The sequence below is a fragment of the Methylocystis sp. L43 genome, assembly GCF_015709525.1.
Taxonomy (GTDB): Bacteria; Pseudomonadota; Alphaproteobacteria; order Rhizobiales; family Beijerinckiaceae; genus Methylocystis.
On the sequence record NZ_JADNRA010000022.1, the window covers coordinates 1 to 110,000 of the forward strand.

At 62.0% G+C, this 110,000-nt stretch carries 112 protein-coding genes, 3 tRNA genes, 2 rRNA genes and 1 pseudogene (1 of these 118 running past the window's edge); 33 read left to right on the top strand and 85 right to left on the bottom strand.

The genetic code is table 11. The features are described from left to right. On the bottom strand, positions 1–305 hold a 305-nt coding region (locus IYX23_RS05205), incomplete at its 3' end, for a transposase (protein ID WP_196391763.1). 282 nt (positions 306–587) lie between these two features. Here IYX23_RS05205 and hemF point away from each other — a divergent pair. Together hemF and IYX23_RS20160 are read left to right on the top strand one after the other, a co-directional pair. Beyond that, a complete protein-coding gene (gene hemF, locus IYX23_RS05210) occupies positions 588–1,538 on the top strand; it encodes an oxygen-dependent coproporphyrinogen oxidase (RefSeq protein ID WP_246716502.1) in 951 nt (316 codons plus the stop codon). Between the two features lie 243 nt (positions 1,539–1,781). Next, positions 1,782–1,958, top strand: a pseudogene (locus IYX23_RS20160) (helix-turn-helix domain-containing protein); the annotation flags it as partial. On the opposite strand, the gene IYX23_RS20165 reads toward IYX23_RS20160, so the two are convergent. Continuing rightward, a complete protein-coding gene (locus IYX23_RS20165) occupies positions 1,959–2,126 on the bottom strand; it encodes a hypothetical protein (RefSeq protein WP_246716516.1) in 168 nt (55 codons plus the stop codon). It lies immediately after the preceding pseudogene. Between the two features lie 29 nt (positions 2,127–2,155). Between IYX23_RS20165 and IYX23_RS05220 the strand changes: the two genes are divergently transcribed. Then, positions 2,156–2,614: an SRPBCC family protein gene (locus IYX23_RS05220; protein ID WP_196392237.1), complete on the top strand. Its 459-nt coding sequence runs from the start codon at positions 2,156–2,158 to the stop codon at positions 2,612–2,614. Positions 2,615–2,700: 86 nt separating this feature from the next. Here IYX23_RS05220 and IYX23_RS05225 read toward each other — a convergent pair whose 3' ends face one another. After that, positions 2,701–3,075 (bottom strand): GtrA family protein, encoded by a 375-nt coding sequence (locus IYX23_RS05225; RefSeq protein WP_196392236.1) that lies wholly within the window; start codon positions 3,073–3,075, stop codon positions 2,701–2,703. A gap of 2 nt (positions 3,076–3,077) precedes the next feature. Further along, on the bottom strand, positions 3,078–3,383 hold the full coding sequence (locus IYX23_RS05230) for a cytochrome c (RefSeq protein WP_246716503.1): 306 nt from the start codon (positions 3,381–3,383) through the stop codon (positions 3,078–3,080). A 455-nt stretch (positions 3,384–3,838) separates the two neighbouring features. Here IYX23_RS05230 and carB point away from each other — a divergent pair, with 455 nt between their 5' ends. The 4 genes from carB (at position 3,839) to IYX23_RS05250 (ending at position 9,117) form a co-directional block, all read left to right on the top strand. After that, positions 3,839–7,177 (top strand): carbamoyl-phosphate synthase large subunit, encoded by a 3,339-nt coding sequence (carB, locus tag IYX23_RS05235; protein ID WP_196392234.1) that lies wholly within the window; start codon positions 3,839–3,841, stop codon positions 7,175–7,177. Positions 7,178–7,334: 157 nt separating this feature from the next. Next, entirely contained in the window at positions 7,335–7,811 is a 477-nt protein-coding gene (gene greA, locus IYX23_RS05240; RefSeq protein ID WP_083909759.1) for a transcription elongation factor GreA, read from the top strand. Positions 7,812–7,887: 76 nt separating this feature from the next. Next, the gene (locus IYX23_RS05245) at positions 7,888–8,922 is read left to right on the top strand and encodes a mitochondrial fission ELM1 family protein (RefSeq protein ID WP_196392233.1); all 1,035 of its coding nucleotides are present in this window, start codon (positions 7,888–7,890) and stop codon (positions 8,920–8,922) included. A 119-nt stretch (positions 8,923–9,041) separates the two neighbouring features. After that, positions 9,042–9,117: transfer RNA gene (locus tag IYX23_RS05250), tRNA-Thr, on the top strand. Between the two features lie 899 nt (positions 9,118–10,016). On the opposite strand, the gene IYX23_RS05255 is transcribed toward IYX23_RS05250, so the two are convergent. After that, entirely contained in the window at positions 10,017–10,358 is a 342-nt protein-coding gene (locus tag IYX23_RS05255; RefSeq protein WP_196392232.1) for a hypothetical protein, read from the bottom strand. On the opposite strand from IYX23_RS05255, the gene IYX23_RS05260 reads away from it, so the two are divergent. Both IYX23_RS05260 and IYX23_RS05265 read left to right on the top strand, forming a co-directional pair. Beyond that, a complete protein-coding gene (locus IYX23_RS05260; protein ID WP_196392231.1) occupies positions 10,348–10,878 on the top strand; it encodes a hypothetical protein in 531 nt (176 codons plus the stop codon). The two genes, IYX23_RS05255 and IYX23_RS05260, sit on opposite strands and share 11 nt — an antisense overlap. A gap of 500 nt (positions 10,879–11,378) precedes the next feature. After that, a complete protein-coding gene (locus tag IYX23_RS05265) occupies positions 11,379–11,675 on the top strand; it encodes a hypothetical protein (RefSeq protein WP_196392230.1) in 297 nt (98 codons plus the stop codon). An 881-nt stretch (positions 11,676–12,556) separates the two neighbouring features. Here the strand turns inward: IYX23_RS05265 and IYX23_RS05275 are convergent. The 30 genes from IYX23_RS05275 to IYX23_RS05420 form a co-directional block, all read right to left on the bottom strand. Then, positions 12,557–12,979: a hypothetical protein gene (locus IYX23_RS05275; RefSeq protein WP_196392228.1), complete on the bottom strand. Its 423-nt coding sequence runs from the start codon at positions 12,977–12,979 to the stop codon at positions 12,557–12,559. 327 nt (positions 12,980–13,306) lie between these two features. Continuing rightward, positions 13,307–13,660: a hypothetical protein gene (locus tag IYX23_RS05280; protein WP_196392227.1), complete on the bottom strand. Its 354-nt coding sequence runs from the start codon at positions 13,658–13,660 to the stop codon at positions 13,307–13,309. Positions 13,661–13,990: 330 nt separating this feature from the next. Further along, entirely contained in the window at positions 13,991–14,179 is a 189-nt protein-coding gene (locus tag IYX23_RS05285) for a hypothetical protein (protein WP_196392226.1), read from the bottom strand. Next, positions 14,176–14,571, bottom strand: a complete 396-nt coding sequence (locus tag IYX23_RS05290) for a hypothetical protein (protein WP_196392225.1) — start codon at positions 14,569–14,571, stop codon at positions 14,176–14,178. The genes IYX23_RS05285 and IYX23_RS05290 overlap by 4 nt, the downstream gene beginning before the upstream one ends. A 14-nt stretch (positions 14,572–14,585) precedes the next feature. Then, positions 14,586–15,707: a hypothetical protein gene (locus IYX23_RS20170; RefSeq protein WP_246716504.1), complete on the bottom strand. Its 1,122-nt coding sequence runs from the start codon at positions 15,705–15,707 to the stop codon at positions 14,586–14,588. A 1,402-nt stretch (positions 15,708–17,109) separates the two neighbouring features. After that, a complete protein-coding gene (locus IYX23_RS05300; protein ID WP_196392223.1) occupies positions 17,110–17,406 on the bottom strand; it encodes a hypothetical protein in 297 nt (98 codons plus the stop codon). A gap of 34 nt (positions 17,407–17,440) precedes the next feature. Beyond that, the gene (locus IYX23_RS05305) at positions 17,441–18,172 is read right to left on the bottom strand and encodes a hypothetical protein (protein ID WP_196398829.1); all 732 of its coding nucleotides are present in this window, start codon (positions 18,170–18,172) and stop codon (positions 17,441–17,443) included. Positions 18,173–18,174: 2 nt separating this feature from the next. Next, positions 18,175–18,495, bottom strand: coding sequence for a hypothetical protein (locus IYX23_RS05310; protein WP_196392221.1), 321 nt, complete (start codon positions 18,493–18,495; stop codon positions 18,175–18,177). After that, entirely contained in the window at positions 18,492–20,135 is a 1,644-nt protein-coding gene (locus tag IYX23_RS05315; protein WP_196392220.1) for a phage portal protein, read from the bottom strand. The genes IYX23_RS05310 and IYX23_RS05315 overlap by 4 nt, the downstream gene beginning before the upstream one ends. Positions 20,136–20,139: 4 nt before the next feature. Then, positions 20,140–20,460, bottom strand: coding sequence for a hypothetical protein (locus IYX23_RS05320; protein WP_196392219.1), 321 nt, complete (start codon positions 20,458–20,460; stop codon positions 20,140–20,142). 77 nt (positions 20,461–20,537) lie between these two features. Then, positions 20,538–22,376, bottom strand: a complete 1,839-nt coding sequence (locus tag IYX23_RS05325; protein ID WP_196392218.1) for a terminase gpA endonuclease subunit — start codon at positions 22,374–22,376, stop codon at positions 20,538–20,540. A 3-nt stretch (positions 22,377–22,379) separates the two neighbouring features. Next, positions 22,380–22,892, bottom strand: coding sequence for a hypothetical protein (locus IYX23_RS05330; protein ID WP_196392217.1), 513 nt, complete (start codon positions 22,890–22,892; stop codon positions 22,380–22,382). A gap of 531 nt (positions 22,893–23,423) precedes the next feature. Beyond that, the gene (locus IYX23_RS05335; RefSeq protein ID WP_196392216.1) at positions 23,424–24,014 is read right to left on the bottom strand and encodes a hypothetical protein; all 591 of its coding nucleotides are present in this window, start codon (positions 24,012–24,014) and stop codon (positions 23,424–23,426) included. Positions 24,015–24,229: 215 nt separating this feature from the next. Next, complete coding sequence (locus IYX23_RS05340) at positions 24,230–24,514, bottom strand: hypothetical protein (protein WP_196392215.1); 285 nt, start codon at positions 24,512–24,514, stop codon at positions 24,230–24,232. Between the two features lie 48 nt (positions 24,515–24,562). Beyond that, positions 24,563–25,165 (bottom strand): hypothetical protein, encoded by a 603-nt coding sequence (locus tag IYX23_RS05345; protein ID WP_196392214.1) that lies wholly within the window; start codon positions 25,163–25,165, stop codon positions 24,563–24,565. Between the two features lie 235 nt (positions 25,166–25,400). Continuing rightward, positions 25,401–25,670, bottom strand: a complete 270-nt coding sequence (locus tag IYX23_RS05350) for a hypothetical protein (protein WP_196392213.1) — start codon at positions 25,668–25,670, stop codon at positions 25,401–25,403. Between the two features lie 928 nt (positions 25,671–26,598). Beyond that, positions 26,599–29,442, bottom strand: coding sequence for an AAA family ATPase (locus IYX23_RS05355; RefSeq protein ID WP_196392212.1), 2,844 nt, complete (start codon positions 29,440–29,442; stop codon positions 26,599–26,601). Between the two features lie 70 nt (positions 29,443–29,512). Further along, on the bottom strand, positions 29,513–30,148 hold the full coding sequence (locus IYX23_RS05360; RefSeq protein ID WP_196392211.1) for a hypothetical protein: 636 nt from the start codon (positions 30,146–30,148) through the stop codon (positions 29,513–29,515). Positions 30,149–30,160: 12 nt separating this feature from the next. Continuing rightward, positions 30,161–30,364: a hypothetical protein gene (locus tag IYX23_RS05365; protein WP_196392210.1), complete on the bottom strand. Its 204-nt coding sequence runs from the start codon at positions 30,362–30,364 to the stop codon at positions 30,161–30,163. Further along, entirely contained in the window at positions 30,361–30,840 is a 480-nt protein-coding gene (locus tag IYX23_RS05370) for a hypothetical protein (protein WP_196392209.1), read from the bottom strand. The genes IYX23_RS05365 and IYX23_RS05370 overlap by 4 nt, the downstream gene beginning before the upstream one ends. Then, positions 30,840–31,061, bottom strand: coding sequence for a hypothetical protein (locus tag IYX23_RS05375; RefSeq protein ID WP_196392208.1), 222 nt, complete (start codon positions 31,059–31,061; stop codon positions 30,840–30,842). Before IYX23_RS05375 ends, IYX23_RS05370 begins: the two co-directional genes overlap by 1 nt. A gap of 219 nt (positions 31,062–31,280) precedes the next feature. Beyond that, on the bottom strand, positions 31,281–32,489 hold the full coding sequence (locus tag IYX23_RS05380; protein ID WP_196392207.1) for a site-specific integrase: 1,209 nt from the start codon (positions 32,487–32,489) through the stop codon (positions 31,281–31,283). A gap of 678 nt (positions 32,490–33,167) precedes the next feature. Then, positions 33,168–33,956: a hypothetical protein gene (locus IYX23_RS05385; RefSeq protein ID WP_196392206.1), complete on the bottom strand. Its 789-nt coding sequence runs from the start codon at positions 33,954–33,956 to the stop codon at positions 33,168–33,170. Between the two features lie 122 nt (positions 33,957–34,078). Beyond that, positions 34,079–34,894 carry a methyltransferase domain-containing protein gene (locus IYX23_RS05390; protein WP_196392205.1) on the bottom strand — a complete coding sequence of 272 codons (816 nt, stop codon included), beginning with the start codon at positions 34,892–34,894 and terminating at the stop codon, positions 34,079–34,081. 81 nt (positions 34,895–34,975) lie between these two features. Continuing rightward, positions 34,976–35,761: a 3-oxoacyl-ACP reductase FabG gene (fabG, locus tag IYX23_RS05395; protein ID WP_196392204.1), complete on the bottom strand. Its 786-nt coding sequence runs from the start codon at positions 35,759–35,761 to the stop codon at positions 34,976–34,978. Between the two features lie 39 nt (positions 35,762–35,800). Further along, on the bottom strand, positions 35,801–36,703 hold the full coding sequence (locus IYX23_RS05400) for an outer membrane beta-barrel protein (protein ID WP_196392203.1): 903 nt from the start codon (positions 36,701–36,703) through the stop codon (positions 35,801–35,803). Positions 36,704–36,871: 168 nt separating this feature from the next. After that, positions 36,872–38,050 (bottom strand): hypothetical protein, encoded by a 1,179-nt coding sequence (locus IYX23_RS05405; RefSeq protein WP_196392202.1) that lies wholly within the window; start codon positions 38,048–38,050, stop codon positions 36,872–36,874. Positions 38,051–38,246: 196 nt separating this feature from the next. Then, positions 38,247–38,990 (bottom strand): hypothetical protein, encoded by a 744-nt coding sequence (locus IYX23_RS05410; RefSeq protein ID WP_196392201.1) that lies wholly within the window; start codon positions 38,988–38,990, stop codon positions 38,247–38,249. A gap of 281 nt (positions 38,991–39,271) precedes the next feature. Continuing rightward, the gene (locus tag IYX23_RS05415) at positions 39,272–40,459 is read right to left on the bottom strand and encodes an acetate/propionate family kinase (RefSeq protein WP_196392200.1); all 1,188 of its coding nucleotides are present in this window, start codon (positions 40,457–40,459) and stop codon (positions 39,272–39,274) included. A 22-nt stretch (positions 40,460–40,481) separates the two neighbouring features. Next, positions 40,482–45,953 (bottom strand): glycosyl transferase family 36, encoded by a 5,472-nt coding sequence (locus IYX23_RS05420; protein ID WP_196392199.1) that lies wholly within the window; start codon positions 45,951–45,953, stop codon positions 40,482–40,484. A 216-nt stretch (positions 45,954–46,169) separates the two neighbouring features. On the opposite strand from IYX23_RS05420, the gene IYX23_RS05425 reads away from it, so the two are divergent. Continuing rightward, positions 46,170–46,907, top strand: coding sequence for a hypothetical protein (locus IYX23_RS05425; RefSeq protein ID WP_196392198.1), 738 nt, complete (start codon positions 46,170–46,172; stop codon positions 46,905–46,907). 17 nt (positions 46,908–46,924) lie between these two features. Here the strand turns inward: IYX23_RS05425 and IYX23_RS05430 are convergent, their stop codons facing one another. After that, on the bottom strand, positions 46,925–47,359 hold the full coding sequence (locus tag IYX23_RS05430) for a hypothetical protein (protein ID WP_196392197.1): 435 nt from the start codon (positions 47,357–47,359) through the stop codon (positions 46,925–46,927). A gap of 330 nt (positions 47,360–47,689) precedes the next feature. After that, positions 47,690–48,577, bottom strand: coding sequence for a metallophosphoesterase (locus IYX23_RS05435; RefSeq protein ID WP_196392196.1), 888 nt, complete (start codon positions 48,575–48,577; stop codon positions 47,690–47,692). 112 nt (positions 48,578–48,689) lie between these two features. On the opposite strand from IYX23_RS05435, the gene IYX23_RS05440 reads away from it, so the two are divergent. Next, complete coding sequence (locus IYX23_RS05440) at positions 48,690–49,184, top strand: NUDIX domain-containing protein (protein ID WP_246716506.1); 495 nt, start codon at positions 48,690–48,692, stop codon at positions 49,182–49,184. Here the strand turns inward: IYX23_RS05440 and IYX23_RS05445 are convergent. Further along, entirely contained in the window at positions 49,170–49,745 is a 576-nt protein-coding gene (locus IYX23_RS05445; protein ID WP_196392195.1) for a GNAT family N-acetyltransferase, read from the bottom strand. The two genes, IYX23_RS05440 and IYX23_RS05445, sit on opposite strands and share 15 nt — an antisense overlap. Before the next feature lie 109 nt (positions 49,746–49,854). Here IYX23_RS05445 and IYX23_RS05450 point away from each other — a divergent pair, with 109 nt between their 5' ends. Together IYX23_RS05450 and zapE are read left to right on the top strand one after the other, a co-directional pair. Continuing rightward, on the top strand, positions 49,855–50,352 hold the full coding sequence (locus IYX23_RS05450) for an N-acetyltransferase (RefSeq protein ID WP_196392194.1): 498 nt from the start codon (positions 49,855–49,857) through the stop codon (positions 50,350–50,352). Continuing rightward, the gene (gene zapE, locus IYX23_RS05455) at positions 50,349–51,500 is read left to right on the top strand and encodes a cell division protein ZapE (protein WP_196392193.1); all 1,152 of its coding nucleotides are present in this window, start codon (positions 50,349–50,351) and stop codon (positions 51,498–51,500) included. Before IYX23_RS05450 ends, zapE begins: the two co-directional genes overlap by 4 nt. Here the strand turns inward: zapE and IYX23_RS05460 are convergent. The 4 genes from IYX23_RS05460 to surE all read right to left on the bottom strand — a co-directional run bounded on the left by IYX23_RS05460 (position 51,475) and on the right by surE (position 54,882). After that, complete coding sequence (locus IYX23_RS05460; protein WP_041926724.1) at positions 51,475–51,768, bottom strand: hypothetical protein; 294 nt, start codon at positions 51,766–51,768, stop codon at positions 51,475–51,477. The two genes, zapE and IYX23_RS05460, sit on opposite strands and share 26 nt — an antisense overlap. 160 nt (positions 51,769–51,928) lie before the next feature. Then, a complete protein-coding gene (locus tag IYX23_RS20460) occupies positions 51,929–53,296 on the bottom strand; it encodes a peptidoglycan DD-metalloendopeptidase family protein (protein WP_196392192.1) in 1,368 nt (455 codons plus the stop codon). Positions 53,297–53,422: 126 nt separating this feature from the next. Continuing rightward, positions 53,423–54,112: a protein-L-isoaspartate(D-aspartate) O-methyltransferase gene (locus tag IYX23_RS05470; protein WP_196392191.1), complete on the bottom strand. Its 690-nt coding sequence runs from the start codon at positions 54,110–54,112 to the stop codon at positions 53,423–53,425. Next, a complete protein-coding gene (surE, locus tag IYX23_RS05475; RefSeq protein ID WP_196392190.1) occupies positions 54,109–54,882 on the bottom strand; it encodes a 5'/3'-nucleotidase SurE in 774 nt (257 codons plus the stop codon). Before surE ends, IYX23_RS05470 begins: the two co-directional genes overlap by 4 nt. 122 nt (positions 54,883–55,004) lie before the next feature. Here surE and IYX23_RS05480 point away from each other — a divergent pair, with 122 nt between their 5' ends. After that, positions 55,005–55,514: an SH3 domain-containing protein gene (locus tag IYX23_RS05480; RefSeq protein ID WP_196392189.1), complete on the top strand. Its 510-nt coding sequence runs from the start codon at positions 55,005–55,007 to the stop codon at positions 55,512–55,514. On the opposite strand, the gene serS is transcribed toward IYX23_RS05480, so the two are convergent. From serS to IYX23_RS05520, 8 genes are all read right to left on the bottom strand, one after another. After that, the gene (serS, locus tag IYX23_RS05485) at positions 55,452–56,816 is read right to left on the bottom strand and encodes a serine--tRNA ligase (protein ID WP_196392188.1); all 1,365 of its coding nucleotides are present in this window, start codon (positions 56,814–56,816) and stop codon (positions 55,452–55,454) included. The genes IYX23_RS05480 and serS overlap by 63 nt on opposite strands. A 218-nt stretch (positions 56,817–57,034) precedes the next feature. Next, the gene (gene tatC / locus IYX23_RS05490) at positions 57,035–57,829 is read right to left on the bottom strand and encodes a twin-arginine translocase subunit TatC (protein WP_196392187.1); all 795 of its coding nucleotides are present in this window, start codon (positions 57,827–57,829) and stop codon (positions 57,035–57,037) included. Further along, a complete protein-coding gene (locus IYX23_RS05495) occupies positions 57,826–58,317 on the bottom strand; it encodes a preprotein translocase subunit TatA (protein ID WP_196392186.1) in 492 nt (163 codons plus the stop codon). The genes tatC and IYX23_RS05495 overlap by 4 nt, the downstream gene beginning before the upstream one ends. Positions 58,318–58,474: 157 nt before the next feature. Then, entirely contained in the window at positions 58,475–58,711 is a 237-nt protein-coding gene (locus IYX23_RS05500) for a twin-arginine translocase TatA/TatE family subunit (protein WP_196392185.1), read from the bottom strand. Positions 58,712–58,876: 165 nt separating this feature from the next. Further along, entirely contained in the window at positions 58,877–59,632 is a 756-nt protein-coding gene (gene scpB / locus IYX23_RS05505; protein ID WP_196392184.1) for an SMC-Scp complex subunit ScpB, read from the bottom strand. A 24-nt stretch (positions 59,633–59,656) separates the two neighbouring features. Continuing rightward, entirely contained in the window at positions 59,657–60,463 is an 807-nt protein-coding gene (locus tag IYX23_RS05510; protein ID WP_196392183.1) for a ScpA family protein, read from the bottom strand. 129 nt (positions 60,464–60,592) lie between these two features. Further along, positions 60,593–61,003, bottom strand: a complete 411-nt coding sequence (locus IYX23_RS05515) for a PIN domain-containing protein (protein ID WP_124738358.1) — start codon at positions 61,001–61,003, stop codon at positions 60,593–60,595. Continuing rightward, positions 61,000–61,251 carry a hypothetical protein gene (locus IYX23_RS05520; protein WP_196392182.1) on the bottom strand — a complete coding sequence of 84 codons (252 nt, stop codon included), beginning with the start codon at positions 61,249–61,251 and terminating at the stop codon, positions 61,000–61,002. Before IYX23_RS05520 ends, IYX23_RS05515 begins: the two co-directional genes overlap by 4 nt. A 288-nt stretch (positions 61,252–61,539) precedes the next feature. Between IYX23_RS05520 and IYX23_RS05525 the strand changes: the two genes are divergently transcribed. Both IYX23_RS05525 and IYX23_RS05530 read left to right on the top strand, forming a co-directional pair. After that, complete coding sequence (locus IYX23_RS05525; RefSeq protein ID WP_196392181.1) at positions 61,540–61,833, top strand: nucleotidyltransferase domain-containing protein; 294 nt, start codon at positions 61,540–61,542, stop codon at positions 61,831–61,833. After that, complete coding sequence (locus IYX23_RS05530) at positions 61,833–62,081, top strand: HepT-like ribonuclease domain-containing protein (protein ID WP_196392180.1); 249 nt, start codon at positions 61,833–61,835, stop codon at positions 62,079–62,081. The genes IYX23_RS05525 and IYX23_RS05530 overlap by 1 nt, the downstream gene beginning before the upstream one ends. Positions 62,082–62,112: 31 nt before the next feature. Here the strand turns inward: IYX23_RS05530 and nagZ are convergent, their stop codons facing one another. The 4 genes from nagZ to IYX23_RS05550 form a co-directional block, all read right to left on the bottom strand. Beyond that, positions 62,113–63,120: a beta-N-acetylhexosaminidase gene (nagZ, locus tag IYX23_RS05535; protein ID WP_196392179.1), complete on the bottom strand. Its 1,008-nt coding sequence runs from the start codon at positions 63,118–63,120 to the stop codon at positions 62,113–62,115. 9 nt (positions 63,121–63,129) lie between these two features. Continuing rightward, positions 63,130–64,494, bottom strand: a complete 1,365-nt coding sequence (locus tag IYX23_RS05540; protein WP_196392178.1) for an SPOR domain-containing protein — start codon at positions 64,492–64,494, stop codon at positions 63,130–63,132. Between the two features lie 86 nt (positions 64,495–64,580). Beyond that, complete coding sequence (gene argS / locus IYX23_RS05545) at positions 64,581–66,362, bottom strand: arginine--tRNA ligase (RefSeq protein ID WP_196392177.1); 1,782 nt, start codon at positions 66,360–66,362, stop codon at positions 64,581–64,583. Between the two features lie 108 nt (positions 66,363–66,470). Continuing rightward, complete coding sequence (locus IYX23_RS05550) at positions 66,471–67,688, bottom strand: deoxyguanosinetriphosphate triphosphohydrolase (protein WP_196392242.1); 1,218 nt, start codon at positions 67,686–67,688, stop codon at positions 66,471–66,473. A 187-nt stretch (positions 67,689–67,875) separates the two neighbouring features. Here IYX23_RS05550 and IYX23_RS05555 point away from each other — a divergent pair, with 187 nt between their 5' ends. The 4 genes from IYX23_RS05555 to IYX23_RS05570 all read left to right on the top strand — a co-directional run bounded on the left by IYX23_RS05555 (position 67,876) and on the right by IYX23_RS05570 (position 69,796). Further along, on the top strand, positions 67,876–68,214 hold the full coding sequence (locus tag IYX23_RS05555; RefSeq protein ID WP_029650008.1) for an iron-sulfur cluster assembly accessory protein: 339 nt from the start codon (positions 67,876–67,878) through the stop codon (positions 68,212–68,214). Positions 68,215–68,301: 87 nt separating this feature from the next. Next, complete coding sequence (locus IYX23_RS05560) at positions 68,302–69,210, top strand: sugar kinase (protein WP_196392176.1); 909 nt, start codon at positions 68,302–68,304, stop codon at positions 69,208–69,210. Between the two features lie 116 nt (positions 69,211–69,326). Next, positions 69,327–69,402, top strand: a tRNA-Asn gene (locus IYX23_RS05565). Between the two features lie 151 nt (positions 69,403–69,553). Then, positions 69,554–69,796, top strand: coding sequence for a hypothetical protein (locus IYX23_RS05570; protein WP_196392175.1), 243 nt, complete (start codon positions 69,554–69,556; stop codon positions 69,794–69,796). Between the two features lie 75 nt (positions 69,797–69,871). Here IYX23_RS05570 and IYX23_RS05575 read toward each other — a convergent pair whose 3' ends face one another. Continuing rightward, positions 69,872–70,654 carry a KilA-N domain-containing protein gene (locus IYX23_RS05575; RefSeq protein WP_196392174.1) on the bottom strand — a complete coding sequence of 261 codons (783 nt, stop codon included), beginning with the start codon at positions 70,652–70,654 and terminating at the stop codon, positions 69,872–69,874. A 368-nt stretch (positions 70,655–71,022) separates the two neighbouring features. Further along, the gene (locus IYX23_RS05580; protein ID WP_348643632.1) at positions 71,023–71,511 is read right to left on the bottom strand and encodes a thermonuclease family protein; all 489 of its coding nucleotides are present in this window, start codon (positions 71,509–71,511) and stop codon (positions 71,023–71,025) included. A gap of 460 nt (positions 71,512–71,971) precedes the next feature. Between IYX23_RS05580 and IYX23_RS05585 the strand changes: the two genes are divergently transcribed. The 3 genes from IYX23_RS05585 to IYX23_RS05595 all read left to right on the top strand — a co-directional run bounded on the left by IYX23_RS05585 (position 71,972) and on the right by IYX23_RS05595 (position 73,338). Next, the gene (locus IYX23_RS05585) at positions 71,972–72,187 is read left to right on the top strand and encodes a hypothetical protein (RefSeq protein WP_196392173.1); all 216 of its coding nucleotides are present in this window, start codon (positions 71,972–71,974) and stop codon (positions 72,185–72,187) included. 86 nt (positions 72,188–72,273) lie between these two features. Then, on the top strand, positions 72,274–72,888 hold the full coding sequence (locus IYX23_RS05590) for a hypothetical protein (protein WP_196392172.1): 615 nt from the start codon (positions 72,274–72,276) through the stop codon (positions 72,886–72,888). Between the two features lie 3 nt (positions 72,889–72,891). Further along, positions 72,892–73,338 (top strand): hypothetical protein, encoded by a 447-nt coding sequence (locus IYX23_RS05595; RefSeq protein WP_196392171.1) that lies wholly within the window; start codon positions 72,892–72,894, stop codon positions 73,336–73,338. 92 nt (positions 73,339–73,430) lie between these two features. Here the strand turns inward: IYX23_RS05595 and IYX23_RS05600 are convergent, their stop codons facing one another. The 15 genes from IYX23_RS05600 to IYX23_RS05670 all read right to left on the bottom strand — a co-directional run bounded on the left by IYX23_RS05600 (position 73,431) and on the right by IYX23_RS05670 (position 86,481). Continuing rightward, positions 73,431–73,724: a hypothetical protein gene (locus IYX23_RS05600; RefSeq protein ID WP_196392170.1), complete on the bottom strand. Its 294-nt coding sequence runs from the start codon at positions 73,722–73,724 to the stop codon at positions 73,431–73,433. Positions 73,725–74,001: 277 nt separating this feature from the next. Then, positions 74,002–74,502 carry a hypothetical protein gene (locus IYX23_RS05605; protein ID WP_196392169.1) on the bottom strand — a complete coding sequence of 167 codons (501 nt, stop codon included), beginning with the start codon at positions 74,500–74,502 and terminating at the stop codon, positions 74,002–74,004. A 164-nt stretch (positions 74,503–74,666) separates the two neighbouring features. Continuing rightward, positions 74,667–76,577: a phage tail tip lysozyme gene (locus tag IYX23_RS05610; protein WP_196392168.1), complete on the bottom strand. Its 1,911-nt coding sequence runs from the start codon at positions 76,575–76,577 to the stop codon at positions 74,667–74,669. Further along, positions 76,574–76,861, bottom strand: coding sequence for a hypothetical protein (locus tag IYX23_RS05615; protein ID WP_196392167.1), 288 nt, complete (start codon positions 76,859–76,861; stop codon positions 76,574–76,576). Before IYX23_RS05615 ends, IYX23_RS05610 begins: the two co-directional genes overlap by 4 nt. Positions 76,862–76,928: 67 nt before the next feature. Beyond that, on the bottom strand, positions 76,929–77,246 hold the full coding sequence (locus IYX23_RS05620; protein ID WP_196392166.1) for a hypothetical protein: 318 nt from the start codon (positions 77,244–77,246) through the stop codon (positions 76,929–76,931). A gap of 200 nt (positions 77,247–77,446) precedes the next feature. After that, positions 77,447–78,145 carry a hypothetical protein gene (locus IYX23_RS05625; RefSeq protein WP_196392165.1) on the bottom strand — a complete coding sequence of 233 codons (699 nt, stop codon included), beginning with the start codon at positions 78,143–78,145 and terminating at the stop codon, positions 77,447–77,449. A 13-nt stretch (positions 78,146–78,158) separates the two neighbouring features. Beyond that, the gene (locus IYX23_RS05630; protein WP_196392164.1) at positions 78,159–78,554 is read right to left on the bottom strand and encodes a hypothetical protein; all 396 of its coding nucleotides are present in this window, start codon (positions 78,552–78,554) and stop codon (positions 78,159–78,161) included. Between the two features lie 19 nt (positions 78,555–78,573). Further along, a complete protein-coding gene (locus tag IYX23_RS05635; RefSeq protein ID WP_196392163.1) occupies positions 78,574–80,025 on the bottom strand; it encodes a hypothetical protein in 1,452 nt (483 codons plus the stop codon). After that, positions 80,025–80,318 (bottom strand): hypothetical protein, encoded by a 294-nt coding sequence (locus IYX23_RS05640; protein ID WP_196392162.1) that lies wholly within the window; start codon positions 80,316–80,318, stop codon positions 80,025–80,027. The genes IYX23_RS05635 and IYX23_RS05640 overlap by 1 nt, the downstream gene beginning before the upstream one ends. Next, positions 80,318–80,803 (bottom strand): hypothetical protein, encoded by a 486-nt coding sequence (locus IYX23_RS05645; RefSeq protein WP_196392161.1) that lies wholly within the window; start codon positions 80,801–80,803, stop codon positions 80,318–80,320. Before IYX23_RS05645 ends, IYX23_RS05640 begins: the two co-directional genes overlap by 1 nt. 611 nt (positions 80,804–81,414) lie before the next feature. Then, positions 81,415–82,629, bottom strand: a complete 1,215-nt coding sequence (locus IYX23_RS05650; protein WP_196392160.1) for a hypothetical protein — start codon at positions 82,627–82,629, stop codon at positions 81,415–81,417. Next, positions 82,622–84,139 carry a DEAD/DEAH box helicase gene (locus IYX23_RS05655; RefSeq protein ID WP_196392159.1) on the bottom strand — a complete coding sequence of 506 codons (1,518 nt, stop codon included), beginning with the start codon at positions 84,137–84,139 and terminating at the stop codon, positions 82,622–82,624. Before IYX23_RS05655 ends, IYX23_RS05650 begins: the two co-directional genes overlap by 8 nt. Before the next feature lie 182 nt (positions 84,140–84,321). Continuing rightward, positions 84,322–84,564 (bottom strand): hypothetical protein, encoded by a 243-nt coding sequence (locus tag IYX23_RS05660; protein WP_196392158.1) that lies wholly within the window; start codon positions 84,562–84,564, stop codon positions 84,322–84,324. A 55-nt stretch (positions 84,565–84,619) separates the two neighbouring features. Beyond that, positions 84,620–85,249 (bottom strand): hypothetical protein, encoded by a 630-nt coding sequence (locus IYX23_RS05665; RefSeq protein ID WP_210332543.1) that lies wholly within the window; start codon positions 85,247–85,249, stop codon positions 84,620–84,622. Continuing rightward, the gene (locus tag IYX23_RS05670; RefSeq protein WP_196392156.1) at positions 85,246–86,481 is read right to left on the bottom strand and encodes a site-specific integrase; all 1,236 of its coding nucleotides are present in this window, start codon (positions 86,479–86,481) and stop codon (positions 85,246–85,248) included. Before IYX23_RS05670 ends, IYX23_RS05665 begins: the two co-directional genes overlap by 4 nt. Positions 86,482–86,920: 439 nt before the next feature. Here IYX23_RS05670 and IYX23_RS05675 point away from each other — a divergent pair, with 439 nt between their 5' ends. Next, complete coding sequence (locus IYX23_RS05675) at positions 86,921–87,214, top strand: hypothetical protein (RefSeq protein ID WP_196392155.1); 294 nt, start codon at positions 86,921–86,923, stop codon at positions 87,212–87,214. A 588-nt stretch (positions 87,215–87,802) separates the two neighbouring features. Beyond that, positions 87,803–88,531 (top strand): hypothetical protein, encoded by a 729-nt coding sequence (locus IYX23_RS05680; protein ID WP_246716512.1) that lies wholly within the window; start codon positions 87,803–87,805, stop codon positions 88,529–88,531. A gap of 32 nt (positions 88,532–88,563) precedes the next feature. On the opposite strand, the gene IYX23_RS05685 is transcribed toward IYX23_RS05680, so the two are convergent. Continuing rightward, the gene (locus tag IYX23_RS05685) at positions 88,564–89,670 is read right to left on the bottom strand and encodes an extracellular solute-binding protein (RefSeq protein WP_246716514.1); all 1,107 of its coding nucleotides are present in this window, start codon (positions 89,668–89,670) and stop codon (positions 88,564–88,566) included. Between the two features lie 556 nt (positions 89,671–90,226). Here IYX23_RS05685 and IYX23_RS05690 point away from each other — a divergent pair. Continuing rightward, positions 90,227–90,703 carry a redoxin domain-containing protein gene (locus IYX23_RS05690; RefSeq protein ID WP_196392152.1) on the top strand — a complete coding sequence of 159 codons (477 nt, stop codon included), beginning with the start codon at positions 90,227–90,229 and terminating at the stop codon, positions 90,701–90,703. A 3-nt stretch (positions 90,704–90,706) separates the two neighbouring features. On the opposite strand, the gene IYX23_RS05695 is transcribed toward IYX23_RS05690, so the two are convergent. Next, a complete protein-coding gene (locus IYX23_RS05695) occupies positions 90,707–91,120 on the bottom strand; it encodes a metallopeptidase family protein (protein ID WP_196392151.1) in 414 nt (137 codons plus the stop codon). Between the two features lie 92 nt (positions 91,121–91,212). Here IYX23_RS05695 and IYX23_RS05700 point away from each other — a divergent pair, with 92 nt between their 5' ends. Together IYX23_RS05700 and IYX23_RS05705 are read left to right on the top strand one after the other, a co-directional pair. Continuing rightward, entirely contained in the window at positions 91,213–91,506 is a 294-nt protein-coding gene (locus IYX23_RS05700; protein ID WP_196392150.1) for a hypothetical protein, read from the top strand. 256 nt (positions 91,507–91,762) lie between these two features. Beyond that, complete coding sequence (locus tag IYX23_RS05705; protein ID WP_196392149.1) at positions 91,763–92,047, top strand: hypothetical protein; 285 nt, start codon at positions 91,763–91,765, stop codon at positions 92,045–92,047. A gap of 63 nt (positions 92,048–92,110) precedes the next feature. On the opposite strand, the gene leuC is transcribed toward IYX23_RS05705, so the two are convergent. Next, positions 92,111–93,523 carry a 3-isopropylmalate dehydratase large subunit gene (gene leuC / locus IYX23_RS05710; protein WP_196392148.1) on the bottom strand — a complete coding sequence of 471 codons (1,413 nt, stop codon included), beginning with the start codon at positions 93,521–93,523 and terminating at the stop codon, positions 92,111–92,113. Between the two features lie 268 nt (positions 93,524–93,791). Between leuC and IYX23_RS05715 the strand changes: the two genes are divergently transcribed. Both IYX23_RS05715 and IYX23_RS05720 read left to right on the top strand, forming a co-directional pair. Then, positions 93,792–94,790, top strand: a complete 999-nt coding sequence (locus IYX23_RS05715; protein ID WP_196392147.1) for a small ribosomal subunit Rsm22 family protein — start codon at positions 93,792–93,794, stop codon at positions 94,788–94,790. Then, positions 94,790–95,203, top strand: coding sequence for a VOC family protein (locus IYX23_RS05720; RefSeq protein WP_018408142.1), 414 nt, complete (start codon positions 94,790–94,792; stop codon positions 95,201–95,203). Before IYX23_RS05715 ends, IYX23_RS05720 begins: the two co-directional genes overlap by 1 nt. A gap of 57 nt (positions 95,204–95,260) precedes the next feature. On the opposite strand, the gene rplS is transcribed toward IYX23_RS05720, so the two are convergent. Further along, complete coding sequence (rplS, locus tag IYX23_RS05725) at positions 95,261–95,647, bottom strand: 50S ribosomal protein L19 (protein WP_196392146.1); 387 nt, start codon at positions 95,645–95,647, stop codon at positions 95,261–95,263. Between the two features lie 237 nt (positions 95,648–95,884). Here rplS and IYX23_RS05730 point away from each other — a divergent pair, with 237 nt between their 5' ends. Further along, a complete protein-coding gene (locus tag IYX23_RS05730; protein WP_196392145.1) occupies positions 95,885–96,280 on the top strand; it encodes a hypothetical protein in 396 nt (131 codons plus the stop codon). Between the two features lie 32 nt (positions 96,281–96,312). Here the strand turns inward: IYX23_RS05730 and IYX23_RS05735 are convergent, their stop codons facing one another. The 4 genes from IYX23_RS05735 to gltX all read right to left on the bottom strand — a co-directional run bounded on the left by IYX23_RS05735 (position 96,313) and on the right by gltX (position 101,316). After that, positions 96,313–96,540, bottom strand: a complete 228-nt coding sequence (locus IYX23_RS05735; RefSeq protein WP_196392144.1) for a dodecin — start codon at positions 96,538–96,540, stop codon at positions 96,313–96,315. Between the two features lie 85 nt (positions 96,541–96,625). Continuing rightward, positions 96,626–98,134, bottom strand: a complete 1,509-nt coding sequence (locus IYX23_RS05740) for a YcjX family protein (RefSeq protein ID WP_196392143.1) — start codon at positions 98,132–98,134, stop codon at positions 96,626–96,628. Between the two features lie 160 nt (positions 98,135–98,294). Continuing rightward, a complete protein-coding gene (locus IYX23_RS05745; RefSeq protein ID WP_014889522.1) occupies positions 98,295–99,581 on the bottom strand; it encodes a citrate synthase in 1,287 nt (428 codons plus the stop codon). A 310-nt stretch (positions 99,582–99,891) separates the two neighbouring features. Beyond that, complete coding sequence (gltX, locus tag IYX23_RS05750; protein ID WP_196392142.1) at positions 99,892–101,316, bottom strand: glutamate--tRNA ligase; 1,425 nt, start codon at positions 101,314–101,316, stop codon at positions 99,892–99,894. A gap of 219 nt (positions 101,317–101,535) precedes the next feature. Here gltX and lexA point away from each other — a divergent pair, with 219 nt between their 5' ends. Beyond that, the gene (lexA, locus tag IYX23_RS05755; protein ID WP_196392141.1) at positions 101,536–102,246 is read left to right on the top strand and encodes a transcriptional repressor LexA; all 711 of its coding nucleotides are present in this window, start codon (positions 101,536–101,538) and stop codon (positions 102,244–102,246) included. Between the two features lie 112 nt (positions 102,247–102,358). On the opposite strand, the gene IYX23_RS05760 is transcribed toward lexA, so the two are convergent. Beyond that, positions 102,359–104,623 (bottom strand): ComEC/Rec2 family competence protein, encoded by a 2,265-nt coding sequence (locus IYX23_RS05760; RefSeq protein ID WP_196392140.1) that lies wholly within the window; start codon positions 104,621–104,623, stop codon positions 102,359–102,361. A gap of 211 nt (positions 104,624–104,834) precedes the next feature. On the opposite strand from IYX23_RS05760, the gene IYX23_RS05765 reads away from it, so the two are divergent. Then, positions 104,835–105,197, top strand: a complete 363-nt coding sequence (locus tag IYX23_RS05765) for a DUF983 domain-containing protein (RefSeq protein WP_018408133.1) — start codon at positions 104,835–104,837, stop codon at positions 105,195–105,197. Between the two features lie 20 nt (positions 105,198–105,217). Here the strand turns inward: IYX23_RS05765 and IYX23_RS05770 are convergent, their stop codons facing one another. From IYX23_RS05770 to IYX23_RS05790, 5 genes are all read right to left on the bottom strand, one after another. Next, positions 105,218–106,993, bottom strand: a complete 1,776-nt coding sequence (locus IYX23_RS05770) for a CocE/NonD family hydrolase (RefSeq protein ID WP_196392139.1) — start codon at positions 106,991–106,993, stop codon at positions 105,218–105,220. A gap of 208 nt (positions 106,994–107,201) precedes the next feature. After that, a complete protein-coding gene (locus IYX23_RS05775) occupies positions 107,202–107,696 on the bottom strand; it encodes a YetF domain-containing protein (RefSeq protein ID WP_196392138.1) in 495 nt (164 codons plus the stop codon). 170 nt (positions 107,697–107,866) lie between these two features. Further along, a tRNA-Met gene (locus IYX23_RS05780) sits at positions 107,867–107,943 on the bottom strand. Between the two features lie 106 nt (positions 107,944–108,049). Next, positions 108,050–108,165, bottom strand: a 5S ribosomal RNA gene (gene rrf, locus IYX23_RS05785). Positions 108,166–108,240: 75 nt separating this feature from the next. Beyond that, positions 108,241–110,000 (bottom strand): 23S ribosomal RNA (locus IYX23_RS05790); it runs 1,062 nt beyond the window's last position.

Below are 110,000 nucleotides of genomic sequence, written 5' to 3' on the forward strand. Positions count from 1 at the left end.
ATGACCGCGGCGTCGATCGGATCGGTCTTGGCGCGCCGACCAAGCGCCTGCGCAAAGTGACGCACCTGCGCCGGATTGACGACGACGATGGGCAGAGAGGCGGCGGCAAGCGCCGCAGCGACCACGGTCTCGAAGCCGCCGGTGGCTTCGAGCGCGATCAACGCGGGCGACAGCCCTTTTAGCCGTTCGACGAGCTGCGCAACGCCTTCGCCATTACGCGCCACCATAAAGGCCGCGCCTTGCGGAAGCGCATGCACATCAAGCCGGTCTTTGGAAACATCGATCCCGACATATACAGCGTCCATCATGTCCCGTCCTTGCCTAAGCGGGCTTCGCTTCGCGCGGCCCAAGCGACTGTTCGGGTTCGATGGAACGGCAGACGGGCGGCCAAGCTGAGGAACGGGCTCGATCGCCCGAGGATGAGCCGGCGTCCCGTCCGCCACCGCAGCGGCAATGTTAGCCGATCCGGCACGGTTTAAGTTACAAGGATGAGGAAACCCTTCACCCGATCGCCCTGGCGCAATAGTTCTGCTGAATTGACAAGGCGCGGCGCCGGCGGGATGAAACGGCGAGAAGAGGAGACGTCGATGAACGCCGCGCCAGATCAGCTCGAAGCTCGCAAAGACGCCGCCCGCGCATGGTTCGAGTCGTTGCAGCTGCGCATCATCGCCGCCTTCGAAGCGCTGGAGGATGAAGCGCCGGGGCCATTCGCGCAAGGCGCCGACGCGCCGGGCCGCTTCGTTCTCACGCCATGGAGCCGAACGGACCACAGCGGCGCGACTTTAGGAAGCGCCGCTCAAAACATCGGCGGCGCGCCGGGGGGCGGCGGCCGCATGGGGATGATCCATGGCCGGGTGTTCGAAAAGGCCGGCGTGCATTGCTCGACGGTCTTTGGAAGCTTCGCGCCTGAATTCGCCAAGCAGATCCCGGGCGCGGCGGAAGACCCCCGCTTTTTTGCGACGGGCATCTCGCTGATCGTGCATCCGTGGAACCCCAATGTTCCCGCCGTGCATATGAACACGCGCTTCGTCGTGACGAGCAAAGCGTGGTTTGGCGGCGGCGCCGACCTCACGCCGGTGCTCGACGCGCGCCGCACGCAGGACGATCCCGACACGATCGCCTTCCACGCCGCGATGCGCGGCGCCTGCGAGCGCCATTCCGTCGCCGACTATGCGCGCTTCAAACAATGGTGCGATGAATATTTCTTCCTCGCCCATCGCAACGAGCCGCGCGGCATCGGCGGAATTTTCTACGACTATTTCAACAGCGCCGGAGACGCTGCAAACTCCGCCTGGGATGCAGATTTCGCCTTCACCCGCGATGTCGGCGAAAGTTTTGTCGACATCTACCCGGAACTCGTGCGGCGCAATTTCGCCAAGCCGTGGAGCGAGGCGCAGCGCGACGAGCAGCTCGTGCGGCGCGGCCGCTATGTCGAATATAATCTGCTCTACGACCGGGGCACGATCTTCGGACTGAAGACTGGCGGCAATGTCGACTCGATCCTCTCCTCGATGCCGCCGCTGGTGAAGTGGCCGTGAGAGCGGTGGAGGCGCCAACAAGCCGTCATGGCCGGGCTTCTCCCGGCCATCCACGCGATCCGGCGCGCGCGATCCTTCAGTAGTCACTGCGATGTCTTGGCGTGGATGCCCCGCGACAAGCGTGAGCATGACGCGCCGAAAGCCCGGCCACTTCCGTCCAGAACCACCCTATTCGTGCAGGCTTTTTTCTAAACACTTAAGCGCACACTTGACTTTCAGCCAACGCCGCTGATACTCAAGTGTATGGTTGAGTATTCGAAAGAGCTGGATCGAGCGTTCCACGCGCTTGCTGATGCGACACGGCGCGGAATTCTTGAGCGTCTGTCGCGCGGACCTGCGTCTGTCAGCGAACTGGCGAAGCCGTACGCGTCATCGCTCGCAGCTATCCAGCAGCATGTCCAAGTACTCGAAGCGAGCGGCTTAGTCGTCACGCAGAAGCGCGGACGCACCCGCGAGTGCCGCATTTCCAGCAACGCCATCCTGCGCGTCGAAAATTGGCTCAGCGAACGCCGTCAATTGTGGGAACACCGTTTCGATCAGCTCGAAAGATTGCTCGAAAGCGAAGAAAAACCCGTCCATCCCAAGCATTCCAAATCCTCAACCCCGAAAGGCGAAAAATGACTGCCCTACCCTTGTTTCAGGGAACATTCACGATAAAGCGTTCTTGGTCGGCGACGCCGGAACGCATCTTCAGCGCATGGTCTGATCCCGCGGTGAAGGCGCAATGGTTTCGGGGTCCGCCGGAGCAATGGCGTGAATTACGCCGTTCGATGGATTTTCGCGTGGGGGGCGTCGAAGTGGCGGAAGGCCGTTTCGATAATGGAGTTACGACTCTTTTTGAAGCTCGCTATCACGTCATCGATCCGAACTGCCGTCTCATCTACGTCTATGATCTCCATCTTGCTGGCGCACTCCACTCCGTCACTCTGTCCAGCCTTGACGTTCAATCGAACGGCGACCGGACTGATGTGTCCTATACCGAGCAGATCGTGTTCATGGACGGGAAGGATGGCGTTGAGATGCGTCGCGGCGGCACCGAATGGCATTTCGAAACAATCGAGCGGCTGATCCAGTAGCCGCCCCTCATGCGTCGCAGGCGCCCAAAGCCATAACGTGGATGGCCGAGTCGGGATAAGCCCGGCCATGACGTCGAGAGAGTTCGTCACCCAAATGTCCATCGCCGGTTGAGCGCAAAGGTCACGAACATCGCCAGCACGGTGGTGATCATCTGCGCCGGGAGATAAGGCGCGCTCCAGCGGTCGACGAAGAGGCTCATCAATGCATAGGTGACGCAAAAGCCCGCAAAGGCGACGAGCGCAAATCGCCATGTCGCCTCGGCATGCGGCCGATCGCTTGCAAAGGTGTGGCGCCGGTTCAGGAGATAGGCCACAACGCCGCCGACCACATAGCCGCAGAGCGTCGCCGGCACGGCGCGCCAGCCCGCGCCTTCGACCAATGCGATGAGAATGGCGTAATGCGCGAGCGTCGCGCCGACGCCGACCGAGGCATAAGTCGTAAGCTGACGCGACGTCGACATGCTCAGCGCGACGGCATCGTTGCGTAGTGGCGCGCGATGTCCCGCATCTCGGCTTCCGACATTTGGCGGCTCATGTAGCGCATTTCCTTATGCGCCCGCCTGCCGGTTTTGAACGCCTTGATTTGATTGAAGAGATAGAGTTCGTGCTGGCCGGCAAGATGCGGAACGTCGGCGCTTTTGGCGATCCCGTCCGCGCCATGACATGCCGCGCATTGCGCAAAGACGGCTGAAAGGTCGTCAGCCTGGGCGCGTCCCGCGCCGGCGAGGAAAAGCAACATCGGAAAAAGCAAACAGCTCGTAATCCGCATGGCCGCCATTTCGAGTGGGACAAGGAACGGGAATGATAGCGCGATTCGCCGGCCTGAGGCTCGGTCCTCCCCTTTGAGGTCCCCTCTCCCAACCTCGCCGCCCCTTCACATGACCGTCATTCTCGTCTAGACAGTCGGCGACTTTCGAGCCGGGCGCGCCCCGCTCGCCGCCCGCATCACCGATTCGCCGACAAAATGACGGGCAAGTTCGGGACGCGTTCTGGTCCAAGGGCCGGAATAGCGGCCCTTTTTTATGCGCGCTCCCCAGCCGTGCGGGGGTGCGCCAGGGTGAAAGACGAAAGGTGTCCTCATCCTGAGGAGGCGGCGAAGCCGCCGTCTCGAAGGACGAGGGAACCGCTGAACATATCTCGCCCTCGTGCTTTCGGGACGCGCCTTACGGTGCGCCTCAGCACGAGGCCAGATGCTCGCGCGCTGCGGACGGCCAACAGGATCACATGCCGAAAAGAACCGACATTTCCACCATCATGATCATCGGCGCCGGCCCCATCGTCATCGGCCAGGCGTGCGAATTCGACTATTCGGGCACCCAGGCCTGCAAGGCGCTCAAGGCGGAAGGCTATCGGATCGTTCTCGTCAACTCCAATCCGGCGACGATCATGACCGACCCGGACATGGCCGACCGCACCTATATCGAACCGATCACGCCCGAAATCGTCGCCAAGATCATCGAGAAGGAGCGCTATGCGGCGCCCGGCGGCTTCGCGCTGCTGCCGACGATGGGCGGACAGACCGCGCTCAATTGCGCGCTCAGCCTCGAAAAAATGGGCGTGCTGAAAGAATTCGACGTCGAGATGATCGGCGCGACCGCCCATGCGATCGACAAGGCCGAAGACCGCGAACTGTTTCGCGAGGCGATGACGAAAATCGGCCTCGACACGCCGCGCTCGCATCACGTCAAGACATTGTCCGCCGCGCTCGAGGCGCTCGACGACATCGGTCTGCCGGCGATCATCCGTCCGTCCTTCACGCTCGGCGGCACCGGCGGCGGCATCGCCTACAACAAGGTGGAGTTCATCGAGATCGTCGAGCGCGGCATCGACGCCTCGCCGACGAATGAAGTGCTGGTCGAAGAGAGCGTTCTCGGCTGGAAGGAATACGAGATGGAAGTCGTCCGCGACAAGGCGGACAATTGCATCATCGTCTGCTCCATCGAAAACATCGATCCGATGGGCGTGCACACAGGCGACAGCATCACCGTCGCGCCGGCGTTGACGCTGACCGACAAGGAATATCAGATCATGCGGGACGCCTCGATCGCGGTATTGCGCGAGATCGGCGTCGAAACCGGCGGCTCGAACGTGCAATTCGCGGTCGATCCCTCAAACGGCCGCATGATCGTCATCGAGATGAACCCGCGCGTGTCGCGTTCGTCGGCGCTGGCGTCGAAAGCCACCGGCTTCCCGATCGCCAAAGTCGCCGCGCGGCTGGCGGTCGGCTACACGCTTGACGAGATCGCCAACGACATCACCGGCGGGGCGACGCCCGCCTCGTTCGAGCCGACGATCGACTATATCGTCACCAAAATTCCGCGCTTCGCCTTCGAAAAATTTCCGGGCGCCGAACCGACATTGACCACGGCCATGAAGTCGGTCGGCGAAGCGATGGCGATCGGACGCAATTTCGCCGAGTCGCTGCAAAAGGCGTTGCGCTCGCTGGAGACCGGCCTCTGCGGCCTCGACGAGATCGAGATCGAAGGCTTCGGAAAAGGCGACGATATGAATGTGCTGCGCGGCGCGCTCGGCACGCCGACGCCGGATCGGCTGCTCGTCGTCGGCCAGGCGCTGCGGCTCGGCATGAGCGCTGAAGCCATTCACGAGGCCAGCAAGATCGACATGTGGTTCATCGAGCGCATCGCGGAAATCGTCGCGCTCGAAAACAAGGTCAAGAACTACGGCCTGCCAGAGGACGCCGAGAATTTTCGCAAGCTCAAATTCGCCGGCTTCTCCGATTCGCGCCTCGCGACGCTTACGGGCCTGGATGAGGCGGACGTGCGCGAGATGCGCCACCGTCTCGACGTGCGACCCGTCTACAAGCGTATCGATACGTGCGCGGCCGAATTCGCGTCGCCCACAGCCTATATGTATTCGACCTATGAGACGCCGTTCATCGGGAGCCCCGCGAATGAGGCGCGTCCTTCGGCAAAGAACAAGATCGTCATTCTGGGCGGCGGCCCGAACCGTATCGGGCAAGGCATAGAATTCGACTATTGCTGCTGTCATGCCTGCTTCGCGCTCGCCGAAGCCGGTTTCGAGACGATCATGATCAATTGCAATCCGGAGACGGTTTCGACGGATTACGACACTTCAGACCGGCTGTATTTCGAGCCGCTGACGAATGAAGACGTCGCCGAGATTCTCGACGTCGAGAAGTCCAACGGCGAGCTTGTGGGCGTCATCGTGCAATATGGCGGGCAGACGCCGCTCAAGCTTGCGCACGGCCTCGAGCAGGCGGGCGCGCCTATTCTGGGCACGCCCGTCGATTCGATCGACCTCGCCGAGGACCGCGATCGCTTCAAACGGCTCCTCGACAAGCTGGGGCTGAAGCAACCCAAAAACGGCATCGCCTATTCGGTGGAGCAGTCGCGCATCGTCGTGCAGGAGCTTGGGCTGCCGCTCGTCGTCCGCCCAAGTTATGTGCTCGGCGGCCGCGCCATGGCGATCATCCGCGATCAAAGCGATCTCGACGATTATCTCCTCGGCACGCTGCCAAGCCTCGTGCCGTCCGAGATCAAGGCGCGCTACCCCAACGACAAGACCGGGCAGATCAACACGGTGCTCGGCAAGAATCCGCTGCTCTTCGATCGCTATCTGACCGACGCCATCGAAATCGACGTGGATTGTCTCGCCGACGGCGACGAGGCCGTCATCGCCGGCGTGATGGAACATATCGAAGAGGCGGGCATTCATTCAGGCGATTCGGCCTGCTCGCTGCCGCCGCGCTCGCTCGCCCCGGAGACGATCGCCGCGCTCGAGGCGCAGACCAAAAGCCTCGCCATGTCGCTTGGAGTCGTCGGCTTGATGAATGTGCAATTCGCGCTCAAGGACGGCGAGATCTACGTGCTCGAAGTGAACCCGCGCGCCTCGCGCACCGTGCCTTTCGTCGCCAAGGTGATCGGCAGCCCCATCGCCAAGATCGCGGCTCGGGTGATGGCCGGCGCGAAGCTCGTCGACTTCGATCCGCTCGATACGAAGCCGGCGCATGTCGGCGTGAAAGAGGCTGTCTTCCCCTTCGCGCGGTTTCCGGGCGTTGACACCGTCCTTGGCCCCGAAATGCGCTCAACGGGCGAAGTCATGGGTCTCGACACCTCTTTTGACGCCGCTTTCGTCAAAAGCCAGCTCGGCGGCGGCACCAAGGCCCCGCGCGAGGGCGTCGTTTTCGTTTCGGTCAGGGACGCGGACAAAGGCCGTATCATTCCGGCGGTCCGCCTGCTGAAGGAGGTCGGCTTTTCCATCGTCGCCACGGGCGGCACGGCGCGCTATCTCGTCGAGCGGGGAATTCCGGCCCAGAAACTGAACAAGGTGTCGGAGGGACGGCCGCATATCGTCGACGCCATCAAGAACGGCTCGATCGCGCTCGTCTTCAACACCACCGAAGGAGCGCAGGCGCTTGCGGACTCGCGCTCCTTGCGCCGCGCCGCGCTTCTGCATAAGGTTCCCTATTATACGACCCTGGCGGGGGCGGTCGCGGCGGCCCAGGGAATACGCGCCTATGTGTCTGGAGACCTTAGGGTCCGGGCGCTGCAGGACTATTTTCCGCCCAACGCGACCAAGTGAAATTTGGGAGTTCTGCGACGCAAGCGGCGGTGCGGTGACATTTTGACCACCACTGGCGGCCTATGCCTTAGCGCATGGCCGCAGTTCGGCGGGCGCAACCTCCGCCGATGCGCCGCGTGTTTGGCGAAACTCAAGAAAAGACTAGAAAGCGAAAGCAATGGTGGACAAGGTACCCATGACCGCCGGCGGCTACGCCGCGCTCACCGAAGAATTGCGCCGCCGACAGCAGGAGGACCGTCCGCGCATCATTCAGCAGATCTCTGAAGCGCGCGCGCACGGCGATCTTTCGGAGAACGCCGAATATCACGCGGCGAAAGAGGCGCAGTCGCTGAATGAAGGCCGCATCGCCGAGCTCGAGGACAAGCTATCGCGCGCCGAGGTCATCGACGTCTCAAAGCTCAAGGGCTCGACGATCAAATTCGGCGCAACGGTCACGGTCGTCGACGAGGACACCGAAGAGGAGAAGGCCTATCAGATCGTCGGCGAGACCGAGGCCGATGTGAAGAGCGGCCGGGTCTCGATCACGAGCCCCATCGCGCGCGCCTTGATCGGCAAAACGGTCGGCGACACCGTGGAGGTGACGACCCCGGGCGGCGGCAAGAGCTACGAGATTTTGAAGGTCGCGTTTGGGTGAGGGACGGCGTCGCCCCCTCCCTGTCCCTCCCCCGCTAAAGCGGGAGAGGGAACCCTAACCACGAAGGTTACGCGGTTTGTCGCACCGGCCCGGATCTGACCCCCTCTCCCGCGAAGCGGGGGAGGGCTGGGGAGGGGGCGCTTCGAGCGGCCTGCTTCCGCAGGCCACGACAATCCGCATTCTCTCCGACGGCCGCGCCGGGCATGAGGCGCAGACGCTCGGCGTCGCCGAAGCGCTGGGCGCGGCGCCCGACATTCGCTGCGTCGTCGCCCGCCACGTCTACGCCGCGCTCGCGCCTTTTGCGCCAGCCGATCCGCGGGACGGCTTCGCACACGCCCCGCCCTACCCCGATATCGCGATCGCCGCGGGACGCCGGACGATCCCGGCGCTCAAGCGACTGAAGCGCGACTCCGGCGGGCGGACATTCACGGTCTATCTGAACAAGCCTGCGAACGGACTGAGCGCCGCCGACCTCATCATCGCGCCGCGCCATGACGGCCTTCGCGGCGCGAATGTCTTCTCGCCGCTCACCCCGGCAAATCGGATTTCTCCGGAGCGGCTCGCCGCGGCGCGCGCGGCGCCCGATTTCCGCATCGCCGCCCTGCGCCGCGCACGCATCGCGCTCATTGTCGGCGGCAACAGCCGGCATGGCGCCTATGGCGCGGCGCACATCGCCGAACTGGAGCACATCGCCGCTTCGCTCCGCGCAAGCGGTCGCTCGGTCATGGCCACGGCGTCCCGACGCACGCCGACGGCTTTGCGCGAGAGGCTCCGGCGCGCGCTCGTCGTCCCGAGCGGCCTCTTCTGGGATGGAGAGGGAGAGAACCCCTATCTCTCAATGCTCGCGAACGCCGACGCGATCATCGTGACCGGCGACAGCGTCAATATGGTGGGAGAGGCGGTCGCGACCGCCGCGCCGGTCTATGTCGTTCCGCCGCCGGGGCGCCGAGGCAAGATCGACGCCTATCTCACGGCGCTCGCCGACGCCGGCGCCATCCGCATCTGGAGCGGCGCGCTCGAGGACTGGCGCCGCGCGCCGGTCAATGCGACGCCCGACATCGCCCGCGCCGTCGCGCAGGCCTATCTGGCCTTTGCCGCGCCGCATCGTTAATTCTGAGCGCCCTCCCCTTTTTTGAGCGGCCCTGCCCTGGCGAGGCGCGAGGCTGCTTGAAAAACCCGCCGCGCGCCGATAAGAGTGACCCGCCGCGCGCCTTTGGGCGTCCGCCAATCGCCGCTTTAGCTCAGCTGGTAGAGCACCTCATTCGTAATGAGGGGGTCGGGGGTTCGAATCCCTCAAGCGGCACCATATAACTCACTGAAAACAAGAAATATTTTTTCAATAAGGCCCCATGTCTTTGATGGCCGAAAATCGCGCCGGGGCTAATTCGGGGTAAAACTTCGAAGGTGCTCAGGCCCCATGACGGCCATCTCATCCTTCAGGACATGGACCGGGGAATCGACGCACTATGCTCGCGACGGGGGCAAGCCGCTCATGAACAATTGGGCGGAGTTTGTGAATTGCACATTGAATGTCCGTAGCGGCAAAGCCATCTGACATAAAAATCGGTGGCATTCAAAAGAGTCTGAATACGTGACTAAAGCTCCAGCATATTTAGAAAACTTGCGAAAACTCACTCGGGCCGACCCGACGCCTCAAGACTTAGAAGAAATTGAGAACGAGCTATATCTCGCAAGCAGCGATCGATCCGCGGCTATAATGTGGTCCACTTACATAGAAATGGGCCTAGAACGCTTGCTTGAATCCAAGTTGCGCGACGATTTGAACGGGGATGACCGAAGGCGGATATTTGAATCGAATGGCCCGCTAGGATCGTTCTCATCAAAAATTTTGCTTGCTTACGCGATGCGCATTCTTGGGTCGAAAACGAGATTCGACCTTGATACAATCCGAATCCTCAGAAATGAGTTCGCTCATTCTCGCGCGTCGTTCTCCTTCGAGACGCCGGAAGTTCGTGCCGTTTGCGACCAGTTAAAAATTCCAGACATGCCACAGAGTCCAATTCCCTTTCCTTACCTAAACAAAGTTCCCGAGAGCCAACTGGAAAGCGCTTCCGATAAGAAGCATCCAAGGACGCGATTCATAACAACGTGCCACTCGGTCGCCTATAGAATGCAGGTTGCGAAGGATGGCGTTCGGCCAGGCGATTTTGTTTTCCCCGACGATAACCCGCTGCCCTAGCACTTCTATTTCCCGTCAGCCGGCATCAATTCATATTTTTCCATCGCTTCCTCGCGTAGACAGCGCGAGAAGAGAGCGGGCAAAACGGTTGTCGATTCTTGCAGCGACATGCTCATAAGCCTACATCGTGCGACACGAAGGCAATATTGCTCCTGTAGTCTTCGCTGCTCGATTGTTATCTCAACGGTCATTAGGGAGTTCGACTTCCCGAGCAAAGCCAGATTCGCCTCGTTATAGTCCTTCATGACAGCGACGCCGCACTCTTCAGCGCGGTTGTCTTTCGCGCTTGCATTTGCGCTCAGCGCCGCGAAGATAACTACCGAGGCCACCTTTTTCTTGATCGACATTCACAATCTCCGCCCCACGGATTTTATCCACAATCCTAAGAAACCCAAGGTCGCGCCGCCGTTCGGCTTGGGCATTACAAAAGATACATTCCTGGCAGACGCGGGATTGGCTAGAGTGAACTCGTTCGCTGCGTCGCGTTTCGCGAACACCCTCGCCTTTGGACCCTTAGCCGGTCCAAAGAAGACGTTGAAAGAAAAATCGATGACTATCCGATATGTAACGCGACGGCAGCATGCACGCCGGACGCGCTCGGGGCGAATCATAATCGTCCGTGAGCATCTGGCGCTCTATGACCGAGATGGCGAAGCTAGCAAGAAAAGCTATAGACACCCCTGCCCTAAATGCGGCGCTGAGGTTGTAAGCACAAAAGTGCGAAATGGTGGTTGGATTCATTGCGAGGGCGGCAAGCGCCTCTCACACGTAAAGCACGCGTGTTTTTATATGGGCGATAGGCTATCGCGCAAGCGCGACGAAGACACTCCCGACCTGTTCGCCGGGCAAACAATGCCTGAACGGTAAGTTCCTCTTCATAGAATGCGCGCCCCACCCCGCCCACGATCGCCGACCTGCAAAGCCAAGGCGTCCGCTTGGCGCCCGCGCGTTTTGCCTGAATCGAGCTTGCCAACGTTGCGGGGTTACCCCATTCGATGCGCTGCCATGCCCTGAAAATCGACAACGCGCCTTGCTTCAAAAAATCGCCCGATCGCCTACATTTGGGAAACGAAGACACGAAATCCGGGGCGACGCTATCGCTCCGCGTTAGTGAAGTCCGACGAAATCGGGTGTCCGAATAATGTTTAGCGCTGAGCGCCGTTCAATCGCAGCGCGGTTTGTTCGCCGTGCTTCCGAAGGCTGTCGTGGCGAGAAGTTGATCGCCGGCGTTCGCGAAGATTGCCGTGATGCGACGATACGAGATTTGGCGGCGGCTGCTTTTCTGGCAGTCACTCGGCAACATGTCGACCAAGCATCGGTTTCCGCCATTTATGACGTAGCGATTTCGCTTCGTAAGGCGAACAATCTTGGCGCATGATCCAAGGTGGGCGAGACCATGTCATCTGGCAAAATACTGGAATATTTCTTTGGAACAATCCCGCCTCAGGGCCGTTTGCTTTGTGGGCGGGTTTATCATGACAGACAGAAAACTGGACGATTGGCGGGTTGCCGTCGCTCGCGAGCTTGACGGCGAGTCGGGTGCCGCGCTCGAAAAAATCGGGCATCAACTGAAAATCAAGCTCGCCAAGATCGTTGCCGAGCCTCTGCCTGCAGACCTTCAAGAGCTTGTGAGCGCGTTGGAAAACAGAATTGACGAGAAGTAATCGCGCGCGCCGAGAGGAGCAGCGCAGAAACGCTTAAGCCTTGGCTTGATTTGCCGCGCCTTCAAGCGAAAAAGGCGGCCCTGCTCTCGGTCGAAAGCAAGGCCGCCAGCGAGGCCGGAAGAAGAGCGACGTGGGAAGGTCGTCTAACGAATAAATTTGGGTGACTTCGCCCTTCGTCAAGCCTCGATTTCCTGCAATCGAACGCGCTGCTCAATCTGCCGCAGGAGCTTCTCCATTGCCACAGGCAGAGGCTCGGCGACGACGCCTGAATACATGGCTCGCAAGTGGTCGGCGATAGTCGTGACCCTCGTATTATCGAGTAAACGTCGCTTATAATTTTTGTTATTCGTCAACACTGTCCGGTTCTCCCTTTCAGGACATATAATTCCTGAAGCGCGCTCACGGTTCCGCTTCAAAGACGGAACGGCCCGCGCCTATTCGACGCGGGCTGCCCCCTCCCTCGCGGTATGATTGATCCACCGCCGCGCGATTGAGTTCGGAAGTGCCAAAAAAAACCGGCCCCGCCATTGCTGACAGGGCCGAAGGCTCGATAGAGGCCCGCCGTCTGTCCCGACAGCGAGCGTCGAGAGTGTCGCGCGACGAGGGCGGGGGCGTCAAATTCCTTTAGCCGGTAGACGCACATCTTCTCGTGCTGATAGCGTTGCTATCCTAACGCAGAGCACGGGCGCGGGGGTGTTGTGTCAATTATCTTTGAGTTTTTCCGTGAATCGCCTGACAACGAGCGCATCAGTCTCGCGACCGAAAAGAGAAATATCCGGACAGCTGACACCGCGGTATCCTACGCACGCGGCGCCCTAAACAATGTTTTGTTTAACGGAGAAATGGCCGATGTCTGCTCAATCAGAACCCAAAAAGGGCTACTAATTTGCGAGGTGAGAAGTGCCGCTCGCCGGCCGCAAAAGGCGCGGGAAACAATTTCGAGCTTGTGATGGGGTGTCGCCCTCATAGCTACCAGAGACAACCACCTTCGTCCTGATTTCATTCGCTGCTTCGCTCACACATTTATCAAAGTGTGCGCTCGCAACGCCTTCGTAATTCTTGTTGAGCAAATCCTGCACACACCGCTCGCAGCTAATCAGATACGCGAGTGCCAATGGCGGAACGGACTCAATACTCGTTAGATCGGCCGCCTCTTGCCATTCTCGTTCGAACAATTGGCGCGCAAAACCGGGTAACGCTTCCGCAACGGATGACCTGAAGCGTTCCCGGAGCTTTCTCGCCGCGTCTTCAAAATGCTCGACGGCTTCGTGACTCGGCGGAAGCGAAACTGGACGCAAGCTCATAATACGCTCCCATGTGGGGGCACGACGTAATGTCTTGGCCTTGAAACAATTGTCTAATAGATATCTTAGCTTACACGGAACGGGGACGCAAGCTTATGTAAGTTCCCCTAAGCATTGCACGTTGTTTAGCGCGGGACGTGCCGCCAATCAGGCCGCGAGCGTCAACCGTGAAAAGGCCTCGCCTGTGAGGGCGAGGCCTATGCCAGGGGGAAATTGGTATCGCTCAACACAGCAATATTGCGCTGTCTGCGCCTGCCCGTCAACGGCATGGCTCTAATTCACGTTATTTTTCCCCAACTTATCCGACATGCGCCTTTGTCGTTGCGATCAATCCTCTTTCGTGGCGCTGGGTGGCCTAACGCTGTCTTCGTCATCCCCGATCGCGGCCTTGATTTCCAGCGCAGCGGCTTGGGCGCAGTCATTGAATGACCGATCGGCGTCGACCTTGAAAGCCGCGTCCATCGCGAGCCATGCGCTGCGACGATGTTTGTGCACGATTTCCGCCAAGGGATGCGCCGCGCTGTCATCGTCGGCATTCATCGCCGCTTCAAGCGCGCGCCGCGCGAAGGACGGCAGCCGCTCGTAAACCGCGCATTCAAACGCGGCGGCGAACATTCGATTTGCGACAATCGCTTCGTCAACGGCCGGCTCAATCGTGGGGCGTGTAGGCGTATCCGTCATGATTTGGGCTCCTAACGTTTGGAAGAAATTCAGGCGGCTCGCAATTCCGTGACAGCCTAAAGCTTAGGTAGACGTATTCGTGTGGCGCGGTCAAGCTTATTCCAGCATAAATGTTGTCATGTGATGTATAGCGTCCGTTTCTACATGTCACAACATTCCCACAACAAAGCATAGAGACGAAAAAAGCGCCGCCAACCTTTCGGCTAGCGGCGCTTCCTACCTCTCAGGAGATTTTGCTTGATCCTGTGGGCAGCATGACTGCGCTCGTTTGCAACGCGCCGGGCACTGCCCACAGGTTCGCCGTCAAGCGCGACGTGGAGTCTTGCCCGGCTATTCGTGAAACTTGGAAATTTCTGTAAATCGTTCCGCGCGCAGATGGCGTGGTGTTCGCAAATAGGCAATCACGTCGCGGGCGCCGAGATAGACACCGAAAGCAAAACATGTCGCCGCAAACCACACAAACGCCGTCACGATCGCGACGCCGATCTGCGCCGCAAGAGGCAATTCGGCGACTGTCATGGCTGCGGCTTCCCCAAGCACTTTATCTCGCACTCAATGCGCGAAAGCCCGTCGTCGCTCACGCTCGCGACTTCATACATCTGCCCGTCACAAAGTCTTTTGATCCGGTCGCCACGATGGATTGCCCAAGGCAAATCGAGGCGAGAGAAGCTGGCGCAGAGCGGAGCCGTTTCGACTCGCGCGTGAAGCGCGTTGCCGGCCATCTCAAATCCGAGATGGGATTTCTGCGCGATCACGCCCGTTATGGTGACGGCCTTGTCGGCGTAAGGCTCCGCCGCATAGTTCGGCCGCGCGGCACATGGCGTGAGTTCTAAAGTTTCGCCGAATGCATTATTGATCGATTGCGAGACGCGCGCCATGCCGGCGCGCCAGTTCGAATTGACGAAGCTCATTGGCCCCACCTCCCTTACAATTTCAGCGGCGCGGGCGCCGGAGCCAAGACGCTTCCGCCGGATCGAGCGGGAGCATTACCCCCTCCGGTCATAGTGCGCCCGAGTTTCATGATGCTGCCTTGAACTTGCGCGACCGCGTGTTGCGCCTCTGACATTTTCGCCATGAACAGCGGCGACGGATCGATGCGCAAAGATTGATGGATATCGACCGCTCCCCGCACGTTGCCTTCAACGTCCACTTGTTGGGGCTGCGAAGCCGCGCCGCCCGCCGCGAACGAATGCGCGAGCGCGTTATCTTTGCCGGTAAAGAGCGCAGACAGTGAGCCCTCACGCGCACCGTCACGCGCCGCGCTCCGCAGCGATTCAAGCCCTGAGAACCGCGACAGTGCGCCTTCGCGAGCCGAGCGCGCGACGCTGAGACGATCGGCGTCATAGGCGGGCAGATTATTGGAGAGGTCCGACGTGTTCCGGCCGCTCGGCATATAGCGTTTGATTTCATCCCATGCGCGCGCGTTGATATTCGAGTCCCACTGCTTGCGCTTCGCATCGGTCCAGCCGAACCACTCGGCGGTCTTCTCCTTGTAGAGTTGCATCCCGCTGTAGATTAACGCCATCTCGCCAAGCGCGCCCCATGGCGATTTCTTCGCAGCGCCCACAGCGGCAACCGCTCCGGTTGCCTCGCCGGGTAGCTTGGAACCGGACATAACACCCGCCGCCCGCGTGAGCGCCGCAGCGGCGCCTTCCAATTGGGTCGCTGCGGCAGTGAGGCCGAAGTTCCCTTTCAGGAGGTCGAGCAAGCTCTTGACGCCAAACGCCCCGCCTGCGAGCGTTGCGCCGCCGCCTGCGGCCGTCCAGGCGCGCTTAGTGCCTTCGTCCGCGTCGCCAAACCATTTCGCGACCGTCTGCGCTGCGCCGGCCCCGAACTTCAGAGCGCCTTCGTTGGCCTTGACGAAGCTGTTCGAAGTGTCTTCGACGGTCGCCTTCAGGCGATCGAACGCGGATGCAAGCGAGGTCTGTTGCTCGCGCGCGATCTTTTGCGTAATCCCGGAGCCACTGGACAGCCCGGATTCATATTCCCGCAACTGCGATAGCTGCGAAAGGATCGAAGCGGCTTTACTGCCCTGCTTCACGCCCAAGAACGCCATCGCCTCTTGGGGCGACATTTTCGTTACGATCGCATCCCATAGCGCCGAGCCGTCGACCTTGCCTTGCGAGACTTTCCAGAAATCGGTTGCCTGTTTCGCCAAGGCGTTCGTGTCTTTCGCGCGCTGATGGCCGTGGTCGCCTTCAAAGTAGCGAATGACCGATTGCGCGAAGCCGCGCGCGTCCGCGATCTTCCCGCTATCGAGGGCCGATTGCAGCGCCTTGGTCGCTGAGGGCCCGAGCCCTCTGCCTATGTTCTCGCCGAGCGCAATATTCAAAGCGCTCGCGTCGCGGCGGGTCGGGTCAACGAACTTGCTAAGGTCAATGCCGGAGGCCGCTAAAGCCATTCGGCCTTCGCGCGTCGGCATCATGATCCGCGCGGCAAGCTGGCGCGTGAACACGCCTGCCTCTTCGCCTGCAAAATTCTCTCGCTTCTGCACCATACCGATTGCGGCGGCTTGCTCGGGCGACAGGCCCGCCGAGCGCGCTCCGGCTGCGGCGTATTTCCAATACCCTTCAATGTCCTCAATCGACATGGCGCCGCGCTTCGCCATGATAGACGAAATATCCGAGTAGCGCTGGCCTAGACGTGCGGCGTCGGCGGCATTTTTGACATGCTCCCCATAGCCAAAAATCACGCCTTCTAGCGCGGTCGTGGCGCGCCCCACGTCCGCTCCGAGCGCCTGCGCCAGCACGGCAGACTTTTCGATGAAGGCTTGAGTTGTGGCCGCCGAAAAATGTCTTTTAACGAGTTCATTCTGCGCGTGCGCAATATGCTCGGGTGATTGACCGTAAACCCGCGCAAGGTCCCGTTGCTGTTGCGCCATGCGCGACATTGACGCTTCGTCAAAACCGCCGACCGCTCGCATGGTCGATAGCTCGCGATCTAGCGGCAGATAGTGGCGCACGGCGTCCGCAGCGATATGGGGCAATTTGACAGCCGCGAGGCCAGCCGCCAAGCCGGCAAGCTGTTTCATCGTCGCCAAAGAGGCGCTTAGCGAGCGGCCCCATGTGTTGGTTGCCCGCGTCGCCGCCTCAAAATGCGGAGCCATTCCGCCCGTCAGATGGCTGCCGCCTCCAAGGCGCTCGTATTTGCGCGCCAGCTTGTCGATATCGCCGGCCATGCGCTGTAGGGTTGCCGTGGCCTTGTCGACGACGCTTACTGTCGCCTCGATTGAGGGACCTTTAGACATGGAGAAAAACCCTCCGGCCCCATGGGGCGATTATCATGCGTGAAAAATAAAGAGCGCGCCTATGCAGCGCGCTCGCGTTCACGATCCTTAACGAGTTTGCTCAAATTACTGGCCCACCAAAGCAGTTCGCTCAAAGTGAGGTCGTCGATAGATTGAGGGCTCCAATGCAAATCCAGCGCGAGAGTCGCCATGATGCGCGGGACTAGACCTCCAAAGGGCCGCCGATTTCCTCCACAAGCAATTCCAAGAGCGCGTTTCGAGCTTTGAGGAAGTCGCCGGCGCCAAGGCCGTCAAGGACAAGCGCATCGTGGCCCGTCATTTCCTGAAGGAATGCGAGCACAATTTCATTGTTCCATTCAATTTCCCCGCCGTTACGGATTTTGAACGGTTCGCCGCGCCGGAAGGTCCGGGCCTTGGGCTCGTTCAACGTTAGCTCGCGAAGTGGACCATTATGCGTGTCGAGAACGGCGCTAAGGGAAATCGTTTTGGTCTTAGCCATAAGTCAGAAACTCCAATGTTGGAAATGAGATGGATTAGGCAGCGACGCGGCGCGCCTGCTCAGCGATCGGCGCGACGTTGGCGCCCGCGTTGGTCAGTTCGGCGACGATGTTCGTGCCGCGCGTGCGAGACATGCGCAGCGCGGTATCGAGACGCAGGGCCTCGGCGCGCGCTTCGGCGTCGCCGCGAGCGGCGCGCAGTGATAGACCTTGCTGGCGAAGCTCGGTTGCGCGGACAAGGATCGCATGCGCTTTCGCGTCTTCAGCGGGATTGGAATAGGACATGGTAGGAGTCTCGATAGGTTCACGGGTTTCGAAGGGAAGCGCCGCAAGCAGAGCTTCGGCGTCTGGAAGGGGAAGCGTCGAATCGTCCTGATGCATCCGAAGTAACGTGCGCGCAGCCGAAGGCCGCACGCGCGCTTCGTCAAGCGATAGGATTGCCGCCGCGTATGGCGACAACGGTTGCTCCGGCTCGGGCGATGGCGACGACGCGGACGAATAGGGCATATCGACCGTTGCGGCTTTCGGCTTTCGCACGGGACGCCGTGGTCCAGCATAGGCATAATCGACACAAAATCCGTGGTGCGCAGCTTCGGACGCGCGACGACCGCGGCCTTCAACCTCGGCGTCGCGTTCCCGCGCCAGCTCAGTTTTGTGCACGCAATGAAAACCGCTCGCCAAAGCATCTTCGATTGAAACCAATGCGCCAGTGACTTCGATTAATGCCTTGCCGTCGATCAATGGCCAGAAAAATTGAGTGTGCTCCATAATCAATATCCCGGATGATTGAAGCCGCGCCCGCCCATTGTCGTGGCGTATCGCCCGCCGGCGCCGCCAAACGATCGGGGGCAGATGGCCGATAAGCGATCGATTTCTTGCTTGAGCAATTTCGCCTCGCCCTTATGCCAGCGCTGCCACATGTCGCCGTGTCGCACTTCCTGAGACTGCGCGCCTGCCAGGAGCGCGTAATAAGCAGCCCTGAGTTTCGGCAACATCGCGCAGGGGTCGTGAACCTCAGACGGCGGCGCGTTGGGCGGCGAATGGCAACCTTGATTGAGCGGCGCTCGGTTGAACGGCGGATTTGTGGTCATGCTGATTTCACCTTTTCGCCCTTGCCCGCGCTAAACGCTGGATGCGACAATCCGAATTGTGCGAGGTATTCCCGCTCGGAAGCGAGCGCGGAAACATGCTGCTCAAAGTCGCCGCCGCCGTTCTCAGCCAACACGTCGCTGATTGTGATCAAGCCAGCGCTTAGAGCTTCGATCTGCGCCTTGCGGGCCTTGCCGATATCGGGCTGAATTGGCCCCGAGCCGGTCCATTTCGCTCGCGCAATAGCTTTTGCTTGCGTGTCAAAATCGACATGCGCCGGGAGTTCGATGACGCCACGATGCACGGCTTCCTGAAGCCAATTGCGGAAAACGGCTGCGTAAAACTCTTCGACGATGAACTTGCGCCGCACTTGCGCGAGACGCCAAGTGGGCTCTAAGGCCATTTTTGCTGCCGAGTAATTGACTCTAGAGAAGTCCCCATCGATCACGGGCGCAGCTTCGCCGGCCGCTCGCGCTGCGCGTCTCACCAACGCAGCGGAAAAGTCGGCAAACGTGTTGTCGCCTTGGGACTGCAAAAGATGCAGCTTCTCGTTTGGGAGAAGGTGATAAAGCGACGCCCCGCGCAGCGGGACACGATTGCGGCCCGATGCGCCCCAAAATGCTTCCTTGCGATCTAGGAACGCCGTAAGTTCGGCGTCGGAAAGCAGCCCGCCGGCCGGCGCTTCGTTCGCCGACAAAGCGTCGAAAGCCGTCTTGGTCGGAACGTCCGTTTCAATCGCAAGCGTGGCGCCGGCATGCGTGAGGTGCTTGTCCAGCGTGAGTTCCTGAAGGCTCGCCTCTTCCTTCGCTGGCGTCAAAGCGCCCACAATGGGGCTCACGGAATGCACGCCGCGCGGGTCTGTGTTTACCTGAAGCCAAACGATCTGGCGACGGCCGATCGAATTATATGCCCGCACGATACGAACATTGTTCGATAGATTCGGCTGCCCCATGGGCGCGTCACGCAAGGCGAGCGCAGTAAATCGGCCGCCCTTGTCGAAACCAACGCCCGCGACGAAAGAAAGTCCGCTTTCGTCGCTGCGATGATAGTCCTTCGCGATTTGATCCGGGTCTAGCAGCGTCACGCGGCTCGCATATTGCGTATCCGCGCGCGGCTGCCAGTCGAGAATCGCCAATAGAGCGCCGGCCTTCAGGAAGCTGAGATATCCGCCCGCCGCCAACGAATGAAGGTTATAGCGGCCGGTCGAGTCCACCTCGCGCGGTTCCGAGATATAATCGGCCCACGCCTGTTCAATTTGGGAAGACAATTGGCGTGCTTCCTGGTCGCTAATCCCAAGATCGGCGCCGCGGATTTTCGAGGACAGGGAAAGCCCCTGCCCCACAACCTGCGTGACGCCAGTCGTCAGGATCGTGGCGACGACGCTGTTAGAGGTCGCCATGTCATTCGCCACGCGGGAAGCCTGAAGCGACTCCTTCGCATAGCGCCCGCCAAAGGCTTGCGCGGTCCAATAGCCGCCCCCAAAGAACTGCCCCGAGCCTTGCGAAGAGACTGCCCACGCAAGGCGACGCTCATTGCCGACGTTGGAGTCCTGGAATCCCGCTTGCGTCTTGGCGTCAAAGGAAATGGCAGCGGTCGGCGCGCCGGGCGGCGCGATGACCTCAGGCAAAAGTTCGATTTTCATTCGCTTACGCCCCAACATTCACGCTGCGCGCCTTGGCCTGCTCTGCGGAGATGTAACCACGTGCAAGAGCGTGCTGCGTCCCTGCCCGCTTGCACTCTTCAATTCGCGCGGCCTTCGGATCGTCATTGGTTGCGGCGCCGATCGGCGAGGAAATCCCGATTGAGCCTTCAACCTGCATCACCTGGAAAAACGCCCTCGCGCCGTCGCGCGGCGTATCGGCGAGCATGTCAACGATTGCGGAAGCGGAAAGCGGCGAGTTCACAAGCAATTTGACGGCAAGGTTCGTCCGGCCCTTGGCCTCGGGCGACATGAGCACGTCGCGCATGCGGACCCTCTCTTCGCACCTGATGTCTGCCGCCGTTTGCGAATTATTGGGCGAAGCAATTTTCGGCTTAATGGTCATTATGCGGCCTTTCGATAATTGGAATTGAGCGCGGCCAAACGGCTCGCAATGTCGATATTGGATTGGGGTTTGTTGGCCGGAGCGGCCGTTGTCGCCTTGGTGAGCCGGGCAAGCGCGGTCGCGTAGGTCAGACAGTCGAGAGCTTCAGACCGCGGTCCCTTCGGCACAAATTCAAGCTTTTCGCGTCCGCGAACAAACCTTGTCTGTAAGGATTCATTTGCCAATTGCTCGAAATAGGTTGGCTCCAAAGTGTCCGCGAGATGAATAAAACCCGGCCCCACCTCAGTCATTGCAAGGCGTCGTTTCAGACTCGCTTTGATCGAGTCAACGCCAACGTGATAGATCGTCGTAATACCTTTCAGCGTATTGCCGCGGCGGATAAGCGGCTTATCGAAACCGCCGACGCCGCGCACGGCGATCATGTTTCGCTGTTTGCGCCTCTGAGACGCGATAAATTGGGCGACCTGGAGCGAATGATAATTGCCATCGACGCAGCCGGCGGCGATCGGCAACAGGCGACCATCTTTCGTCCGAAACGACGTTCTGCCCCACAACTCGCTTAGCGCGGCGTAGGGACCTGCATCGGGCGCGCAGTCTGTGCTACCCATGAGTTTGTGATGACTGATTACCCACGCTTCGTCGTCGGCGCCGAACGCGATGATTGATGTTTCTAAACGGTCTAGCTGCGTGTCTGTCGACAGAATGATTTTCTCGACGCTCGCGGGCAACGGCTGCGCAATCGGTTCGGCCCTAAGCTGAAGCTCGCTGGCGTCCAGCTGATACTCTTCGCCAAAATCGTAGGTTTCTGCCAGAACCGTGTTGTGAAAGACGCGGAGCTTTTCGGGCCGGGCCTTGGACTCGTCATATTGCGCGGCGACCGACTCCAAGCTGGAAAAGCGCGAAACGAGTTCCGTCGCATGAAAGCTTCGGATGTGCGGCTCGGGATTTTCGGCCGTTGGAAGCCACGCCCCAAGTTCAATCGCAACAAGCCGCTCGCGCTCGCTTATGGCGTGGCCGCAATGATCGCAGGTCAAATGCGCCGTGTGGGGCTTTCCCTCTTGCCACTTGAGTTGGTCGAAGCGCGCGTATTCGAGCGCCCCGCACTCGGGACACGGGATGTAGAAGCGTTCCTGCGTTCCGCGAGAGAACCACTCGGCGATACGACTCGCGTTTTTCGCGGTCGGCGTGCTCGCCAGGATGATTTTCCGATTTTGAAACGTGCGCGTCCGCTTGATGGCGAGTTGAACCGGGTCGCCTTCAGTCCCCGCGGAGCGGGCGAAGCGATCAATTTCGTCGAGTAGGAGATAGCGAACCGATCGGGCGGCGAGGTCGTCAGGGTTGTAGCTGCTGCCGATCGAAACCGATCCGCCGGGGAATATTTTATGTCTTACGGAAGAGCCGCCGCCCGTGCGACCGCCTTTCCCCACAAGCTCGCGGACGGCTGGAGTCGAGGCAATGAGCGGATCAAGCCGGTTGCGCACATAATCGAGCGCCTTGCCTTCGCTCGGATGCACAATGAGCGCCGGCCCCGGATCGTTAGCGACGGTGTAGAGAAGCGCGGAGTCAATGGCGGTCGATTTGCCCGACTGAGACGCGAGCATGAATACGAGTGTTTCGGCGTCGGGGTCTGCGAACGCTTCCACAAGTCCGCGCTGATACGCCGTGAATTTCAGAGGTCCGGGTTCGGCGTTGCTCGCTGGAAGGATGATCCGGCTTTGACACCATTCGACAATTTCTGTTTTGGGAGGGGGCGCGAATTGAGCCAAAAGTTGCGCGAGCAATTCATTGTCCACGCGCGCCGCCGTTGGCGTCGCCAGCGGATCGATATGCAGGCCCAACTTTCATTCCTCCATAGCGAATGCGTCGAGGTCGGCGAGCGCGGCGAGCGCGGCTCGGCATTCGTCTTCGATCGCAGCCGCGACTTTCTTGGCGTCGGATTCGCCCGCTAGGCGCGGCGCCACCTTCGGCCCCACGGCCATGAATGCGACCTTGGCGCGTGCAATCAGGTCGGCGACGGTCGCGGCGACGGTTTCACGATCAAGCAAGGAATTTTCGAGCTTCTGATTTTGCAGGCGGAGCTTTCGAGCATGCTCTTCGGCGATTTCTCTCTTCGCTTGGATAAGCGCGCGCCGGGCGTCGTCGTCGGCTTGCTTTGCCGACGTTGAGTCGTATCGATCGCGCAGCGTGGACTCTTCGTCTATTCGAAGTTTGATCGCTGCGCGCGCTTCGTCGCCGGGAAAGCTCTTGTCGTGCGCCCTCGGGATTTGAGCTTCGTCTAGCCAACCTTTGATGGTTGTGTGCGGCTGATGAAATTCGTTCATCAGCGCCGTTATGCCGATCCGGGTTGGCTCCATTTATCGAAAATCCTGATAGATTTCTGAGGTGAAGTATCGCTAAATCGTTGAGAGAGTAGCGAAAAAATGCGGGCGGGGGCGCGCAGCGCGTTCTTGAGCCTTTGCCAAGGACCCGTAAGCGGCTGAATATCAATGCGTTATGTCGAGGTTAGAAGGTGTGGCCCCAAAAACCCTGGTTTTCCGGGCCTTTCACGGCGTATCGAGGTCTCGCGGGATCGATAGATAACGTCTATAATTGCTCCGCCCTGGAGGCTGGCGGAATGCCGCTATGAAACGTTATATTGTTATGCACTCGCTCGGGATTGCCGCCCGGCCGATTGATCTATCAGCCAAACTGTCGGCGCTGTGAGCCAGCAGATGCAACACGTGAGCGGCGCCACCCATTCGCACGCCAGGATCACCAAAAACGTTCGGACGTGCGCCAGGATGCACTAGCCCCCGCCGCTGCTACGCGCCATGCCGCGCGAGTGCGCGCCACGATGCACGAAAAACATATCCCTTCAGCGCGTTCGATTAGGAGGTATCAGGCGATCAATCGCCGCCCGACGCTCCGGCGCTTCCGCCGGCAAAGACCTTCGCAAGCTCCTTATTCAACTCGTTAGGCAAGGTCTGATTGATATCCTGCTTCCACATCTCTGCCGGCTTGCCGCCCTTGGCTTCTTTGAACGTCGTCGCGGGGTGCGTTGCATACACCGCCTTAATGGCGTTCTTGCCCGAGCCGACGCGGACCATCACAACGTCGGTGTTGTTACGGATAACAAACGCCTTGCTGATATTGAGGTTCTTGGATCGGCCCGGCGAGATGTTGCTTGTATGCCCTGAGAACGAGCCGCGATTCCAGCTTGTGCCAGGGGTAAACTTGCCGATCTTTCGAGCCGTGATCCTTTGCGGATAGAGACTGAATCGCGCGCTTAGATCGTAAGCCGATGGTCGCATTAACGTCGAAATGCCGGCCTTGGCGTCGGCGCTTCCGACGTCGGCGACGACATTTCGCTTCGCTTCGTTATACGCTTTGCGCGCCGTCCTATCGAGCGCATTGCGCAGGCCGCCGGGGGTTTCAGCGGCGACCTTCTTCAGCAAGGGGCTGAAGGTGTCGCTTACGTTCACGTGAATGTCGCCCATAGCGTCACTTTCCCAACTTATCGGGCGCGCGCATGACTCGCCTATCGACAACGGTCCCGCCGGCGCCCGAAACAGTCACGTGCAACGAAATTTCATCTTGCGGCCGAACGTCAATCAACTCCAAAATTCGGTGAAGGTGCAAGCCCGCCAAGGATTGAACGCGCGCCTTGTAGAGGTGATCAATCGGCGGCCTCGGGAACACATAGGAATCGGCTTCAGACATGACCGCCTCGGGGCGCGCCGGGGGAATCGAGGCGCCGCGCGATCGGCGTCCCGCCGCCATGCCGAAGTGACGCCTCATAACACTCAATCTCTTCGACGGTCGGAAACTTCGGGAGGATCGGCTGGCCGTTCAATTCGCGTGTGGGAAGGTCGGGAAGATCGATGAGCGCGAGCGCTTCGTAAAGGCGCGCCGCGCCGTCGAGCATGCGCGCGCCGGATTCGAGCGCGTGCAGCGTCTCGCGACTGATTTGCTCAGCCGCACAGTTCGGAAAAACCACGATGAAAAACTCCAAGAGGAATGATTGAACGAAGGCGCGTGCGCGGTCCTACGCCGCTTCGGGGCGCTTCTTATCGCGCCATTCTTCGAGCCTAGGCATGCCAAAAGTGAAGAAATAGCCTAATCGCCGTTGCGCATTGGTGAGCGGGACTAGCCATTCCTCCGAATAACCTCGGGCACGCAATTCGTCATTTCGCGCTTCCAAATCGATCAAACGATGCACAGGAGGCTCGTCCTTCTCAATTTTGATGCGCTCGGAAACCGCTTTTTTGTAGTTTTCTTCGTTCGCGTCCCACAAGGCCATATCGGCCGCAAGCTCTGTGAACCTGCGGCACAGTTCCGAATGCTGTTTCGATTTCTTCGAAAAGCCGACAACGTTGTCGATTGCAGAACCGATTGCCACGACTGCGATGAGAGCCTTAGCTAGGCCGCCGTCCTTGCCGCCAAGTAACACCATGAAAGCGCCAGCGCCGAGAATTGCGTTCGCGGCTAGCACCGTATCATTCAAGCTCTGAAAGAACCCGGCCATCTTGCTGTGATATCTGCGCGACTTATGCACACCAATGGAGATGGTGTAATAGGGATCATCATCCCATGTGCTCATAACTATTTGTCCCGCTTTGGTGAGGGTGGCGGCGGCGGCCGGTCCCAATCAGTTGAGCTTCGCTCTTTTCTGATCGTGCCGTGTTCCCTGTGCGCACCACGATCACGATCAGCCGAACCTTGCCCTGAATCATTGACTCGGCTCGGACGTTCATTGTGTTTCCGTTCAATGTTTTGTGGTGTGTGTTTTTTGTCGTCCGAAGTCATAGCCACCCCTTTCCAAATAGGGGTCGGATAATTTCATTGCGAATCCCGATTGTCTATCGCGGATACCGTAATCCGCGTCAGGCCAACAAACCCCACTTCGCGACTTGCGCGATATCGCCGCCGTCGAGATAAGTTTCGGCCGGCGCCGGATCGGCCTCGGGCGCCTCGCCGCGAGCGAACGCCTCGATTTGATCGGCCGTCCATTTCGGCCAGCCGCGGGAGCGGCAAGACACCGGCCGCGGAAAGAGTCCGTCCCGGCGCCAGTTCCGAATCGACTGAGCGGAGCAGCCTAGAAGGCGCGCGGAAGCGGCGACGCCTAGAAGGCGCCGCGCTTTGTCGGTCGTCATGTTTTCGAATTCCTATGCGCGAACACCATCGCGCCGAGGCGATCGGCGCGTTTCGAGTGTGCGATTTTTGGGGGAATGACGGCGAAGTGGCCATAAAGGCACACTTCTAACCGTCTTGAGTTTAGGCAGTTGACATAGCATAAGTCAACGGTTGCGGCGGATATTTTTGGCGATTTCAGCGGTTTGTCTATATACGACTGATTTGAAAGTGATTTGTCTGTGCGATTCTCAGTTCGGCGGCGCAACGCCGTTGGAAAGCGCGGCTTTAGAGCCCCTGCCCCGGCGCGCTGGCGAACGCGAGACAGGCCGAACGCTGTGCCGGCGAGCGTAGCGGCCGGGGCGCGGGCTTGCATAGGCATGACCCGCCGGAAGAGTCGCTCGCGGCCCGCCACGGCGTCTGACGATCCTCGGCGCGGCTTGGGTTGCTCGCTTCGGGCGTCGCGACACCTCCGGCCGCGATCGGCGCTTCGGGGGGCGGCCGGAACCAATCTGCAAACGTTCAGTCCCCAAATTCGAGCGCGGCTTGTGGCGCGCCTCGCCCCCTTCTTTTTCGAACATGCGGCGCGGTCGTCATACGCCCCCCGCCTCTCCGCTCTTTCGCGGAGGCGATATCCTCTCCTGGGGGTCTCTTCGCCAGAAGATAGAGACCCTCTTTAGAGGGGCGAGGTTGGCGAGGTCGCGCGAAATGGGGTTATTATTATGAAATATCAATCATTTATCCCGATCGAAAATTCGGGCAAAAAGCCAGGTTTTCATCTTGCTTCGGGCGAGGTTGTGTAAGTCATTGATTTTAAGAAATATAAACCTCGCCAATTTCGCGGGGCGAGGTTTGGCGAGGTCCAGCCTTTTACCGGCAAACGCCTTATTCTTCTGAGGACAGAACCTCGCCAACGCATTTTCGCGACCGTGGGCGAGGTTCGTTTTCGACCTATCCGGCGTCCGCGGCTGTCTCGTCTTCGTCGTCAACCGGCGTGAAGCTCGCCCCGGTCGCGTCCGGCTTAGGCGTAAAACTTAGGGTCGGCGGCGTCCGTTGGCCGGGCGCAGCATGATATCGCAGCGTGCCGGCGCCCGTCGTGCGCTCCACTTTGTCCGCCTTTCCGAAAAGCTCCCTTTTGATCCGTCGCGCGCGGTGTCCGTTCGTATCGTCAAACGCGTCGAGTGGAATTCCGGCCTTTTCCAAAACCGCGTCAATCTCATGCTCGCCCGGCCCCATGACGACGAGCGCGTCAACGATCTTCTGCGCCGCGGGCGACAACCCGGCGTCCAAATGAACGATCACTGGCACCGGCACCGTTGACCGCTTGTTCGCGCCGACTTGCACGGTGCGACGTTCGATGTAGGTCGGGCGCCAGTTTTTCAGCGCGAGATTATTTTTCGCCGCGTCAATGCGCGCGTAGCGCCCGCGATCTTGCGGCGGGATGTTCAGTTGCTTCGCTTCGTCATCAGTCAAACTAAACATCGTCCGAACTATACGCGCCACGCCGGTTTGAGACGACGCGCCCCGAAGGACGTGCATGTTACCGGCGTGACCGGCAGACGATGCGCCGTCCGGCTTCCGCGGATGCGCGATCAAAGCAACAGACGTATTTGCTTCCGCCGCGACAGACCGCGCGCTGGCCCAAACTTTCGCCATGGCGCTGTTATCGTTCTCGTCAACTTCATGAAGCTCTTGCACAGGGTCCAGCATCACGACGCCGATACCGTATTGCTTCACACAGGCGACGGTTTCCGCCAGTTCCGCCGGGGGCTCGACTCGTCCCTTGCTGTTTTCCAGCGCCAGCAACAAGGGGTTTCCGACGCCAGAAGTCATGTAGAGCCGAAAGCCGTTTGTGCCGTCAATCGCCGACCACGGCACATTTAGTTCTTTGAGAACGCCAGCAAGACGCCGGTCGAGCGCATCCTTGTCGTCTTCCTGGCAGTGATACCAAACGTTCGTCCGTTTAAAGTCCGTCGCAACATCTTCTGGCGCAATGCCTAAGAGGTCCGGCCGGCCGGCGACAATGGCGACGCATTCGACCAAGCCGCGCGCCGACTTCGAAACACCGCCGTCGCCCACAAGCGCGCTGACGACGCCGCGGCAATAATCCTGAAAGGCGACCCAAGGCACGTCGGGAAGGTCGTCAAGATCACGCCTCGCGACTGGGATAGGCAAAACCGGCGGGCGGGCGCCGTTCACGTATCGAACCGGCTCGGCGTGGGCAGGCAACTCGCCATCTTCGACAAGCGCGCGCAACTGCGCCAGACGCTCTGCCGCGTCTGCCCCTTGTGGTTGGCGAATGATCGTATTGACCGCGCGATGCGCCGCGAGCATGGCTTCCTTGTCATCCGCAAAGCGTGCATCGCTTTCCAGGGCAGCAAGCAAGCCCGGACCCGAAACCGCTGGCAGCGCGTCCGGTTCGCCGAAAATATCGTCGTCGCCCGTGAACAGGGCACCCTGTTCGAAGGTTGCGAAACGTTGGCGCGTCGTGGATTCCGCTTTTTGCTGGCGCTTCCTTTCCTGGCGCTCCGGGAGCGCGCCATCGGGCTCGGCGATCGAGTCGAACGCCTTGCCGCCCGCGGTCGCGACCTTCGCGCCAAAACCGTTGCGCGCGCTCCGGTATCCTTCTTCCAACTTCACGGCGATTTCCAAAACTGTGAAATCGTCCGTCTCGGCAAATGGATTCTCGCCCTCATGTTCCGCAGCCAACTCTTCGCGAATCTCGGCAATCCGCGCGAGCTTCCTTTGTGCATCGGCAGCCGTGAAACCGCGATCGGTCAGCATGTCGCGCAACATTTCATCATGATCTTCGTCGGGCATGGCCCAAGCGAGCGTCACGGCCTCGGCGAGTTCCGGCGAAATGCCATAGTCGCTAAAATCCGCGCCCGCATAGACGATCGAAAGGTGACGGCTGTTGCCCGCGTGCTCCAATCTGCGCGTCGCCAGCTTTTCGATTGCATCGCCGAGCGCGTCGGGATCGTCAATCGTGACGCCCTCGGGCGCGGCGAAACCGCGTGCCTTGCCGACCTTGCTGATAGGATCAGGGAGCGCGTCCGGCACGTTCGCGCAGGGCTTGCCGTCGATAAGCAGCCAACGCTCGGGGCATGGATCGGCGCCGCCCTCTACGATCGGATTGGCGATATAGACCGGCTGGACGCGACGCCAAATTGAGGGATCGAGCGTCGAGACTTCAATTTCCTTGCCGTCCTTTCGCTTGCGAATCGTTTTCGGCAATGTGTCGGGCGCTATGAGCCATGCCGACTTCTGATTTTCGGTCACAGGTTTGTCGGCGAAGAAAAAGAGCCTAAACGACTGCTGGCCTTCCTTCGTATTGAACCCGCTGGACGCTTGGGCGAGGCAACTCGCGTCGTGAAATTCGGCCGGCAAAAGCGCGCGATATTCCTTCGCGGCTTCGTCAAGCGACCGCGCGTTTGTCGTGAACCCGTCGATATCGAGCACGATCAGCCGCAAGGCTTGATCGGAGAAAAACTCATTGCGCCGCTCGCAATCGATGCGGGGCGTATCCGGTAGCGCGGCGCCGTGAATGAGAATTTCGTCCCGGCCTTCGTGCAGCAACGCATAGAGGTCGTCGACGCCCGCAACTTCACGCGTGAGGCGTCGAAAGGTTTTAGCGTTCGCGGCCGGCTCCTTACGGATTCCGTCCGGCGTATGAATGAGCCGTTTGCCCGTGAAAACCTTGGGCCGCAGGATCGTGATTGTGTCTTTGGCTTCCGGCGAAGACTTATGTGTGTCGGAAGGCGTCAGGATAGGCTTGACAACAGTGCTGGTATTCAATATATGAAACTCCGGTTATTGCTACGATACTTGCCCGGCCACGCCCACAAGCGTCGCCGGGCTTTTTATTTCACTCGGCCGCAGCCGCTTCCGCCTCTCGGAACCGTGCATGCATCGCCTCTATTTCTGACCGCGCGATATCGGCGAAGTTCGGATCATCCGACGTGACAATTTCCTCGGCGAACGCTAGTTCGCGCGACTCGCTTCCCGGCGGCGCGAAGTCGAGTCGCAACACGCCATCGGCGTCGGGCGTCAACGTTGGCCAGCCGGCCTTGCGAAATTCTGACCGTTGGCGTTTGGCAAGCCATTCGTCGAATTTGAAAGCAGAGTTGCGCCGCCAATTCTGCGCGAAGCCTTCGGCGTCAATGACGATATCGGCTTGGACTGGCGGCCCGACGTGGATCGGCTCGGGCGCTTCGCCCAGACGGATGCGCCAAGCGAGCACAGGATGATATGTCGGCGCGAGGAGTCCGCCTTCGGGCTTAATTTCGACGACGGCCCAACCGGGCGCCGCGCCAACGATCGCTTCGGCCGGCGGAGAGTCCAGGTCGGCGAGGTCGCCAAGAAACCAAGCGTCGCGCGTCGGCTCGCGGAAATAGATCAGATGGCCTTGCGCCTCACGTTCAGTCGCGACGTTCTTGATTGAGGCGCGCGGAAACATCCGCGCGTCGCCATGTTCAGAGACAAGGTTTATGAAGTCCGTCATTCGTAAAACCATTCAATGTGCCGTGCTGGCGTCGTTTACCAGTTCAAGCTGGCGCAGCCGCGCCGCCTCTCGAAACAGGTCGAAATGTTCAAAGGTCGCATCGGCCGCAGCGCCTTCGGCGAGCGCAAGGAATTCGCGCTCGCTGATATCACGTAGGAAGGGTTTGAGATGGCGGCGCGGCAGGTGTCGCCAGATTGGGAGTCGCGCGGTTGTCATGCGGCGACTCCACGATCCCGCGCCAGGATTTCTCGCGTCGGCGGCTCCGGTCGGTTTTGACGCCACGCGCGCAAGTCACGCAGCGCGGCTGCGAGCGCGTCGGCGGCAGCAACCGGATAAGTATCGGGTAGAAGGCGGAGCGCCTTGCTCAGCACGCGCGGAACGCCGTGGCGCAGCGACGCGACGAAGGAAATCAACCGGGGGGATTCATACGCGTCGAGAGCGGCCTTGCCGTCGAGGATAGCGAGAATCCGTTCAACTCGCGCAAGCCGCTCGGCGTGCTGTTCCAACATGTGTTCGCCATAGCTGAAAGCGGATTTTCCATAGTATCCGTCTGACAGTGCGCGGCCTTCGTCCACGATGTAGGTCGCGGGCGGCCATGTGAGCGCATAGCGCTGCTCTTCGTTGAGCGTTTCGCTCTTGCGAGCGGCGGCGAGGGCGGACTCGAATTGCGAGCGTGTGGTTCTGATGGTCATTACGCCACCTCGCCAACAAGAAACCGTTCAATCGCCGGACCAGACCAGCGCCTCCGGCCGGGCAACGGCAGTGGCGGCGGCAGCGCCCCCTTGTTCGCCCAAATATTGATGGCGTCCGGCGTCACGCGGAAATGCTGCGCGAGGTCGTGTGTGTCGTAGACGGCCGGCAAGCGCGGCTCTGCCGCCGCCGACTTTTCGTTTAGGTTCTGTTGGGTTCGCATATTCTGCGCCTCCTACATGGCGCGCGAACGGAACCACTGAGACACCCCGCGCGCCGGTAGGATGTAGGTGGTTCGCGTTCGCGCCCGTGAAGGCGCTGACAGGATCGGCCTTGAAACCAATCCAGCGAGCCTGCGATTAGCTCGCCTTTTCGGCTCGCGGGCTTTGCCGCGTTTGGCCGAACAATGTTCAAATAAATTCGTTGTCGTTGTCGGTCAAGACTATGTGGCGACAATTTTTTCAATTCGGTCCAGGTCGGCGGCGACGATGCGCAAAATACGCCTCTCGATCCGCTCAACGGCGTCGCGTTTTTCCTCAAGCATCGTGTGCCGATCGTATGTCGCGGTCACGTCGGCGAAGCTGTGATTCAGAAGCGCCTTCACCGCGTCGCGCGGCGCGCCTTCCGCGCGGGCCAGTGTCGCGGCCGTTCGTCGGAGGTCGTGTGGCGAGAAGCGCGCCAGGGAATATTGCGCGCAGATGCGCCGTGTCGCTTGCGAGAGTGAATGGCGCGCGATTGGGGCCGTCGACTCGTATCGCGAAACGAAAACCGCCTCGCCTGCCCCAATGGCGTCCGTTTCCGCAATGGCTGCATCGATAGCGGCAAGAGCAGCCGCTGAGAGCGGGACAATGTGTGTTCGACCGTTCTTCGCCTTCTCCCGTGGAATTGTCCAAACGCGATCATTCCGCGCGAGTTCGCTGCGCATCATCGTCGCGACTTCGCCCGGCCGCGCCGCGGTCAGTAGTATTGTCTTCAGCGCAAGCCGAATAATCTTGATGGCCGGCGCCGCATCATCTTCGAGGGCGCGCCAGAACGCCCGCAATTCGTCGTCCGACAACACTCGGTCTTTGGGCGTCTCTCTACCGCCAAACTTGCGCGCGCCTGCCAACGGGTTTGCAGCCAATAGGCCATCATCCACTGCGTGCCCGAGCAAGGTCCGAAGGACGGATTGCATCCGATTGGCGGACGTTGGGGCGGTTTTTGCAATGCCGTTGAGAAGCTCCGCAAAATCGGCGCGCGACAGACGCGCGGCATTGCGCGAGCCTAATTCCGCGGTGGCGCGCTTGAGATATTCCGCGTCCAATTTCCAGGAACGTTTGCGGCCTTCGATTTGCGCGAGATAGCGATCGGCGAGCGCCTGGAATGTCAGCTTGGCGCCCTTGTCTGTTCTATGCCCCTCGCCGTCAGCAAGGTGCGCGCGGATTTCATCGGCGCGCCTTCGTGCGGTTGCGAGTCGCATCGCAGGCCAGCGACCGAGCTTGACCCGCCGAACCTTTCCATCGACTCCGGCGCCGCCAACGAAATAAAAAGTGCGGTCGTTCGGCGACGCGCGAAGCCGCAGACCCTTGCAACCGGCGTCGGCAAGTTCGATCCGCTTCCCCTCCGGCACCACCATCTCTTTGAGCTTCGTTTCGGTCAGCGCCTCGCCCATCGTCCCCCGGCCCCTTCATGATTCGACACCATCACACGTTACGGTAAAATTAGCCCGGGGGCTAAAATTTTCTGCCGAATGGGGCTGAAGGTAGGCAATTGCGACTGAATGCTTCCTTGTTTTTCAGCTAGTTATGGTGGTAGTCGGTTTGCGTCGGCAGCCCGAGCATGGTTCGTAATGAGGGGGTCGGGGGTTCGAATCCCTCAAGCGGCACCAGCCAACTCTCTAAAAAATGAAGAAATTGTCGAACAAGGCCCCATCTGGCGGCCGAAACCGCGCTGGGGCTAGTTGGGGGTAAAAAGCAGATCCTAGGCGGCACCCCACGCGATCCGTTTTCCGAATCACAGGTTTTGGTCGCGAAGGGCGCCGCACACTAAGCCAAAGAAGGCGTAAATTCATCGGCATAGACGGGCTAATCCGTCTATGCCGGTCTAACCCCATGCGCCCTGCCCCGCCCATCGCCGATCTGCAAAGCCAAGGCTTTCAATCCGCCCGCGCGTTTTGCCTGAATCAAGCTTGTCAACGTTGCATATCCCATTCGACGCGCTGCGGAACGCGAGAGCTTCCTTTTACCCGCTTGGCGAAGTCCCGGCGCTTCGTCTGTTCGGCGTGCGGGTCGCGCGACGTGCATCTCATGCCGGATTGGCCGCGGTATCGTGCGCTGGAGTGATTGACCTCCTACTTCGGCCCGGAAGATTCTGGTCGCGTCGTCGTGACGACACCAAGGCGTCCAGCACCAGAATAGTATTCACCATTTCGAAGCTTTCTGGGCAATTCTTGTGTTACATTAACGGTCGATTTATTGTTTGTCATCAAACCGAGAGTGCTGATTACAAAGAAACGTCCTTGCGGACTCTCACCAGTTTCATTGCAGCGCGCCGACGAATGCTTTTTTTTGCTATCCACTGCGCGGTATACATCTATCTCGATAAAATGATCCATCCTGTCGAAATGGTCCGTTTTTTCGTCCTCCCAACTGTAATCTGGCGGGCGCGGCAAAGAAAATGGTATTACCGGCAACTCCTCGTTCATTACAATTTTCATACGAAAAACGAAATACTTGATCGCGCATGTGGGAACATCGAATTTCGCAGAAGTCGCTTTTCCGCGATCATATAGTTCTACTTCTTTGTAGGCACAGTATTTCGTGTTTTCGTCGACGGTTATAAACACAAAATCCTTTGAATTGGACAGATCCTTAACCGCGATGACGTTGCCTTCCAAGGTGAACTTGATGTCCGCGTATTTTGTCGAGCGCAGCAACGAAGCGCGCCGAGGTGCGGAAAATCTGTTCAGGATGTTGAAGTCCTCACTGCACTCGTAGGAGTCGGGATCATGGCCTCTGTAGTTTTCCGCCGCTCCGGCCGCAGCGGCGCTTCCAACAGGTATGGCAGAAATCAAAAGGCCGAAGAGGATGAGCCGCGAAACCGCGGCTAGTCGCAACTTGCGCGCATTTAAAAGCCTCAAGACAACGCCTCCGCCGCAATATTCGAGAGTGTTGCTTGGTCAAGGTCGGAGCGTCAATCACAAATAAAGCCCTGCGTTGGCGCCGCAGCCTGGCCCCAACCCACTCGTTCTGCAAACCAGCACTATTGCGGCACGCGGCCCGACAGCTGATAGAAAAGATGTGACGTCACCAGCACCTCGGGATTGGACAGATGCCGCTCGAGCGCGGCGAAGTCGCTCTCAAGGTCCGCCCGCCCAGCAAAGCCCTGCTCAATCATTTTCTCGCGAACATTGTTGACGAAATCGAGCAGGATCAGTCGGCTAGGATTGGGGGCCGAAGAGACATATGCGACCGCCTCAACATGGATATCCACGACGCCCGCCGCACGAAAAAGCGAATGCGTGCGTCGGCCGACGCACAGATCGATCCCCTGTGCGTCCGAATAGGACTTGTAGGCGTCAAGCAGACGGGTCCATTCAGGGCTTGGCGGGTCGCAGTTGAAAGAAAGCAGATCAGCTTCGAAGCTCGCCACCCAGCCCCCCGGCCGGACGAGCGCCACCATCTCACGCACGACACGCTGAGGTTCCGGCACGTTGACAAGAACGAGTCGCATATGGGCACCGTCGAAGGACGCGCGCGCCATTCCGGTGTCATATGCGTCGCCCTCGATGACCTCGACCTGCGATAAAGAGCGCTCGGCGACATAGCGGCGCGCCAGGCTGGCGAAATGGGCGTTGCGCTCGACGCCAACCACCGATCCGCTTGGAGCGACCCGCTTGGCCAACAGACGCAGGACATAACCGGGACCACACCCCAGGTCGATGACGCGTTCGCCGGGCTTCACGCCGAGCCTGTCCAATTGAGCTTCCGTCGCCGGCGCGAGAACGGCGCTCTGGCTCTCGAGCCTCGCTTGCTCGGCTTCACTGCAGCCGAGAAGGTAAGAGCCGCTGTCAGTCACGCATCCCCCGGTCTGCGGTCGTGCTGCTCGCAACATCGCGAACTATGCGCCGGGGCGGCTGGCAAAATCAATTGTCAGGCGTCACCGCCCCATCTCCTGCAGCGCTGTCAGCGACTCAGGCAAGACCTGCCCGCCATCGATCACCAGCGTCTGGCCGGTGATGTAGGCGGCTTCGTCGCTCGCGAAAAACAGCGCGGCGTAGGCGATGTCCTCGACGCTCCCGAGCCGGCGTTGTGGGATCGAGGCCGTCATCTGCGCCAAATAGTCTTCGCCGAGTTCGCCCAGTCCTTCGGTGCGCACATTGCCCGGCAGAACGGCGTTGATGGTGATCCCGAGCGGCGTCAGTTCCAGCGCCGCCGTGCGCATGAAGCCGAGTTGCCCCGCCTTGCTCGCCGCATAATGCGTCCAGCCGGGATAGCCGGTGATCGGACCCGTGATCGACGAGGTGAGCACGATCCGCCCCCGACCGCTGCGCGCCAGCGCGGGCGTGCAGGCCTGCACGCACAGAAAGGCGCCGGCAAGGTTGGTGGACAACACCTCGTTCCATTGCGCCAGCGTCATCTCCATGAGCCGTGCGGCCGGAAAGACGCCGGCGTTGGCGCAGAGAATGTCGACGCCACCGTGACGCTCGAGCGCCGCGGCCGCCATCCGCTCGACATCGTCCGGATTGCCGACATCGGCGGCGAACCCGCTGGCGCGTCCCCCTTCCGCTCGAATCGCCGCCGCTGTCGCCTCCGCCTGCGCGAGGTCACGGCCAACCACCAGCACCTGCGCGCCCTTGGCTGCAAAAACGCGCGCGACGCCACGGCCGATGCCCCGGCTGCCGCCGGTGACGATGACCGACCGACCGGCGATGGAGGTGAGCATTTCGACGCGGCCCCTCTGCTGGCGTCCCCTTCAGGCAAATCAATATTTCGCGACGACCGGAGCAACGCCCCAGTTGAAGTGGTAGTTCAGGCCGACGCGGACGACATGACCGTCGAAGCGCGCGCGCGCTTGAGTGGTGTTGGCGAACAACAGGTTCGTGAGCTGCCAATCGGTGGTGATCGCGACGGGATAGGCCGCGGCGCCGAGATCGTAAAAGAGATATTCGATCTTGGCGCTCCATTGCGGCCAAAACATCCATTCCAGTCCGCCGCCGGCCGTCCAACCGACTCGCGTCTGCGAAAATCGTCCCTGATTGGCGCCGAGCAACAAAAAGCCGGAGAAATCATTCGGCACATGTTGGAAAAAACTCGTGGTGGACGTCGCCTGGCCGTAAGCAAGTCCGCCCGTCGCATAAGCAAGCAATGTCGGCGTTATGAGATAGCCAAGCCGACCGCGCACCGTGCCGAGAAAATCGAGCGACTTGTTGCTGGCGACGCTCGTCAGCAGGTTGAGCCCCGGCGCGGGCGTGGGCGCGAGCGTCACGACGGCGGCGGCGCCGTTCGAGCCGGCGACGCCTTGGATGTCAGTTTCTATTCCAGCGAGAAACGCGCCGTTGAATTGCAGATCATAGCCGAGTTGGCCGCCGCCGATGAAACCGGCGCCATTCGTCGAGACGCTGCCCGTTCCTGAGATGGCGGCGGCCGCCGCCCAGGGGACATTGTCGGCGCCATTGATGAGAAAGGGCGCCGAAGCGAAGTTGGTTGCGTTGCTGGCGTTCCATGCGCCGCCCGCATTCAAACCGGCATGGAAACCGGTCCAAACCGGCGGCGGGGGCGGAAGATAGGCCGGCGGCGCCTTGACGGAGGGCAAATCCGCGGCGATCGCCGATCCCGTTGCGAACGCCAGCGCCATAACAGCGCCCGTCAAGAATTTATGGGCCATGACTTTGTTCTCGCCGTTGCAAACCGACTCCAAAGGTCTGGAGGCAAATGAGCAAGGCGAGAGGCGTTGCGCAATTCGAACCTTTCGCTTCGACCGCGCTTTACGGCGTTTCACGCCGGATGTGCCTTTTCTGCAACAGCAATTCTTTGACGCCGCGCCTTCCCCCACTCAATTAGGCGTCAGGTCCGCTACTTGCGAATCGATATATGCCTTGATCTGTCTGGCCCAGATGCGATTGGCGAGGCCTGTGGGATGTCCATCGCCGGGAATGATCAGGCTGTTGGGCGGATAGGCGCTCGCGTCGATCAAGGCGTTGACGACCAGCAGACCGCCCTCCCGCAATTTGCGCATGATGTCCTCGTTGCCATATCCGGGCCCGAGGCGGTAATGTGCGCTCGCAAGATTGTCCGGCAGAAACAGGATCAATGTCGGAACGCCATATTTCTGCCGCGCGAGTTCGCCGGCCCTGATGAGAATCGCGATGTAGCGATCGATGTCGGCTTCTTTCAATGAGCGCTCATGCGACTCAAATATAAATTTGAACGCTTCCGTTGAACGGAAAAGCGAACGTAAAAAACCGGCGACGCCCGGCGCCTGCGCCGAACATGGCCCACGGTAGACGACCTTGCCGTCTTTCAGATCGTAACTCGGACCTAGCCAGGAATTGCTCGCAACGCATGAGGTCCGCGCCGCATGCCAGGGCGCCGTGAGCATGATGAACAGACGCGGATCGTTCTTGAGCAGACCGTCGAAGGCGTCGACTTCAAGCGCGCGCAGAAACTGCTGCGGACCATAGGCGGTGACGGCGAGATTCAGCACGCGATACTTGCGCCCGGTAACGTCGGCGAAGGACTGCGGTAGCGTGTCCTCGTCATTGAGCCCAGCGCCAAACGTCATTGAGTCGCCAAAAAAGGCGATCGTCGGTCCGACCTCCGCGGAAACGACCTTGCGCGTGAGATTGACGTCGATCGTATTGGTGACGTCGTAAATGACGTCGCCATTCGCCGCGACTTTCTTCTCGTGAATGACGCCAGCACGCGCCGGACTCCAGCCCAGTTCGGCCTTCGGCGCCCAGCTGCCTTTTTCCTTGAAGGTCATCGGCGCGCCGGCGAGGCGCCAGATCGCCAATTCGAGCGCGCTCAGGCACAGGACCAGCGATGCGCCGGCGAGCGAGAGGTCGCGCGCGCGGCCTCGAAAGATCGCGACATAATAGAAGAACAGCGCAAAAAGGATGAGATATGTCGTGAGGACAATATAGCGCGACTGTTCGATCGAGACATACGCCGCCGTAAAAGCGCTTAGCGCAATGACGAAAGCAGCCGCGGCGCGAATCACTGCAGACCCCATTCAGCCCAACCCCCAATTGGACATCCATGATGATCTCATCGCGCGCCGCAAACGCTTGAGAAACGGCGGATAATTAGACCAACCTCGCTGGCGTGACAATCCGCCGAACCGGCGCTGTGCGCGCCCCGTCTTCGCGCATTGGGGCGACAAGTCGGCGCAAACGCAGCCGAGGTTTTTCCGGCGTTCGACTTAGGCCCTAGCCGGCTGAAATATTCTTGTCGGCTCGCGCCGAGGAGCGACGACGGACAGGCGCAAATTGCGGGACGAGTGAGATGACCTGGCGTTCATCCAATGATTCGGCGTCGCGATCGTCGTCGGCGCTATTCTCTTGGAGCCGAACCAGCGCCAAATCTCTGCGAACGATGAAGACGAATATGACAAAGGCGCAAATCGACAGAGCGGCGACGATGACGTCGAGCGCCGCGAATGAGAGCACGCGCTGCGTCGTGAGCTCATGTCCCATCAACGCCGCAGAGAACGACCAGCCCAACACGAGCAGCCGAAGCCCCTTCGGTTCGAATCCGCCGCTTGGCTGCGTTCCGCCATGGATCACGACAAGCAAATATTTGTATGAGCTCAGCAACAGATAGAGAGAGAGGACGAGCAACGCCGAGGGAATGGTGAAATAAGGCGAGAAGCCAAGCGCCATGATGATCAGCGTTTGAGCGACAAGGTCGGCCGAGTTGTCGATGAAATATCCATAAAGCGGACGCGCGGCGCCGCGGCCTTCCGAAAGAGCGCGCACCAGATTCTCGCTGAGCCAATTGCAAGCCAGCCCCAGCGCGACCAGCGCGAGAAACCAGTTCGACCACCGACTGGCGATAAAACCGACTGCGACGAGGACGGCGCCGAAGAGACCGGCGTACGTCAGGTGATCAGCCGATATAGCCTCTGGAATATGCCGCGCGACGAGGGCTGTCAGGCCCCCGCCATCAGACAACGGGCGTTCGTTATCCCTGAGGTTGGGCATACGACCTCGGTCAATGCGCCAATCGACGTGACGGCGAATTTGCGACTGATTGATCCCGCGCCGCAGCGGGACAATCACGCTATGTATCAGCAATAATTATAATATTCTGGCCGGTTGGGCCCGGCGGGTCAATTGCTTTTGTTGGGCAGTCCCCGGCTCGATGGAGGCGACGGCTGTCAGATTTGATTGGAGTTTGCTAGGGCGATTCCATTTTGCTCCCGCCGCAACCACCGCCGCGCACTGAGCCGCGATCACCTCGCCGCAACCGTCAGTCCTGTCGTTTCAATCGTGTGGCGCGCAATCATCGCTTCCTCGTCGGTCGGCGTCACGAACACAGGGATGCGCGACTGGGGCGCCGAAATGAGAAGGTCGTTGCGCGCATTGGCCGCCGCGTCGAGCGCCAGCCCCAGCCAGCCGAGGCCCTCGACCACGCCGGCGCGCACGCGCGGCGAATTCTCTCCAATTCCGGCGGTAAATACGAGCGCGTCGAGTCCGCCGATCGCCGCCGCGAGCGCCGCGATCTCCACTCTTATGCGATGAACGAAATAGGCGATCGCGGCTTGGGCGCGGGGTTCTTGGGACGCCTCGAGCGTGCGCATGTCATGCGAGACGCCGGAAAGGCCGAGCAGGCCCGAGCGTTCATAAAGAAGATGCGACAGCTCCTCGGGCGTCATGCCCTCGCTCTGGAGCAAATAAAGCAGCAGTCCGGGATCGATCTGTCCGCAGCGGGTGCCCATGGGCAGGCCTTCCAGCGCCGAGAAGCCCATGCTGGTGGCGATCGAACGCCCGCCCTTCATCGCGCAAAGCGACGCGCCATTGCCAAGATGCGCGACGATGACGCCGCCTTCGGCGTGAATTGGATCAATCGCGCGGAGCCGCCGGGAGATATATTCATACGACAACCCGTGGAAGCCGAAGCGGCGCAGTCCACGCTCGTAATAGGAATAGGGAAGCGCATAGGCGTCGTCGACGAAGGCGTGTCCGCGATGGAAAGCCGTATCGAAACACGCAACCTGCGGCACATGCGGAAAGGCTTCCTTGGCGCCCTCGATGCCGGCAAGGTTATGCGGCTGGTGCAGCGGCGCGAGCGGAATGAGTTGGCGTAACTCCGCGAGCACTTCCGCATCGACGATGACCGGCGCGGCGAAGCGCAGCCCGCCATGCACGACTCGGTGTCCGATCGCGCTCACCGCCACAACCGGGTAAGCCTCTTCGAGCCATTCGAAGATCGCTGCGATCGCCTGCTTGTGCGTGAGCTTGTCGGCGAGGCGGCTGTCGCTTGCGTCTCCATTGACAACGGCCGCGCGAAAACGCGGCTTCGCGCCCAGCCCTTCGACCGCGCCAGAGACGATCAGCCGCGGCCAGTCGGCATCCGCCGCGAAGAGGGCGAATTTCACCGAGGAAGACCCGGCGTTAAGCGTAACGACGCGATCGGCCATATCCCCTCACGCCTCTAGGCCGCTACCAAACGCGGCGACGCTTCTCCGCTTCGAACGTCTTTCCAAGGTAGACCACGCGCTCCAGCCGCAGGTCGCCCTTGGGATGGAAGGCGTCGGGGCGCGGCTGCAACTCGCCGTTCTCGAATTCGAGGCCAAGCAGCGCATATGCGGCCGACAACATGCGCGCCGCCGCGCCGGTGTACCAGCTCCACCCGCCGCGCCCTTCGTAGCCCTCGCCATTGTAGACGTCGGCCGGCTGCTGATGCGGCGGCAACCCATAGATGTCCGCGGCGGCCGGCGACGCGAGCTTGGAGATCGGCGAGATCGCGATCCACGTCTCGAACGCTCTGCGAAACAGCTCGTCGGCGGCGCGCGAGTCGCCGTCCTGTTGCGCCTGCGCGGCGAGCTTCGCCAGCGCGTCAACGAACCAGGATACGCCATGCGAATATTGGCCGCCGTTTTCCCGCACGCCCGGCGGATATTCGGCGCTGCGCCCGGGATAGGGCTGCGAGTGTTCGTCAAAAGGCGGATGGACGAGCAATACGCGATCGCCGAGACCGAGAACGGCCAAGGCGTTCTCGATCGCCTCGCGTCCACGCGCGGCGTCGACGGCGCGCGCCAGAGTTGGCCAGGAGGACGTCATCGCGCTCATCGGCGCGACTTCCTCGCCATCATCGGCGTAGGCGCGGATGTAGCGGTCGCCGCGCCAGCAGTTCTCAAGCGCGGTCCGAAGCTTTTCGGCGCGTTCGCGATAGCGCTCGGCGCGGTCGGCGTCGCCCTTCGCCTCGAACAGCGGCGCGATGTCGAGGAGGATGCCGTGCAGGAAGAAGCCAAGCCAAACGCTCTCGCCGCGGCCTTCGTCGCCGACGAGATTCATGCCGTCGTCCCAGTCGCCAGATCCCATCAGCGGCAGGCCATGGGCGCCGAAACGCTCGAGCGTCCAATCGATGCCGCGCGCGCAGTGGCCGAGCAGCGTATCCTTGTCGCGCGACGTCAGCGGCACGGTGGCTTCGCCCTCCTGATCCTTGGGGACGGGACTCGCCTCCAGGAAGGTCTCGACTTCGTCGAGGATGGCGTAGTCTCCACTCCCGCGGACATAGCGAATCGTCACATACGGCAACCACAAGTGCGGATCCGACGCATGCGTGCGGTCCGCGAGGCCCGTGCCGCCATTGGGCGCGCGATGCCACCATTTGCAGGCGTCGCCCTCGATATATTGATGCGCGGCGTGCAGCAGAATTTGAGCCCGGGCGCGCTCCGGCGCGAGATGGATGAGGGGGATGACGTCCTGCAGCTGGTCGCGATAGCCTGTGGCGCCGGAACGCTGTGAAGGACCCGTGCGGCCCCACAGGCGCGCCGCGAGCAATTGATAGGGCAGCCAGTCGTTGACGAGGCGGTCGAACTCGGGACGATTGGTCTTGATGCGCAACACGGACAATTGTTCGTCCCATGCGCGCGCATTCGACTCGAGTTCGGCATAGGCGTGGTCGGGATCGCGCGCATAATCGGCGAGCCGCTTCGCGTCTTCGATCGTCGTCGTCTGTCCAAGCGCCACGACGACGACCGCTTCTTCTCCCGCTGGCACGTCGATCGCGCCGCTGAACGCGGCGACTTTCCGTTCATGCGCGGGCGCGCCCGCGTCCGGATGGCCGTGTTCGACCATGTAAGGCAGGTAAGGATCGCGGCTCTCATGCCCCAGGAAGCGGCGACGCGAGGTCTCGGCGAATTCCGCCGGTATCGATGTCGTCACGAAGGCCCAGCCCTGCACGAAATTATTGCGAGGATTGCGGAAGTAAATCGAATGCACATTTTCATCGATGATCGATTCCAGGACGCCGAGACTTTCGTTCGGCGTTTCCGCCAATACGATTTCCATTGACGGCGTGATCTGCAGCAGACGCTCATGGTCGGTCTTGTTGCGGATCTTTAGGATCTTGAACTCGATCGGCTGCGCGGGGCTGACGAATACGGTCATCTCGAGCTCAAGATGATCGCGCTCGGCGCGAAAGACCGCGACGCCCGGCGAAAACGTCACCTGATATTCCGCGTCGCGACGGCGCAGCGGAACGAAGGTTGGACTATGCGCATCGGTGCGGGCGAGATCATAGACGTAGATCCTCTGCCCGGCCGGCGCCATACGGCCCTCACCCATGCGAAACGGGGTGAAGCTGTTTAAGCGCGAATTGCCGTGAAAGGAAAAAATCTCGCCGTCATTCGTGAGCACTGCGCCTTGTCCGAAAGCGTTGGCGATGACGTGGCCGAAAGGACGCGGCGTTCCGGGCGCAAGCGCGACGCTTCGCCCGTCTTGAGAAAAGGCGTAGCGCGGCTTCTTGGGCGGGGGCGGCAGAATGAGCCCGCGGCGGCGCGACAACGCCTTGTTCAGCGTCTCAGGCGCAACGGGGGCGATCCCCAGATGCCGAGCAATGGAATCCGTCGCACGTCCCATGTCGCGCGCCCATCCGTCGACGATGATCAGTTCCGTCGCGCCGGCGGCCGCGAGTTCGACTTCGACGCGCAGGCTGGCGCAGGGCTCGAAGCCGTAGAGCAGACCTTCGTCTTTCGGATCACGGGGCGCCGCCAGTCCAAGCAGGCTGTCGGGCGCATAGGTCGATCCCATTCCATAGAACCGCGACTTCACATCCTCATAGCCGACGACGGAGATCTTCGCGTCAGCGCCCGCGCCGATGGCGTGAAAGCCGATTTCCGGGGACAGTCGGCGATCGGACTGGCGCCGCGCCCCGCCCTTGAGCAAACGGTTCTGGGCGAAAATCGCATTCAGCGATCGGACATACCAAGTGCCGATGTGAATTGCGTTATACGCGGCGTCGCGAAGCTCGACGCCGGTCTCGTTCAGCACCCACTCACGCAGCGACGCCAGCATCAATTTACGATGACGCTGCTCGAGATTGACGATCTTGAGATGCGTGATCTCGACCGCTTCGTCGGCGGCGAGCGAAACCCGCGCTTCGATCGCGAATCCGTTGCGCTCCGCCATGAAGAACAGGCAGTTCTCGCCGGCGTCGGTGAGCGACGCCTGAGTGGCTCTGCAGCGCGTCGGCGCCTCGCCGATCGACCATAGCTCGCCGCCGTCTTCACGCAGAAAAAGGAAACGTCCGCGCGGGTGGGCATGATCGTCCGGACGTCGCGTCAAGTCGATCGGAGGTCCGCCGCGCGCCACGCCTTCGATGCGCATGGCGCCCTGCCCGTCCTGAAACCACTCGCTGATCATCAGCCCGTTGGTCAGTTTCAGCGGCCGCGAGCCCGGCACGCCGCCAGCCCCGGTAATGCCTTCAATCGTCACTTTCTGCGCGCGCGCAAGCCGTCCCAGAAGGAAGAGGACAAGGCCGAAGGCGACAATGCCGGCGTAGATCAGATATCCGCTGACAAGATAGGCATAGGACGGCGGCCGCGTCTGCGACATTTGCTCGGCGGCGCTCCACGCCTTGTCCCATTCGGCGCCGCGCGGGATGTAAAAGGGCAACAGTAGCGGCGCCCAGGTGCCAAAGCGCCGGATGCCTTCGGGGATTGCGCGGCTCGTTTGCGCCTTTCCAAGGAAGCGCGCGGCTTTCTCATCGGCGACGTCGCCGCCGACGAAGGACAGATTGACGAGCGTCGCGACGCGCAGGCCCATGTGGTCGAACCAGATCAGCACCCGCAGCGCGTCATAGGCGAGAAGCGCCGTGAAAATATCGAGGCTCCAGGCGCGAAAATCGGAGTCCGGCAGGATGTAGCTCATCCAGCTCGCGACGCCGGTGCGGATGAGTCCGTCCTGATTGTACCAGGCGGGGTCGGGCGACGCTTTCAAGAAGGAATAGATCACCGGCGCCATCCACAGGCCCCAGCGCAAAACGCGCACGGCGTTTTCGATGAGCATGTCGAGGCCTTGCCAGCTCGCGAGTTGGCGAAGCGGCTGCAGGCTGCGCTGAACGAGCGCCGTAAGGAAGAAAAGATTGATCGAAAAGAGCGGCGCGGCGAACACCCATTGGATGACGCCCGAGAGCGACTCGTCGAACAGCAGCCTCACGCCGCCGTCGACCCTGCCGAGATCCGTCGCGCCCCACTTCGAGAAGAGCGGTCGAATGACATATTCGGTGATCGGGCGTCCGTCCGCGCCATAATCGAGCGACGTATAGGCGAAGAATTTCGCCGTGATGTTCTCGACCTGGCCCAGGTCGAGATACCAGGCGACGGCGCCGCCGACGACGCCGCCGAGCGCCGCCCCCAGCAAATAAACGCGCCAGCTCCGTAAATGCTGGCGGCGTTGTTGGGTGAGCGCATGGAAATCGAAGCCTGCATCGACGCCGGCGTAGGCGAGAGCGCCCGCCAGCGCGCCGAACAGAAACCGCTCGCCGCCGCTCAGCGCGGGAAGTCCAATCATCAAGGCGAGTCCAACGGCCGCGCCGGCGACCGCGCCGCGAAAATAGTTGGACGGATGCAGATAGAGCTCTTTGACGCGCGCAAAGAAGGGCGGAGTCGAATCGGTGCTCTCCACGATCGCGCGCGCGAGCGGAAAAAGCGCGGCGCCAATCAGCGCGCCGCCGATCGGGCCGGAGGCCGAAATGACGGCGACGGCGGGCGCAAAAGACACGACCAGTCCAACCGCGAGCAGCAGCGCCATGAACACAAAGCCATAGACGGCACCCTTTTCGGCGCCGGTCCGCCAATCATGGAACACCACGACCTGCAGCGACGGCGTCGCGCGCAAAAGGCCAGCCATCGCCTGGGTCACGAGATAGGTTTGGCCCCATAATCCTGCTTGCGCGAGCGCCGCCGCCACCGTCGCGATCAGCGCCGTCACCGGATAGGGCAAATAAGGCGCGACAAAATACGAGACCGACGTCGCGATATAGGGCGTCAGCGAAGCGACGAAGGCCGAGGCGAGCAGAATGCTATGCGGACGCCATTGGCGGGGCAAAAAACGACCGAGCGCGAGGGGGATGCCGACGACAATCGATTCGTTCAGCAGAAACAGGACCAGCGTATGCCCGACGATTTTTCTGAAGGCCTCCGGAACGTCGAGGCCAAGGAGCAGCGCGCCGCCGATCTGGGCGACAGGCGGCGAGCCGAGAGCGATCAGCAGGCTGAACTGCAGCGGCAAAACGAAAAGGGCCGCGCGGACCGCCATGCGCGAACGCGCCCTCAGCGTGACGACCCCGGCGAGATAGAGAATGGTGGCGGTCGCCGCGCCCACCGGCGAGAGCCGGAACAGTTCGGCGAGGGTTTCCGGCGATCGCCACAGCAGGCCTGCCCGGTCGCACAGCAGCGTAAAAGTCGCGACAGCGAGGAAATCCACGGCGAAATCTGCCGCCTGGCGTGCGCTTTCCGAGGAGCGGCGCAGCACGAAAATCGTCGCGCCGGCAAAAAACCCGGCCACGATCGCATGCTCGCCGCCGCCAGCCGCCTCCAGCGCCGCGAAGACCGCAAAGCCCATGCCGATTAAAATGCGCTCGAACAATGCGCTGTTGACGTCCGATTCGCCGCGATTGACGGCCATGGATTCCCTCCGCGCCTTTGTTGAATCCGGCGTTTTTTAACGTTAATGGCCGGAATCAGCGGCGATCGTATGGAATCCCTTGCCGGAGGCGGGGGAAAAAGTCGACTCCCGCCTCTCTTCGTCGCGCTTGCGCTTCGCACCGCCGCCGAGAGCCGCTATAGTCCACAATGCTTTAATGCCCCGGCCGCGCAGCGAGGGCCACAGCGAGTGGACGACATGGAAGAGCCCCTGCCCGCGCCGCCAGCCGACACTCGCGACGCCGACCCGCCACACGCGTCCGCCGCTACGCCTGCCGAGCGTCTATCGCTTCTTGTCGAGCGCGAGCGAGTCGCCCGCAAAGGCCCGGCGGGTTCGCTTGACGAGCGTATGGCCAGTCTGTCCGGAGCGCTGCGCCGCGCGCGCCTCGAGAACGCCGAGCGCTCCGCCGCCATTTCCGATTTGCGCGCCGCCGAAATCGCCCGGCTGGAAATGCTCGGCGAGGCTCTGTCGCCGGTTTTGGCGCAGGTGCCGCGCGATTGCGATATTTTCGACGTTGGCGTTGCGCCGGCGGAGCGCCCGCGCCTGTTCATTGACCAGATCGGCTTCGTCGAGATGGATCGCGACCGGCGGACCTATCGCTTTCTTCAGGATACGCGCCACGGCCGGGTGACGCTTCGCGAAAGCGACAGCATCGACGACCTCGTCGAAGCGATCACCAGCTACATCGCGCATCGCCTGATCGAGCGCGAAAAGGCGCTGGCGGTCGATTACGCGAGCGGCGGCGCGGCGCAGGCGCTTGGCGTGAAGATCGCCGCAGCGCGCGAGAGGGCGAACGAACGCGAAAACGACAATTCCCTCTCCGGAAAAACGACTCGCGCAGCCGCGTTCATCGCCGAGTTTTTTGGCGCGGCGGCGTTCTTCGCCTTTTTGGCCGTCCTGGCGGCATGGATCTATCGCGCCTATCTCGCCACATGAATTGGAACTCATCTAATTCAATGAATGCAGCCAAGATAAACTTTCCCAAAACGCCTTTGGGCGGCTTCTAATAATTTGCGCGGACATAATTCGCTTAGATGCAAACCAAAGCCTATCATTTCGAAACTCGCTGACTCGATCAGATCGTTTTCTTGATCGTGCTGATCACTTTTGTGTCCCAAAAAGAAAGAATGGCGCAAGCGTGCCCATAGCTCGAACCCAATTTCGATCGCTAGCCCGGCGGGGTATCCGCTATCTTCGTCGACGGCGACCGATTTTCTGAACAAGCCCATTTCTTCGAGAAGCATTGTGCCCATCAGGTGGGCGCAATAGTCGGCAGCTTGTACGCCAGCACACTCCACTGAGTCTTGCCCAAGGTGACAAACAAAGCGATCGGCGTGGATCCTCATCAGCTCCCGATCGACAGTCAATTCATTATCAAAAAAAAACATTGAAACGTCCTGATATTCGGCAAGATTCAACGGTGATTGCTAATGCTTTAAATATTTCTGAGCCTAAGGAATCTCGTCGGTCTGTTGGGATGACAACGAATCCACACTTACAATGCTCGAATACTACCGCCCCGACTGCGGCGCGCAATCGAATGTTTTGTTCATTTCCCGCCATCTTTGCGCTGCTCTTATATTCCGTCGCAACCGGGTCGAAACCCTCCCCGCGGATTGCAGCACGAATTATCGGGGTGAGATCACACTCCGAATAAACGTATGCCCCTACAATAAAACCGCCGTTTTCCCGAATGCTTTCGTCACAATAGAAGTTGATCACTTCAAAAGCTCGCGTGATACTAAGTCGACCACCTCGCCTGTGTCGTCCAGCCCTCGTGTGCGCATAACGATACGGAGTCCGTCAGCTTCGCGCTCGATCTGGTAAAGATTATAGGCGGCGCCCGGATAATGCCCGCCGGGACGCGCCGAAGCCGAGGCGACGCCGACGACAGGCGTCCCGGCGCCGGGTCCAGACAGATGATGCAGACTCGGCTTGTGATTATGCCCATGCAGAATGAGCTCGGCGCCATGCCGGGCGATGACGCTTTCGAACGCCGCCGCGTCTTCGAGCCCCCGCAGCCGCCTGGCGCCGCCGACATGCGGCGGGTGATGAAGGCAAACGACGCGCGCAAGTCCCTCCGCCTTGGCGCGTTCCAGCAGATCCGCGAGCGCCGCCAGCTGAGTCGCTCCGAGCCGCCCGGAAGCGACGAAAGGCGCCGTCGGCACGCCGGTGTCGAGACCGATCAGCGCGACGCCGCCGCGCCGGCGCAAATAGGGAAAGCCCGCGACTTCGCCCTCGCTGCTCGTCCAAGGCGCGAAAACCTCCCGAACGAGACCGGTCACGCTCGCCACATAAGCGTCGTGATTTCCGGGCGTGAAGCTCACGTCGCCTGGGGCGCCGAGAGAGGCGAGCCAGTCTTTGGCGAGCGCGATTTCGCCCGGAAGCCCGATGTTGACGATGTCGCCGGTCATGACGACATGGTCGGGCGCCTGCGCCTTGATGTCGGCGACGATCTTGGCGAGCACGCCCATATCGTGCTGATCGCCGCGCTTATAAAGCCAATTCACATAGCCCGTGACGCGCTTGCCAAGGAGCTCCGCGAGATTGGGCCGAGGAATCGGGCCGATATGCGCGTCGGAAAGATGGGCGAGCCGGAAGTTCAAGAATCCTCTCTGACGGCATGTTGCGCGCGCGGCGCTTTCTTCATCGGAATGGGTCAGCGACACTAGAGCTTTCAGGCGTCATTTGCCATAGTTTCGCTGATCGGAGGCGGTTTTGAAGAAGCCTGAAGAAGCGCGCGCGGCGCCGTCGAGGCGCACGCGCTTTGCGTCGCGGCTCATCGCTTTTAGCGCACGCTTTCAGCGTCCCATGACCCTGGGCGTGCGCGGCCTCGTCGTTGATGAACGAAACCGCGTGCTGCTTGTCCGGCATACCTATGTGGAGGGCTTTTACTTGCCGGGCGGCGGCGTCGAAAGCGGCGAAACGCTTGTCGAGGCGCTTGAGCGCGAGCTGAGCGAGGAGGCGAATGTCTTGCTCGATGCGCCGCCAGAACTGTTCGGCATGTATTTCAATCGGCGGTTCTCGATGCGGGACCACGTCGCGCTTTACGTCGTGCGCGCGTTCCGCCTCACGCAGCCGCGCGCCCCTGATCGCGAGATCGCAGAAGCGGACTTCTTCGCGCTCGACGCTCTGCCGGCGGATACGACCGCAGGGACGCGGGCGCGACTGTCCGAGGCGCTGGAGAACACGCCTGTTTCACCCTATTGGTGAATGCGTGACGGCGCCGGCTCGAGCGTACAAGGCGTGCAGATCGCGCCAGCCATAAGCGACGTCGGGGAGGACGACGCCTTCAATGTCCCACACGCCCTCGACGCCGACAGGCTCCGCGCCAAGCGCTTCATAAAAGCCGCGCGCCTTCGGCGAGTCGCGCAAGACCCAAACGGCGGCGCTCGCACAGCCGGCGGAAATCAGATGCTCTGCGAGCCGCTCCACCAGGCGCCTGCCTAATCCTCGGCGCTGGGCCCGTTGCAGCAGGTAAATCGACGCAATCTCGCCCTCGAAGCCAAGTGGAACGAGCTTTGAATTCGACAGGCGACTGCAGCGGGCGAACCCCACCGGCGTCACGCCCTCGCAGGCGACGAACACCGCCTGAGCGCCTTCGCTCGAGCCGATCCGCTCCCGCCAGCGCTGCGTCCAATCGTCGAGATCGATGGACGCCAGCGCCTCGGCGCGCATCACTCCAAGGTAGGTCTCCCGCCAGGCCTTGGCGTGAATTTCGGCGATGGATCGGGCGTCCTCAATGCTCGCCCGGCGCACGCGATACTTCGCCATTGGCCTCTCTCCGCCCATAGCGTCGCATGAGTGCTTGTCGCGGCGCAACGAGAGGTTTTGCCGCGCAGACGGCGCGTGATATGGCCTGCGCCCAGGGTCAAGCCACAACATGATCGATCTCGCCGTAAAATTTGCGCCGCTGACGGCCGCAGACGACGCGCATATCGAAAAGCTCGACGAACGCGCGTTCGGTCCGGGCCGGTATGCGCGCACGGCCTATCGCTTGCGCGAAGGCGTCGAGCCCGACCGTTCGCTGTCCTTTGTCGCACGGATCGGGACGCTGCTTGTGGGCGCGAACCGCATGACGCCCATCCTCGTCGGGTCATCGCCAGCGCTTTTGCTTGGACCGCTGACGGTGGAGCCGGCGTTTCGCCAGCAGCGCGTCGGCGAGACGCTCGTTAAATATTCGCTGGACGCCGCGCGCGGCGCCGGACATGGGCTCGTCCTGCTCGTCGGCGACGAGGACTATTATGCGCGGCTGGGATTCGCGCCTGTGCCGCGGGGCAAAATCACGATGCCCGGTCCCGTGGACCCGGAGCGCCTGCTCTATTGCGAACTCCGCCCTGGCGCCCTCGCTGAGGCGTGCGGCAGGATGCGGCGCGCATGATTTCGCGCGCGCAGACCATCATCGACGAATATGACGCGCTCGTCGCGAAAGGCGCGCTGGAGCGCGACGCGTCGCAGCGCGCAGCGATCGAGAGGCTACAAGCGCTCGCCGACGCTCTCGCAGGCCGCAGGCCGAAAAGCGCCAGTGTGACGCAAGCGCTCCTCGCGACCTTTCGCCCTCGAGCGCGGCCGGCGCGCGGCCTCTACCTCTGGGGATCGGTCGGGCGCGGCAAAACCTTTTTGATGAACCTGTTCTTCGGCGCGCTTCCGATCGAAAAGAAGCGGCGCGCACATTTTCACGCCTTCATGGCGGATGTGCACGATCGGCTGCATCGGCTGCGGCAGAAGCCCCATAATAGCGACGCCGATCCAGTGAGCTGCGTGGCGCAGCAAATCGCGCAGGAAACCCGTGTGCTCTGCTTCGATGAGTTCGCCGTGCACGATATCGCCGACGCCTCAATCGTCGCACGGCTGTTTTCGTCGCTGCTCGCGTCGGGGGTCGTTATTGTCGCGACGTCCAACGTCGAGCCTTCGCGGCTTTACGAAGGCGGCCGCAATCGCGATCTGTTCCTGCCCTTCATCGCCATGCTGCAGGAGAGAATGGACATCCTGCGTCTCGACGCGCCGAATGACTATCGGCAGCGGCGCGAAGATCTCGGGCAGGTCTATTTCACGCCCGCCGACTCTTACGCGAGATCGGCGATTGACGCGCTCTATGCGACGCTCGCCGGCGGCGCGGCGGAAACGACCGCGACAATCGAAATCAAGCGACGCCGCATCGAGATTCCGCAGACCGCGGGCCGCGTCGCACGTCTGAGCTTCGCGGCGCTGTGCGGTCAACCGCTGTCGGCGGCGGACTATATGGCGATCGCGGAGAGGTTCGACGCAGTGATCGTCGAAGACGTTCCAGCGATGGCGCCTGAACAACGGAATGAAGCGCGCCGCTTCATCACGCTGATCGATGTCCTTTACGAGGCGCGCGTCCTCCTGGTCGTTTCCGCTGCGGCGGAGCCTTCCCAACTCTACTGCGTGGGCTTTGGCGCCGAGGCGCGCGAATTCGAGCGCGCGGCCTCTCGACTGATGGAAATGCGGGGCAAAGATTACATCGACGCCCGCGCAGCGCTCATGGCTTCGACATGCAGTCCTTGATGTCGCTGGCCCGCTTCATCAACTCGAACCGATCGGCGCAGTAGCGTTCGAGATCCGGCCGTTTCGCTGGATCGGTCGCCGCGGAGCGAATGCCGACCGCGCCATCGAGCAGCTCCTTTTGCGCAGCATGGACCTGAGAAGGCGGCAGTTGTCCCGAGCAGGCCTCATAGCGCTTGAGCAGCGCGTCGCACTGCGGGACGCCGGTTGGATCAACCGCGAAAGCCGGCGTGGCGGCAAGCAGGAAAACGAAAGCGAGACGATGCTTCACTGGCGCGGGATCCTCCGGTTATGACCCGCGCCATATAGCATTTTGGTCGGCCGTGAGGCATCAAAAGACGAGAGCGGCGGGCCTTTCTTTGGACCCGCCGCCCCGAAGTCTCCAGCGCCTTCGTGTCTCGCGGACGCCGGAGCGTTCCTTGCGTCGACGCCTACAAGCCCGCCAGGTAGCGCGTGGGATCGACGGGCGTCGACCCCTTACGCAGTTCGAAGTGAAGCTGCGGCGAGCCGACATTGCCCGACTGGCCGGATTTGGCGATCGTCTGACCGCGCTTGACCTGATCGCCGCGCTTGACGTCGAGTTCGCCATTGTGGGCGTAGGCCGAAACGAAGCCGTTGGGATGCCGAATGAGCACGAGATTGCCGTAGCCCTTGAGCTCACTGCCGGCGTAGGCGACGACGCCGCCTTCCGCCGCCTTGACCTGCGTTCCTTCGGGCACGGAGATGTTGATGCCGTCGTTGCCGCCCGATGCGAAGCCCTGAATGATGCGGCCGCGCGCGGGCCAGCGGAACTCGGGCCGACCCTCGTCGGAAGCCACCGCTTTCGCGTCAGTCGCTGACGGAATGGAGGCGGTCGCGGTCGTATCGACCTTGCGAGCGCTCGCCGTTTCCGCCGGGGATTCGGCGACAACGGGCTTGCTGCGCGCGTCGGCGATCTTGGGCTCAGCTTCGGACGACTCGGGAGACGGCCCCCGCGCGATCCGCTCGGTTTTGACGGGGCGCGCCGGCGTTGCGGCGGCGATGCGCGCCTCCGCTTTTGTCTTCTCCGGCGCGGCCTTGGCGACGGTCTTCGTCTTCTCAGCCGGTTTGGCCTTCGCCGGTTCTACTTCGGATTTGCGCACCGGCTTCGCCTGCTCGGCCGGCTTCGCGGCGGCCACGGGCTTCCCCAGGGGCGCGGGCTTCGCAGCGATCGACTTGGTCGCGGCTGGGACAACGGCTGCCGCTTTGGCCGGACCGGCGGGCGGGCGCGCCGCCACGACGGGAGCGCCGCCGGCGCGATAGACGGGGATCACCAGACGAGAGCCCGGCTGAACCTGGGACGCGACGTTGAAGCCGTTTGCGCGCAGCAGCGCGTCGGTGGGCACGCCGTAGCGGGTGGAGAGCAACGCCGCAGTCTCGCCCTGGGCGACAACGATCGGCGTGCCGCCTTCCGCGCTCCAGTGGCCGCTGGCGCCGGCGGCCGCAGCGCGAGTCGGCGCCGGCTGCGTCGCTGGCGCAGAGGTCCGCGCGGTCGAAGCGCTTCCGCTCGGAGCGGACGCGCTGGGCCCGGGGGCTGGCAGCGGCCGAGATTCTACCGCCGACGACGGCGCCCTCTGCGCAGGCGCGTCAGTGATCGCGCCAACCGGCGCCCGATCGACGCCGAGCGAGGCGGTCTTGGCCGAGCCTGAGAAGGGGTCAGTGAAGGGATCGCCTCCGAAGCGGGAGGCGTCGGAGCAGCCGGCGACAAGGGCGGCGACGCCAACGGCCGCCAGGAACCGCACTGCGGCGCGGGAATAAGCAATATGATGCTTGGTAACCATGACGCGACCCACCCGAACGCAACATTGAACGGCTTTATGGGTAACAGCGCGGCGGTTAAGGAGGCGTTTAAGATGAACGCAAAGCGCGCGCGGCCGTGAAAATTATCAGCATTCGGTCACGGTGTTTTAGAGCGCCTGCGCCAGTCCGGGGATCGCCGGACCCAGGCGACACGGGCCAAGATCGGTCTCCCGCAGTTCGCCGTCCTCATTGCGATCAAGCTTAATCAATCGTTCCTTCGCCCGCGCGCCAGCCGGCGCGTGCTCCCTGCGGGCGAAGAGCAACGCGCCGCCGGGCGTAAGCATCTGGATGAGCGCTGCAGGCGCGGCGCCGACCGAGGCCTGGACGATGATTCTATCGAAGCGTCCAAGCTCGCGAGGCGGATCAAGGCCGTCGGCGAAAATCGCCTTGGCGTTTGCCGCGCCGTGGGCCGTCAAGCGGCGCGAGGCTTCGATCGCGAGCGTCTCGAACCGCTCGAGACTTATGACCTCGTTCGCGAGCTGCCCTAGCGCCGCCGCGCCATAGCCCGACCCCGCCCCGACCTCCAGCACCCGATGGCCGCGGCCGATCTTGAGCGCCTCGAGTCGTCTGGCAAGTTCGACCGGTCGCGACATGGTCTGCCCGCAGCCGATCGGCAATGAGAGATTGCGGTTCGCGAGATCGCGAAAGCGGTAGGGCGCGAACGCCTCCCGCGGGGTCGCCTCGATCGCGCGCAAGACCGAAAGATCGCGCAGCCCCGCCTGACGCAAGGTCAGCAGCAGCGCCGCGCGCTCCTCGAATTGTTGGCTGGCCTGGCGCGCGCCGGCCTCCTCGGTCATTCCTTGTCCTCAAACGCCGCCGCGAGCCGCGTCACCGTCGGGTGATCGGTGAAATCCAGCTGCAGCGGGGTAATCGAAATTTTCTTTTCTTCGAGCGCCAGCAGGTCGGTGCCCCGCCCCGGCTTGAAGTCGCCGCGCTGGAAAGTGATCCAGTGATAGGGATTGCCGCGGCCGTCCTTGCGGTCCTCGATCCGCATGATGTCGCTGCTGCGCCTGCCCTGCATGGTGATCGCGACGCCCGCGACGTCCTGGGGCGCACAATGCGGAAAATTCACGTTCATCAACACATTCTTCGGGATGCCCGCCGCGAGCAGGCGGCGCACGACCTCAACGCCATGCTTCGCCGCGCATTCCCAGTGGACCGTCCGGCGGTCTGCAAAAAAATCATAGACCTGGGAGAGCGCAATCGACGGAATGCCCAGAATCGTGCCCTCCATCGCCCCGGCGATGGTGCCGGAATAGGAGACGTCCTCGGCGACATTCTGGCCGCAGTTGACGCCGGAAATGAGAAGATCGGGCGGATGATCGAGCATCAGCTTGCGCAGGCCCATGATGACGCAATCGGTCGGGGTTCCCTTGAGCGCGAAGTGGCGCGGCGAAATCTCCCGCAATCGCAGCGGATCGTTGAGAGAGAGCGAATGCGAAACGCCCGATTGCTCGAATTCCGGCGCGATGACGAAAATATCGTCGGTGAATTCGCGCGCGATCGCCTCCGCGATGGCGAGGCCGCGCGCGTGAATGCCGTCGTCATTGGTGATGAGAATGCGCATGCTTACAGCGGTTTCGCCTCGCCTGGCGGGCGCCTGAGGAGCCCGAGTTTCTTTGGACGATTCGACGCCGAACGTCCACAATGACCCTATATCGGTCCGCCTCATTCTCTGGAGGAATTTTGATGCGCTCACGACTTGCGCTTTTGCTCGCGGCGACGATGAGCGCCGCTCCCGGCTGCGCCGCCGCTTTTGAGGCCTATGTGGCGGCGGTGATGCCGCTGCGCGTGAGCCCGAGTTCGGATGCGCGGCCGGTCACGACAATGGCGGCGAACATTCCCTTCAATGTCCTGGGCTGCGGCCGCTGGTGCCAGGTGCAATATGGCGGGACCATGGGTTATGTCCCGGCGCCGCTGGTCATCCCCGGCGCGCCGCCGACCGCGCCCGGCTCTGGCCTGTTGGGGTTTTTGGCCGCTCCCGTGGTGCTGCCCGTCGCCGCGCGGGACCTGCTCAGCGACGGCTATGCGCCGCGCGCCGATTACGGCTATGGCTGGACGCCGTTTTTTGGGACGTCGCCCGAGCCCTACTGCGAAGAACCGGCGAGACGCGGGCGCTGCGTCCACCGACGGCGTTCAGCTCGGGATGCGCGTGAGCCCGCCCATGTAAGGCCGAAGGACGCGCGGAACGTCGACTGAGCCGTCGGCTTGTTGGTAATTCTCCAAGACCGCGACCATGGCGCGGCCGACCGCGACGCCGGAACCGTTCAGCGTATGGACGAAACGCGGCCCCTTGCTTTCACTTGGCCGGTAGCGGGCGTTCATGCGCCGCGCCTGGAAGTCGCCGCAGACCGAGCAGGAAGAAATCTCGCGATATTTCCCCTGCCCCGGCAGCCAGACTTCAAGGTCATAGGTTTTTTGCGACGCGAAGCCCATGTCGCCGGTGCAGAGCACGACCTTGCGATAGGGTAGTTCGAGAAGCTGCAACACCTTCTCGGCGCAGCCGGTCATGCGCTCATGTTCTTCGAGCGAATCTTCCGGCGTCGTGATCGACACGAGTTCGACCTTGTAGAACTGATGCTGGCGGATCATGCCGCGCGTGTCCTTGCCGGCGGCGCCCGCTTCGGCGCGGAAGCAATAGGTGCCGGCGGTCATGCGCATCGGCAATTGCGCTTCGTCGAGGATGGATTCGCGCACGAGATTGGTGAGAGGCACTTCGGCCGTGGGGATGAGCCAGTAATTACTTCCCCAACTTAACTTCTCATTACCCCAGGTCAGTTCTTCGTGACCCCACGTGATTGGACCCGAGTTTCCTTCGGGCGGCCGACCTGCCGTCACTGAAAACTGATCATCGCGAAACTTCGGCAATTGCGCCGTGCCGAACATCGCGTCGTCGCGCACCAGCAGCGGCGGACTCACCTCAATGTAGTCATGCTCGTTGGTATGCAGATCGAGCATGAATTGCGCGAGCGCGCGCTCCAATCGCGCCAACCCGCCTTTGTTGACGACAAAACGCGCGCCTGAAATTTTCGCCGCCGTCTCGAAATCCATCAGCCCGAGGCCTTCGCCGATTTCGAAATGCTCCTTCGGCGTAAAGTCGAATACGCGCGGCTCGCCCCAACGCGCGACTTCGACATTGTCGTTTTCATCGGCGCCGTCCGGCACTTCATCGAGCGGCGTGTTGGGAATGGCGGCCAGCGCAGCGTCGAGTTCGGCGATCGCAAAGCGCTCGGCTTCTTCGAGCGCCGGCCAGTTTTCCTTGATCGTCGCGACTTCAGCCTTGAGCGCTTCGGCCCTGGCGGCGTCGCCCGCCTTCATCGCCGCGCCGATCTCTTTCGAGGCCGCATTGCGCCGCTCCTGCGCGCGCTGCAATTCGCCGATCGCCGCGCGGCGCGCATCGTCAAAGGCGAGAAGCTGCGTCGACAGGGGCTCCAGCCCGCGCCGCGCGCGGCCAGAATCGAAAATTTCAGCGTTCTCGCGAATCCATTTGATGTCGTACATGTCGGCCTGCTGGCGCTGGGGAGTAATGGGCGAACTGTTGCAAATGCGTCATGCCCGGCTTGTGCCGGGCATCCACGCAACGCCGCTACGACAGCGTTTCATACGAGCCGCAGTCTCGGCGTGGATGGCCGGGGCAAGCCCGGCCATAACGGCGGGGGCTTTGTCGAGGGCGCCTTTCTCCCGCGAGCGGTAAGCAGGGTCAAGCGGCGAGATGTCGCTTACGATCCGCCGCTCGCCGCCGCTTGGGCGGCGGCCCGCTTCTTCTCGATCATGCGCACGGCGTAAATCGACGCCTCGTAGAGCAGCACGCCAGGCACGGCAAGCGCGAGCTGCGAAAAGACGTCCGGCGGCGTCAGAACCGCCGCGACGATGAAGACGAGCACGACGGCGTAGCGCCGCTTCTCCTTTAAGAACTCCGACGTCACGATGCCCACCTGCCCGAGCAGCGTCAAAACCACCGGCAGTTGAAACACGATGCCGAAGGCGAGCACGAGCGTCATGATCAGCGAAAGATATTCGGAGACGCGCGGCAGCAGTTCGATCTGCGCCTTGCCCGGCTCATTCGCTTGCTGCATCCCCATGAAGAAACGCAGCAGATTGGGCATCACCAGAAAATAGACGACGAGCGCGCCGAAGGCGAAGAAGATCGGCGTCGCGAAAAGATAGGGCCGGAACGCCGTGCGCTCATGCTTGTAGAGCCCGGGCGCGACGAAGGCGTAAATCTGCGACAGCACGATCGGACAGGACAAAAACGCCGCCATAAACAGCGCGACCTTGATCTGGGTGAAAAAATATTCCTGCGGCGCCGTGTAGATCAGCCGCGCCTCAGGGCCTGCGACCTGCGTGTAGGGAATGAGAAGCAGATTGTAGATATCCTTGGCGAAGAAGAAGGAGAGCACGAACATCCCGAGAAACGCGAGCAGCGCCTTGATCAGGCGCTCGCGCAATTCCATCAGATGTTCGATCAACGGCGCCTTGCTGGCCTCGATTTCGGCTTCGTCGGCGTCGTTCATGTGGCGGCCTTCTTCGACGACTCTGGAGGAAGACCAGAATCCTCATCCTGAGGAGCGGCCGAAGGCGGCGACTCGGAGGATGCGACTGGCGCGTCCTCATCATTCGAGACGTCGGCTCGATCTTGGGCCTGCCCGAGATCGACGCTTGCGGGCGGCGCCTCAGGAGACCGTTGAGTGTGCGACGGCGATTCGCCTGTGATTGCCCCGGAAATCTGCTTGCGCGCTTCGGCCATCGGATCGAAAGCGCCGTCGAGCTTCACGCTCTCCTTTACGGCGTCCCGCATCTCGCCGACCTCCTTACGCAAATCATCGAGCTCCGCCTCGCGCATCGCCTCCATGAACTGTCCCTGAAATTCCGAGGCCATGCGGCGCATCTTTCCGGTGAACTGCCCAAGCGAACGCAAAACGCGCGGCAAGTCCTTCGAAGGAATCGCAATAAGCGCGACGATGGCGATGACAATGAGCTTGCCGGGTTCGAGATCGAACATGCGTGTTGCTCGGGCGCCTTGCACCCTCCCCTTGACGGGGAGGGTCGAAGCGCGAAGCGCTTCGGGGTGGGGTGACGATAGCGAGGTTCCAGGGATTCTCTCTCACCCCACCCCGCGCTTCAGCGCGACCCTCCCCCTCAAGGGGAGGGTGTCGACGCTAGACCTTCTTGCTGTCCGCTTTGTCGCTCTCCAGAGCGCGGCGCTCGCTGGCCTGGCCTTCGAGCGGCTTCTTAGCATCATCGGCCGCGACGTCGTCTTCGGACATGCCCTTCTTGAACGCCTTGATGCCCTTGGCCACGTCGCCCATCACGTCGGAAATCTTGAACTTGCCGCCGAAGAGAATGAAGACGACCGCGCCGACAATGATCCAGTGCCAGATCGACAGACCGCCCATGGCGCGCATCCTTCCTAAAGAGAAAACCGGGTCGACCGGCGTTTGCCCGGAAACTATGCGCCCCTCGCCTTAAAAACAAGGACGCTGGCGCGCAGATGCACGCCGCGGACATCCTTAAGGGACGTGGAAATTCGTGTCGCTTGACCGAGCCGCTCGGCGGCGCCGTCAAAGCTCCTCGTCGTCAGCGGCCTCCGGCGTCTCCGGTGCCTCAGGCTCGTCTGGAAACTCCATGTCGAGCAGCTCCGGCGCGTCGTCTTCAAGCGGCTCCTCATCGTCGCGCAACGCGGCGTCGTCCGAAGGCTGCGGCACGCCGAAGCCCTTCGGCAGGCGGCCGTCGAACAGCCCCGCGCCCTTGAGTTCGTCGAGACCAGGCAGATCGCCGATCTGCTCAAGCCCGAAATGCATCAGGAAGGCGTCGGTCGTGCCATAGGTGATCGGCCTGCCCGGCGCTTTGCGGCGCCCACGCAGCCTGATCCAGCCGGTGTCGAGCAGCACGTCGAGCGTGCCCTTGGAAATGGCGACGCCGCGAATCTCTTCGATCTCGGCGCGGGTCGTCGGCTGGTGATAGGCGATGATCGCCAGCGTCTCCAGCGCCGCGCGGGAGAGCTTTTTCTCCTCGACCTGCTCGCGCGCGAGGATCCAATTGAGGTCGGCGGCGGTGCGGAAAAACCACTTCTTGCCGACGCGGGTGAGATTGACGCCGCGGCCCGCATAATGGGCGCGCAGCCGCTCAAGGACGCGCTCGAGATCGGCGCCCTCCTCGATGCGGCGCGCCATTTCGGCTTCGTCAAGCGGCTCGGCGGAGGCGAAAAGCAGCGCCTCGATGATGCGCTCCGCTTCGCGCAGCCGGGCTTCGTGACGCGCAAGCTCGTCGTCGCTGTTCACGTCAAAAAGTTCGATCTTCTCCGCAGCCTGCGCCACCGGATGTCTCCTATAGTTCCGGGGCTAAGACGCGCCCGCAGTCTCTTCCGCTTCCTCAGGCGCCCGCCGCCGCACCCAAAGCGGCGCGAAGTGCCGATCCTGACGGATGTCGAATCGCCCCTCCCGCACCATCTCGAGCGAAGCGGTGAACGCCGAGGCGCGCACCGTGCGCGCCGTCTGCATGTCCACACAGTAATGCAGCAAAAAATCGTCGAGCACGGTCCATTCCGTCGCGACGCCGACGAGCCGTTCAAGGGCTTCGCGCGCCTCGGCCAAAGACCACACCGCGCGCTGCCGCATCACCACCCGCGACGTCGCCGTCTTCTGCCGTTGCCGGGCGTAAGCCGAGAGAAGATCGTAGAGGCTCGCCTGAAATTTGGGGTGCGAGATCGTCTCAACGCCTTCAGGGCCGCCGCGCAGAAACATGTCGCGCCCCAGCCGCGCGCGCTCGGTGAGCCTGTCGGCGGCGCGCCGAATGAGCTCCAGCCTGCGCAGGCGCTCCGCCAGGGCGGCGGCGAGATCGGAGGCGGAGGGTTCGTCTCCCTTTGGCGCCTCAGGCAGCAGCAGCCGCGACTTCAGGAAGGCGAGCCAGGCCGCCATGACCAGATAGTCGGCGGCGAGTTCGAGGCGCACGCGGCGCGCCGCCTCAATGAAGGCGAGATATTGCTCGGCGAGCGCGAGAATCGAGATGCGGGCGAGGTCGACCTTCTGCCGGCGCGCAAGCTCGAGCAGCAAATCCAGCGGCCCTTCGAACCCGTCGACATCGACAAGAAAGGCCTCTTCGGCGTCGCCGCGAGGCTCGTCCAGCTCGAAGCTCAGTTCCTGGGCCATTCCCGCTTTGCGCCTGTTTCCGTTTGCGAATCGGCGTGGCCGAACGTTTCGGCGCGAGAGTGGCCCCGATGGCCCGCTATCGCAAGCGCTGCCTGTGCTTTGGCAAGGCTGGTCCACAGGAGAGAACCGCTATCGAAAGGGGTCGATAATCTGCAAATTGTCGATGACCTGCCCGTGAGAGAGGTCTTCGGAATAAAGCCGCGAGCACCCCTGCGCTTGCGCAGCGGCGACGATTGCGGCGTCCCAATAGGAAAAGCCATAGCGCGATTTGATGTCCAGCGCGGCGTTGACGATCGCCAGCGTGATGTCCTGAACCTGAAACCTCTGCCATGCGCGCACGAGACCAGCGGCGATGTCATGCGGTAAGGCGTCCGGCCGCGAGGCTCGCGTCGCCTGCACATAGAACTCCTGCAAAACCTGCGTCGACAGGCTCCAGTCATCCTGATCCAGCAACGCGATGGACCGCTCGCGTTTTTCCGCCTCAGACGGATCACGGCTGATCGAGTAGAGGAGAATATTGGTGTCCAGAAAGCCGGTCACCTCTTTGGTTGCCCGGTTTGCCTCTCATGAACGCTCTGACGCGAGAGCCGATCTGAAGCACGAAATTCCTGAATTTGCGCGCGGAGTTCCTGCTCCTGGCGTTTCAGCCGGTCGAACTCCGTGCCTTCCGAAGCGAATTCGGTCAGGAAACGGCGCACCACCGCGGATACCGAAGTATCCTCCTGCGCCGCTCTTATCCGCGCTCGGCGATACAGCTCGTCGTCTAGTGAAACTGTGATATTTTTCATATTATCACAGTATCACTGGAGGCGGACAAAGGGCAAGAACTCCATCGCCGCGCTAATCAGCTGATCGGGAGCTGATCGGGTTGTAATCGCTGGCTGGGCCGCCACTGCAGGGCAATACCCTGAGGGGAGCAACCGCCTCTGTTCCGGTTGTCGAAGGAGCTGTTCGACGCTCAGCTCAAGCAGACAACGACGGCCGACGTCCGCGAGTTGCACACTATCCGCAGTGCGCTCGGGCTTCAGCGTCGGCGGATACTAGAGGACCAGACCTCGAACTGTTATATGCAGGGCATGAGACGTAAAGATGCACTGGATCGACTGCTTGATCGCCAGGCAGATTTGCAGAAGCTTGGCGTCAAGAGTTTGTATATGTTTGGTTCAACTGCGCGCGACGCAGCGGTAGAGCATTCCGACGTCGACCTCTTTTTCGACTACGAAAAAGGCCGTTTCGGACTCTTCGAATTGATGGACGTGAAGGAATTTGCGGCGCGAATTCTCGGCGGCCGCGTTGACATCATGACGCGCGACAGCCTGCATAAGCGCCTAAGGCCGCAGATTGAGGCGACAGCGCTTCGCGTCTTTTGATGAACCCGCGCTCGGCTGCTCTCTGTCTGTTGGACATAATCGAAGCGATTGAGCGCGTGCAAATCGTAATGGCGGACCTATCGCTCGACGCCTACGAGACGGATTGGCAAAGGCAGTGGGTTGTGGAGCGCGGCATTGAGATCGTTTCGGAGGCCAGCCGTCACCTCTCTGATGAGATCAAAACTCGGCATCCCGAAATTCCTTGGAAAAAGGTGGCCGGCATCGGCAATGTGCTGCGTCACGATTAGCGGCCTCGGCGACTGAAGCCATCGGGCGTCCTCACGCCACCGCCTGCATCGCCGCGTCGAACTCGCGCGTCGCCTCCGCGACATCGAAGGGTTCGATAGGCCGCTGCACACATTCGAGCGCCTTTTCGGCGCGCGCGAGCGCCGCGCCCTCAAGCAGCGGCGCGCCTTCAGCGACCGGCCGCGCTTCCGCAAGGTCGCCGTTGCAGTGGAGCACGATGTCGCATCCGGCGCCGATCGCGTTCTCGGCGCGCTGGCGAAAGCTCCCCGAAAGCGCCTTCATGGAAAGGTCGTCGGTCATCAAGAGACCGTCAAAGCCGACATGGCTACGTATGATGTCGCCGATCACCGCCTTCGAGAGCGTGCCGGGCGCGGTCGGATCGATCGCGGTGTAAACGACATGCGCGCTCATCGCCATCGGCAGATCGGCGTTCGCCTTGAACGGCGCAAAATCAATAGACTCCAGATCCTCGCGGCGCGCATTGACCACCGGCAGCTCCAAATGGCTGTCGGCGCGGGCGCGTCCGTGGCCGGGAATGTGCTTCATCACCGGCGCGACGCCGCCCGCCATCAAGCCTTCGGCGGCGGCGCGGCCGATCGCGGCGACGCGCGCCGGATCGCGGCTATAGGCGCGATCGCCGATGATGCTGTGGGAATCCTCCGCCGGCGCATCGAGCACCGGCAGGCAGTCGACATCGACCCCGACTGACCGCAGATCATGGGCGATGAGCCGCGCGCCGAGCCAAGCCAGTCGCTCAGCCTGCGCGGCGTTGGCCGCCGCCAGCTCAAAGCGCGCGGCGGCCGGATAGGCGCGCCAGTGGGGCGGACCCAGACGCTGCACGCGGCCGCCCTCCTGATCAACCAGAACGGGCGCATGGCGGCCGAGCGCGTCCCGGATTTCGGCGGTCAGGCGCCCGATCTGCTCGGGCGCGTCGACATTGCGGCGAAAGAGGATCACGCCCCACGGCGCGGCGGCACGCAGGAACGCGCGCTCGTCGGCCTCAAGCCTGAGGCCCTTTAATCCACAGATGAAGGCGCGCATATCGTCCCGTCAGTTGCCTGCGACGAAGCAGGAGCCGCCGGACGCCTTCACCTTGCTGCAGATCGCGTTCGCGGACTCCTTGCTGACCGCCCCGACGCGCACGCGATAGACGGTCTTGTCATTCACGGTCGCCATTTTGAAGGTCGGCTTCAGGCCGCCAAGCTGTGAGCGATATTTGCTGACGACCGTCTTCAGCAATTCGCGGGCGTCGGCCTCGCTATTCGCGGCGCCGAATTGCACGGCGAAGCCGCCTTTGCTCGGAGGCGTCGCTTGATCGGAATCCGCCTCCGGCGCGGCTGCTCCTTCAACCGCAGCCACTTTCGGCGCCACAGGCTTCGGCTTGGCGATTCGCGGGGGCGTCGCCGTTGGCTTCGCCTGCGTCGGCGGCGTCGCGGTTGCGGCGCCGATGGCGCCGGCCACGGCTGTAGGCGCCGCCGTCTCCGCAGCGGGCCGGCTCGCCATGGCGACGGCGGGCGGCAGAGCGCCATCTTCCACCCGGCTGCCGTCCGGCCGCACGGTGACGGTTTTGACCTTCTTTGGCGCAGCTGTGGCGGGAGCCGGAGGCTCATGCGGCAGATTGACAGGTCCGTCGCCGAGCAGCGCCGCGCTCGGCGTGACCGAAGGATCCACCGCCTGTTCCTGATTGGTGACGACTTTCTGAACCGGCGCCTGCTCCCTGCGGTCCAGAACGACAGCGGCGCTGGCGTCTGGCGCCGTCGTTTCGGCCTCGGCGCTTGGCTTTACCTTCACGGGTCCTTCCGGCGCGACGATGGTGGCGATCTCGCGCGAGGCGCCGGAGCCGCTGCGATGCCAGAAAGCGAAGCCGATGCTCAGAACGGCGACGAGCGAAATCGCGACGACGGCGTGCCAGGGCCGGAACCAGGAGCGCCATCCGCCGTGGGGATCCTCATAATCTTCATCGCTCTGGCCATAATCGAGATATTGCGAATCATCGCTCCAGCCGGCCTGGGCTTCATGATAGGCCGACTCGTATCCGGCCCCTTGATAGGTGGGCTCGTATCCAGCCCCTTGCTGCGGGCTGTAGCCCGGCGGCAAATCGCGATAGTCGGGATCCACCGGATAGGCGGGCTCCAGAGGCTGCTCCAATGACGGCTCCGGATAATAGGGCGGCTCAGCCGCCACTGGCGGTGCGGCGTCGTAGGAACCGCGCAGTTCGGCGGCTTGAACGCGAGCGTCACGCGCCTCCGCGAGAATCTGACTGTAGGGATCAGCGGCGACATGGTCCTGCCCTTGGACCAGCCGCGCGAGTTCACTCAGCGGATCTTCGACTTGCGGGGCGCGTTCGGGCCCACGCAGCCGCCGCTCGAATTCGCCGAGATCGATCGCCGGGCCTCTAACCGATGTCTCGCGCATGATGCACCTCGCTCGTTGATTCCTGGGGGGCGCGAAGCAAATTGATAGCGCGTCCTACGCCTGGCCGTGGCCGCTCAAGGCGTCGATTAGCGCATCTCGTCGGGGGCGCTCACGCCGAGCAGCCTCAAGCCTGACCCCAGGACGATCGTTAAAGAGCTAACCAACGCAACCCGAGCGATGGTTAACTCTCTCTCTTCAGCCTTAACAAAGCGTAATTGCGGCTGATCTTTGCCGCGATTCCAATGCGAATGGAACACGCTCGACAGTTCGTGCAGATAAAAGGCCACCCGGTGCGGCTCGTGCGCCGCCGCCGCCGCCTCAATAACCCGCGGATACTGAGCGATCATCTTGGCCAAAGCAAGTTCGCCCTCGTCCGCCAAAAGCGCCAGATCCGCCTCGGCCAGGCTTTCGGCCGAAAGGTCAATATCGGGAAAAGCGGCGAGCGCCTGGCGCAGCGCCGACTTGCCCCGCGCATGGGCGTATTGGACGTAAAAGACCGGGTTATCCTTCGATTGCTCGATGACCTTGGCAAGGTCGAAGTCGAGCGGCGCGTCATTTTTGCGATAGAGCATCATGAAGCGCACGGCGTCGACCCCGACCTCGTCGACGACCTCCCGCAAAGTGACGAAGTCCCCCGCCCGCTTCGACATTTTGACCGGTTCGCCGGCGCGCATCAGCTTGACGAGCTGGCAAAGCTTGATGTCGAGCGTCACCCGCTTGTCGGAGAGCGCGGCGACGGCCGCCGTCATGCGTTTGACATAGCCGCCGTGATCGGCGCCCCAGACGTCGACAAGCGTGTCGAACCCGCGATCGGTCTTGTCCTTGTGATAGGCGATATCCGCCGCGAAATAGGTCGGAGAGCCGTCGGATTTCTTTAAGGCGCGGTCGACGTCGTCGCCAAAGAGCGTCGATCTGAACAGCGTCTGCTCGCGGTCCTCCCAGTCGTCGGGCAATTGCCCTTTCGGCGGGGGCAAGCGGCCTTCATAGACGAGGTCTTTGGCTCGAAGCCAGTCGATGGCGGCGTCGATCGCCGAGACGCCGTCCTTTTTTGCATGCAAGGACCGTTCGGAGAAAAACGTCTCATGGGTGATGTTCAAGGCGGCGAGATCGCCGCGGATCAACTCCATCATCGCGTCGATGGCGGCGGCGCGAACGACCGGCAGCCACTCGCTCTCCGCCGCGCCGGCGAGCGCCTTCCCATGCGCTTTGGCGAGCGCCTCGCCGACGGGCATCAGATAGTCGCCTGGGTAGAGCCCCTCAGGGATCGTGATCGGCTCGCCGAGGGCCTCGCGGTAGCGCAGATAAACGGAGCGCGCCAGGACGTCGACCTGGGCGCCGGCGTCATTGATGTAATATTCGCGCGTCACCGCGCAGCCCGAAAAGGCCAGGAGATTTGCGAGCGCGTCGCCGAAGACGGCGCCTCGGCCGTGGCCGACATGCATCGGCCCCGTCGGATTGGCCGAGACATATTCGACATTGACCTTGCCCTGCAGAGCGCTTGACCGGCTCTTGGCGACGCGGCCGAAATTCAGCGGTTCGCGCAGTACTGCGCAAAGCACCTGCGTGAATATCTCGGGCTTCAGCCGGATATTGATGAAGCCCGGCCCCGCGACCTCTGTCGCGGCGACGTCCGGCGATTGCGCAAGGGCGTAGCCGATTTCGATCGCCAACTCCCGCGGAGAGGAGAAATGCGGCTTCGCCTCCTTGGCGAAGACCATGGCGGCGTTCGACGCAAGATCGCCCAGAGTTGCGTCCTTGGGCGGCTCGACGACGAAGCGCGCGTAGTCGAGATCGGGCAGCCGGCCGTCGGCCGCGATGCGAGCGAGAATGGCGGCGATGCGTGCGTGAAAGTCGTCGAAAATGTTCATGGAGGTCCGAGCGCTTAAGGTCGGCCGCCCGTTTAACAGCTTGGCCCGGGGAAATCACCCCGTCCGCAGACGTCGACTGGCGGCAGGCCGTTATGATCGACCGGTCGTTTAGCCCCCAAACACCCGCTTCACTTCGTTTAGCGCGTAGCGGTCGGTCATCCCGGCGATATAATCGGCGACCACAATCGCGCGGTCGGCGTCCTGCAGCGGAACCGCCTGCGCCGCCCATTCCGCCGGCATCAGCTCCGGGTTCTCAAAAAAAGTCGGAAACAGCCGCGAAATCGCGTCGCGCGCGCGCTCCCAGACGCCCAAGACCTTCTCATGCCGATACATGTTGGCGAAGAGGAAAGCCTTGATCTCGCGCTCGGCTTCGGCCATCGGCGGCGAAAGACGGACAAGGGTTTCGCCCGCCCGCCGCGCCTCATCGGCGCTCTCCGGCGAAATGCGCGCCAAACGCCGCAGCGATTCGCCGATGGCGTCTTCGACGAAGGCGGTGATGACGCGGCGCACCAGCTCATGAATGACGCGCGGCCGTTCGAGGCCAGGATATTCGTCGCGGACATGCGCGAGCACCCCGGCGATGAAGGGCGTTCGCGCAATGTCGTCGAGCGAAAACAGTTCGGCGCGCAGGCCGTCGTCGATGTCATGGCCGATATAGGCGATATCGTCCGCCTGAGCCGCCGCCTGCGCCTCGACGCTGGCGAAGGTCGAGAGATCGAGCGGAAAGATGGCGTCGAACGCCGCGATGTAGCGTGACAGTGGACGAACACACGCCACGCCAGCCACGGGCTCCTCAGGATGAGGCAAGGGATGCTCATCGCGTGCGCCGGGCAACAGCGGCCCATTGTGCTTGACGATGCCTTCGAGCGTCTCCCAGGTCAGATCGAGACCGTCGTAGCGCGCGTAACGGCGCTCCAGGAGCGTCACGACGCGCAGCGCCTGAGCATTGTGATCAAACCCGCCGAAGGGCGCCATGCAGGCCTCGAGCGCGCCCTCGCCGGCGTGGCCGAACGGCGTATGGCCGAGGTCATGGGCGAGCGCCACGGCCTCCGCGAGATCCTCATCGACGCGCAAAGCGCGGGCGAGCGCGCGGGCGATCTGCCCGACCTCGATCGTATGGGTCAGGCGGGTTCGGAAATGATCGCCGTCGAGGGGCACGAAGACCTGGGTCTTATGCGCGAGCCGGCGAAAGGCGGTGCAGTGGATGATTCGGTCGCGGTCGCGCTGGAATTCGCTCCGCGTCGGCGATGGCGCCTCTGCGTAGAGCCGGCCGCGCGAGCGCGCGGCGTCGCTGGCGTATGCCGCGAGAGGGCCGCGAACCGCCATATGCGCGCCTTTCATTGAAACGCCTCAGGTTTGGACCTATCTTGCAGCAGAGAGCATATCCCGCAAACGGCCGGGCCGCCGTAGAATGGGATATGCCGAATTTCGGATTTCGGGCGAGTTTCTTTCGATCGGGCGTCCGCCCGCAGTAACTCGCGACGGCCCGCGCAGGCAAGTGACGGAGAAACGGATGACGACGGCGGCAAGCGATATCGCGCTCACCGATCAGGCGGCGCGGCGCATTCACGCGATCCTCGCCAATGAGTCGCCCGGCGCGGTGTTTCGCGTTTCAGTCGAGGGCGGCGGCTGCTCCGGCTTCCAATATCATTTCGCCGTGGAGTCCGCCCCGGGCGCGGAGGACGCGCTCCTTGAGCACGCCGGCGCCCGGGTGGCGATCGACCCCGCGTCCATTGGCTTCCTCGCCGGCGCCAGCATCGACTTTGTCGACGATCTGATGGGACAGTCCTTCCGTGTCGTTAATCCCAACGCCGTCTCCTCCTGCGGCTGCGGCACCAGCTTTTCAGTCTGACGCCACAGCCGCGATTGCAGGCGTGCGTCACGCTGCTGCGGGATCATTTTGCGGCGACCGCTCGGCGCCATCTTGGGAGTCTCAGCCTTGGACGCTCTCTTCATTGGCCATGCCTATATCGACGTCACCATGCGCGCCGAGCGCATGCCCTCGGGCGACCAGAAGGCGTTAGCGCGCGACTATGCGGTGAGTTTCGGCGGCAACGCCGTCACGGCCGGCTTCGCCTGCGCCAAGCTCGGCCATCCCGTCGATCTCTTGACCACGCTCGCGCCCGATTGGCTCGGCCACATGTTCATGGACATGGCCCATACTTACGGGATCGATGTCCATCCGCGACGGGTGGCGCGCTCGTCGCTGTCGTTCGTCTGGCCCAATGACGGCAAGCGGGCGATCCTGCGCGCGCGCGACGACACTTATCTGCAGGGCGTGCCGCGCCTCGACATTTCGGAAACGCGACTTCTCCATGTCGATGGGCATATGGCCGACGCCGCGCTCCATTACGCGAAGGGGGCTCGGGCGCGCGGCGCTCTCGTCTCGCTCGACGGCGGCGCGCTGCGGCCCTGCATCGAGGAGCTGACGGGTTACGTCGACGTCGCGGTGGTGGCCGAAAAGCTCTGCGAGCAGATGTCGATGTCGGAGCTCGACATGCTCGGCTGGCTGAAATCCAAGGGCTGCCGGATCGGCGGGGTGACGACCGGCGAAAAGGGCATGTTGTGGTACGACGAGGACGGCGAGATTTCGCAGATGGCCTCGCTCGCCGTGCCGCACGAACTCATCGTCGACACGTCCGGCGCCGGCGACGTTTTCCACGGCGCCTATTGCGCCTCCTATCTCGAGCGGCCGGACGCGCCCTGGCGAGAACACTTTGAATTCGCCCGCGCGGCGTCGGCGCACAAAATCCAGCATCTCGGCAATGAGGCGGGGCTGCCCTCGCCCGACGACGTCGCGGCGGCGCTCGCGGCCTTTGCGCCGGCAGACGCGCTCAGCCCGGTGTGAGCCCCATCCGTCGCGGCGACCCAAAGCCGCCCGAACGACGCCGACACTTATGCACGACGGAGTCGTCGAGGCGGGCTTGGCAAACCGCCGCCCGCCTTGTATACGCGGGACCGCATTCCCCGATAGCTCAGCTGGTAGAGCACGCGACTGTTAATCGCTAGGTCGTAGGTTCGAGTCCTACTCGGGGAGCCAGCAAAATCAGGATGTTAGACCCATAACCGCAGCGCTCCATCGCGCTCTGTTTTGGCTTGGGGTATCCGCCTGGGTATCAATCGGCGGCGAGCCGCCGGGGAAGACCAACCGGCGCAGCGCGACACCGAATCGCCTCACAGGTTCTGGGAGCATGCAGCACCCTGCCCCTCCGACGATCGCCGATCTTCGCGCTGAGGGCGTTGCTGGCGCATGGGTATGGTGCACCGGGCTCCGCTGCACCCATCACGGCAAGGTCGCCTTCGACGCCATGCGGACGGCGCCGGGGATGCCGTTTATCGCCCTGGCGCGGTCGCGGCGCTTTGTCTGTTCGGCGTGCGGCTCCCGGGACGTTCACCTGATGCCGGACTGGCCGCAATATCGGGCGCAGGGGTGATGCCAACCGGCCTGTTCCTGATACGCAAGAAAGGGCTGTGTGGCGGCTGGCGAGCCTGCCAGCCGCCAATAATCGTCAAAGCATCTTGTTTTGACGGTTGCGTCTATCGGTTTCTATCGCCGACCTGATTGATTGTGCTGCATTCGCCGTTGCCTTGCGGCACTGAGAAAATCCGACAGCTTTCACGTCTTCCATATGTTCGACAGAAAGAGCTTCGGATGCCGCAACGAAAGCTAGCTCTTTCATTGACATTTTGTCGCGAAGCTTCCCGGTTTTCGGGTTCAGGCCGCGCTCAATCTTGAGCTGCTTCGCTGGCTTATCGAAGAGATTGATATACGTTTCGTTCGTGCAAACGCCGAATTCCAGAGGCTTTTTTACTCCTCTCGCATCTAGCTCTTGTGTGTATTCATTGCGAACAACGCGACTCATCGCGCGTCGCGCGACCCATTCATTACCTTCTGAGGTCGACCGTTGAAGGGTCTCGTCGGCTAGTGTGGCGTCGCCGGATTTGTATCGAAGGAAGACCTCGTTGACTTCATAGTGAAGCGCAGGGCTGAGATATTTCGCGTAGGCCAGAGCGAGGTTCGGGTGCGCCCATACGCCCCCGCCCTTGCCGTTCCTCGCGCAATACACTGATAATATGACGTCTTTAGACAAAGTTCCGGATTTTCCGGAACTTTTCTCGGCGGTGATCCGGACCAGAGAAAGCGTCGACGGCAGGCTACCCCAATCCGTTGGCAGCTGATTCTTGGAAAATCCGCCGGCCTTGTGGATGTCGTTCAGGCGGATGCGCCCTTTTTCGTCCACAGCGATTTTGCGGCCCTTGATCGTAAGGAAGTTCAGTGCAGTGCCAGACATTATCGTTCCTGTAGATGCGACCGAGAAAGCACTGGCGCGCCCCGACACTTTCAGCTTAGTGTCGTCCTGCTAGGGAGGGACGGGCCAAGGCTCGGTCTCAGTTTCGGGGGCGCCAGCGAATCACTGGCGCCCTTTTCTTTTGCCGAAGCTCAAAAATTACCCGTGGCACTCTTGCTCGTCTATTGCCAATTCCTATCGGCTCACAGAATCTGGGGATAGAAGAGCGGCTCGACCTGTTCGATCAAGGAAGCAATGAAAAGGCCGTGGCGCAGACGGTCGCAAGAGCGTTGACGGCGGAGGCGAAGCGTTGATGGCGTGATCGTCGGCAAAAAAAAGCCCGGTCCTCGCCGGCCGGGCTGCGATGGGAGCTACAGGCCTCCGCGTCGTTCCTTTCGCCAATCCCACGGCGGCTGCGTATGTCCCGCCCAGATCCCGCGACGATTGTTCTTGGCCTCTTGCTCGGCGCCGATGTAGTTCGACGAATAGTGTCGATACGCGAACGCATGCCCGTTTCGAACAAGCCAAGCCTCTATATCGACGCCGCGCACGGCGCACGTGGCGACGGTGCGGCCGTAGCGATCTGTGTCTCGCTCGCGGCACGCGACAGGCGACGCGCCGATGAATTCATCGAGAGCCATCGCGGCAATCTGGTCGCAGCGATAGGACTTGCCAGAGGCGTCAAAGCAGGGCTGTCCTTTCTCGGGCGCGTCGATGCCGTGGAGCCGGATGCGCTGTCCACGAATTTCGATCGTGTCGCCGTCGATGACCGAGGCTCGGCCAACGATGTCGGCGCACGCGGCGCTTGAAAGGGTCGCCGCTACGATGGTGATGATGATCCGCTTTATCGGGGCAATCACTTCGGCGCGACCTCCTTTGGCTGCTTCGATTCGATCGCCTTCACTCCAAACTTGGCTGCCTCTGCGGCGCCTGCATTTGGTCCCTCAGCTGTGCATCGGCTTGTTGGCGGACTTCCGCACTTGCGCCCGATATCAGCCCAGCCGACGCAGCGGCCGTCCGGCGCGCGGTAACCCGGTCCTCCGCGGCACCCGCAGCCGCTGCAAGCCTCCGTCTGCGGGATCGCGCCAACGAAGGGCATGAGAACGGAAGCGATGAAAAGCGCCACGCGCATCTATCCGCCCCGCCAAAGCGCGTAAGTGAATGCGGCCAGAAAGATCACGAACAGCGCGATGCTCGGCCAGTCATATCGCTCGCGCAGCGGCAGCTTGCGCCACTCGCGTTCCTCGTCACGATCCCGGTTATCCTGCCCGCGCCAGCCCATGAGCGCAGGCTAAACGAGTTCCTGGAGCGCTGGAAGAGATGACTCCCCCGCCCTATCCCCTGCCATTGCGCATGCGCAAGGCGGCCGAGTCCTTCGTCGTTGAAGATGCCGGCGGGGTCTCCCTCGCCTACGCCTATTTCGAAGAAGATCCGAGCCGGCAAGGACTCGTGAATCGGCTATCAGGCGCCGACGCCAAGGCCCTTGCGCAGACGATCGCCAGGGCGCTGACGGCTCGAGATGGGGACGCCGGATGATGGCGTGGTGGGCTGAGAAGTGCGATGAAATGCGAGGTTAAGCGAGCATCGTCCGAATTCCAGATGATCTCTGCCAAGGACACAAAATGGAAAATCCGTATTGGACCACCGCCGGGCAAGGCCACCACCTTGATTTACAGGATATGCGCGTTCTTTGCTTCGACATCCACAATATTGTGGCGTCTAGCTCGACTTTGATTGGACGGCTGGAGCTCGCGGAGCCCGAGGAACTGTCAGAAGATTCGACGCTTCGTAAGCTGCATTACGAGATCTCGGAACCTCTACTGTCAAACCGACTGCTCCACCTGGCCATCATGTTGAGAACATACGACGACATGATGAGCGCCAACGATTCCGATGGAGCGTACACAGCACACGTTCAGCGCACGTCAGGCTCCGACTTCGTTGGAAATATAGACAAAGGGACGTTTTCCCTACGCGACGCCTGCAATAAAATTATCCACGCCAGTGAAATTCGGCCTCTGTACGAGAGCGTTTACAACGAGCATGAGGAATCAACTGGCGAGCCGGTCGGCTGGAAATTGACTGGGGAAATCGAACTCTCCGGCGTCCAAAATAAAAAGCCATGGACTGCCGAACTTTACGTGCAAAATTTCTTGGAAGTTGCGCTTGATCGATTAGCGTTCACACTCACCCAACCATTGCCAGATGCTTCCTCGGCGCAACCTGAGGAAGGGTAAGCCATGGACGCGCTCGAATATCTCAACACGATCGTTGAACCGACGATCGCTGAATTCGAGAAGGAGCCCACCTGTCGCAGGCGCGCTTTCTTGGCCTGCCTCGTGACCTTCCACACCGTCGACTATCTCGCGCCCAAGAAGAGCACAGAGCTGCGCGATCGACTCTGTAAGCAGTCGCAAGAATTCCTTCTGATCGACCGTGTTGCTCACGCCTTTAAGCATGTCGAATCTGGACACTCAAAGTCTCCCACCAAGCCGCCGCTTCTCGTTTCGGAAATCGGGAGTCGGCCGCCGGCGAGGTTGGGTCAGATGAAATTGGGCGTATCTCGCCTTGGTGATGTCATCGGCGGCGTCGCCACCGCCTCAGGCCGGGGAAAGGACCTGCTTCCGACGGTCCGGATCGCCGCGGCATTTCTTCGTGAAAAAGCGATGGAGTCGCCGCAGAAATAGAAAACGCCCCGCCGCTTCTTCCGGCGTCGGGCTCGAGCCGATCGCCAGAACGGGAGGCGGCGGCCAATAGGAGCGGCGATGGTCCCCGATCGTCAGGGCGCGAAATTGCGAATTTGCGCAAACTCGGAATTCAGCCCCGGATTTTTGCGCGAGCGCGCCGCGATCATTGGCGCGAGCATATCGGAATATTTCCGGGGCGTGCGGACAGGGCGGCGCTTAGCCGTCCGGCCCACAAGGGCTTCGCGCTGGTCTTTGGCGACGCGCCAGGCGTAGGACATCGCCGCAGACCAGTCGTCATGCAGGCCTCGGCGCAGTTCGGCCCGCGCCTTGGCGGTGATCGCGCCGCGATTGTATGTCCCGTCAGGGCGCAGGAGGATATGGGTCATTTCGCTTCCTCATTAGAACCAGACCCGCTAGCCCCCGCAGCTGAACAGCACACCACCTCCGCCAGCCGGCGCTCGGCCAGGGCGAGCGCTTTCCTGGCCGCCTGCTCTTCCCGCGGGCGCTTCGCCATCCTGGCGGCGATGGTGAGGCCGAGGAGTCGCTCCACAATCTCCTGAAGCTGGTCCAGCGTCGCCGTGGTGATAGCGTGCTCAGCGGCCGCGAGAGCTGCGGCGCGACGCCTCTCCTTCGCTGATGAGGGCGATGCCGGAGGCGGCGACACTAAACGTCCCACTCGTCTGCTTGTTTTTCAGCATGGCGCCGATTCTCGACGAGATACTGCAGTTCCCATTCTCTTCGAAGTGCTTCATCAGCGCACGTAGGCGCGCTTATGCCGGAGGGGAAAAACTCTTCGACGATCTTGCGATCTTCGAACCAATAGCGGACCCACGCCATCACAATTATTCCGGCCAGGAACATGTATTCCCATATCGTAGCGGCTCGGCAGCGGTGATAGTCGGCGAGCAGCAATGCCCCCGCGAGGGTCGTCCAAAAAAGCGACCAACCAAAGAGGGCCTCTCTCTTTTTATCTAAGAGCTCAACTATCATCCCGGAAATGTAGCTTTGCGCCTCTTCGGGGAGGTCAGCATATGTCGCTGCCGGATGCTTTGGCTGCGATCTATAGGCATCCAGGTGGCGTTTTTCCGCCTCAGACACGCTGCCTTTAAATCCGCGGGCGCGATACCAGGGCAGCCACTCCTGTTGCGAGTTTCGCTTCCTCACGTTTCGTCTCCCGCTTGGGCAAGAAAAAGGCCCGCGCCTTTACATCCGAGGTCGCGGGCCGTTTCCTTTGGCGACGGTGAACCGTCAGCTTCGTTCAATGCTATGCGCGCATGATCCGGCGCGCAAGACTCACAGGGAGGATGCGAGGACCGCCGGCGCGTCGTTCAATGCGCCGCGCCCTGCATGTTGCGAATCGTGTCGGCGTGCACGCGTTTCTGCATCCCCGCCACCGCGCGCGCCGTCGCCCCGGGGTCGCCGGCGGCGTTGACGTTGATCGTCGTCTTCGCATGGAGCGTATGCCCATGCGCAACGCTGTGGATGAAAGAATTCCCGCCGCCCAACGGGCCAGCGGGGACAGGGGCAGCGTTCGCGGAACCAACAAAGCCCGTGGGATTGGCCCGGCGCGCGCCGATGTTCGCCAGCGCCCGGTAATAGGCGCGGCGTTGTGCGATCGCGCTCCCGTGATCGCGGGGGTTCTCGTAATTCTTGACCAGCGCCCGGACCATTTGCTCCGGATCGTCGCCTTCGAGCGCTTCCTTCGTCGCTGCGAAGCGCTTGTGGTTGCGGATTTCCCAGATGGCGGCGCGCGTCTGTTCGGCGACCGACATATCCTTCGGGTATTTGCCGAACTGCTTTCTGATCGCCTCGGCGCGCTGTGGATCCCATTGCACGATGCCCTGCGACATATGCCGGACATCCCAATGGTGGTCGCCGGGCTTATGGAGCGCTTCGCCGGTCATGTTGGCGACCAGGGCGCGCGCCGCGTTCGGGCTTAGCCCGTCCTTGATCGCCGCGTCATAGGCCTCGCTTTGATTGGCGGAAAGGCTTTTCGACTTCGAGGCGTTGCCGCCGGCCCACGCCGGCGCATGATCGCCCCACCATCGCTTCCCGCGCTCCCATAGACTGCCGCCGCCGCCTTGCTGCTGGCGCTTGTAATGATCGGGGTCGCGCTTGAGGTTCTCTTGGCGCTCGAATTCGTTCTCGCCAGCGCCGGCGCTCCCAGGAGCCATGCCGACGCCGAAGCCCAGCGCGGCGCCGCCCATCGCCAAGGCGCCGCCGCCCATCCCCAGCGCCGATAGAACAGCGACAAAGGACCGCCATGCAGCGCCACCGACAAGGCCGGTGAGAAGCGCCGTCAGCGTCGAGACGCCAGGGATGAGGCGCGCCAAGAGCACGATGGCGATGGCTTCGAATGCGCCCTCAATCCCCGTCAATTTCTTGACGACAGGGTCCGCCTGCGAAATGAATTCGACGAAAGAAGAAACGAACCGGCCGATCGCATCCGCCGCCCGCAGGATCAGCGCGATGATGCTTTCAAAACCGCGAGCGATCCGGTCGCCGTGCTTGTCGACGAAGGCGGTGAGCTTGTCGAGGAGCTTTGCGATCCTTTCGCCATGCGTGGTGGCGATGCGGTCGACGATAACCTCGATGCTCGAAAGCATCGAACGCCAGGCCTGCTGAAATTTCTTGGCGTTCTCCGCGGCCGCATCCGGGTCCAGCCCGGCTTTGCGCATCTTGTCCCGATATTCGGCCGTGAACTTCTCGACATCGCCCAGCATCGCGCGATAGGTGCGCTCGTCGATGCCCATCGACTCGGCGAGCTGTAGCCGCGTGAACTCCGGCATCGCGAGGAATTTCCGCGAATGCAGGAATTCCTTCATCAGCTCGGTCGAATCGCGCAGCTTCCCGCTGGCGTCGCGTGTCCGCACGCCCCAGCCCTTGAGCATCGCCTCCTGGCCGGGCGATTCCCTCAGCTTGCGCGAGAACGCCTCAAGCGACGCCATCGCCCCTTCGGCGGTGCCGCCGAGCTGGGAGATCGCGTAGCGGAAAGTCGCGATGTTCTTCGCGCTGGCGTTGACGCGCGACGACGCATAGGCGAGCGCTTCAAAGCTACGAGCAACACGTTGCGCGATTCCGACGAGCGCGACTTCGGCGGCCGCGACGGCGGTAGCCATGACCGTGACGCCCTTGGTGACCGACGCAATCGCATCGGTGACGCGGCGCTGCTGTGTCGCGTCGCTTTTCCAGCCAAGCTCGACGACGAATTCCTTCAAAACATTTGCGTCGTCGCTCATGATTCCAGCCCTTCCAAGCCCAAAACCAGGATGGCCTCTTTGACCGCGCGCAAGCTTTTGGCGGAAAGCCCCATCGCACGCCCGGCGGCGTCGACCTCCGCCAAGGACTTCTCGAGCCCTTGGAAAGCGGACTCGAGCGACGGCGGCGGCGCTTGGGGCGTGAGATCAACGGTCCGCGTGTCGCCGCCGAAGTTCACGACAACGGAATTCGAAGCGCGGTCGCGTCGCAGCGACAGGCGTTCGCGTCGTTTCGCTCTTGTCAGTCGTCTCGCCAAACTGCTCATCGGTCACACTCCCCTCGGGATTGGTCGCATTTCAGAGATCGCCGCCCCTTGGCGGGCGGCGGGTCTTTCACAACGGGCGACCGATGCGGCGCGAGCCCGGATAGCGTTGCTCGAAAGGATCGGCGGGCCGTCGCCATGCGCTGTCTTGCGCTTGGCGCCCGTTGTCGGCGTCGGCGGCGTCGCGCAAAGCGTCGGCGAGTGCGCGCAGTTGTGCGGTATCGAGATTTTCGGTTGCCCAGCGGACGACTTCCGCGATTCCGTCGCCGTCGCCGTCCGCAGACAAATTGCGCCCGACGGCCTCTCGCGCAACGCTTCCTGCGCCGACCCCCAGCGCCGCGGCAAGCCCGGCGACGAAGTTGTCAGAACTAATTTTTCGTTTGGCCATGATGATCTTCTCCATCTGGAATGATCGACGCCCCGGCCGGTGGACACGGCCGAGGCGTCGAAGGGCGGCCGGCAGCCCCAGCCGGCCGGAGCCCGCCGACACAAGAGGATGCCGCGAACCCAGCGGGTGTTTTCTGGCACGCGACCGCCCGCTGCGCGCGCCGCCGGGACGCTGTCAAACCCCGGCGGCAAACTGAAAAATCAGTCCAACGGCAAGCGCGCGTCGGCGTCGCGCTCGAGCGTCGCCAGCGCGTCCGCCCAGGCTTGGCTCGCCGGGTTTTTGCCCCAGTGGTCTGTGGCCGCGGCGCGAGTCGGTAACGCGTGGCCGTCGAGGAGCCGCTCAACTTCGGCGAGCAAGGCGCGGGGGACGCCGTCTTGCCGGAGAAGAAAAGCGAGGCCGAGTCGTCGCCGGATGATTTCGCGCTCGAGATCAATCAAGCCGGTAAGCAAACGCTCAGTCGAGCCGGAAGAGCGCAGAACGCCGCCGATCATGCGCCTGACCCGCATTTCGCCGAGGCCGATCGCGCTCTTGCGATTCTCGATCTCGTCTTGTGCGGTTTGACGGGCTTGGCGAACAGCGTCCAATTCGCGTTCCAACGCCGCAATCTCAGTTCGAGCCTCTTCGGCCGGCGAGCTGCGCGACCCGAGGCACTCACCGCGCAGTAGCGCGCCAATGACGCTATCGCCGGAGGCATTAGCCTTCGCAGATGACGCCCGCTCCGCCAGCGCGTCGATGCGATTTCGCAATTCGATGGCGCGGTCGGTCGCAAGATCAGCTGCCCGCTTTGCCTCGGCGAGCCGTTGGCGCGCGCTGTCGACGCCGGCGATCGCGTCGGCGAGCGCCTGGCGCGCCTGCGCGCGAGCGGTGAGGACGTCCGGTTCTAATTCAGCGACGATCATCTATGTGCTCCGATCAAACTGCGCCAATCTTGCGCGCGGACGGAAATCGAGCGAAGAAACTCTGATCGCCCGCGGAGTCGCCAGCGATGCGACGGCGATCGGCGGCCGGGCGATAGGATGTCTCCGGCTCCTGGGATCCGTAGACTGAACTCATCAGGTGTTCTTCGACCTGTCCGTAGAGATCGGCCGGAAGATTTGCCGACAAGAAATCGAGCAACGCCTGCAAATTCTCCTGGCGCGAAGGCGAGTCGACGGCGGGCTTGCGAGGCGTGGCGGGCTTTGGCGAAGCGCTGGGCGTCGTCGACGTCGCAGGTTTGCGGGTGAGGCCGGTGGGCGCGGCATCATAGGCGAGCCGGGCCCCCGCAATGGGGTGACGCTCGTATGTCAAATTGCGCTGTGAATGCTTCATTTTTTTTGCTCCTCAAGTTTCAAATAAGCCCCAGTTCTAAAGCTCGGATCATCGACTCGCTGAATGTGATCAGCCGCGTCCCGCCGCCGAGCGCTTCGATGAGCGCGCCGGCGGCGCTGTTAATCAGGTCGTCGTGCGCGCCTTGCCCGTGATCAACGCTGTCTTTCCCGCTGCGCGCGGTGCGGCGCTCAAGTCCGCATAACTGCGCAACGAGACGCGGATGATCGAGCAGTTCAATGCGGCCGCTGTTCAGCGGCGCAAGCAATTCGCGATAGAGATCACTTTTGGGCCGCGCGCATTGCTCAACTCTCACGCCGTGCTTTGCGAAAGCTTCGGTGACCCAATCCGCCCCCCAACGATCCGCTGTTGCGCGTGAGATCCCATAGCCTTTGATGATCCCTGCGAATTCGGCGGTGACGACGTCCGGCGAAAACGGCGGTCGAACTTCGCGAACAAGGTTGAGAACGGCAACATCACGATCGCCGATGCGCTCGCGATGCGCGACCGCCATCGTCATCGAATCGCCGCCCGAACCGCCGGCGGCATCGATGAAAGCGACGTATCGGACGCAGGAGACGCGCGGCAGTTCATGTCGTCCGGGGATGACGCATGCATCGACGATGGCGCGATCCACGAAGCCTTGGATATCGGAGCGCCATTCCGCGCCCCACTCGCTCGCAGCGCTCGCGGGATCTTCCGCGTATGCGCGATCGATCTCCTCTTGCGGCACCGTCGGATTAAACGCGCGGGTTCCGCCGTGAGCGACCAAGATTCGCGGATTGCCGGCGGGGCCGAAATGGCGACGAAATGTCTGATAGCCGAAACCCCTCTTCGCGTAGGGGCTTCCGATCGTGAACAACTGCCCTTTCGTGGTGATCAGCGCAGGCCGCACGCTGCCGATCACTTCGAAGTCGGGATTCGTGCTGTATTCACTGCGCCAAAAGTTGATCTCGTCGCCAACAAAGCAGACCAACGTGAGGCCACGCAGCGCCCGGAAATCGCTTGACCGAACTTCAATATCGACATTGTTCGAAAGGCTTAGCGAGAACTGAGTTCGTCCAATGATCAGACGACTCAGGGCGGGAGAGGCATCAAAGGCGCCTTCGATGTAGCGGAGGAGCACACGCGCCTGCTTTTGGTTCTCGGCGACAATCAGCGCAACGCCGCGTTCTCCGCGCGAGAGGCAGTCAGAGTAATCGCACAGCCCGCCAAGATACGTCGCCAACGCGGCGATGCCCGACGATTTGCCGGCGCGCCTGCCAGCGAAGATGTGGCCCTCCGCGACGCGCTTGTCAGGCGGAGACTCGCGCTGGGTCAATCGACGGAAGTGTTCAAGCTCCGAAGACGTCAGCGGCTCGCCCTGACTCGCCAACAGCAGCGCGCGCATCGGCTCGCGCGACTCTCCGGCCATAACAGTGCCCAGTAGCGCAGCATCGTCGAGCGCTGCGCGGAGTGAGACGAGCGGCGTCATCAGCACCGCTCCCAAGACCAGCGGACGCCGTGCACGAGGATTTCCGTGAGCGCCAGCTCAATCGCGCCATCGAAGCGCTCGCGATAGTCGACGCTCGTGAGAACGCGCCTGGCGACTTCGTCCACGTCCGCGGCGCTGCAATCACGACGAATCGACGCCATCAGCTCGCCGACGCACGATCGCACGATCGGAAACGCCGCCCAACGCCGCTCACCGCTCGCAGCGGCGCGATGCAGCGCCTCGGCGAGCGCATACAGCTTCGTGCGGTCGGTAGAGGACAGCGCGGCGATCATCAGCGCCCATCCCCGTTGTCGTCGGCGCCGGCGGCGGCCTTCTCTGCGGCCTCGCGCTGATGGCGGGCGATGATGTTCGCAAGAGAATGGGCGGGAGGCGTCATCGCTGCACGCGACGCCTTGCGGCGACGCAGATCGCGCTCCATTCGCGCGATCAGATTTGACAGCCGAACGAGATCGTCAGTCTTCGCAAGGTCGCCGGCGATGACCTGCGCCTGGATCATCTCGTGCGAAAACTTCAGCGAAGCAAGTTCGCGGACCCGCGTCACGTCAGCACCAGCGCCGAACTCGACGAGAATCGCTTCGGCGATGTCCTTGAAGCGGCGACCCTGGGCGGATTTCATACTCACGCCCGGCAGTCGCCGCACGTCGTTGGACAGCGCGGAGCGAACTTTTGTCGAAACTGAAGCAACCGCCGCCGCCGGAAACATCAATAAAACTCCAAAGCCGACGCGGTTCGATCGCCAACCGCCGACGATCCGCATTCGATCGCGCCTCATCGCGAAAGGGGCCAAACAGCTACCCCCGCGATACCCTGCAAAATATGCGCGCGATCGATCCCATCTACAATTCTGACATTCAAAGACATTCGCAGACGGAGCGCGCGATTATTAGTCGTGTGGCCGTGGAGAAGGTTTGGAGACCGGCCCTCGGATGGTTGCTGCGATTCGCCCGCGTAAATTGATCGCGACGAGAAAACTGAAGCGGCGGTCGATCTGTGCGCGGGGCCTCTGATCTCCCAATTCTCATTGGGCGAGCGCATCTGGCGGCACATCGTTGCGCGGTTTTGCAGCCTTGCGGTGGCTTTGTTTCTGACGGCGGTCGTTGTCGCCCTTCGGCCGCGCGCTGCGCGCGCGTCCCCTTCCCTGCCCCTTATGTTTGTGTGGGTTTTGTCTCTCGTCTCACTGTCATGCACGGTTGGGGGCGCTGCGTCGGTGGCGGCGCTCCACAGCCATCATTGCCGAGGCGGCGAGGTCATTTCGACGCGATGGTGACGCGCTTCGCGGGGGTGGGCGATCAGCATCGCGCTGACGGTTTGGATGCGGCGCGCAACGGGCGCTCCCACGCGCGCACGGCGGTGTGGGAAGGGGCTGGCTCATTCCGCGGCGAGCAGCCCGGCATCGACCGTCGACGCCTTTCGCTCGGCAATCGCTGCCGTGAAGTGCGCAGAGATCACCGTCCATTCGGCCGCCGTCGTCTTCGGCAGGACGTAGCAGGCCCTCATAAGCGCGACCTCGTCATGCGTCGGCAGGCCGAAGCGCCGAATCCAGTTGGCGTGCGCGATTGCGTAAGCCTCGACCCGCATCTCTCGCGCCGTCGGGCCCGGGCTGGGGGGCATATCAGGGAGGGGAGCTGTTCCCTTAGAACATTCTCCCGACCGCCCACCCCCCGAAGATATTATAGATGCTTCACGATTGGGGGGTGTGATTTTGGCCGCCCCGCTTAACGATTGGGGGGTGTGAATCGGCTTTTCCCGCTTCACTATTGGGGGGTGTGCCCGCTTCACCTTTGGGGGGTGTGAGAAAAATTTTTCATTGGACATGGCGATCGTCTCCTGCTGGCTCTCGGCGGCCCACGTAGGGTCGTCGTCAAGCGTGCCGTGAAAGGTGATCCGATAGAGATTTGGCGGCGCGAGACTCCCACTTGCTGCGCCCGGCATCACCGCGACCAGCCCGCCGTCGACAAGCTCCGCGATGGCGCTCTTCGCCAAGCGCATGGCGACGCCGCACTCCTCGAACTGCCGCACCGAAACGCGAAGCTTCCCGTTTTCGACGCCCATGTGACGAAAGTTTTCGAGTAGCAACCGGTCCATTATCCGGCGCGCATTGATCGAGAGAGAGCGCCACGCTGGGCTTTCCATCACATCGACGGGGATCCACACGAAGCGTCGTTTAGCCGCCGCTTGAACGCCTCGCGTAGGGAGATAGGAAGGAAGCTCGTAAAGGTTCGGCCGCGCCATCCACGGATTGCTCGGCAGGCCCTTTCCGGACTTTCTCGCCAGCCCGGCTTTTTCGAGTTCGGCGAGCGCCGCGGTGATATATTTGTGGCCGACTCCCGCGCGCTCGAGCGCCTTGTGCGAAACCTGGAGAACACCGTTATCGACCTGCGCGCTACGGAAATGATGACAGACAAGTGCGTCGAGCGCGCGGCGCGCGTTGACGCTTAATCGCGCGCGCGTTTCGCTCTCCAGCTCATCGACCCAGATTCGCGCCCACGTCGTGCGTCGCGGCGGTGCGAGACGCCTCCGCTGCGGTTTGGTCAGCGGCACGCCGCCTTTTGAACAACGGGCGCGGCGGCCGTTTCTAGCCATGCGCCGCCTTCCGCTTGGCCTTTGCGAAAGCGATCTGACGCGAGCGGATCCAATTCCGCGTTTTCAGAGATGGCGCGGTCGGCCCGGCGCTGCGCGTCCATGCATCGTTGGGCCAATGGCCAAACTTCTCCAGAAACTTATGAGACGACCAGCCGTCAGAGTATCCACGCTCTGCTGCGATGAAGCGAAGCTCTCCGAGAAATTCCCGCTTTTCATTGGCGGTAGACTCTCGCTTCTCCGGGCGCGTCCCCGAGCCGAGCTCGACTAGTTCGCCGTCGATTGCGTCGACTTCACACTTCACCTCGCGGACCGTTCCGCACTGCTCACAAACCACGGCCGTGCGCGGCATGACGGCCGAACAAGCCTCGCAGAGCCGCGGCAGCGGCACTGATTTCTCGCGATCATCGGCACCGCTTTTCTTCGGCGTTCCGTCGTCGAGGTGCTCATGATGAATGTCCGTCACCATGCCGAGCCGGAGGTGATTTCCAGCATGGTCGAGAATGATCAATTTATCTTTTCCGGAAGCCGTCCGAAGCCCGCGTCCAATCGTCTGGACAAACAAGATTTCAGACTTCGTCGGCTTCGCGTCGACAACGCAGCGCACGTCCAAATCGACGCCGGTCGTCAGTGTGGCGCAGTTGGTGATGATCTTCGTCACGCCGGCGCGGAAGCGGCGGAAAATACGCTCGCGCTCGGCGTTGTCTGTGAAGGCATCGATATACTCAGCGGCAATTCCGGCCTCGAGGAAGCGCTGCTGTAAATGCTCCGCGTGGGCACGGTCGACGCCATAGGCGAGCGTCGGGCGGTTCTCGCCGCGCGCGAGCCAGGTCGAGACGACGTCGCCGACAAGCTTCCCGTCGTTGCAGGCGTCCGCGAGCTGGCCCTGGTGGAACTCGCCGGCGACCGTGCGGACGCCGGTTAGATCTGGCTCGCTCGGCGCATAGACGACGAACGGCGAGAGATAGCCCGCATCGATTAGATCGCCTGTGCACGCAGCGACGACCAGATCATCGTAATAGCGCCCCAGCCCGCGCGACCATGGCGTCGCCGACAAGCCGATGAATGGGACGTCAGCCCATGCAGGATCACTCATCCATTCGTTAACCGCAGCGAACATTCTGTGCGCCTCGTCGATGATGACGAGCGCCGCCTCCGGCTTTTCGCGACGGGCGAGAGTCTGCACTGAGCAGATTTGGACAGGCTGACTCAGGTCCGTCAGGCCGTGATCGCCCTGAATGACGCCGACACAATCGATACCCTCGTTTCGGAACGCATCGACGGTCTGCTCCACCAAGCTGAGCGCCGGCACCGTGAAGATGATCCGATGGTCCTTTTCCAGCGCGCGCGCGATTATGTGTGCGGCGGTGAGGGTTTTTCCGAACCCCGTGGGCGCCTGAAGCAGCGGGCGCCTGTGGCCGGCGCGCAACGAGGCGCGCAGGGTTTCGAGCGCGCGGGCTTGGTGGGGGCGCATCGGGCGAAGATTACCGGTCGGCCCGTCGAGCAGCGTCATCGGGCGCCTCCAACGAGCGCCGCGATCGTTGCGCGAGACTTGTGATGAATGCGATCGGTTGCTTGCCGCTGCGCACCGGTTCCGGTAACTTCCAAACCGAGCTTCCCGCCAAGGTGCTCGATTTTCAGAGGGTCGCTTCTCGCATCACGCGGTGGCGGCCCTCGCCATTTGAGGACCGCCATTCACGCCGCCTCGCCTTCGACGTGCTCGCCCGCCGGCTTGCCTTTGATGAGAGCGCGGACGCGCGACAGTTTCCAACGCTCGATCTCGTCCCGATAAAAGAAAACGCGCTGATTTATTTTGAGCGGCGCCGGAAAATCCATGTGCGGATCGCGCGCCCATCGATCGATCGTCCTCGTGCTGGCGTTTAGATCTTTTGCGAGCGCCGGCTTCGAAATGAGCGGACGCGAACTCTTGTCGGTCATTTTGCAGACTCCACTTGTCAATGGGTGACAGGTGCAGTCTTCGCGAGACTGGCGTTCACGTCCTGGGAAATAAAATCGGTAAAAAATCGGGCCAACGAATTTGGGCCCGTGTTGCGCCTGCGGCCCGTTGTGCAGAGCGGTCTAGGAGCGTAGGCCGCATGATCCGCTTAAAATATTCCTGTTCGCCTACCGACTCGGCAAGAAACTCTGCAAACCCAATGGACTGCGCGAAGCCCTGCAAGCAGATGAACCAGCTACTACTCATTGCGGCGAGCCATCGGGCATCCGGATCGCGCTGGGGATCCTTTCGCATCCGCGCGAGCTTCTTGCGGAGCGAGTCGGCGCGCGCGCGGAAAGTATTCTTTTGGTGCCATTCAGGGCCTGGCGAACCGCGTTGTTTATCGGTGACGACAAGAAATGGCCCGCCTTGCCGCATCGTCGCGATATTTTCGATGGTGCCTAGCGGAACACCATAACGCAGCCCGCAAAACGCCTCGAACACACGGCGCTCGCTTATGCCGCTGAGCGCGCCGCAATCAACGTGCGCCTGCGCGAGAGCGAGAAAATACCTGTCTGGGTCCTTTGCCAGCGGTTTCTTGGGGGCGCCGCGAGGACCTTTGGAAAGCGAGGGTTGTTCTTTTCTCGGCCGCCCGCGCGGTCGACCTGTTGGCTTGGTCACCATCAAGCGGTAACCCTGGGGAGTTCGACCACGTTTCTTATTGGCCGTCCGGTGACGATGCTTTCCACGTGCGCACCCCATCGATCGAGAGCAAGCCGGACTTCTCTCTCGAATTTGTGGTGCTGATAGACGCCCACCACACCGCCGAAAGAGCCGGAGACGTGATTTAGCGTCCGCTCCACGACGTGCAGATCGACGCCGCACCGGGCCATCCCCGAGGCGACGGACCTCCTAATGTCGTGGATTGTCCACGGCGGGATTGGCTCGCCGCCATTTTCCGAGGCGATGGCAGCATCAAGGCTCCGCTTTGCCCGTGAAAAGCCGCTGGCGGGCGTTGTCTTTGTTGTCGTGAAGACGAGCAACGACTCGTCGATGCGCGGGATCTCGCCGATAACCGCCAAGGCCTGCGCTGATAGGGGTATGATGTGAGGCCGCTTGTTCTTTACGCGCTCGGCCGGCAGGCGCCATGCGCGCGCATTGAGATCGATTTCGCTCCAGGGCGCGTCGGCGATTTCGCTTTTTCTCTGCCCGGTTAAGATCAGCAACTGGAAGATTTGTGCGAATGGATATCCGAGCCGGTCGCTGGCGCGCCAGACGAGCGCCAGCTCTGCATCTGAAAGCACGCGATCACGCGCTTTTCCCTTGGTCGGCTTGTCGATCCCGGCGAGAGGGTTTTCCCGAATTAGCCTGCGATTGATGCAAAATCCGTAAAACCTGCTCAGATATGAGTAGAGATGCTCCGCCTGCCCTGGGGCGCCTCTATCGATAACGGCGTCGATCAGTTGTTGATTATCCTCGGCGCCGATTGACTTGATATCGCGCGAAGCCCAAGCGGCGGTTTCTTTGCGGAGCACGCGCGCCTGCGCCTCGCCGCTGCGAAGATTCGGCTGCAAATGTCGCGCCTCGTAAAGCTTGAGGGCTGCCTCGACCGTTGTGTGCGACGGGCCGGCCATGGCCGCCGCTCGCGCCGCTTTCTTCGCCGCGGATGGATCCTCGCCGCGCGCCATCTTTACGAGCGCTTCGCGCCAGAGTTCACGCGCCGCTGGCAACCCGAGGGCAAGCGGCCCAATAAGGTATGGCGGATATGGGCGACGCCGCCCCTCGAAGGACGCATAGCCCGTGCGCGGTCTAGTCCGCAGATAGAGCCCGTCACCGTCCGAGTGCCATTCCTTGACGTCTTCGCCTGCCCTGATCCGCTTCAGAACCCCTTCGATGTATTTCACGGTCAGCTTAGGCATGACGTCCCCTGGGGTATTTCTGGGGTATCATGCGGATCGCGTCTGACCCTGTCAACGCATGTCTAAGACAGTGCTCGTCAAACTTAGATTTCCACTTATTTTCATGAGCTTATTTTTTTGGCTATGTCCGGGAGCGTCTTGAGGCGTTGCGGGCCGGCACGCGACTGTTAATCGCTAGGTCGTAGGTTCGAGTCCTACTCGGGGAGCCAGAAGACCTTCCGCAGACCACCGCCAGCCTTTGTTTCGCCCCTGAAAATTGTGGGTTAGGCGCGAATAATCTGCGCTACGCTCCGCCGAGGTGGGCCAACCGGTTCGGTGAAATGCGCTCGGCCAGCGGCTCGCTAAAAAACTCGGTCGTCGCCGGCGCAAGGCATTGGCTCGGCCGCGGCCGCCAACTATTGATAAGGACCCTTTTGCAGAGAGAAACAGGGAGGTTCGCATGGCGTGCTTTAAGAACGCTGGGTTGGTATTTGGCCTGATGGTCGGCTTTGCCCTCACTGCTCAAGCAGCGAGAGCCCAAAATCCTATTTCAGAGCTTGCCTCTGGAGTGAATCGCGTGGGGGCCGAGGCGGGACTGGCAGTTACGAACGTGCTCAACAACGTGACGGGAAAGACTACTTCTATGCCTGTCACCCCTTCCCCGGCTCCCGCGATGGCGAGATCGGCTGGTGTCGTCCATCATCATCACCACCATCATCATAATCTTAACCATCATCATCACCATCACTTTTGAATCGGGCGGCGGGGTTCTCAGCTCCGCCAGTTCGACGCAGGAAATCCGCCTCGCCGTTAGGCGCGGCATGACGCGAATGGCGTCCCCGCCCTAGGCTCTGCCCTGCGCATCCGCAGCGCTTGGTCCTGATGCGCAGGCTTGGCGCCCGGCTTCGGCTTCCGGCGGACAGCAGAGCCGCTTCCAAAACTTCATTTTTTTAAAGGCGAGCGCCTGCCCGGCGGCGTGGCGTCGCGCCCGTCCCAAGCAAATGGAGCCGCCCTCGGGCTTTCAACGAGCCCCCCGCGCTTTCGTCCCCCAGGAGATGGCGGCGATAACTGTTTGCGGGATTTGGTTGTCGACAGCGAAAAAAGAAGTCCTTCGACGGCGAATTCAATCGGTTCGTGCAAGCGTCATGAGTTGCCATTTGCTGGAGCAAGACGATGTTTGCAGTATCGAGCCTGAGTTCGTCGGGCATTGAAAATCCGAGAGGGCCCGGTGATGGCCATTCTGAACAGAAAAACTCTTGAGGCGGCGCAGCTCGTGGCGGGAACCGCTCTGCTTGTGCTGATCGCCCCGTCCGCCGAACGCGGGCCAAGCGCCGCTTGGGCTTTGGAAGCGGGATATTATGAGCCGCAACAGATCGCGCGCCGTGAGCCTTCTCGCTATCGCGGTCTTCGCCGCCCATCCTCCGGGGAGAACGCCAAGGAAGAAACGCCCGAAGACGCTTCATCCACGAGCAACAGCGGGGCCCTGGCGGCGGCGCTGGCCGCCTGCGAAAAGGATTCGAATGGAACGGCAAGCTTAACGTTGCCAGGCGCCAAGGGCGCGATCAGATTGGACAGCTGCTATCGCGGGCGCGACCAATTCGTGTGTAGCCTTAATACGCTCCTGGATGAAGCCAAAAAGCTCAACAGCGAGTACGGGCACATCGTCGAGGCTAAATATCCCGGAGTCGGCAGCGTCGATGCGATTTGTCGCATCCGGCCGGACGCGCTTTCGACGGATTTGACAAAGGCGGGCACTTTCGCAGCTCGATTTAAGGACTTGAAGACCGAATACGACCGACGCATCAGCTGCGCCATGAAAATCGAGCAAAACCTGAAACAGGTGAATCTGGGCGATATGCCCCACTCGGCGGACATATTGAAGTCGATGAACGACACGCTTGAGGCTGACTTGAAGGATGTCGCCGCCACAAGACAGCAGATTTTCGAGCTCAACGAGAAAATGCTGGCCTCGCAGAAGGCCATCGTAACCATCGAAAAGCTTCGTCCAACGATGTGTCTCACGACATCGGTCCCGGCAACCGCCGAGCGCGCTGAAAAACCAGCCGACTGAGACCAGTAGACGAATGACGGCTTGGCCGCCTTTTAGAAGGTGGCTGACTTGGCAGGCTTGGAGACACGCCGGCCGAGTCCCCACATCGTGGCTCCCTTTCCTCTCGGCGTTCCTTCGCGACTGATCGTCTGTCCGGTCGTGGGCGCGCCGTCATCGAGTCGAGGCGCGATCAGACGCTTCATCATGGCGGCGTCCGGGTAAATCGACTTGTTTCTCGAGATGGTCCCATCGACCAAGGATTTCGAGGCAAGGACGCCGTTGGCCACCCCGATGAAATTCGTGTTGCGGGCCGCGATTTCAGGCTGCAGAAGGAAGTTGATGAATTTGTATGCTTCATCGACGTGTGGAGCGTCCGTCGGTATGACGAGATTGTCGAGTCGAATAGGAGCGCCCTCCCGGGGGATAAAAAAGTCGATCTCGACAAAATCTTCCACCATGCCGGCTGTGTAGCGGGCGCGCAGGCTATCCAGGGAATAGCCGACCGCGACGCAGACGTCGCCGTTGACAAGCGCATTGACATAGTCGCGCGAGTCGAGGCGTTTACTGTCGCGCCGGAGGGCGGTCAAAAGCTCGGCGGCGCGCATGCCGTCCGTGCGTCGATCCAAACCCGGCGAAAGCCGCCAATTCGACCACAGGTATTGCAGCGCGGCAGCTGACAAATCCTCAGGACTGTCCAGTATTCCCACCCCGCATGCCGACAATTTCTTCAAATTTTTCTGCTTGAACAGCAGGCCCCATGAGTCGAAGGAGAAGTCCGCCGACGGCGGGGCCGTGCCCATGAGTTCCCTGGCCTTTCCGACGTCGTAGGCGATCCCCATCGCAAACCACGCATAATTGACGGCGTGTTCGTTCCCGGGGTCATAGGTGGCGAGGCGCTCCATAATCTCTGGCCAAAGATTAACGGCGTTTGGAAGCTTGCTCTTGTCGAGCTTCTGATAAAGGCCCCTGGCGATTTGCTGTCGCAACACACCGCTCGAAACGATCACGACGTCAAAAGCGTGCTTCCCAGGCTGAAGCGTTGTTTCTAAAGTCTCATCCGAACTGTAGCTTTCGTATGTCACCTCGATGCCGGTCGTCCTGGTGAAATCCCTGAGCACACGAGGATCGACATAGTCGCCCCAGCCCAAAACGTTGACCATTCTTTCTTGGCTGATTGCTGGAAGGACGCATGAGCAGAGCGTCAACGCGACGGCGCTCAGCGCGACCCCAAGGACGCTTTTGGGACTCATCGAGGAACGCTCTAATCTCTCTCTGTCGAGAACCCCAGGGCGGGCGTCTTGCAACCAAATATCTATGCGCCGCTGCAGTCGCGGCAATGCGCAAACGGAATCTCTATCCGGTCGTCGGATGATCGCGCGGCCCAATTGTTGTTGGCAAAGTGAAGCTGAGCCGCGCGCCGACATGCGCGAAGCATGAAAGACGCTCCGCCGTCACCTCGCCATCAAGGCGACTCAGCGCATGCAGGCCAAATGCTTGACCCGAAGGACGGGGCTGACATCAACTCGCCAACCCCGAGAGACGCCGAATTGAGGAGCGCGCGCTCATGCGATCGCGCCAAATTTCACCGAAAAAAAGCCTTGCCGCGTCGGCTTTCGAACGCCAAAGCGAAATTTGGGATAGATCTGGATGACGATTGACTGACGTGATCTTCTTATCCATGCGCGAGATGCGCCCTAGGTAAAAAACGAGCCCGCAATGGAGGGATACGTGCAGGCGCCGGAACTTGCCGTTTCGCGCTGGTTCAATACGCCGACGCCGATCACGCTCGCGGCGCTCCGCGGGCGCGTGATCATGCTGCACGCCTTTCAAATGCTGTGTCCCGGTTGCGTGGCGCATGGCACGCCGCAAGCGCAGCGCGCGCATGCGCTGTTCCGCGACTCCGACCTCGCCGTCATCGGACTGCACACGGTGTTCGAACATCACGCGGCGATGACGCCCGTGTCGCTCGAAGCCTTCATCCATGAATATCGGCTGTCATTTCCGATCGGCGTCGACCAAGCGGCAGAGAGCGGGCCGATTCCGGTCACCATGGCGCGCTATGAAATGCGCGGAACGCCAACAGCGATCCTGATCGGTCGCGACGGGCGCATTCGCCATCATGGATTTGGGCAGGAGGACGACATGGCGCTCGGCGCCATCATCGGAACGCTGCTCACGGAACACGCGTCCTGAATTCTATTCGGCGCGCCGTTCGATTTCCTCCATATCGGCGTCGGTCAGTCCGAAATGATGACCGATCTCATGCACGAGCACATGGGTGACGATCGCTTCAAGCGTGTCTTCGCTATCGGCCCAATAGTCGAGTATCGGCCGTCGATAGAGCCAGATCATATTCGGCTGCTCGCCGGTCTCAGAGAGATGAGCGCCTTGCGTGAGGCCGCGCCCGCGAAAGAGACCCAGAAGATCGAATTCGCTTTCGCAGTGCATATCATCGAGCGTTTCGTCGTCGGGAAAATCCTCGACGCGAATGACGAGACCTTCGCACAGCCGCGTGAAGCTTGTCGGCAGAGCCGCATAGGCCGCGTCCGCGAGCGCTTCGATATCGGCAAGCGTCGGCGGTCTTACGCGGCTCCATTCCCGTTCAGTCATCGTCAGACTTATAGCAGCCTAAATGCCCCAACGCCCAGGAACAATCGGCGGCACGCGGTGTTAGGCAGGATCACCATGATAGGAGCTCACTCATGAATAAGCTGTTGATCGCGGCGCTTGCGCTTGGCGCGGTTGGTTTTGCGCAGTCCGCAGTGTCGGCGCCCGCCGCTTCGCACGCGCCGGGCATGATCCAGACCGCTGACGGGCTCGTGCAGAAGGCGCGTGATCGTGACTGGGGCTGGAAAGAGAATCGCGGCCTTCATCGCGGCTGGGATAATAACCGGCGTGGTTACTGGGGCCGTGACCGCTCGTGGCGCGACGACAAGTGGCGCGGCGGGCCCAAGCATGACTGGGACAATAACCGCCGCGGGCGCGACCGTGACTAACAAATAGCGTCGGGACGCTGAAGCCGTTGAGACTCAGGGCGTCCGCCAATGCGGGCGCCCGTTTGTTGCGCCAACATTGCAGCGCCGCAGAACACCGAGCATCGCGCTCCATCAACCTCCTCGGAACCCTCGATTGAGCATCCGTTTGCTGGCTGCGGATCATCGTCAGCTGGGCAACGCCGCGAAACCGCGCCGCTACGCAGGAACATTCGGCGCGGTGCAATGTTCAAGCAGGAGCATATGAGGAGGAGAACTCATGAATAGACTGCTGATCGCGGCGTTTGCGCTTGGCGCCTTCGGATTCACGCAGTCCGAAGTTTCAGCTCGCCCGCTCTCTTTCGTGCGCCTCATGCAGGCGGACCATGGTGTTATCCAGATAGCTGCTGATGACCGTGATCAGGACATGAAAGACGAGCCGGGCGACTATTGGGGCCGCGGCGGCGATCGCATGTGGCGCGACACGCGTCCCTGGAGCGACGATGAATGGCGTAGCGACCCGAATCTGGACAATAACATTCCTGACGACAACGATAACGACTGACGCTGCTTGCGCAGTTGGATTTCGCTAAAGGCGCCAGCAGCCAAGTTGCCGGCGCCTTCGTCGCTATCGCCAGCTGCGCACGTCAACCAGGCGTCCAGCGACTGCGGCTGCGGCCGCCATCGCCGGAGAGACGAGGTGGGTTCGGCCCTTGAAGCCCTGCCGTCCCTCGAAATTGCGATTGGACGTCGAGGCGCAGCGCTCGCCCGGCGCTAAACGGTCGGGATTCATCGCCAAACACATGGAGCAGCCCGGCTCCCGCCATTCGAAGCCGGCGGCGGTAAAGATCTTGTCGAGACCCTCCGCTTCGGCCTGCGCCTTTACGAGACCCGATCCCGGCACAACCAACGCATTGACGCGATCGGCGACGCTCTTTCCCTCCACCATCTTCGCCGCCGCGCGCAGATCTTCGATACGGCCGTTGGTGCAGGAGCCGATGAACACGCGGTCGATCTCGATGTCGGTGATGCGTTCGCCGCCCCTCAGACCCATATAGTCGAGCGCGCGTTCGATCGCGGCGCGCTTTTGCGGCGTGTTCGCGCTGTCGGGGGTGGGCACGAATCCGTCGATGGTCGCGACGTCTTCAGGCGAGGTGCCCCAGGTCACGATCGGCGGCAGATTGCTCGCGTCGAGCCTGACGATCTTATCGAAATGCGCGCCCTCGTCCGTGTACAGCGTCTCCCAATATTTTCGGGCCATGTCGAACGCTTCGCCCTTCGGACCTTTCGGGCGGTCCTTCAGATAGGCGAAGGTCTTCTCATCCGGCGCGACGAGCCCGGCGCGCGCGCCCCCTTCGATCGACATGTTGCAGACCGTCATGCGGCCTTCCATCGAGAGATCGCGGATCGCCTCGCCTGCATATTCGATGACGTGTCCGGTGCCGCCGGCTGTGCCGATCTTGCCGATGATCGCGAGGATGATGTCTTTCGCGGTGGCGCCGTCGGCGAGCTTGCCGTCGACCTGCACCAGCATATTGGCCGCCTTATTCTGGATCAGCGTCTGCGTTGCGAGCACATGCTCGACTTCCGACGTGCCGATGCCATGCGCCAGCGCGCCAAACGCGCCGTGAGTCGAGGTATGACTGTCGCCGCAGACGATCGTCATGCCGGGGAGAGTGAAGCCCTGCTCCGGGCCGACGATATGCACGACGCCTTGGCGCCGGTCGTGCTCGTCGTAATATTCGACGCCGAACTCGCGCGCGTTGAGCGCAAGCTGTTCCACCTGCGCCCTGCTCTCGGCGTCTTCAATCGGCAGTGAGCGATCGGTCGTCGGCACATTGTGATCGACGACGGCGAGCGTCCGTTGCGGGGCGCGCACCGACCGGCCCGTCATGCGCAAGCCTTCGAAAGCCTGCGGGCTCGTCACTTCATGCACGAGGTGGCGATCGATATAGAGCAACGACGCGCCATCATCCTTGTGGTCGACGACATGGTCGTCCCAGATCTTGTCGTAAACGGTGCGGGGCGCGGCTTTGGACATTTATCTCTTCCTCTTGCTGGCTTCTCGCGATCCGGCTCGCTGATTGATTTCCTCATCCTGAGGAGCGGCCGCAGGCCGCGTCTCGAAGGAAAAGGAAATCACGGGCGGCGCCCTCGTGCTTGGAGACGGCTCTCCGCTCTTCCTCAGCATGAGGCCGACTGCGATCGGCCTCTCTTAATTCGTCTCCCTTGAATTGAGGCTCTTCTACCCGTAACGCAAGCTGCATGGAAGAGAGTTCAAGACGCAGCCCTCCCCGAGCCTATAAGCGATGAGCCTGCCCTCGCCAGAGCTTCCTGCGCCGCTTTCGGCGGCCATCGAGGCGAGGCTTGAGGGCCGCGCACAAGGGATGCTGCGCGACAGGGCCCGCCTGCTGTCGGAACGTTATCGAGCCCATAGGCCGACCAGCGAAACGATCCGCGACGAGACGGACGCCCTGGCCTATGCGGCGACGCGCATGCCCGCGACCTACGCCGCCATCGTGACGGCGCTTGGACGGCTGGACGAGCAGAGCCCCGAATTCGCCCCGCAGCGGATGCTTGACGTCGGGTGCGGCCTTGGCGCGGCCTCCTGCGCCGCTGCGACCGTGTGGCCAAACATCGCCGAGATCACGCTCCTTGACCGCAGCGCGCTGTTCCTGAACCTCGCGGCGGCGCTGGCGCAGGAGAGTGGACTTCGCGCGACCATCGAGGCGATGGACGCCGACATGGCCGCTTTGCCGGCGGGCGAAGACGCCTCGTTCGATCTCGTCGTGGTCGGCTACGCGCTTACTGAAATCGCCGAAGCCAACCTCGCCGCCGTCGTCGATCAGCTTTGGTCGCGCACAAGCGGCGCGCTCGTCATCGTCGAGCCGGGCACGCCTCGCGATCATGCCCGGCTCATGATCGTCCGCAACCGGCTGCTCGCGCTCGGCGCGAATATTCTCGCGCCCTGTCCGCACCAAGCGCCCTGCCCTTTGCCGGCTAATGACTGGTGCCATTTCTCGGTCCGACTGCCCCGGCGGCGCGCGCACAAATTGGTCAAAGGCGCCGACGCGCCCTTCGAGGACGAGAAGTTCGCCTATCTTGTGGCGGGACGGTCCGCTGGAACGCCGCCCTGGGCGCGCGTGATCGCCCCGCCCCGCGTCAGCAAGGCGGGAATTTCCCTTAGGCTCTGCGCCGATAAAGCATTCGCAGAGACATTCATTCCCAAGCGCGACAGGGCGCGCTACGAAAAGATCAGGAAAAAAGACTGGGGCGATCCGCTGCATGCCCCGGCGGAGGAAATTTGATGAAACAGCCACGTCCGAGGGTTGCGCCCTATCTGACCGTCAGCCCCGCCGCCGCAGCCATCGCTTTTTACACCGGCGCCTTCGGCGCCCAGCAGCGGGCCCTCATGCCGTCGGTCGACGGGCTGCGCATCGCCCACTGCGAATTGCTGATCAACGGCGGCTCGGTGATGCTCGCCGACATCTTTCCCGAATTTGGCCAGACCCGCGTGCCGCTGCCCGGCGAGCACGTGACCGTCTCCATCAGCCTCGAATACGACAAGGCGCAGGACGTCGACGACATCTGCGCGCGCGCCACCAAGCTCGGCGGCAAGGTCGAGACGGCCCCGACCAATTCTTTCTGGGGGACGCGCTATGCTTCCTTGCGCGACCCATTCGGCCACCGCTGGATTCTGAACGCGCCGCTGGAGACCTAAAAAAAAGCCGCCCGAAACCGGGCGGCTGCGGACGGCGGCATTCTCCGAGAACTCTCGTTATTTGCCTGCGGTCGCCTTCGGCTTGGTGTCGATGCGCTCGGCGATGCGGGCGGACTTGCCGCGGCGGTCGCGCAAATAATAGAGCTTGGCGCGGCGCACCTTGCCGCGGCGCACGAGCTTGACCGAGTCGATCAGCGGCCCATGGATCGGGAAGACGCGCTCGACGCCCTCGCCATAGGAAATCTTGCGGACGGTGAAGCTCTCGTTCAGCCCGCCGCCCTGGCGGGAGATCACGACGCCTTCATAGGCCTGAATGCGCGCGCGCTCGCCTTCCTTCACCTTGACGTTGACGATCACCGTATCTCCCGGCCGAAATTCCGGGATTTTCTTGCCCTCGATAAGCTTGGCGGCGTGTTCCGCCTCGAGCTGCTCGATAATGTTCATAACGAAAACTCCTGCCGTTTCGTCTTAGCCTTGTGGCCGACGAGCGTTTCGGAACGCTGTTCTAGTTGAGTCCCGGTCCATAACTGAAAGGCGGCGCTTTGTCGAGCCGCCGGGGGTCGCTGGAAATCGTCAAGCTTCGGCAATTGCGCGGAGGAGCGATCGTCACAGACATTCCCTCAAGTGGCCTGATATACTGGCCCCGGGGAGCTGGCGTTTCGGACGAGGGAGAGACGCGACATGACCCAGCAGGAAGAGCGGCGCAGCGAAAGCGCGCAGCCCGCCGAAGCGGCGGCGGAAGTTGCTGCGGAGGGACGGCGGCGGCTGGAAGATTTCAGCGAAGCGCGCACCGAGATCTGGGACTGTCTGCAGGACGCCAACCGCGTCTTGATGGAGCGCATGCAGCAGGAAGCGGCCTTGACGGCGGAGCTTGCCTCAAAGCTCACGGCGTCGCGCTCGTTCTCGGAGACCGCGTCGGTTCTTCAGAATTGGACCAGCAAACATATCGAGATGACGACGGAGGACACGCGCCGCCTGTTCTCCGACGCGCAGCAAATGCTCAATGCAAGCACGCGCTTCTGGTCGAACTCAGCGCAGCCCCCGAGCCCCGAAACCGCCGGACGGTTCATGTCCTGACGAGGCAGAGCGGAAGCCCTCGCGGCTTCCGCTTATCCCATGCTCTCGTCCTCGCGATCGAGCGTGAACCCGACCTTCAGCACGACCTGATAATCGCTGACGGCGCCCTTATCGATATTGCCGCGAATCTGGACGACTTCGAACCAACGCAAGTTGCGCAAGGTTTCGCCGGCGCGCTTGAGCGCTGCGGCCACAGCGTCCTCGACGCTGTCCGGCGATGAGCCGACAAGTTCGACGACCTTATAGACATGACCTTCCATATGAAGCTCCTCACTTTGCGCTTTCGCGAGCCACGCAAATCGCTTGCCTGCAATAGGTAGCGCGGCTTCGCCGCCGACAGCGGCGTTACTTCAATCGATCGCCGAAAAGAAACTCCATCGCGCGATCGAGCCTGATATGCGGCAATGGCAGCGGCTTCTGGTCGGCGCCCAGCGCCGCGGCCGGCGGCCTGAATTTGAGAAAGCGGAAGTCAGCCTCTTCATCGGAAACGGCCAGCGCCTCGCCTTTAAACACGTCGCGCGGATCCGCCGGCAACTCGCCGGGGAAAATGGCGCCTTCCGCCACGCCGTCGAAAGTCTCGTGGCCAATGCGCTCCCCAGCAACAGGCGTGCCGACAATAGCCGAGAGCTTATCGCCCTCATGCCGCACCATCGCTTCGCGGGTGGCGCGAACGGCGGCGAGCGCGATCACGTCGATCGAGGCGCCCACGCCCTCCGCGCGCTCGATGGCGCGGGCGGTCAGGTGACGCAGGATCGCTTCGAGCCGGTCATGGCTCGTGTGATGCAGATGGTCGGCCTTTGTGGCCGCGAAGAGAATGCGGTCGATCTTCGGCCGAAAGATCGTGGAGAACAGATTGGCGCGGCCCGTGCGAAAAGCCGTGAGGACGCCGGTCAGCGCCGTCTCCAGGTCGCGCACCGCCTCAGGGCCGGAATTCAGCGCCGCAAGCGCGTCGACGAGCACGATCTGACGATCGAGCCGGGCGAAATGATCCCGAAAGAACGGCCGCACGACCTGCGACTTGTACGCCTCGTATCGTCGTTCCATTTCGCGCCCAAGGCTGCGATAGGGCAACTCCTCGCCCTCCGACACGGGAAGCGGCGCGAATGTCAGCGCCGGCGACCCTTCGAGATCGCCCGGCATCAGAAACCGACCTGGCGGCAGGCTCGACAGCGCGAAACGCTCGGAGCGCGCCAGACGCAGATATTGGGTGAAGGTCTGCGCCAGCTTCTGCGCGGTTTCTTCGTCGTAGCGCGCTTTGACGTCCGTCTGCGCGGTGAGGCCCCGCCACTCGCTGGCGATCATCGCCCGCGCGGAAGCGCTCGCGGCGTCGAGCGTCTCCTGAGACCATTGCGCGTAGGATTTGCCAAGGAGCGGCAGATCGAGCAGCCATTCGCCAGGATAATCGACAATGTCGATGTCGAGACGCGTCGGGCCCTGGCCGAAGCCTTTGCGCAGCGACCAGCCCTTCGAGCGATATTCCAGCGTCACCCGCAGTTCGGAAATCCGCCGCGTCGATTGCGGCCAGTGCCGGTCCAGCCCGGTGAGCGCCGCGAGATGCTCCTCGTAAGCGAAGCGCGGGACGCTGTAATCTGGCTGCGGATCGAGATGCGCCGAGGTGATGCGACCTTCGGCCAGCGCGCGAAACACCGGGAGCTGGGTCTTGCTCTCGCCGCCTTTTTCCGGGCGCGCCGATATCGCCCGCGTCAAATGGTGCACGAGCGCGGTGATGAAGACCGTCTTGCCGGCGCGCGACAGGCCGGTGACGCCAAGCCGGAGGCGGCCGCCGGCGAGAAAGTCGGCGACGCTCTCGGTGGCGATGCGCGTTTCGAACAGCAGATCGGATAATTGCGACAAGGGCGCTCCGGGTCCGCCGACCTATAGCATCACGTCGCGTCCCATCAAGAGACGCTGGTGAGAACATGTCGCGCCGCAAACCAAGGTGAAGACTGTTCAGGACGATTCTACGCCAGATGGGAATGAAGCCGATGCGCCGACCGGAGCCCGGCGCGCATCATCATCGCTTCGACATCGGCACGTAATCGCGCTGCTTCTCGCCCGTATAGAGCTGGCGCGGACGACCGATGCGCGAACCCTGATCCTCGATCATCTCCTTCCACTGGGCGATCCAGCCGACGGTGCGCGCGACCGCGAACAACACGGTGAACATCGCCGTCGGGAAATTCATCGCCTTGAGCGTGATGCCAGAATAGAAGTCGATGTTGGGATAGAGTTGTTTCTCGATGAAATAGTCGTCGTGCAGCGCGATGCGCTCGAGCTCCAGCGCGACGTCGAGGAGATCGTCCTTGACGCCCAGTTCGTTCAACACTTCGCGCGTCGTGCGCTGCATGATCTTGGCGCGCGGATCATAGTTCTTATAGACGCGGTGGCCGAAGCCCATGAGACGGAACGGATCGTTCTTGTCCTTGGCGCGCGCGATGAACTGCGGGATGCGGTCCGGCGTGCCGATTTCGGCGAGCATTTTCAGCACCGCTTCGTTGGCGCCGCCATGCGCCGGCCCCCAGAGCGAGGCGATGCCCGCCGCGATGCAGGCGAAAGGATTCGCCCCCGACGAGCCGGACAGTCGAACGGTCGAAGTCGACGCATTCTGTTCGTGATCGGCGTGCAGGATGAAGATGCGGTCGAGCGCGCGCGACAGCACGGGATTGACTTTATATTCCTCGCAGGGAACCGCGAAGCACATGCGCAGGAAATTCGACGTGTAGTCGAGATCGTTCTTTGGATAAACGAATGGCTGGCCGATCGAATATTTATAGGCCATCGCCGCGAGCGTCGGGATCTTCGCGATCATGCGCGTCGAAGCCACCATGCGCTGGGTGGGATCGGCGATGTTCGTCGAGTCGTGATAGAAGGCCGAGAGCGCGCCCACGGAGGCGACCATCACCGCCATCGGATGCGCGTCACGGCGGAACCCCTGGAAGAATCGCGCCATCTGCTCATGCACCATTGTGTGGCGCGTGATCCGATAATCGAAATTCGCCTTCTCGGCGGCGGAGGGCAATTCTCCATAGAGCAGCAGGTAGCAGGTTTCGAGAAAGTCGCCATGCTCGGCGAGCTGTTGAATCGGATAGCCGCGATAAAGCAGAACGCCGGCTTCGCCGTCGATAAAGGTGATCTTCGATTCGCATGACGCGGTCGCGGTGAATCCCGGATCGAAGGTGAACATGCCGGTTTCGGCGTAGAGATTGCGGATGTCCGCAACGGATGGCCCCAGCGTGCCATCCTTGATCGGCAAATCGACCGATCCGTCGCCGACAGTGAAGATAGCATTCTTCTCCGGCATACCCGTTCCCCTCTCAACCGCTCCCGCGCTCGCAACGAGCCGGATCGCGGCGCGACGCGCGCGAAAGCTATGCATGAATTGCGTCGCATTCGCGATGTCGTCGCTTTCACGCGCACGCCGATGCGTTGCATTCGGTTTGTTGTGCGGTGCAAAAAGCTATATCAACCGCAAGGGCTGTCAAGCGCGCGTCACGCGTTTCGCGCACGCCTCGCGAATAAGGGCGATGTGTTTCGCACTGGCGCGGAAAACGGCGCGGCGCCGAAAATCGCGTCAGCGATTTTTACGCGCGCCAACGCCGCGGCGATACGGGTTACGCCATAGCCGCCTGATCGGAAATTCGAGCAAGACTTTCCTCGCGCCCCAAAATTTCCAGCACGTCGAAAATGCCGGGCGAGGTCGCGCGGCCGGTGAGCGCGGCGCGCAAAGGCTGTGCGAGATCGCCGAGTTTGACGCCAAGCGCTGTCGCGAGATCGCGCACGACCGCTTCCGTCGTTGCAGCCGTCCAATTCGGAAGCGCTGCAAGTTTCTCGACAAGCTTCGCAAGCCGCGCGCGCGCTTCCGCCGAAAGCAGCTGCGCCGCCTTTGCATCGAGCGACAGCGGACGCTGCGCGAAAAGAAACCCTGCGCCGTCAAGAAGTTCGTTCAAGGTCTTCGCGCGCGCCTTCAATCCCGGCAAGGCGGCGCGCAACTGCGCACGCGTTCCGTCGTCGAGCGCCTGGGCGATGGCGCCGCCGCCTTCGAGATAGGGAAGCGTCGCGACGAGCAAGTCCAACAGCTCGTCATCATCGCTATCGCGCAGATAATGGCCGTTCATATTTTCGAGCTTGGCGAAATCGAATCGCGCCGGCGAGCGATGCACCTGCGCGAGATCGAACGACTCGACCATCTCCGGCGTCGTGAAGAACTCCTTGTCGCCCTGCGACCACCCCAAGCGAACGAGATAGTTGCGCAGCGCGGCCGGCAGGTAGCCCATCGCGCGGTAGGCGTCGACGCCGAGCGCGCCGTGGCGCTTCGAAAGCTTGGCGCCGTCCGGTCCGTGAATCAGCGGAATATGCGCGAAGGCCGGGAGCGTCCAACCCATCGCCTGATAGATGTGCGTCTGTCGCGCTGCATTGGTGAGATGATCGTCGCCGCGAATGATCTGCGTGACGCCCATGTCGTGATCGTCGACGACGACCGCAAGCATGTAGGTTGGCGCGCCGTCCGAGCGCAGCAGAATGAAATCGTCAAGGTCCTTGTTCTGGAAGACGACGCGTCCCTGCACGGCGTCATCGACGATCGTCTCGCCGTCCTGGGGCGCCTTGATGCGCACGACATAGGGCGCGCCGGCGGGCGCCTCGGAGGGATCGCGGTCGCGCCAGCGGCCGTCGTAGCGCCAGGGGCGCTTTTCCGCCTTAGCCTTCTCGCGCATCTCCTCGAGCTCCTGCGCCGTGGCGTAGCAGCGATAGGCGTGTCCCTGCGCCAGCAGCTCTTCGGCGACTTCCGCATGGCGCGCGGCGCGCGCGGACTGGTAGACGATGTCGCCATCCCATTCGAGGCCGAGCCACTGCAGGCCATCGATGATGGCGCCGATCGCCGCTTGCGTGGAGCGCTCGCGGTCGGTGTCTTCGATGCGCAGCATCATCCGGCCGCCGTGCTTCTTGGCGTAAAGCCAGTTGAACAGCGCCGTACGCGCCCCGCCGATGTGCAGAAAGCCGGTGGGCGACGGAGCGAAGCGGGTGACGACCTGAGACATGAGCGACGCGAATTCCTTGGCTTTGGGTCGGCCCGTCTAGCACGGGACACGCGAGGCGAACATAGTTCGTCACGATGATGGTTTAACCAAAGCGTGAACATAGGCCTTGCGGAACGCAGTAAGAACCGATATCGTTCTGTTCATGATTTGTTTAGGTTATCGAGCCAAAAGCGGCGGCTCAGCCAAAATCAACGATTCGGCTTGCGGGGCGGTGCGGCGATGCTGACCAAAAAACAAAACGATTTATTGCGCTTCATCCATGAACGTCTGAAGGAGTCGGGCGTGCCGCCATCCTTCGACGAGATGAAGGACGCGCTCGACCTGCGGTCGAAGTCGGGGATTCATCGGCTGATTCTCGCGCTCGAGGAACGCGGCTTCATCCGCCGCCTGCCCAATCGCGCCCGCGCGCTCGAAGTTCTGCGTCTGCCCGAATCGGCCACGCCGCGCACCGCCGGCGGGCGCAACGGCAAGTTCTCGCCGTCCGTCATCGAGGGGAATCTCGGACGCGTCCGGCCGCTCAGCGAACGTTTCGAGGACGAAAGCGACCATCAGGTCGCCATTCCGGTCATGGGACGCATCGCCGCCGGCACGCCGATCTCCGCCATCCAGAATCGCAGCCACACCATCAGCCTGCCGCCCGACCTGCTCACGAGCGGCGAGCACTTCGCGCTCGAAGTGCGCGGCGATTCGATGATCGAAGCCGGAATTCTCGACGGCGATACGGTCGTCATCCGCAAGCAGGACAGCGCCGACACCGGCGACATCGTCGTGGCGCTGATCGACGACGAGGAAGCGACGCTGAAGCGCCTGCGCAAGCGCGGCGCCTCGATCGCGCTCGAAGCCGCCAACCCCGCCTATGAGACGCGCATCTTCGGCCCCGATCGCGTGCGCATTCAGGGCAGGCTCGTCAGCCTTCTGCGGAAATACTAGCTTCGGGGCAATGCCGTATTGCGAGCGAAGCGAAGCAATCCAGAATCGTGAGGCGGCCCCCTGGATTGCTTCGTCGTCATGCTCCTCGCAATGACGAACAAAATCGCTGGCCCTACTCCAGCGGCTCCATCGCGCGCGCATCTTCCGCGCTGCGCTCTTCATCGCTCAGCGGCGCGGTAAATCCGGATGCGCGGCGATTGCGGGGCGCCGGCGACCAGGGCCGATCCTCGTCGATCGCGCGTGCGGTCGTCCATTCGACGTCCTCCGCCTTGAACCGCAAAGCCACTGCCCCTGTTTCGGACAGTCTGTGGCGATCGATCACGATCGGCGCCGCACAGCCCAATGGCGCATAGAGCGGCGTCACGATGACGGCGGCGCGCGCGCAATCTTCGAAGAAGCCTCCGCGCCCGGAGACGAGCGCGACAAAGCGGCCATTGGCGGCCTTCGCCACGCACCCCGTGTCGTCGCAGGCGACGCCGCTCCTGGCGTCCGCGGACGGGCGCGCGTCTCCGTCCGCCCGCAGCCATTGTTCCGCGGCGAAAGCGCTCGGCTTTTGCCCCAAGACGGCGAGCTGTCCGGACGGCAGGCGCAGCGCCGCCGATTCTCCGGTCGCCGGCACGGCCAGATCGAAGGGCGCGCCGCTCCTCGCGCCCATCATTCCGATCAAGGCGAAAGGAACGGCGAGCCCGCGCCACGCCCAAGTTCGCCAGAGCACCAGCGACAAGACCGCAAGCGAAAGGAACAGGATCGCCCAGGGCGCAAAGGCTTTGACCGGCAGACTCGCGCCGGGGGCGCTCGCGATCAGCCCGGCGAGATAGGTCACGAGGTCGATGCCCAGCTTGAGATAGCGCCAGATGAAGCCGTCGAGGCCCAAGGGGTAAAGCGCGGCGCCGATGAGCGCGCAGGGAACGGCGAAAAATTCGATGATCGCCAGCGTCAGCGGATTGCCGATCAGCACATAGGGGCTCAGCTCGTGAAAATCATTCGCCATGAATGAAGCGGTCGCCGAGGTCGCGCACAGCGTTGCGAAGATCGCCGCCCCGGGTCCATGCAGCAGGCGCTCGGCGACGCTTTCACGAAACGCTCCCCATCGCCCTCGCGGCGCGCGATCGTCGCTGCGGCGCTTCGCGAGATATTCGCCGCGCCATTCGTACACCGCGATTATGGCCGCCACCGCCGCGAAAGAGAGCTGAAAGCTTGCGCCGAGCAACGCCTCCGGCTCGAAGGCGATGATGAAGAGCGCGGCAAGCGCCAGATTGCGCATCGACAGCGATGGTCGATCGAAGAGAACCGCCGCGAGCATGATGAGAGTCATCACGAGCGCGCGCTCGGTGCCGACGCGAGAGCCCGTGCCGATGTCGTAGAGAATGGCGCCGAGCATCGCGAGCGCCGCCGCCCATTTCTTGATCGGATAATTCAGCGCGAGCGTTTGCGACATCGCCAACAGGCGCCGAAACCCGACGAAGAAGATGCCGGCGACGAGCGTCATCTGAACGCCGGAAATGGTGATGATGTGAAATATGCCCGCTCGGCGAATGAGATTCTTGGCGTCTTCGGACAGCAAGTCGCGCTTGCCGGTCACCATGGCGGCGGCGATCGCGCCGGCGTCGCCTTCGATGATTCGATAGACGCGCATCGCCAAGGCGTTACGCATATGGTCGACGTGCGCGAAAAAACGCAGCGAGAGTGGCGCCGGTTCGGGCGGCGACATGGTCTCGATTCGCCCAAGCGCGTTGCCGACCGCGCCGATGCGCGCAAAAAATGCGTCCCGCGCGAAATCATAGCCGCCGGGGAGCGCCGCCCGCGCCGGCGGCATCAGCCGCGCCTTGAAGGCGATGAAGTCGCCCGCTGAAAAATTCGGCTCGCCGCGCGTCGTCAGTCGCACGCGGGAGGGAACGATGTCATCCGGAAAGCCTTCGGCGCTTGCGACGCGCAGGATAAAGCGCGCGCCGGCCCGGCGTAGATCCACTTCCTCGACGAAGCCGGTCAGCTCACCGATGCCAACGCGTGGAACGATCGGCGCCGCGACGCGCGCCGTCCGCCAGGCGCCCGACGCAAAGCCGAGGGCGATGAAAGCGAGCGTCAGGAAAAGCGCATGGGCCCGCGCATGGCGGCGCGTAAGCGCGGCCAAGACCGCAAAAGCGGCAAGCGCGCAAAGGCAAAGCGCCAGCGAAGGTTCACGCTCGGCCGAGAAATAGAGCACGACGCCGCCGCCTGACGCGACGACCAGCCAGAGAAACGGACGGCGTAGCGCCCGCTCCTGCTCCAGCGCCGTGCGCAAGGCCTCGGCCAATCCTCGTGCACGCAGCGGAAAGACGCGCGATGAAAGATCGCGGCCGCGCTCCTCCCGTTCAGCGGTGCGTGAAATGTCGTTCAAGAATGACCGGCCCCGCACAAATACGGAAAGAGCCTAGCGCCGACCGCGTCCCTTGTCTTGCGCCGTCCCTAAACCACCGCTCCCATTCCCGGTTGCCTGCGGCGCCATAAAAACCTATCCCCTTAAATCAGAAGCGAGATCCACGCTTGGGATGGACTTGCAATGCGATCAGCGCGCAGCGGCGCGGGATCGCCGTCATTCGGTTTGGTCAATGAACAGCGATCCATCGCCGGGCAGATCCTTGTTTCGCGGACTGACGCGAAAATGCCCAAACTGCGGCGAGGGCAAGCTGTTCGCGAGCTACCTCAAGCCGCGCGAATCTTGCGCGCATTGCCGGGAAAGCTTTGCGGGCCTCGATGCGGATGATGGCCCAGCGTGGCTGACCGTCGGCGCCGTGACGATTACAGTCGTGCCGCTTCTCTTCATATTGGAGAGCAGCGGACGTTACTCCTACGCTGTCGAGATGCTGATCGTTGTGCCGCTGACGATCGCGCTCGTGTTGCTCTTGCTCCCGCTTACGAAGGGATTTTTCATCTCGGCGCTCTGGCTGCTGTCGAGGAAGCCGAATTCATAGATTCGCGTTGTTACAGGCTCTCACGCCGCCGGCGCCTCGGACACGGTAAGATAAGTATCCGGCCCGTAATGCAATGTGTTGCGCGCGAAATAGGGCGGCCCCGGCATGTCGAAATGCACATAGCCGTGGCTGACGTCGCTCCGCAGCAGATCGAGGCGGCTCGCCACGTCGAGTCGCAACCGGTCGCCGGGCTGAAGTCGGGTCGGTCCAGGCGTAAGGCTGAAGGAGAGCGTCACCGGCCTACCCGGCTCTAAGGGCTCGCGCACGGATGTGTCATGCACGATCTCACAGGTCGTATCGCGCGCCGGGTCGCGCCGCCGCCGCGCCGGACTCATGGCTCCGAGCGAGAGAAGGCTGTAGGCGCCGTCCTTGGCGACGCGGCCGAGCCGCGCCACGAGATGGGAGTCGATCTCATTCGAGCTGAAGACGAGATCTAGCGATACGGGGCCGGCGAGCGTCATCGGCCGCGCCGCGGTCAGTTCGAATGTGAGCGTCTGATTCGCCACTTCATCGAACCCGCCGAGCACCGGCAGGCCCAGTGGAACGGCGGCCCAGCGGTTCGCGCCTTCTCCAGGCGTCTCCGCCAGTTTGTGACGCGCCGCGTCCGCGCCGCCCGAGGCGAGATAGAAGCGCCGCTGCGCCGTTCCTGGCGCCGGAAAGTCGGCGGCGCCGACGTACCGCGCCTCGCCTTCAAGCCAGTAGCGCACGGCCGGCTGGCTGGCGTAGCCATTGTCCACGCCGTAGAAAATGTGATCGAAGAAGGCGAGCGCTTCCAATTGCCAGGCATAGACCGGAAGCTCGTAGCGCGGCGGCGCGAGGATCATCCATTTGCGGTCAGCCGGCGTCGCGGCGTTCTGGAACAGATCATAGGTCCCGAACTGGTGCAGGTTGAAATAGCCGAGATTCTGCACCACGACGAAAGGGATCTCGATCTTGCCGAGATCTCCCGAAGGGCCGGACTGGAGCAGGCAAGTCTCTCGCGATTTTCCGTCGAGCATCCAGTTCGCGTACCATTCGCGCACCGGCTCGACCGGCGTTTTCGCCATGAAGGCGCGGTAGATGGCGTCGATCCGCTTCATCAGCAGAGGTCGCCACAACCGCTGGAGCGGCGAGTTGAAGATATGGCTGAGGAGCGCCCGGAGGACCGGCGGCGCACGCAGACCATACATCGCCGGCGTGAAGTTGGCGCCCATCCAGAGATTGCAGAAATAGAGGTTGAAGACGCCGCCGAACTGCACGAGATGCCGGAAATAATCCGTGCAGATCTCGTTGCAGAAAAAGGCCTTCAGCGCCGGCGGGCGGCGTATGGCGACGAGAGGCTGCGTCATGCCGTAGTAAGACGTTCCGAACAGCGCCACACGCCCGTCGCACCAGGGCTGGGCGGCGGCCCAGGCGATCGCCTGTTCATGGTCGTCGACGTCCTCGGGAGACAGGAAGACATTTTGCCTCCCGCCTGAGCGGCCCATGCCCCTGCGCTCCACCACCACCTGGACATAGCCGCGGGCGGTGACGACGGGCGGAGAACCGATCTCATTGCTGCCGGTAGGCGCCCCGGCGGTGTGCAGCTCGCGCGTATAGGCGGCGAACTGGACGATCGCGGGATAACGCCCCGGAGCCCGCGGCGTATACACATCGGCCGACAGGGTGACGCCGCCGGCCGCCTCTATGCGCTGATCGGCGAGAAGGCGACAGCCGAGCCCCTCGGCTGCGGCGCGCGTCGGCCGCCAGCCCGCGAGTTGTTCGTGCGTCAGTTCCGGCGCCTTGATGGGAATGAGATTGTCGAGCCACTCCGCCATGACGCCTTCTTTTTAATTGCGAGCGTGTCGCCGATGCACAGCGGAAAACGCGCGACAAAGAACGCGCCGCCGTCTTCATCAGCAGTTTGGAAGCTTGCGCCCGCGATTCGAAGCATTCGCTGTATCGCTCAGGACGCGCAGGCCGCAAGGGAAACGCTAAAACAGAAATGCTATTTGCGCTCGGCGATTCCGCTCACATCAAATCCGCTCACATCCCGCAGCGTGTCGAGCCCCCCGCCTTGTCCTGCACGACGCTGAGACTGCCGTCGGTTTCGAGCACGACCGCTTTCACGCGATCGAGATCGGCGACGCCCTGGCTGCGCATCGCCGCGAGCGTTTCCTTTTCGGTGACGCGCTCGCGCCGTAACGCCTCCGGAAGAAAGCTACCTTCGAAATAAAGCAGCGCCGGCTCCGATTTCACCAGATTGGCGAATGTTTGCGAGCGCACCGAAGTGAAGGTCACGACATATTGCAGCGCGCACAGCAGCGCCAAAGCGAGCGCGCATTCGACAAGCGACACCTGATTGTTGAGGATGGCTGCCGACAGGGTTGAACCGAGCGCCACCGTGACGATCAGATCAAATGCATTCATTTTTGAAAGCGTGCGCTTGCCCGTGAATCTGAGCATGACGATCAACGTAATATAAGCGAGGACGCCGATCACGGCGATGCGCTCGAGGTCATAAAGGCTATGAAAGAACATGGAGAATCTCACCCGGCAGGCCCCTGCGCCTAACCGCTGGGACGCCCATTCGTTCCCTGATTCCGAGGCGTTCTGCGGCGACGGATCCGCGACGCGGATGGCGGGAAAAAGCCCACCGGCGCAAAAAAGAAAAACCCCGGCTGCAAGAGCCGGGGTTTCACGAATTGGATTGGTTGCGGGGGCCAGATTTGAACTGACGACCTTCAGGTTATGAGCCTGACGAGCTACCGGGCTGCTCCACCCCGCGCCAAGAGAAATGCGCTCACAGAAACGCGCGAAGACAAAAAAGCAGCGCGGCGAAAGCAGCACTGCTGAGAAGGCAATCGATAAAGAGGATTTGATGTGCTTCGCAGGCCTGGCGACGACCTACTCTCCCAGGTCTTGAGACATAGTACCATTGGCGCAGAAGCGTTTGACGGCCGAGTTCGGGATGGGATCGGGTCTGATCGCTCCGCCGAAGGCCACCAGGCCGGCGAAACACATCTTCGAAGCAAATGAGGTCTTTCTATTCGCGCCACACGAGTATGGGCGTCGATAAATGAGAGCGATCAAGCCAATCGAGCTATTAGTACCGGTAAGCTCCATGCGTTGCCGCACTTCCACACCCGGCCTATCAACGTGGTCGTCTTCCACGGCTCTCAAGGGAGAACTCGTTTTGAGGTGGGTTTCCCGCTTAGATGCATTCAGCGGTTATCCCGTCCATACATAGCTACCCTGCACTGCGGCTGGCGCCACAACAGGTCCACCAGAGGTATGTTCATCCCGGTCCTCTCGTACTAGGGACAAATCCTCTCAATTCTCCTACACCCACGGCAGATAGGGACCGAACTGTCTCACGACGTTCTGAACCCAGCTCACGTACCACTTTAATCGGCGAACAGCCGAACCCTTGGGACCTTCTCCAGCCCCAGGATGTGATGAGCCGACATCGAGGTGCCAAACAACCCCGTCGATATGGACTCTTGGGGGTTATCAGCCTGTTATCCCCGGCGTACCTTTTATCCGTTGAGCGATGGCCCTTCCACGAGGGACCACCGGATCACTATGACCGACTTTCGTCTCTGCTCGACTTGTCTGTCTCGCAGTCAGGCAGGCTTATGCCATTGCACTCGACGACCGATTTCCGACCGGTCTGAGCCCACCATCGCGCGCCTCCGTTACTCTTTGGGAGGCGACCGCCCCAGTCAAACTGCCTACCATGCATTGTCCCGGCGCCGGATGACGGCGCGCGGTTAGACATCCATGACGATAAGGGTGGTATTTCAAGGGTGGCTCCACACGAGCTGGCGCCCATGCTTCAAAGCCTACCACCTATCCTACACATGCCGACACGAATGCCAATGCAAAGTTACAGTAAAGGTGCACGGGGTCTTTCCGTCTGACCGCAGGAACCCCGCATCTTCACGGGGAATTCAATTTCACTGAGCTGACGTTGGAGACAGCGGGGAAGTCATTACGCCATTCGTGCAGGTCGGAACTTACCCGACAAGGAATTTCGCTACCTTAGGACCGTTATATTTACGGCCGCCGTTTACCGGGGCTTCAATTCAGAGCTTGCACTCCTCCTCTTAACCTTCCGGCACCGGGCAGGCGTCAGACCCTATACGTCATCTTGCGATTTCGCAGAGCCCTGTGTTTTTGTTAAACAGTTGCCACCCCCTGGTCTGTGCCCCTCCCGCCCGCTTGCGCGAACGGAAGGCCTCCTTATCCCGAAGTTACGGAGGTAGATTGCCGAGTTCCTTCAACGTCATTCTCTCAAGCGCCTTGGTATACTCTACCTGTCCACCTGTGTCGGTTTCGGGTACGGTCTCATGCAGGGGCTATTTCCTGGCGCCGCTAGGCTGCCCGAGAAATCCAGTAATCTCGAACAGCTTCCGCAACGCGTCACCACCTGCTGGCCCACGAATATTAACGTGGTTCCCATCGACTACGCCTTTCGGCCTCGCCTTAGGGGCCGGCTAACCCTGCGAAGATTAACTTTACGCAGGAACCCTTGGACTTTCGGCGACACTGTCTTTCACAGTGTTTGTCGTTACTCATGTCAGCATTCGCACTTCCGATACCTCCAGGACGCCTCACGGCTATCCCTTCGACGGATTACGGAACGCTCCGCTACCGCTTGCCCTTGCGGGCAAACCCAAAGCTTCGGCTCGTGGCTTGAGCCCCGTTACATCTTCGGCGCGAGAACCCTTATTTAGACCAGTGAGCTGTTACGCTTTCTTTAAAGGATGGCTGCTTCTAAGCCAACCTCCTGGTTGTTTTGGGATTCTTACATCCTTTCCCACTTAGCCACGAATTAGGGGC

What these genes read in the sequence shown, in the direction of transcription:
- hemF (WP_246716502.1), top strand. Translation starts at nt 588, where the DNA reads ATGAACGCCGCGCCAGATCAGCTCGAAGCTCGCAAAGACGCCGCCCGC.
- IYX23_RS20165 (WP_246716516.1), bottom strand. Translation starts at nt 2,126, where the DNA reads ATGCTTGGGATGGACGGGTTTTTCTTCGCTTTCGAGCAATCTTTCGAG.
- IYX23_RS05220 (WP_196392237.1), top strand. Translation starts at nt 2,156, where the DNA reads ATGACTGCCCTACCCTTGTTTCAGGGAACATTCACGATAAAGCGTTCT.
- IYX23_RS05225 (WP_196392236.1), bottom strand. Translation starts at nt 3,075, where the DNA reads ATGTCGACGTCGCGTCAGCTTACGACTTATGCCTCGGTCGGCGTCGGC.
- IYX23_RS05230 (WP_246716503.1), bottom strand. Translation starts at nt 3,383, where the DNA reads ATGCGGATTACGAGCTGTTTGCTTTTTCCGATGTTGCTTTTCCTCGCC.
- carB (WP_196392234.1), top strand. Translation starts at nt 3,839, where the DNA reads ATGCCGAAAAGAACCGACATTTCCACCATCATGATCATCGGCGCCGGC.
- greA (WP_083909759.1), top strand. Translation starts at nt 7,335, where the DNA reads ATGGTGGACAAGGTACCCATGACCGCCGGCGGCTACGCCGCGCTCACC.
- IYX23_RS05255 (WP_196392232.1), bottom strand. Translation starts at nt 10,358, where the DNA reads ATGTCGATCAAGAAAAAGGTGGCCTCGGTAGTTATCTTCGCGGCGCTG.
- IYX23_RS05275 (WP_196392228.1), bottom strand. Translation starts at nt 12,979, where the DNA reads ATGAGCTTGCGTCCAGTTTCGCTTCCGCCGAGTCACGAAGCCGTCGAG.
- IYX23_RS05280 (WP_196392227.1), bottom strand. Translation starts at nt 13,660, where the DNA reads ATGACGGATACGCCTACACGCCCCACGATTGAGCCGGCCGTTGACGAA.
- IYX23_RS05285 (WP_196392226.1), bottom strand. Translation starts at nt 14,179, where the DNA reads ATGACAGTCGCCGAATTGCCTCTTGCGGCGCAGATCGGCGTCGCGATC.
- IYX23_RS05290 (WP_196392225.1), bottom strand. Translation starts at nt 14,571, where the DNA reads ATGAGCTTCGTCAATTCGAACTGGCGCGCCGGCATGGCGCGCGTCTCG.
- IYX23_RS05300 (WP_196392223.1), bottom strand. Translation starts at nt 17,406, where the DNA reads ATGGCTAAGACCAAAACGATTTCCCTTAGCGCCGTTCTCGACACGCAT.
- IYX23_RS05305 (WP_196398829.1), bottom strand. Translation starts at nt 18,172, where the DNA reads ATGGAGCACACTCAATTTTTCTGGCCATTGATCGACGGCAAGGCATTA.
- IYX23_RS05310 (WP_196392221.1), bottom strand. Translation starts at nt 18,495, where the DNA reads ATGACCACAAATCCGCCGTTCAACCGAGCGCCGCTCAATCAAGGTTGC.
- IYX23_RS05315 (WP_196392220.1), bottom strand. Translation starts at nt 20,135, where the DNA reads ATGAAAATCGAACTTTTGCCTGAGGTCATCGCGCCGCCCGGCGCGCCG.
- IYX23_RS05320 (WP_196392219.1), bottom strand. Translation starts at nt 20,460, where the DNA reads ATGCGCGACGTGCTCATGTCGCCCGAGGCCAAGGGCCGGACGAACCTT.
- IYX23_RS05330 (WP_196392217.1), bottom strand. Translation starts at nt 22,892, where the DNA reads ATGGAGCCAACCCGGATCGGCATAACGGCGCTGATGAACGAATTTCAT.
- IYX23_RS05335 (WP_196392216.1), bottom strand. Translation starts at nt 24,014, where the DNA reads ATGGGCGACATTCACGTGAACGTAAGCGACACCTTCAGCCCCTTGCTG.
- IYX23_RS05350 (WP_196392213.1), bottom strand. Translation starts at nt 25,670, where the DNA reads ATGACGACCGACAAAGCGCGGCGCCTTCTAGGCGTCGCCGCTTCCGCG.
- IYX23_RS05360 (WP_196392211.1), bottom strand. Translation starts at nt 30,148, where the DNA reads ATGACGGACTTCATAAACCTTGTCTCTGAACATGGCGACGCGCGGATG.
- IYX23_RS05365 (WP_196392210.1), bottom strand. Translation starts at nt 30,364, where the DNA reads ATGACAACCGCGCGACTCCCAATCTGGCGACACCTGCCGCGCCGCCAT.
- IYX23_RS05370 (WP_196392209.1), bottom strand. Translation starts at nt 30,840, where the DNA reads ATGACCATCAGAACCACACGCTCGCAATTCGAGTCCGCCCTCGCCGCC.
- IYX23_RS05375 (WP_196392208.1), bottom strand. Translation starts at nt 31,061, where the DNA reads ATGCGAACCCAACAGAACCTAAACGAAAAGTCGGCGGCGGCAGAGCCG.
- IYX23_RS05380 (WP_196392207.1), bottom strand. Translation starts at nt 32,489, where the DNA reads ATGGGCGAGGCGCTGACCGAAACGAAGCTCAAAGAGATGGTGGTGCCG.
- fabG (WP_196392204.1), bottom strand. Translation starts at nt 35,761, where the DNA reads ATGCTCACCTCCATCGCCGGTCGGTCGGTCATCGTCACCGGCGGCAGC.
- IYX23_RS05400 (WP_196392203.1), bottom strand. Translation starts at nt 36,703, where the DNA reads ATGGCCCATAAATTCTTGACGGGCGCTGTTATGGCGCTGGCGTTCGCA.
- IYX23_RS05405 (WP_196392202.1), bottom strand. Translation starts at nt 38,050, where the DNA reads ATGGGGTCTGCAGTGATTCGCGCCGCGGCTGCTTTCGTCATTGCGCTA.
- IYX23_RS05415 (WP_196392200.1), bottom strand. Translation starts at nt 40,459, where the DNA reads ATGGCCGATCGCGTCGTTACGCTTAACGCCGGGTCTTCCTCGGTGAAA.
- IYX23_RS05420 (WP_196392199.1), bottom strand. Translation starts at nt 45,953, where the DNA reads ATGGCCGTCAATCGCGGCGAATCGGACGTCAACAGCGCATTGTTCGAG.
- IYX23_RS05425 (WP_196392198.1), top strand. Translation starts at nt 46,170, where the DNA reads ATGGAAGAGCCCCTGCCCGCGCCGCCAGCCGACACTCGCGACGCCGAC.
- IYX23_RS05430 (WP_196392197.1), bottom strand. Translation starts at nt 47,359, where the DNA reads ATGTTTTTTTTTGATAATGAATTGACTGTCGATCGGGAGCTGATGAGG.
- IYX23_RS05445 (WP_196392195.1), bottom strand. Translation starts at nt 49,745, where the DNA reads ATGGCGAAGTATCGCGTGCGCCGGGCGAGCATTGAGGACGCCCGATCC.
- IYX23_RS05450 (WP_196392194.1), top strand. Translation starts at nt 49,855, where the DNA reads ATGATCGATCTCGCCGTAAAATTTGCGCCGCTGACGGCCGCAGACGAC.
- zapE (WP_196392193.1), top strand. Translation starts at nt 50,349, where the DNA reads ATGATTTCGCGCGCGCAGACCATCATCGACGAATATGACGCGCTCGTC.
- IYX23_RS20460 (WP_196392192.1), bottom strand. Translation starts at nt 53,296, where the DNA reads ATGGTTACCAAGCATCATATTGCTTATTCCCGCGCCGCAGTGCGGTTC.
- IYX23_RS05470 (WP_196392191.1), bottom strand. Translation starts at nt 54,112, where the DNA reads ATGACCGAGGAGGCCGGCGCGCGCCAGGCCAGCCAACAATTCGAGGAG.
- surE (WP_196392190.1), bottom strand. Translation starts at nt 54,882, where the DNA reads ATGCGCATTCTCATCACCAATGACGACGGCATTCACGCGCGCGGCCTC.
- IYX23_RS05480 (WP_196392189.1), top strand. Translation starts at nt 55,005, where the DNA reads ATGCGCTCACGACTTGCGCTTTTGCTCGCGGCGACGATGAGCGCCGCT.
- serS (WP_196392188.1), bottom strand. Translation starts at nt 56,816, where the DNA reads ATGTACGACATCAAATGGATTCGCGAGAACGCTGAAATTTTCGATTCT.
- tatC (WP_196392187.1), bottom strand. Translation starts at nt 57,829, where the DNA reads ATGAACGACGCCGACGAAGCCGAAATCGAGGCCAGCAAGGCGCCGTTG.
- IYX23_RS05495 (WP_196392186.1), bottom strand. Translation starts at nt 58,317, where the DNA reads ATGTTCGATCTCGAACCCGGCAAGCTCATTGTCATCGCCATCGTCGCG.
- IYX23_RS05500 (WP_196392185.1), bottom strand. Translation starts at nt 58,711, where the DNA reads ATGGGCGGTCTGTCGATCTGGCACTGGATCATTGTCGGCGCGGTCGTC.
- IYX23_RS05510 (WP_196392183.1), bottom strand. Translation starts at nt 60,463, where the DNA reads ATGGCCCAGGAACTGAGCTTCGAGCTGGACGAGCCTCGCGGCGACGCC.
- IYX23_RS05520 (WP_196392182.1), bottom strand. Translation starts at nt 61,251, where the DNA reads ATGAAAAATATCACAGTTTCACTAGACGACGAGCTGTATCGCCGAGCG.
- IYX23_RS05525 (WP_196392181.1), top strand. Translation starts at nt 61,540, where the DNA reads ATGAGACGTAAAGATGCACTGGATCGACTGCTTGATCGCCAGGCAGAT.
- IYX23_RS05530 (WP_196392180.1), top strand. Translation starts at nt 61,833, where the DNA reads ATGAACCCGCGCTCGGCTGCTCTCTGTCTGTTGGACATAATCGAAGCG.
- nagZ (WP_196392179.1), bottom strand. Translation starts at nt 63,120, where the DNA reads ATGCGCGCCTTCATCTGTGGATTAAAGGGCCTCAGGCTTGAGGCCGAC.
- IYX23_RS05540 (WP_196392178.1), bottom strand. Translation starts at nt 64,494, where the DNA reads ATGCGCGAGACATCGGTTAGAGGCCCGGCGATCGATCTCGGCGAATTC.
- argS (WP_196392177.1), bottom strand. Translation starts at nt 66,362, where the DNA reads ATGAACATTTTCGACGACTTTCACGCACGCATCGCCGCCATTCTCGCT.
- IYX23_RS05550 (WP_196392242.1), bottom strand. Translation starts at nt 67,688, where the DNA reads ATGGCGGTTCGCGGCCCTCTCGCGGCATACGCCAGCGACGCCGCGCGC.
- IYX23_RS05555 (WP_029650008.1), top strand. Translation starts at nt 67,876, where the DNA reads ATGACGACGGCGGCAAGCGATATCGCGCTCACCGATCAGGCGGCGCGG.
- IYX23_RS05570 (WP_196392175.1), top strand. Translation starts at nt 69,554, where the DNA reads ATGCAGCACCCTGCCCCTCCGACGATCGCCGATCTTCGCGCTGAGGGC.
- IYX23_RS05575 (WP_196392174.1), bottom strand. Translation starts at nt 70,654, where the DNA reads ATGTCTGGCACTGCACTGAACTTCCTTACGATCAAGGGCCGCAAAATC.
- IYX23_RS05585 (WP_196392173.1), top strand. Translation starts at nt 71,972, where the DNA reads ATGACTCCCCCGCCCTATCCCCTGCCATTGCGCATGCGCAAGGCGGCC.
- IYX23_RS05590 (WP_196392172.1), top strand. Translation starts at nt 72,274, where the DNA reads ATGGAAAATCCGTATTGGACCACCGCCGGGCAAGGCCACCACCTTGAT.
- IYX23_RS05595 (WP_196392171.1), top strand. Translation starts at nt 72,892, where the DNA reads ATGGACGCGCTCGAATATCTCAACACGATCGTTGAACCGACGATCGCT.
- IYX23_RS05600 (WP_196392170.1), bottom strand. Translation starts at nt 73,724, where the DNA reads ATGACCCATATCCTCCTGCGCCCTGACGGGACATACAATCGCGGCGCG.
- IYX23_RS05610 (WP_196392168.1), bottom strand. Translation starts at nt 76,577, where the DNA reads ATGAGCGACGACGCAAATGTTTTGAAGGAATTCGTCGTCGAGCTTGGC.
- IYX23_RS05615 (WP_196392167.1), bottom strand. Translation starts at nt 76,861, where the DNA reads ATGAGCAGTTTGGCGAGACGACTGACAAGAGCGAAACGACGCGAACGC.
- IYX23_RS05620 (WP_196392166.1), bottom strand. Translation starts at nt 77,246, where the DNA reads ATGGCCAAACGAAAAATTAGTTCTGACAACTTCGTCGCCGGGCTTGCC.
- IYX23_RS05625 (WP_196392165.1), bottom strand. Translation starts at nt 78,145, where the DNA reads ATGATCGTCGCTGAATTAGAACCGGACGTCCTCACCGCTCGCGCGCAG.
- IYX23_RS05630 (WP_196392164.1), bottom strand. Translation starts at nt 78,554, where the DNA reads ATGAAGCATTCACAGCGCAATTTGACATACGAGCGTCACCCCATTGCG.
- IYX23_RS05635 (WP_196392163.1), bottom strand. Translation starts at nt 80,025, where the DNA reads ATGACGCCGCTCGTCTCACTCCGCGCAGCGCTCGACGATGCTGCGCTA.
- IYX23_RS05640 (WP_196392162.1), bottom strand. Translation starts at nt 80,318, where the DNA reads ATGATCGCCGCGCTGTCCTCTACCGACCGCACGAAGCTGTATGCGCTC.
- IYX23_RS05645 (WP_196392161.1), bottom strand. Translation starts at nt 80,803, where the DNA reads ATGCGGATCGTCGGCGGTTGGCGATCGAACCGCGTCGGCTTTGGAGTT.
- IYX23_RS05650 (WP_196392160.1), bottom strand. Translation starts at nt 82,629, where the DNA reads ATGGCTAGAAACGGCCGCCGCGCCCGTTGTTCAAAAGGCGGCGTGCCG.
- IYX23_RS05655 (WP_196392159.1), bottom strand. Translation starts at nt 84,139, where the DNA reads ATGACGCTGCTCGACGGGCCGACCGGTAATCTTCGCCCGATGCGCCCC.
- IYX23_RS05660 (WP_196392158.1), bottom strand. Translation starts at nt 84,564, where the DNA reads ATGACCGACAAGAGTTCGCGTCCGCTCATTTCGAAGCCGGCGCTCGCA.
- IYX23_RS05670 (WP_196392156.1), bottom strand. Translation starts at nt 86,481, where the DNA reads ATGCCTAAGCTGACCGTGAAATACATCGAAGGGGTTCTGAAGCGGATC.
- IYX23_RS05675 (WP_196392155.1), top strand. Translation starts at nt 86,921, where the DNA reads ATGGCGTGCTTTAAGAACGCTGGGTTGGTATTTGGCCTGATGGTCGGC.
- IYX23_RS05685 (WP_246716514.1), bottom strand. Translation starts at nt 89,670, where the DNA reads ATGGTCAACGTTTTGGGCTGGGGCGACTATGTCGATCCTCGTGTGCTC.
- IYX23_RS05690 (WP_196392152.1), top strand. Translation starts at nt 90,227, where the DNA reads ATGGAGGGATACGTGCAGGCGCCGGAACTTGCCGTTTCGCGCTGGTTC.
- IYX23_RS05695 (WP_196392151.1), bottom strand. Translation starts at nt 91,120, where the DNA reads ATGACTGAACGGGAATGGAGCCGCGTAAGACCGCCGACGCTTGCCGAT.
- IYX23_RS05700 (WP_196392150.1), top strand. Translation starts at nt 91,213, where the DNA reads ATGAATAAGCTGTTGATCGCGGCGCTTGCGCTTGGCGCGGTTGGTTTT.
- IYX23_RS05705 (WP_196392149.1), top strand. Translation starts at nt 91,763, where the DNA reads ATGAATAGACTGCTGATCGCGGCGTTTGCGCTTGGCGCCTTCGGATTC.
- leuC (WP_196392148.1), bottom strand. Translation starts at nt 93,523, where the DNA reads ATGTCCAAAGCCGCGCCCCGCACCGTTTACGACAAGATCTGGGACGAC.
- IYX23_RS05715 (WP_196392147.1), top strand. Translation starts at nt 93,792, where the DNA reads ATGAGCCTGCCCTCGCCAGAGCTTCCTGCGCCGCTTTCGGCGGCCATC.
- IYX23_RS05720 (WP_018408142.1), top strand. Translation starts at nt 94,790, where the DNA reads ATGAAACAGCCACGTCCGAGGGTTGCGCCCTATCTGACCGTCAGCCCC.
- rplS (WP_196392146.1), bottom strand. Translation starts at nt 95,647, where the DNA reads ATGAACATTATCGAGCAGCTCGAGGCGGAACACGCCGCCAAGCTTATC.
- IYX23_RS05730 (WP_196392145.1), top strand. Translation starts at nt 95,885, where the DNA reads ATGACCCAGCAGGAAGAGCGGCGCAGCGAAAGCGCGCAGCCCGCCGAA.
- IYX23_RS05735 (WP_196392144.1), bottom strand. Translation starts at nt 96,540, where the DNA reads ATGGAAGGTCATGTCTATAAGGTCGTCGAACTTGTCGGCTCATCGCCG.
- IYX23_RS05745 (WP_014889522.1), bottom strand. Translation starts at nt 99,581, where the DNA reads ATGCCGGAGAAGAATGCTATCTTCACTGTCGGCGACGGATCGGTCGAT.
- gltX (WP_196392142.1), bottom strand. Translation starts at nt 101,316, where the DNA reads ATGTCTCAGGTCGTCACCCGCTTCGCTCCGTCGCCCACCGGCTTTCTG.
- lexA (WP_196392141.1), top strand. Translation starts at nt 101,536, where the DNA reads ATGCTGACCAAAAAACAAAACGATTTATTGCGCTTCATCCATGAACGT.
- IYX23_RS05765 (WP_018408133.1), top strand. Translation starts at nt 104,835, where the DNA reads ATGAACAGCGATCCATCGCCGGGCAGATCCTTGTTTCGCGGACTGACG.
- IYX23_RS05770 (WP_196392139.1), bottom strand. Translation starts at nt 106,993, where the DNA reads ATGGCGGAGTGGCTCGACAATCTCATTCCCATCAAGGCGCCGGAACTG.
- IYX23_RS05775 (WP_196392138.1), bottom strand. Translation starts at nt 107,696, where the DNA reads ATGTTCTTTCATAGCCTTTATGACCTCGAGCGCATCGCCGTGATCGGC.